Annotated in this window: 103 protein-coding genes and 6 pseudogenes (2 of these 109 running past the window's edge); 43 read left to right on the plus strand and 66 right to left on the minus strand. The window is 63.2% G+C overall.

Features of this window, described 5'->3' with window-relative positions; translation table 11 throughout:
• On the plus strand, window positions 1–165 hold the 3' portion of the coding sequence (locus V1294_RS37260) for a patatin-like phospholipase family protein (protein ID WP_334504277.1). The gene continues 1011 nt to the left of window position 1, outside the view; the window shows 165 of its 1176 coding nt (coding positions 1012–1176); its start codon lies off the left edge, out of view; its stop codon occupies window positions 163–165.
• 18 nt (window positions 166–183) lie between these two features.
• Here V1294_RS37260 and V1294_RS37265 read toward each other — a convergent pair whose 3' ends face one another.
• The 4 genes from V1294_RS37265 to V1294_RS37280 all read right to left on the minus strand — a co-directional run bounded on the left by V1294_RS37265 (window position 184) and on the right by V1294_RS37280 (window position 3172).
• Window positions 184–711: a hypothetical protein gene (locus V1294_RS37265; protein ID WP_334504278.1), complete on the minus strand. Its 528-nt coding sequence runs from the start codon at window positions 709–711 to the stop codon at window positions 184–186.
• Between the two features lie 196 nt (window positions 712–907).
• Window positions 908–1735 (minus strand): substrate-binding domain-containing protein, encoded by an 828-nt coding sequence (locus V1294_RS37270; protein WP_442895476.1) that lies wholly within the window; start codon window positions 1733–1735, stop codon window positions 908–910.
• A 19-nt stretch (window positions 1736–1754) separates the two neighbouring features.
• Window positions 1755–2477: an energy-coupling factor ABC transporter ATP-binding protein gene (locus tag V1294_RS37275; RefSeq protein WP_442895477.1), complete on the minus strand. Its 723-nt coding sequence runs from the start codon at window positions 2475–2477 to the stop codon at window positions 1755–1757.
• A 2-nt stretch (window positions 2478–2479) separates the two neighbouring features.
• Window positions 2480–3172 (minus strand): ABC transporter permease, encoded by a 693-nt coding sequence (locus tag V1294_RS37280; RefSeq protein ID WP_334504282.1) that lies wholly within the window; start codon window positions 3170–3172, stop codon window positions 2480–2482.
• A gap of 88 nt (window positions 3173–3260) precedes the next feature.
• Here V1294_RS37280 and V1294_RS37285 point away from each other — a divergent pair, with 88 nt between their 5' ends.
• Entirely contained in the window at window positions 3261–4148 is an 888-nt protein-coding gene (locus V1294_RS37285; RefSeq protein ID WP_334504284.1) for a helix-turn-helix transcriptional regulator, read from the plus strand.
• A 156-nt stretch (window positions 4149–4304) separates the two neighbouring features.
• Window positions 4305–4700 (plus strand): hypothetical protein, encoded by a 396-nt coding sequence (locus tag V1294_RS37290; protein ID WP_334504286.1) that lies wholly within the window; start codon window positions 4305–4307, stop codon window positions 4698–4700.
• 166 nt (window positions 4701–4866) lie between these two features.
• Here the strand turns inward: V1294_RS37290 and V1294_RS37295 are convergent, their stop codons facing one another.
• Both V1294_RS37295 and V1294_RS37300 read right to left on the minus strand, forming a co-directional pair.
• Window positions 4867–6252 carry an FAD-binding oxidoreductase gene (locus V1294_RS37295; RefSeq protein WP_334504289.1) on the minus strand — a complete coding sequence of 462 codons (1386 nt, stop codon included), beginning with the start codon at window positions 6250–6252 and terminating at the stop codon, window positions 4867–4869.
• Between the two features lie 173 nt (window positions 6253–6425).
• The gene (locus tag V1294_RS37300) at window positions 6426–9761 is read right to left on the minus strand and encodes an adenylate/guanylate cyclase domain-containing protein (protein WP_334504291.1); all 3336 of its coding nucleotides are present in this window, start codon (window positions 9759–9761) and stop codon (window positions 6426–6428) included.
• 288 nt (window positions 9762–10049) lie between these two features.
• Here V1294_RS37300 and V1294_RS37305 point away from each other — a divergent pair.
• A pseudogene (locus V1294_RS37305) lies at window positions 10050–10216 on the plus strand (IS5/IS1182 family transposase); the annotation flags it as partial.
• 76 nt (window positions 10217–10292) lie between these two features.
• On the opposite strand, the pseudogene V1294_RS37310 reads toward V1294_RS37305, so the two are convergent.
• Window positions 10293–11531 (minus strand): annotated as a pseudogene (locus tag V1294_RS37310) (threonine ammonia-lyase); the annotation flags it as partial.
• A 162-nt stretch (window positions 11532–11693) separates the two neighbouring features.
• Between V1294_RS37310 and V1294_RS37315 the strand changes: the two are divergent.
• Both V1294_RS37315 and V1294_RS37320 read left to right on the plus strand, forming a co-directional pair.
• Complete coding sequence (locus V1294_RS37315; protein WP_417021197.1) at window positions 11694–12371, plus strand: response regulator; 678 nt, start codon at window positions 11694–11696, stop codon at window positions 12369–12371.
• Entirely contained in the window at window positions 12368–14326 is a 1959-nt protein-coding gene (locus tag V1294_RS37320; RefSeq protein ID WP_334485970.1) for a sensor histidine kinase, read from the plus strand. Before V1294_RS37315 ends, V1294_RS37320 begins: the two co-directional genes overlap by 4 nt.
• Before the next feature lie 9 nt (window positions 14327–14335).
• Here V1294_RS37320 and V1294_RS37325 read toward each other — a convergent pair whose 3' ends face one another.
• Window positions 14336–14626 (minus strand): hypothetical protein, encoded by a 291-nt coding sequence (locus tag V1294_RS37325; RefSeq protein ID WP_334485972.1) that lies wholly within the window; start codon window positions 14624–14626, stop codon window positions 14336–14338.
• 243 nt (window positions 14627–14869) lie between these two features.
• On the opposite strand from V1294_RS37325, the gene V1294_RS37330 reads away from it, so the two are divergent.
• Window positions 14870–15112, plus strand: a complete 243-nt coding sequence (locus V1294_RS37330) for a cysteine rich repeat-containing protein (protein WP_334485975.1) — start codon at window positions 14870–14872, stop codon at window positions 15110–15112.
• A gap of 141 nt (window positions 15113–15253) precedes the next feature.
• On the opposite strand, the gene V1294_RS37335 is transcribed toward V1294_RS37330, so the two are convergent.
• The 3 genes from V1294_RS37335 to V1294_RS37345 form a co-directional block, all read right to left on the minus strand.
• The gene (locus V1294_RS37335; RefSeq protein WP_334485978.1) at window positions 15254–15970 is read right to left on the minus strand and encodes a hypothetical protein; all 717 of its coding nucleotides are present in this window, start codon (window positions 15968–15970) and stop codon (window positions 15254–15256) included.
• A gap of 109 nt (window positions 15971–16079) precedes the next feature.
• Window positions 16080–16775 (minus strand): hypothetical protein, encoded by a 696-nt coding sequence (locus V1294_RS37340; RefSeq protein ID WP_334504293.1) that lies wholly within the window; start codon window positions 16773–16775, stop codon window positions 16080–16082.
• Between the two features lie 128 nt (window positions 16776–16903).
• A complete protein-coding gene (locus V1294_RS37345; RefSeq protein WP_334485983.1) occupies window positions 16904–17152 on the minus strand; it encodes a hypothetical protein in 249 nt (82 codons plus the stop codon).
• 151 nt (window positions 17153–17303) lie between these two features.
• Between V1294_RS37345 and V1294_RS37350 the strand changes: the two genes are divergently transcribed.
• Entirely contained in the window at window positions 17304–17957 is a 654-nt protein-coding gene (locus V1294_RS37350) for a hypothetical protein (protein ID WP_334504296.1), read from the plus strand.
• Here V1294_RS37350 and V1294_RS37355 read toward each other — a convergent pair.
• The gene (locus V1294_RS37355; RefSeq protein WP_334504299.1) at window positions 17954–18877 is read right to left on the minus strand and encodes a DMT family transporter; all 924 of its coding nucleotides are present in this window, start codon (window positions 18875–18877) and stop codon (window positions 17954–17956) included. The two genes, V1294_RS37350 and V1294_RS37355, sit on opposite strands and share 4 nt — an antisense overlap.
• Window positions 18878–18972: 95 nt before the next feature.
• Between V1294_RS37355 and pdxR the strand changes: the two genes are divergently transcribed.
• Entirely contained in the window at window positions 18973–20406 is a 1434-nt protein-coding gene (gene pdxR / locus V1294_RS37360) for a MocR-like pyridoxine biosynthesis transcription factor PdxR (protein ID WP_334504301.1), read from the plus strand.
• 25 nt (window positions 20407–20431) lie between these two features.
• Here the strand turns inward: pdxR and V1294_RS37365 are convergent, their stop codons facing one another.
• On the minus strand, window positions 20432–22762 hold the full coding sequence (locus tag V1294_RS37365; protein ID WP_334504304.1) for a mechanosensitive ion channel domain-containing protein: 2331 nt from the start codon (window positions 22760–22762) through the stop codon (window positions 20432–20434).
• Between the two features lie 257 nt (window positions 22763–23019).
• On the minus strand, window positions 23020–24000 hold the full coding sequence (locus V1294_RS37370; protein ID WP_442895412.1) for an NAD(P)H-dependent flavin oxidoreductase: 981 nt from the start codon (window positions 23998–24000) through the stop codon (window positions 23020–23022).
• Window positions 24001–24157: 157 nt separating this feature from the next.
• Between V1294_RS37370 and V1294_RS37375 the strand changes: the two are divergent.
• Window positions 24158–24433 (plus strand): annotated as a pseudogene (locus V1294_RS37375) (AMP-binding enzyme); the annotation flags it as partial.
• A 155-nt stretch (window positions 24434–24588) separates the two neighbouring features.
• Here the strand turns inward: V1294_RS37375 and V1294_RS38200 are convergent.
• From V1294_RS38200 to minC, 4 genes and pseudogenes are all read right to left on the minus strand, one after another.
• Window positions 24589–25106 (minus strand): annotated as a pseudogene (locus V1294_RS38200) (GFA family protein).
• A gap of 36 nt (window positions 25107–25142) precedes the next feature.
• Window positions 25143–25439, minus strand: a complete 297-nt coding sequence (gene minE, locus V1294_RS37385; RefSeq protein ID WP_334486003.1) for a cell division topological specificity factor MinE — start codon at window positions 25437–25439, stop codon at window positions 25143–25145.
• On the minus strand, window positions 25436–26251 hold the full coding sequence (gene minD, locus V1294_RS37390) for a septum site-determining protein MinD (RefSeq protein WP_108512175.1): 816 nt from the start codon (window positions 26249–26251) through the stop codon (window positions 25436–25438). Before minD ends, minE begins: the two co-directional genes overlap by 4 nt.
• Before the next feature lie 19 nt (window positions 26252–26270).
• Complete coding sequence (gene minC, locus V1294_RS37395) at window positions 26271–26972, minus strand: septum site-determining protein MinC (RefSeq protein ID WP_334486008.1); 702 nt, start codon at window positions 26970–26972, stop codon at window positions 26271–26273.
• 383 nt (window positions 26973–27355) lie between these two features.
• Between minC and V1294_RS37400 the strand changes: the two genes are divergently transcribed.
• Window positions 27356–28153, plus strand: a complete 798-nt coding sequence (locus V1294_RS37400) for a hypothetical protein (RefSeq protein WP_334504307.1) — start codon at window positions 27356–27358, stop codon at window positions 28151–28153.
• A gap of 66 nt (window positions 28154–28219) precedes the next feature.
• Window positions 28220–29788, plus strand: coding sequence for an ABC transporter substrate-binding protein (locus V1294_RS37405; RefSeq protein WP_334504310.1), 1569 nt, complete (start codon window positions 28220–28222; stop codon window positions 29786–29788).
• A 52-nt stretch (window positions 29789–29840) separates the two neighbouring features.
• Here V1294_RS37405 and V1294_RS37410 read toward each other — a convergent pair whose 3' ends face one another.
• The 3 genes from V1294_RS37410 to V1294_RS37420 form a co-directional block, all read right to left on the minus strand.
• A complete protein-coding gene (locus V1294_RS37410; protein ID WP_334504312.1) occupies window positions 29841–30614 on the minus strand; it encodes a thioesterase family protein in 774 nt (257 codons plus the stop codon).
• A gap of 127 nt (window positions 30615–30741) precedes the next feature.
• Window positions 30742–31479 carry an SDR family NAD(P)-dependent oxidoreductase gene (locus V1294_RS37415; protein ID WP_334504314.1) on the minus strand — a complete coding sequence of 246 codons (738 nt, stop codon included), beginning with the start codon at window positions 31477–31479 and terminating at the stop codon, window positions 30742–30744.
• Window positions 31480–31576: 97 nt separating this feature from the next.
• Window positions 31577–32665, minus strand: a complete 1089-nt coding sequence (locus V1294_RS37420; protein WP_334504316.1) for a substrate-binding domain-containing protein — start codon at window positions 32663–32665, stop codon at window positions 31577–31579.
• A gap of 113 nt (window positions 32666–32778) precedes the next feature.
• Here V1294_RS37420 and V1294_RS37425 point away from each other — a divergent pair, with 113 nt between their 5' ends.
• A complete protein-coding gene (locus V1294_RS37425; RefSeq protein ID WP_334504318.1) occupies window positions 32779–34266 on the plus strand; it encodes an aldehyde dehydrogenase family protein in 1488 nt (495 codons plus the stop codon).
• A gap of 94 nt (window positions 34267–34360) precedes the next feature.
• Here V1294_RS37425 and V1294_RS37430 read toward each other — a convergent pair whose 3' ends face one another.
• The 5 genes from V1294_RS37430 to V1294_RS37450 all read right to left on the minus strand — a co-directional run bounded on the left by V1294_RS37430 (window position 34361) and on the right by V1294_RS37450 (window position 37866).
• Window positions 34361–35329, minus strand: coding sequence for an NAD(P)H-dependent flavin oxidoreductase (locus tag V1294_RS37430; RefSeq protein ID WP_108512180.1), 969 nt, complete (start codon window positions 35327–35329; stop codon window positions 34361–34363).
• Window positions 35330–35563: 234 nt separating this feature from the next.
• Complete coding sequence (locus V1294_RS37435) at window positions 35564–36094, minus strand: hypothetical protein (RefSeq protein WP_334486030.1); 531 nt, start codon at window positions 36092–36094, stop codon at window positions 35564–35566.
• Window positions 36095–36189: 95 nt separating this feature from the next.
• Window positions 36190–36771, minus strand: coding sequence for a YqaA family protein (locus V1294_RS37440; protein WP_334490017.1), 582 nt, complete (start codon window positions 36769–36771; stop codon window positions 36190–36192).
• Window positions 36772–36834: 63 nt separating this feature from the next.
• Window positions 36835–37317, minus strand: coding sequence for a phosphoribosyl-ATP diphosphatase (gene hisE / locus V1294_RS37445; protein WP_334504320.1), 483 nt, complete (start codon window positions 37315–37317; stop codon window positions 36835–36837).
• A 123-nt stretch (window positions 37318–37440) separates the two neighbouring features.
• Window positions 37441–37866, minus strand: coding sequence for a hypothetical protein (locus V1294_RS37450; RefSeq protein WP_108512182.1), 426 nt, complete (start codon window positions 37864–37866; stop codon window positions 37441–37443).
• A 352-nt stretch (window positions 37867–38218) separates the two neighbouring features.
• Here V1294_RS37450 and V1294_RS37455 point away from each other — a divergent pair, with 352 nt between their 5' ends.
• The 6 genes from V1294_RS37455 (at window position 38219) to V1294_RS37480 (ending at window position 45791) form a co-directional block, all read left to right on the plus strand.
• A complete protein-coding gene (locus V1294_RS37455) occupies window positions 38219–39208 on the plus strand; it encodes an ABC transporter substrate-binding protein (RefSeq protein WP_334504993.1) in 990 nt (329 codons plus the stop codon).
• A 147-nt stretch (window positions 39209–39355) separates the two neighbouring features.
• Window positions 39356–41134, plus strand: coding sequence for a glucan ABC transporter ATP-binding protein/ permease (locus V1294_RS37460; protein ID WP_334486038.1), 1779 nt, complete (start codon window positions 39356–39358; stop codon window positions 41132–41134).
• Window positions 41135–41342: 208 nt separating this feature from the next.
• Complete coding sequence (locus V1294_RS37465) at window positions 41343–42764, plus strand: D-alanyl-D-alanine carboxypeptidase family protein (RefSeq protein ID WP_442895413.1); 1422 nt, start codon at window positions 41343–41345, stop codon at window positions 42762–42764.
• Window positions 42765–42939: 175 nt separating this feature from the next.
• Complete coding sequence (locus tag V1294_RS37470; protein WP_334504322.1) at window positions 42940–44622, plus strand: long-chain fatty acid--CoA ligase; 1683 nt, start codon at window positions 42940–42942, stop codon at window positions 44620–44622.
• 22 nt (window positions 44623–44644) lie between these two features.
• A complete protein-coding gene (locus tag V1294_RS37475; RefSeq protein WP_334504324.1) occupies window positions 44645–45196 on the plus strand; it encodes a DUF924 family protein in 552 nt (183 codons plus the stop codon).
• 109 nt (window positions 45197–45305) lie between these two features.
• Window positions 45306–45791, plus strand: coding sequence for a peroxiredoxin (locus V1294_RS37480; RefSeq protein WP_108512187.1), 486 nt, complete (start codon window positions 45306–45308; stop codon window positions 45789–45791).
• Between the two features lie 137 nt (window positions 45792–45928).
• On the opposite strand, the gene rnhA is transcribed toward V1294_RS37480, so the two are convergent.
• From rnhA to ispH, 3 genes are read right to left on the minus strand one after another with little or no spacing between them, the layout of a single operon-like run.
• Entirely contained in the window at window positions 45929–46393 is a 465-nt protein-coding gene (gene rnhA / locus V1294_RS37485) for a ribonuclease HI (protein ID WP_065752206.1), read from the minus strand.
• The gene (locus tag V1294_RS37490) at window positions 46390–47370 is read right to left on the minus strand and encodes a homoserine kinase (protein WP_334486050.1); all 981 of its coding nucleotides are present in this window, start codon (window positions 47368–47370) and stop codon (window positions 46390–46392) included. Before V1294_RS37490 ends, rnhA begins: the two co-directional genes overlap by 4 nt.
• Before the next feature lie 5 nt (window positions 47371–47375).
• Window positions 47376–48359, minus strand: coding sequence for a 4-hydroxy-3-methylbut-2-enyl diphosphate reductase (gene ispH / locus V1294_RS37495; protein WP_108512190.1), 984 nt, complete (start codon window positions 48357–48359; stop codon window positions 47376–47378).
• Window positions 48360–48578: 219 nt separating this feature from the next.
• On the opposite strand from ispH, the gene V1294_RS37500 reads away from it, so the two are divergent.
• Window positions 48579–49277 carry a DUF1013 domain-containing protein gene (locus tag V1294_RS37500; RefSeq protein WP_334486053.1) on the plus strand — a complete coding sequence of 233 codons (699 nt, stop codon included), beginning with the start codon at window positions 48579–48581 and terminating at the stop codon, window positions 49275–49277.
• 65 nt (window positions 49278–49342) lie between these two features.
• On the opposite strand, the gene V1294_RS37505 is transcribed toward V1294_RS37500, so the two are convergent.
• Entirely contained in the window at window positions 49343–51808 is a 2466-nt protein-coding gene (locus V1294_RS37505) for an ATP-binding protein (RefSeq protein WP_334504326.1), read from the minus strand.
• A gap of 185 nt (window positions 51809–51993) precedes the next feature.
• Between V1294_RS37505 and V1294_RS37510 the strand changes: the two are divergent.
• Window positions 51994–52113: pseudogene (locus tag V1294_RS37510) on the plus strand (DUF1013 domain-containing protein); the annotation flags it as partial.
• 91 nt (window positions 52114–52204) lie between these two features.
• On the opposite strand, the gene V1294_RS37515 reads toward V1294_RS37510, so the two are convergent.
• The 12 genes and pseudogenes from V1294_RS37515 to V1294_RS37570 all read right to left on the minus strand — a co-directional run bounded on the left by V1294_RS37515 (window position 52205) and on the right by V1294_RS37570 (window position 62752).
• Window positions 52205–52465: a SemiSWEET transporter gene (locus tag V1294_RS37515; protein ID WP_334504328.1), complete on the minus strand. Its 261-nt coding sequence runs from the start codon at window positions 52463–52465 to the stop codon at window positions 52205–52207.
• A gap of 64 nt (window positions 52466–52529) precedes the next feature.
• Window positions 52530–52748 (minus strand): alkylphosphonate utilization protein, encoded by a 219-nt coding sequence (locus V1294_RS37520; protein ID WP_334504330.1) that lies wholly within the window; start codon window positions 52746–52748, stop codon window positions 52530–52532.
• 195 nt (window positions 52749–52943) lie between these two features.
• Window positions 52944–53150 carry a DUF6494 family protein gene (locus tag V1294_RS37525; protein ID WP_108512192.1) on the minus strand — a complete coding sequence of 69 codons (207 nt, stop codon included), beginning with the start codon at window positions 53148–53150 and terminating at the stop codon, window positions 52944–52946.
• A 13-nt stretch (window positions 53151–53163) separates the two neighbouring features.
• Window positions 53164–53433 (minus strand): hypothetical protein, encoded by a 270-nt coding sequence (locus V1294_RS37530; protein WP_417021199.1) that lies wholly within the window; start codon window positions 53431–53433, stop codon window positions 53164–53166.
• A gap of 202 nt (window positions 53434–53635) precedes the next feature.
• Window positions 53636–54343 carry a nitroreductase gene (locus V1294_RS37535; protein ID WP_442895414.1) on the minus strand — a complete coding sequence of 236 codons (708 nt, stop codon included), beginning with the start codon at window positions 54341–54343 and terminating at the stop codon, window positions 53636–53638.
• A gap of 2 nt (window positions 54344–54345) precedes the next feature.
• A complete protein-coding gene (locus V1294_RS37540; protein WP_334504333.1) occupies window positions 54346–55590 on the minus strand; it encodes an acyl-CoA dehydrogenase in 1245 nt (414 codons plus the stop codon).
• Window positions 55591–55716: 126 nt separating this feature from the next.
• A complete protein-coding gene (locus V1294_RS37545) occupies window positions 55717–56964 on the minus strand; it encodes an acyl-CoA dehydrogenase (RefSeq protein ID WP_334504335.1) in 1248 nt (415 codons plus the stop codon).
• Between the two features lie 158 nt (window positions 56965–57122).
• Window positions 57123–58251: pseudogene (locus tag V1294_RS37550) on the minus strand (acyl-CoA dehydrogenase family protein).
• A 109-nt stretch (window positions 58252–58360) separates the two neighbouring features.
• Complete coding sequence (locus V1294_RS37555) at window positions 58361–60229, minus strand: AMP-binding protein (RefSeq protein WP_334504337.1); 1869 nt, start codon at window positions 60227–60229, stop codon at window positions 58361–58363.
• A gap of 40 nt (window positions 60230–60269) precedes the next feature.
• Window positions 60270–61076, minus strand: coding sequence for an enoyl-CoA hydratase/isomerase family protein (locus V1294_RS37560; RefSeq protein ID WP_334504339.1), 807 nt, complete (start codon window positions 61074–61076; stop codon window positions 60270–60272).
• 183 nt (window positions 61077–61259) lie between these two features.
• A complete protein-coding gene (locus tag V1294_RS37565) occupies window positions 61260–62018 on the minus strand; it encodes an SDR family NAD(P)-dependent oxidoreductase (RefSeq protein ID WP_334504341.1) in 759 nt (252 codons plus the stop codon).
• Between the two features lie 62 nt (window positions 62019–62080).
• A complete protein-coding gene (locus tag V1294_RS37570; protein ID WP_334504343.1) occupies window positions 62081–62752 on the minus strand; it encodes a TetR family transcriptional regulator in 672 nt (223 codons plus the stop codon).
• A 148-nt stretch (window positions 62753–62900) separates the two neighbouring features.
• Between V1294_RS37570 and V1294_RS37575 the strand changes: the two genes are divergently transcribed.
• The 4 genes from V1294_RS37575 to mbfA all read left to right on the plus strand — a co-directional run bounded on the left by V1294_RS37575 (window position 62901) and on the right by mbfA (window position 68186).
• Complete coding sequence (locus tag V1294_RS37575; protein WP_334504346.1) at window positions 62901–64073, plus strand: acetyl-CoA C-acetyltransferase; 1173 nt, start codon at window positions 62901–62903, stop codon at window positions 64071–64073.
• Between the two features lie 77 nt (window positions 64074–64150).
• Complete coding sequence (locus V1294_RS37580) at window positions 64151–65692, plus strand: acyl-CoA synthetase (RefSeq protein ID WP_334504348.1); 1542 nt, start codon at window positions 64151–64153, stop codon at window positions 65690–65692.
• A 285-nt stretch (window positions 65693–65977) separates the two neighbouring features.
• Entirely contained in the window at window positions 65978–67126 is a 1149-nt protein-coding gene (locus V1294_RS37585; RefSeq protein WP_334504349.1) for an alpha/beta fold hydrolase, read from the plus strand.
• An 88-nt stretch (window positions 67127–67214) separates the two neighbouring features.
• Window positions 67215–68186 carry an iron exporter MbfA gene (mbfA, locus tag V1294_RS37590; RefSeq protein ID WP_334486088.1) on the plus strand — a complete coding sequence of 324 codons (972 nt, stop codon included), beginning with the start codon at window positions 67215–67217 and terminating at the stop codon, window positions 68184–68186.
• Between the two features lie 8 nt (window positions 68187–68194).
• On the opposite strand, the gene V1294_RS37595 is transcribed toward mbfA, so the two are convergent.
• Window positions 68195–68731: a GNAT family N-acetyltransferase gene (locus V1294_RS37595; protein WP_334486091.1), complete on the minus strand. Its 537-nt coding sequence runs from the start codon at window positions 68729–68731 to the stop codon at window positions 68195–68197.
• 378 nt (window positions 68732–69109) lie between these two features.
• Between V1294_RS37595 and V1294_RS37600 the strand changes: the two genes are divergently transcribed.
• The 3 genes from V1294_RS37600 to V1294_RS37610 all read left to right on the plus strand — a co-directional run bounded on the left by V1294_RS37600 (window position 69110) and on the right by V1294_RS37610 (window position 71613).
• Entirely contained in the window at window positions 69110–70582 is a 1473-nt protein-coding gene (locus tag V1294_RS37600) for an amidase (RefSeq protein WP_334504351.1), read from the plus strand.
• Window positions 70583–70762: 180 nt separating this feature from the next.
• Window positions 70763–71221, plus strand: coding sequence for a hypothetical protein (locus V1294_RS37605; protein ID WP_334504353.1), 459 nt, complete (start codon window positions 70763–70765; stop codon window positions 71219–71221).
• A 38-nt stretch (window positions 71222–71259) separates the two neighbouring features.
• Window positions 71260–71613 (plus strand): nuclear transport factor 2 family protein, encoded by a 354-nt coding sequence (locus tag V1294_RS37610; RefSeq protein ID WP_334504354.1) that lies wholly within the window; start codon window positions 71260–71262, stop codon window positions 71611–71613.
• 115 nt (window positions 71614–71728) lie between these two features.
• Here V1294_RS37610 and V1294_RS37615 read toward each other — a convergent pair whose 3' ends face one another.
• Together V1294_RS37615 and V1294_RS37620 are read right to left on the minus strand one after the other, a co-directional pair.
• Entirely contained in the window at window positions 71729–72817 is a 1089-nt protein-coding gene (locus tag V1294_RS37615; RefSeq protein ID WP_334504355.1) for a Zn-dependent alcohol dehydrogenase, read from the minus strand.
• Window positions 72818–72865: 48 nt separating this feature from the next.
• On the minus strand, window positions 72866–74647 hold the full coding sequence (locus tag V1294_RS37620; protein ID WP_334504357.1) for an acyl-CoA dehydrogenase family protein: 1782 nt from the start codon (window positions 74645–74647) through the stop codon (window positions 72866–72868).
• 160 nt (window positions 74648–74807) lie between these two features.
• Here V1294_RS37620 and V1294_RS37625 point away from each other — a divergent pair, with 160 nt between their 5' ends.
• Window positions 74808–75509 (plus strand): SDR family NAD(P)-dependent oxidoreductase, encoded by a 702-nt coding sequence (locus V1294_RS37625; protein ID WP_334504359.1) that lies wholly within the window; start codon window positions 74808–74810, stop codon window positions 75507–75509.
• A gap of 131 nt (window positions 75510–75640) precedes the next feature.
• A complete protein-coding gene (locus tag V1294_RS37630; RefSeq protein WP_334504361.1) occupies window positions 75641–76471 on the plus strand; it encodes an enoyl-CoA hydratase in 831 nt (276 codons plus the stop codon).
• Window positions 76472–76510: 39 nt separating this feature from the next.
• On the opposite strand, the gene V1294_RS37635 is transcribed toward V1294_RS37630, so the two are convergent.
• The 3 genes from V1294_RS37635 to V1294_RS37645 all read right to left on the minus strand — a co-directional run bounded on the left by V1294_RS37635 (window position 76511) and on the right by V1294_RS37645 (window position 77936).
• Window positions 76511–76900, minus strand: coding sequence for a nuclear transport factor 2 family protein (locus V1294_RS37635; RefSeq protein WP_334504363.1), 390 nt, complete (start codon window positions 76898–76900; stop codon window positions 76511–76513).
• A gap of 139 nt (window positions 76901–77039) precedes the next feature.
• Window positions 77040–77660 carry a GNAT family N-acetyltransferase gene (locus V1294_RS37640; RefSeq protein WP_334504365.1) on the minus strand — a complete coding sequence of 207 codons (621 nt, stop codon included), beginning with the start codon at window positions 77658–77660 and terminating at the stop codon, window positions 77040–77042.
• A gap of 72 nt (window positions 77661–77732) precedes the next feature.
• On the minus strand, window positions 77733–77936 hold the full coding sequence (locus V1294_RS37645) for a DUF1127 domain-containing protein (RefSeq protein ID WP_334486116.1): 204 nt from the start codon (window positions 77934–77936) through the stop codon (window positions 77733–77735).
• A 114-nt stretch (window positions 77937–78050) separates the two neighbouring features.
• Here V1294_RS37645 and V1294_RS37650 point away from each other — a divergent pair, with 114 nt between their 5' ends.
• From V1294_RS37650 to V1294_RS37675, 6 genes are all read left to right on the plus strand, one after another.
• On the plus strand, window positions 78051–78950 hold the full coding sequence (locus V1294_RS37650) for a transcriptional regulator GcvA (protein ID WP_334504367.1): 900 nt from the start codon (window positions 78051–78053) through the stop codon (window positions 78948–78950).
• Between the two features lie 183 nt (window positions 78951–79133).
• The gene (tcuA, locus tag V1294_RS37655) at window positions 79134–80525 is read left to right on the plus strand and encodes an FAD-dependent tricarballylate dehydrogenase TcuA (RefSeq protein ID WP_334504996.1); all 1392 of its coding nucleotides are present in this window, start codon (window positions 79134–79136) and stop codon (window positions 80523–80525) included.
• A gap of 105 nt (window positions 80526–80630) precedes the next feature.
• Window positions 80631–81662, plus strand: a complete 1032-nt coding sequence (locus tag V1294_RS37660; RefSeq protein WP_334504369.1) for an esterase — start codon at window positions 80631–80633, stop codon at window positions 81660–81662.
• A gap of 30 nt (window positions 81663–81692) precedes the next feature.
• A complete protein-coding gene (gene tcuB / locus V1294_RS37665; RefSeq protein WP_334504371.1) occupies window positions 81693–82799 on the plus strand; it encodes a tricarballylate utilization 4Fe-4S protein TcuB in 1107 nt (368 codons plus the stop codon).
• A 994-nt stretch (window positions 82800–83793) separates the two neighbouring features.
• Window positions 83794–84081, plus strand: coding sequence for a hypothetical protein (locus V1294_RS37670; RefSeq protein ID WP_334504373.1), 288 nt, complete (start codon window positions 83794–83796; stop codon window positions 84079–84081).
• 373 nt (window positions 84082–84454) lie between these two features.
• A complete protein-coding gene (locus tag V1294_RS37675; RefSeq protein ID WP_334486129.1) occupies window positions 84455–84664 on the plus strand; it encodes a hypothetical protein in 210 nt (69 codons plus the stop codon).
• A 319-nt stretch (window positions 84665–84983) separates the two neighbouring features.
• Here the strand turns inward: V1294_RS37675 and V1294_RS37680 are convergent, their stop codons facing one another.
• The 6 genes from V1294_RS37680 to V1294_RS37705 all read right to left on the minus strand — a co-directional run bounded on the left by V1294_RS37680 (window position 84984) and on the right by V1294_RS37705 (window position 90821).
• Entirely contained in the window at window positions 84984–85574 is a 591-nt protein-coding gene (locus tag V1294_RS37680; RefSeq protein ID WP_334504375.1) for a DedA family protein, read from the minus strand.
• A 143-nt stretch (window positions 85575–85717) separates the two neighbouring features.
• The gene (locus V1294_RS37685; protein ID WP_334504378.1) at window positions 85718–86281 is read right to left on the minus strand and encodes a hypothetical protein; all 564 of its coding nucleotides are present in this window, start codon (window positions 86279–86281) and stop codon (window positions 85718–85720) included.
• Window positions 86282–86317: 36 nt separating this feature from the next.
• Entirely contained in the window at window positions 86318–87748 is a 1431-nt protein-coding gene (locus tag V1294_RS37690) for a tetratricopeptide repeat protein (protein ID WP_334504380.1), read from the minus strand.
• Window positions 87749–88222: 474 nt separating this feature from the next.
• The gene (locus V1294_RS37695; protein WP_108512224.1) at window positions 88223–88636 is read right to left on the minus strand and encodes a Rieske (2Fe-2S) protein; all 414 of its coding nucleotides are present in this window, start codon (window positions 88634–88636) and stop codon (window positions 88223–88225) included.
• Window positions 88636–89745: an amidohydrolase family protein gene (locus V1294_RS37700; protein WP_334504382.1), complete on the minus strand. Its 1110-nt coding sequence runs from the start codon at window positions 89743–89745 to the stop codon at window positions 88636–88638. The genes V1294_RS37695 and V1294_RS37700 overlap by 1 nt, the downstream gene beginning before the upstream one ends.
• Entirely contained in the window at window positions 89742–90821 is a 1080-nt protein-coding gene (locus tag V1294_RS37705; protein WP_334504384.1) for an amidohydrolase family protein, read from the minus strand. Before V1294_RS37705 ends, V1294_RS37700 begins: the two co-directional genes overlap by 4 nt.
• Before the next feature lie 136 nt (window positions 90822–90957).
• Between V1294_RS37705 and V1294_RS37710 the strand changes: the two genes are divergently transcribed.
• From V1294_RS37710 to V1294_RS37720, 3 genes are all read left to right on the plus strand, one after another.
• Entirely contained in the window at window positions 90958–91440 is a 483-nt protein-coding gene (locus V1294_RS37710) for a CinA family protein (protein WP_334504386.1), read from the plus strand.
• Window positions 91441–91555: 115 nt separating this feature from the next.
• A complete protein-coding gene (locus tag V1294_RS37715) occupies window positions 91556–92446 on the plus strand; it encodes a hypothetical protein (RefSeq protein WP_334504388.1) in 891 nt (296 codons plus the stop codon).
• Between the two features lie 109 nt (window positions 92447–92555).
• Window positions 92556–93530 (plus strand): IS481 family transposase, encoded by a 975-nt coding sequence (locus V1294_RS37720; RefSeq protein WP_334504390.1) that lies wholly within the window; start codon window positions 92556–92558, stop codon window positions 93528–93530.
• Between the two features lie 83 nt (window positions 93531–93613).
• Here V1294_RS37720 and V1294_RS37725 read toward each other — a convergent pair whose 3' ends face one another.
• The 3 genes from V1294_RS37725 to V1294_RS37735 form a co-directional block, all read right to left on the minus strand.
• The gene (locus V1294_RS37725) at window positions 93614–94924 is read right to left on the minus strand and encodes an HlyD family type I secretion periplasmic adaptor subunit (RefSeq protein WP_334504392.1); all 1311 of its coding nucleotides are present in this window, start codon (window positions 94922–94924) and stop codon (window positions 93614–93616) included.
• Window positions 94921–96666 carry a type I secretion system permease/ATPase gene (locus V1294_RS37730; protein WP_334504394.1) on the minus strand — a complete coding sequence of 582 codons (1746 nt, stop codon included), beginning with the start codon at window positions 96664–96666 and terminating at the stop codon, window positions 94921–94923. Before V1294_RS37730 ends, V1294_RS37725 begins: the two co-directional genes overlap by 4 nt.
• 376 nt (window positions 96667–97042) lie before the next feature.
• Entirely contained in the window at window positions 97043–97312 is a 270-nt protein-coding gene (locus V1294_RS37735) for a GlsB/YeaQ/YmgE family stress response membrane protein (protein ID WP_108512231.1), read from the minus strand.
• A gap of 51 nt (window positions 97313–97363) precedes the next feature.
• Here V1294_RS37735 and V1294_RS37740 point away from each other — a divergent pair, with 51 nt between their 5' ends.
• On the plus strand, window positions 97364–97690 hold the full coding sequence (locus tag V1294_RS37740; RefSeq protein ID WP_334486169.1) for a hypothetical protein: 327 nt from the start codon (window positions 97364–97366) through the stop codon (window positions 97688–97690).
• Window positions 97691–97843: 153 nt separating this feature from the next.
• Here the strand turns inward: V1294_RS37740 and V1294_RS37745 are convergent, their stop codons facing one another.
• From V1294_RS37745 to V1294_RS37775, 7 genes are all read right to left on the minus strand, one after another.
• Window positions 97844–98827, minus strand: a complete 984-nt coding sequence (locus V1294_RS37745; protein ID WP_334504398.1) for an ABC transporter ATP-binding protein — start codon at window positions 98825–98827, stop codon at window positions 97844–97846.
• Window positions 98824–100236 (minus strand): amidase, encoded by a 1413-nt coding sequence (locus V1294_RS37750; RefSeq protein WP_334504400.1) that lies wholly within the window; start codon window positions 100234–100236, stop codon window positions 98824–98826. Before V1294_RS37750 ends, V1294_RS37745 begins: the two co-directional genes overlap by 4 nt.
• A complete protein-coding gene (locus V1294_RS37755) occupies window positions 100233–100430 on the minus strand; it encodes a hypothetical protein (RefSeq protein WP_334504402.1) in 198 nt (65 codons plus the stop codon). The genes V1294_RS37750 and V1294_RS37755 overlap by 4 nt, the downstream gene beginning before the upstream one ends.
• Complete coding sequence (locus V1294_RS37760; RefSeq protein ID WP_334504404.1) at window positions 100427–101506, minus strand: ABC transporter ATP-binding protein; 1080 nt, start codon at window positions 101504–101506, stop codon at window positions 100427–100429. Before V1294_RS37760 ends, V1294_RS37755 begins: the two co-directional genes overlap by 4 nt.
• 4 nt (window positions 101507–101510) lie before the next feature.
• Window positions 101511–102389: an ABC transporter permease gene (locus tag V1294_RS37765; RefSeq protein WP_374226588.1), complete on the minus strand. Its 879-nt coding sequence runs from the start codon at window positions 102387–102389 to the stop codon at window positions 101511–101513.
• Between the two features lie 12 nt (window positions 102390–102401).
• Window positions 102402–103355, minus strand: coding sequence for an ABC transporter permease (locus tag V1294_RS37770; RefSeq protein ID WP_334504406.1), 954 nt, complete (start codon window positions 103353–103355; stop codon window positions 102402–102404).
• Window positions 103356–103566: 211 nt separating this feature from the next.
• On the minus strand, window positions 103567–105225 hold the full coding sequence (locus V1294_RS37775; RefSeq protein ID WP_334486185.1) for an ABC transporter substrate-binding protein: 1659 nt from the start codon (window positions 105223–105225) through the stop codon (window positions 103567–103569).
• A 210-nt stretch (window positions 105226–105435) separates the two neighbouring features.
• Here V1294_RS37775 and V1294_RS37780 point away from each other — a divergent pair, with 210 nt between their 5' ends.
• The 3 genes from V1294_RS37780 (at window position 105436) to V1294_RS37790 (ending at window position 108260) form a co-directional block, all read left to right on the plus strand.
• Window positions 105436–107046 (plus strand): ABC transporter substrate-binding protein, encoded by a 1611-nt coding sequence (locus V1294_RS37780; protein ID WP_334504408.1) that lies wholly within the window; start codon window positions 105436–105438, stop codon window positions 107044–107046.
• 315 nt (window positions 107047–107361) lie between these two features.
• Window positions 107362–107547 carry a hypothetical protein gene (locus V1294_RS37785; protein WP_334486189.1) on the plus strand — a complete coding sequence of 62 codons (186 nt, stop codon included), beginning with the start codon at window positions 107362–107364 and terminating at the stop codon, window positions 107545–107547.
• A gap of 62 nt (window positions 107548–107609) precedes the next feature.
• Complete coding sequence (locus V1294_RS37790; protein WP_334504998.1) at window positions 107610–108260, plus strand: hypothetical protein; 651 nt, start codon at window positions 107610–107612, stop codon at window positions 108258–108260.
• 171 nt (window positions 108261–108431) lie between these two features.
• Here V1294_RS37790 and V1294_RS37795 read toward each other — a convergent pair whose 3' ends face one another.
• Both V1294_RS37795 and V1294_RS37800 read right to left on the minus strand, forming a co-directional pair.
• Complete coding sequence (locus V1294_RS37795; protein ID WP_334504410.1) at window positions 108432–110657, minus strand: CHASE2 domain-containing protein; 2226 nt, start codon at window positions 110655–110657, stop codon at window positions 108432–108434.
• A gap of 89 nt (window positions 110658–110746) precedes the next feature.
• On the minus strand, window positions 110747–115343 hold the 3' portion of the coding sequence (locus tag V1294_RS37800) for a VCBS domain-containing protein (protein ID WP_442895415.1). Its footprint extends 929 nt past the window's final position; 4597 of the gene's 5526 nt are visible here — the last part of the coding sequence; its start codon lies off the right edge, out of view; it ends in the stop codon at window positions 110747–110749.

Raw genomic sequence — 115343 nt, forward strand, 5'->3', positions numbered from 1 at the left:
AGCCGAGGCGGCCTCGACGCTTTGGGGCTGAACAAGATCGATCCGGATCACGTCCAGGCGCTGGATCAGATCGAGTACATCAAGGAGATGCAATCCGTAGGACGGGCGTATGCCGCGAAGTTCGTGGACATGACGCCATTCCGACGATTCGTGTCGAAGGACTAAGCAGGCACAACGGCCGTCTCACGACCACAGCTGCCGCGTGTCCAGCCAATGGGTCCGGCCACCCTTTTGTTGCACCTCCTGCATCAGGTGCTGGGTTCCGCCCGGGCCGTCGCCGCCTGCTCCGTTCCACAGGCAGAGAAAATCGACCTTTTCGGCGCCGTACCCCGTGGCCACCTGCAGCATCCACAAATTGTTGCGTTCGTAGGGATTTTCGTCAGCCTTGAGCGGGCCAAGCTCTTCGGGCGCGATGTGCAATACAGCCTGTGACTTCGCTGTAAAATAGCGCGAACGCCAGTCCGCATCGGCAAAGTCGACGGATTTCGCAAGAAACTTGTCCTCCTCAAACGGAAGATAGATCGCAAGGCTCAATTGCCGGGCCAGCGCTGCCTCGGCGAACAGCAGATCCCCGCCACACGCGCCTCCGCAAATCGCCAGATCGCCGCGCTCCACGGCGATCTGATCGAGCAGATCTCCGATCGCTTTGGCGGCGACCGGCTCCTTGTCTGCCGGGAACCGGGGCTCCTCACGGGTCGGGCTATCGATCATGTGGCCGCTGAAAAGCAGCACCTTGCGCGGTTTGATCTCGCCCGAAGCTTGAGACGCCATCACTGAGCCCTCACCTTGCGCTGACGGCCTGTTTTAACAGAGAAGCTGCCGGCGGCGTGAAGCAAGATTGTTTCCTCCATCGCGGGCGCCGTCATGATCGCGAGGGCCGCAAGGGTAACCGAAAGCCGCGCCCGCATCACGCGCCGGAATCGCTGGCGTTGGGATGGAACAACTGCTCGCCGTTGATCTTGTAGTCGGCGATCGCCTTCTGGCCCTCCGACGACACCAGCCAGTCGATCAACTGCTGGCCAAGATCCTTCTTGACGCTCGGATGTTTTTCCGGGTTTACCAGCATGACGCCATACTGGTTGAACAGCCGCTTGTCACCTTCGATTACGATGGCGAGATCGCCGCGGTTCTTGAACGACAGCCAGGTACCGCGATCGGCGAGCACATAGGCGTTGGAGGCGGATGCGGTGTTGAGCGCCGCGCCCATGCCCTGCCCGATCTCCTTGTACCAGGGGCCCTTGTCCTTGGCGATGTCGACGCCGGCGACCTTCCAGAGGTTGAGCTCGGCCTGATGGGTGCCGGACTTGTCGCCGCGGGAAATGAAGTCGGCGCCCTTGGCCTTGATCGCGCCAAGCGCTGCAACGATGTCCTTTGAGCCCTTGATGCCGGCCGGATCGCCCTTCGGGCCGATCAGGATGAAGTCATTGTACATCACGGGGTAACGCTTGACGCCAAAACCTTCGGCGAGAAATTTCTCTTCCGCAGGTTTGGCGTGGACGAACACGACGTCGGCATCGCCGCGGCGCGCGGTATCGAGCGCTTGTCCGGTGCCCTGCGCCACCACCTTCACGTCGATGCCGGTCTTGGCCTTGAACATCGGCAGGATGTGGCCGAACAGGCCGGAATCCTGCGTCGAGGTGGTCGAGGCCACCACGATCGATTTGTCCTGTGCGACGGCGTGGCCTGCGAATACGAAGCTGGCGGTCACCGCCATTATCAAACGGCGCGTGAGCATGTTCATTGGTTTTCTCCCATCAAACTAATAGTTCGCCCGCGAGGAACGTCCTGGCCTCGGCGGTTTGCGGCCGATCGAAGAACGACGCGGCGGCGCCGGTTTCCACGATACGACCGCGGTGAAGCATGACGATGTCGCCGGCGAGCCGGCGCCCTTCGCCGAGATCGTGGGTCGCCATCACGACCTTGATGTTTCGCTCGCTGACCGCGCGGATGATGTCCTCCACCGCCTTGGTGGCTACCGGATCGAGGCTCGCGGTCGGCTCGTCCAGGAACAGCACCGCGGGATCGCGCGCGAGCGCCCGCGCCAGCGCCAGCCGCTGCTGTTCGCCGCCGGATAGCCTTCGCGCGGCGCGGTCGGCCAGTTGGCCGAGACCGACCAGTTCGAGCAGTTCGCTGGTACGGCGCGCATGCTCCACGCGCGGGATGCCGGCGGCGCGCAGCGCGAAGCGGATATTGGCGGCGACGCTGCGGCGGAGCATCGCCGGGCGTTGAAACACGATCGCGCGTTTGAGCGGCGGGACATGTTCCAGGCCGCCCCAGGTGACGCGCCCGCGCGAAGGCGTGAGCAGCCCCATCGCCACGCGCAGCAGCGTGGATTTGCCCGAGCCGTTCGGCCCGATCAGCACCGTCGGCAGGCCCGAGAGCAAAGTAAGCGAGATATTGTCGAGGATCGTGACGGGACCTGCCGTCACCGTAACGCCATTGAATTCAATCGGCAGTTCGCTCGAAGGGGCGCGCATGGTCATCCCGCCAATCGCTCGCCGGCGCGGCGGGCGGTCCAGGCCAGCGCGTTGACGGCGATCACGATCGTGATCAGCACGAGGCCGAGGCCGACCGCGAGCGGCAAGTCGCCCTTCGACGTTTCCAGCGCAATCGCCGTCGTCATCGTGCGGGTGAAGCCTTCGATATTGCCGCCGACGATGATGATGGCGCCGACCTCCGCCGCCGCACGGCCGAAGCCGGCCAGCAGCGCGGTGACGAGGCTGAAGCGCGCGTCCCAGATCAGCGCCGTGACACGGCCAACGGGACCGAGATTCATCGCGGTGAGTTCGTCGCGGTATTCGATCCAGAGATCCTCGATGGTCTGGCGCGTCAGCGCAGCGATGATCGGGGTGACCAGCACGGTCTGCGCGATGATCATCGCGCCCGCCGTGAACAACAGGCCGAACGCGCCGAGCGGCCCGGAGCGCGACAGCATCAGATAGACCGCAAGGCCGACGACGACCGGCGGCAGCCCCATCAGGGCGTTAAGCAGGACGATGAGGCCCTGGCGCCCGGGGAATTTCGTCAGCGCAATCCAGGCGCCCAGGGGAATGCCGATCAGCGCGGCCAGCACCACCGCAGACAGGCTCACATAGAGCGACAGCCGCACGATGGCGAACAGCGCAGGATCGCCGCTGAGCACGAGTTGAAGGGCTGTTGTGTCGTTGGACATGGAAATTCCGTTCGGCAGACATCTTGCGCAGATAGGGCCAATATGGTCAATTTTCGTAACATCTGCACTCATATGCATATAGGTGCCTATGCCGGAACTGCTCACCACTGACGAGGCGGCCGAGTATCTGCGGCTCTCGGAGCGCAAGCTCTACGAGCTGGTGGCCGAGCGCGCCGTGCCTTGCAGCAAGGTGACCGGACGCTGGCTGTTTCCGCGCACTGCGCTGGACCGCTGGGTGTCCGCCGGCCTGATCGCGCCCGCGGCGCTGGCGCAGGTGGCAGCGCCGCCGATCATGGGCGGCAGTCATGATCCGCTGCTGGAATGGGCGCTGCGCGAAAGCAATTCCGGCCTCGCCAGCCTGCCCGAAGGCAGCGAGGAAGGCCTGCGGCGGCTGACGCAGGCCGAGGTGATGGTCGCTGCCATCCATCTGCACCGCCTCGATGGCGATCACGAAACGGCTAATCTTGACGCGGTCACCGATGCGCCGGGATTGCACGATGCGGTGGTGCTGAGTTTTGCACGGCGTGAGCAAGGCATTCTCGTTGCGCCGGGCAATCCGCTGGGCTTGAGCGACATGGCCTCGATCGCCACGTCGCGCACGCGCATGGCGCAACGTCCCGCCGGCGCCGGCGCGCAACTGCTGCTGCTCGCGCTACTGGCTCGCGGCGGCATTGCGCTCGACGATTTGAAACTGGCAAAGCCTGCCTTTCCGACCGGCCCCGACATCGCCCAGGCGATCCGCGCCGGCCGCATCGATTGCGGGATCGCCACGCGAAGCGTAGCGAAATCGGCCGGGCTCGATTTCCTGCCGCTCGCCTGGGAACGCTTCGACCTCGTGATGAGGCAGCGCGATTACTTCATGAAGGGACCGCAGGCGCTGTTCGACTTCATGCGCGAGGCGGGCTTCCGCGACCGTGCCACCGAACTCGGCGGCTATGATGTCAGCGACACAGGCGAGGTGCGGCTGGTGAATTAGGGACGCAGCGTTCTCAGTGCCATATGATCGAAGTTTAACCGGGGCAAACTGGAAACTCGAGCCTGGCCATGGATCGCCACCGCCGCGCCACCAAATCGCCTAACGACTCAATGACGACTACTGCAGCGAGCCGGGGGGCACGAAGGGAGGGAGCTGATGGATACCCCAACGTCTGCCGCACCCGACGAGAAAACGCCTCCTCCGGAGGAGACGCTGGCGACACAACCCGGCAAAGAGAAATCGAGTCCCGCTGGTCCGTTGGAGATCACCACCGAGCGATTCAACGCGTCCGTCGCCCGGTTGACCTCAAATTCGATGGACGAACTTCACAAGCTGGCTTCTGAACTCCAGAAAATGCAGGAATTCCTGAAGTCCGAGGTCGAAAGCGTGCAGCGTCAAATCGACAGCGCGGTGGCCGGAATAAATATCATCGTCGAAACTATTGGTCCGTGGAAAAGCATGGCGGGCTCACAAACGCATCCATCAGGCGCCCGCAACGTGCGCGCGGGGGGACCGGCGGCCAACATCGAGCAACGCAATCGCGTCGGATAGCAACGGAGAGGTGCCGCTCAGCGATACTTGCTGGCTGCGGTGGACTCTGGATGCATCGCGTAATGATGGTTTGGCAAACCCCTGAGCGCTCCTTCGTTCCATGAAGCGAAAGAACGCTCCGATAAGATTCCTTGGCGCGATTGAACCGCGCGCCAGACGTGTTCCTCTACGAGTTGAGCGGCCTGATGTTCTGGTTGATGCTGAAGAAGTTTGTCGGGTCGTACTTGGCTTTCAATGCGACAAGGCGGTCGTAGTTGTCGCCATAGGTGGCCTTGAGCCTGCTGGCGTCCCCATCGTCCATCATGAAATTCACATAGCAGCCTTCAGCCGAGTAAGGGTGCACGGCCTCCCAATAGCCCTTGGTCCAGCGCGTGATTTCGCCCGCCTTTTGCGGATTGGGATCGATTCCGGCGATGACCATCGACCAGGTCGCGTCGCGCGTGTTCCAGGCGGTGTCGCTCTTGCCCACGCGACGGACAGCGCCGTCGATCGGATAAAGATGCATGAGCGAGAGCGTGCTCGGCAGGTTCTGTGCCTGGGCGATATGAGCATCAATTGCTTCGTCGGTCAGTTCTTTCACGAAATCGCCGCGCCAATACCATTGCAAGCCCTTCGGGAAGAACGGATCGAACATAGACTGGAGAGCCGGATAGGGCATTTCGCCCATCCAGTTGAAAAGCGGCGCGGGCAGTTCACCGAGCAACCTGGCCATGACCGCTTGGCCGTCGTCTGTTGGGCCAGTGTAGCATGCGATGATGGCACAGGCGCGCTTGCCCTGATGCTCTGCTGGGAACGGGTCCACCGGTGGAACAGTCTTCAGCCCTACAAAGGCCCCGAGCTCCTCGGGAGCGCCAGGCAGGAAATCCCTGTACTTCTGCATGACGGTCCGGGCATTTTCGAAATCCCAGAAGACTGGCCCGGCATAGACCAAGTTGACCGGATGAGCCTGGAACAGGAAGCTCGTGACGATGCCGAAATTGCCGCCGCCGCCGCGCAGCCCCCAGTAGAGGTCAGCGTTCTCAGACTTATTGGCGGTGACAATGCGACCGTCGGCGAGCACGACATCCGCCTCGAGAAGATTGTCGATGGTGAGGCCATGCTTGCGGGTCAGGTATCCGGTGCCGCCGCCGAGCGTGAGGCCGGCGATACCGGTCGTCGAGACGATGCCGGCCGGCACGGCGAGCCCGTATATGTGGGTGGCGTGGTCGACGTCGCCCTGCGTGCAGCCGGGACCGGCGCGGACAGTGCAGGCGGTGGGATCGACGCGCACGCCTTTCATCAGCGACATGTCGATCATCAGCCCGTCGTCGACACTGCCAAGGCCCGGCCCGTTGTGCCCGCCTCCGCGGATCGCCACCTTGAGATCGTTCTGCCTTGCAAAATTGACCGCAGTGACAACGTCAGCGACGTCGGTGCATCGCGCAATCATCACGGGACTCTTATCGATCATCCCGTTGTAGAGGCTCCGCACACCGTCATAATCGGCATCCGTTTGCCTGATGACCGGGCCGCGCATATTGCCGATAAAGGTTTCAGTGGCGATGGCTTGCATGATCTCCTCCTGTTCCACGCAATGATCGGCCAGTTGGGCCTGAGGTTACTCCCATTGTTGGGCTCCCGGCGGTTGCTCAATAAACCGGGAGAGAGCCCGCGAACGTCATCGCAGAAATGGCGTTCCTTGATGCGGAGCGGATCTCCGCTAAAAAAACTCCGTCTACATTCACATCACGTTTCTTGTTGCCGAGGGGGGCTGGTGCCTTGACGCAGCAATGGCCCAAGCGCCGGACCGATGCCGGCGCGCTCGGCCTCGGCCAACAGCTCGCCAAGCTTGCAAGCCGTCTCCTGTCCGGGCCGGCACCGACCACGTGAACCAATGGCGCGTCCATATCGGACGAAGAAGCTGGCCCAGGGTAACGGTTCTGGCCGCGTATAGTCCTCAAGCGCCGCGCTATAGTGCTCCGCTCCGTCCCAATCCTGAGAGTCCAGCGAAGCATCGATCGCGTACCGGAAGAACCACAAATGATTGTGGCTCACCGCGCCTTTGCGGAGAATCTCCTCGCCTTCCGTCAGCGCCGTTTGACGTTCGATCGGATCCTCAGTCGTGATCGCAAGGTGGCCGAGGATCCACGGGCCCGCAAAGCTGACCCCGGTCTCCCGGCTGATCGCCAAGGCACGGTACAGCAGGTCCATCGCTTTCGTGCTGCTCGCCTCGGCACGAGCGACCATGGCCAGATCATTGAGGCTGATCGCCTCAAATCTCTTGGCGCCGAGCTGCCGAGCGAGCATCAGCGCCCGCTCGGCAGGCATCCTCATACGTGCAAACTCCCCGTTCGTGCGAAACACGTTGCACGCCGCGTTGTGGGCGATAATTTCCGCCCGTTGATGCCCAACCCGCGCCGCCAACTCGACCGCCATTTGGGCGGTCGCGAGCGCGCCGGAGAAATCGTTGAGGTACACCTGAGTGTGGGCAACCATACTGAGATTAGCGACTTCGATACGGCCGGCGCCGGACGCGCGCGACAGCTCCGCGCACCGGCTGAAGTGCCGATGGGCGCTGGCCATACGGCCGCGTGCGTATTCCGCATCACCCAGCCCGCCAAGCGCACGCGCCTGCATCTCTGGCGAACGAGCTCTTTGGGCGCAGTCGAGCGCCCGCTCATGCTCCTGCAGGCACTCGACGAGCCTTCCGAGCGGGAAGCAGAGATTGCCCCGCAGGTGGTGGATCCGTGCGCGCTCCGCGGCAAGGTCGTCGGTAGCCGCCGCCGTCGCGGCCTTGTCCAGCATCGTAAAGGCCTCGTTGAAACGATCCGTCACACGCAGGCCGGCAGCGAGCCCAAGCCAGGCTCGACACCGCTCGATGTCAACATCGGCGACTGCGAGGGCTTGTTCGAAAGCAGCAATCGATTCCGAGATCGAACCGAGGTCATGCAGCATCTCACCCCGGAGCAGCGATAGTGCACTCACATCGGCCCGCTTCCTGGCCAGGACCAGCCCGCGTTCGACAAGACGCAGGGCCCGTTCGGTGCGGTACTCCGCTGCTTGCGCGCGTGCCGCTTCCAGGTAGGCCCGAGGGGCGTACTCGTCGTCGGCCCGGTCGAGGTGCTGTGCGCACAACGTCAGGTCACGGCTCCTGAACCATTCTGCCGCCCGCCGGTGCAACTCGCGGCGGCGGCTCCTGAGCAGCGTGTCGTAGACGCCCTCCTGGATCAGCGCGTGGGCAAAGAGGAAGTGATCGCCCTGCGGGCGCACCAGGCGATGCCGCATCAAGTCAGCGCAATTCCACCCGGGTTGATCGAGCAGAGCTGCCAACGCTTCGGCAGTAAAACGCTGGCCGAGAATGGAGGCTGCTTGCAGCGCCCGCTTGTCGGGCATCGCGAGCCGATCCAGGCGCGCCTGTACCAAACTCCGAATCGATCCCGGGACGCCGCCATCGGCGCTCTCCTCGGCATGCCGCAACAGTTGCTCCAGAAACAGCGGATTGCCGGCGGCCCGTTCGATGCAGCGCAGGGCGAGTTCGCCGAGTGCGTCAAGATAGGCCCCGGCGAGCTGGTTTGCCTCGCGCGGCTGGAGCGAGCCGAGGTCGATCGTCAGGATCGGCTCACCGCCAATCGTTGGGCGCCAGAGCTCATGGACCGGGTCGCGCTCAATTCGCGAGGTCAGGACCAAAAGCGCGGGACACCCAAGGACTGTCTCGGCAAGGCTCGCTAGGTGATCGAGTGTGGGCTGGTCAGCCCAGTGCAGATCCTCAATCGCCAGCAGCCGAGGACGACGGCCGCTCGCGCGGGTGACGAGCTCGGCGACGGTGGCTCGCTTGCCCCGGTCACGGGCCGCGTTGTCCATCGCATCATAGAGCGTACGCAGCTCGGTTGATTGCGGCAGGTTCAGGAGGTCGTTCAGATACACCCGCCGCTCGTCAGAAAGCATGCCATCGTCGCGGGCCTTCTCAGCCGCTGCGTCGATCTCTTCCCGGCTGCTTTCGTCCGTCAGACCGAGCAGGCTGCGGACCAGCGAGCGGATTGCGTCCTGACCGGAGCCCATTCCGAAGTCGAGCACCAGCGCGCTGTGACAGGCAAAGCTTTCCCCTTCAGCCTTCGCCTGGAACTGCTCGAGCAGGCGGGTTTTGCCAATGCCGGCCTCCCCGCGGATGTAGATGGCACGGCCGCGTCTCGTGTCGCGGCACTGCACCAGCGCCGCTTCGAGCTGCCGCAGCTCGCGGGTCCGTCCAACAAAGGCTTGGCGGCCCGAGCGGGCCGGCTCACGAAAGGCGCGCAGTCGCCACGCCCTGACCGGCTTTGCGAGCCCTTTGATGGCAAGCTCACCGACCTCGGAGCAGTCGACCCGTTCGGCGAGCGCCCGGTAGACTGAATCCGAAATGAAGATCTCGCCCGCGGCGGCCTTATCCTTCAGGCGTGAGGCCAGATTCACGGACTCGCCGGTGACAGTGTATTCAACGTGACGCGCGCTGCCGGTGCCACTGGCCATAACCTCGCCACTGGCAATGCCGATGTGCACGCCAATAGTGCGGCCGAGATCGGCCGCGACCAGGGGCATGCGGCTCCCGATATCAAGGGCAGCCCGGACGCATCGCTCAGGATCGTTGCCATATGCCACCGGGGCACCGAAGACCGCCATCACGCAATCACCGATGTGCTTGTCAACAGTCCCGCCGTGATCGACGACGCTTGCGTCGGCAAGATCGAAGAAGCTTCCGAGCAGGGCGTGGACTTCCTCAGCGTCGAGTTCGTCGGAGAGCTTCGTGTAGCCGGCGATGTCAGCGAACAGCACTGTCACCTGCCGCCTCTCAGCCTCCGGCAGCGGCGAAGCCCGCCCCGATACTGAGGCCGGTGCGCTCGGGGCAGGAGGAGGCGTCGACGTCATCCCGTCACGCAACTCCGCGATCGCAGTAAGCAGTTTGCGGCGATGGCCGACCGAGGTGACGCCAATACCGATCAGATCGTCGGCGGTCAGGCGGGCAAGGACAGCGGCGTCAATGTCGTTCTCGCGGAACGCCTTCTCATATTGCCCCAGCCCCAGACCGTGCAGCCAAGCCGCAACGTTCATGGGTGCCTCCTGGTCAGATTCTTCGGCAGAGCACCAGGACCCTCAGTCTACCTCAAATTCACAACAGGCGCTGTGAAATGTCAGCGCACACGAGGGCGTGAAGGCGTAGCTGATGGTATCTGAAGGCGGTATCGCTGCGCGCTGAAAGAACAGGCGCTATTCAGCACTTCGGGTGAATGTGTCTCGAGTGCAGACTGAGCCCTGCGCGTCTGGGTTAACATTTATCGAATATTTGTGACCGTCCTGACAGCCAATGCTCCAGTTATCGACCCCGGATTCAGTACCGCCTTGCGGCAGGTCGATCAGGCGGCGCTGTTCTACGAGTTCTCGCTTGGGCGGTACGTCCCGCCAGTCACTTACTGAGGTCAATCGACCGCTTTGTCGATCTTTCGGACTTTCGAAGCCATTTGGCGCCATTCTATAGCTGCACTGGCCGGCCTTCGATCGATCCGGAACGGTTTTCTTTACGCGAACCGGCATCTGCTTCGCTCGAAATGCTGCACCTACCGCCGCCCCGGCAACCATGCGGTATAGCCGCGCCTCGCCGAGCCGTTTCATCACGTCGTCCAGATGCGCGCGGTCGCGCGTTTCGATCACGACTTCGAGCAGGGTGCCCTTGGCGGGCAGGTCGGAGAACGTGCGCTGATGCGAGACCTCGATGATGTTGGCGCCGGCTTCGGCCAATAGAGCCGAGACCGATGCCAACTGGCCGGGCCTATCGACGATATCGATGGCGATCTGCGTCAGCCGCCCTTCGCGCGCGAGTTCGCGCGTCAGCACCGAGGCAATCAGCCGCGTGTCGATGTTGCCGCCGGTGAGCACGAGGCCGACATTGCGCCCGGAAAAACGCTCCGGCGCGGCCTGCACCGCGGCGAGGCCTGCGGCGCCCGCGCCCTCGACCACCGTCTTTTCGATCGCGATCAGCATCGCCACCGCACGCTCGATCTGATCCTCGGTGACGAGAATGATGTCGTCGACGAGACGGCGGATGATTTCGGTGGTGATCCGACCTGGGGTCTTGACGGCAATGCCTTCGGCGAGCGTGTCGCCGCGCATCGGCAGGCTCTCGCCCTTGATGGCGTTATACATCGAGGGATAGAGCTCGGCCTGCACGCCTATGATCTGCAACTCCGGCTTCAGCGATTTGGCTGCGACCGCCATGCCGGAAATCAGTCCGCCGCCGCCGATCGGAACGACCAGCGTATCGAGCTGCGGCACCGAAGCGAGCATTTCGAGCGCGATGGTGCCCTGCCCCGCAATGACCTGCGGATCGTCATAGGGATGGATCATGGTCAGGTTTTTCGCCTTGCCATGCGCGCGCGCGAACTCGGCAGCCTCCTCCAGCGTCTTGCCGGAGATGATGATCTCCGCGCCATGACGCCTGGTGTTCTCGATCTTCACCATCGGGGTGCCTATCGGCATCACGATCGCGGCGGGAATGCCAAGCCTATGTGCGTGATAGGCCACGCCCTGCGCATGATTGCCGGCCGACATCGCGATCACGCCGCGCTGTCGTTCGTCCGGCGACAGCGCCAGCAGCCGATTGAGCGCGCCGCGCTCCTTGAAGGTCGAGGTGAACTGCAGGTTCTCGAATTTGAGCCAGAGGTTGCAGCCGCAGATCTCGCTCAGCGTCCGGCTCTGGTCGCATTCGGTGACCATGACGGAACCGCGAATCGCAGCCGCCGCTGATGTGACGTCGCCGGGCGTGACGGCAAGACCTGCTTCGGAAGCGTGCGGGTCTGGCGGAGCGTTTTTGGGAGCTTTCGGCATTTCGGCGGCCTCGTTGGGAGGCAATCGTATAGGCCTTTTCCGCCCGCCGTGCCTCCCCCGAATCTCGTAAAACTCCCGCCCCATGAACATGGGTGTCGCAAAAAGCCGCCGCGGCGTTACACTTGGCCAAGGGCCGCAGGGACAGGCGGCCGGAGTTTTCAGATGAATTCATTGAACGATGAGCCGAAGGTGGAGGCCATCACGGTCGTGCTGGTCGAGGACGACGCGCCGACGCTTTGGCGGCTGCAGGACGCGCTGACCAAGGCCGGATATCAGGTCAGGGCCGCCGGCACGCTCACGGAAGCCCGCGCCTGTCTCGCGCAAGGCGCACCAAGGGTGCTGCTGACCGATCTTCAATTGCCCGATGGCCACGGCGTCGATCTGATCCGCGAAACACGGCAGCGCTTTCCCGACACCGAGATCATGGTGATCTCGATCCTCGGCGATGAGGAAAGCGTGATCTCCGCGATCACCGTCGGCGCGACCGGCTATCTGCTCAAGGACGCCTTCCCGACCGATATCGCCGCCACCGTGCGCGATCTCGTCGCCGGGCACTCGCCGATCTCGGCCTCGATCGCGCGCTTCATCGTGCGGCGGACCCAGAACACGCCCGAGCCGCCGCCCGGCCCTGCGCTCAACACCGCCAAGCTGACGCCGCGCGAGATCGATATCCTCTGGGGTATCGCCAAGGGCTTCAGCTACGCCGAGATCGCCAGCCATCTCGGCCTGTCGCGCCAGACCGTGCCCGGGCATATCAAGAACATCTATCGCAAGCTCGAGGTTCATACCCGGGGCGAAGCGGTGTTCGAGGCGGTCCAGCAAGGCTTGATAAAGTTGTGAACGACCACGACGAGGACGCGACGGCGGAACAACTGCCCGCCCGCGAACGGCGGCGGCTGCAGTCGTCGCGTCTGATCCAGTACCTCCTGCTGCAGGCGATGATCGCCGGCGCCTGCGTCCTGGCGCTGCTGCAGTCGCTTCCCGGACCTCCCGCCCAGTATCAGGTCACGGCGTTCAACCTCACCGAAGCACGTGTCGAGCGCGCGGTGACGCTGCCGTATTTCTCCTCGTTGCGGAATGCGATGAACGATCCGCCCCGCTTCAGCGGACAATTCGTCCGCCCGGCCGGGGAAGCGCGGGCCTGGTCGGTGTTCCTGCCGCGCTTCACCAACGGCGTCGAGGTCAGCGTCAACGACGTGGTGATCCTCGACAGCCGGCGCGATCCCGCCGCCAACCGCCCCGACCGCAACACGCCGGCGATTGCGGTGATCCCGGCGTCAGTGCTGCGCGACGGCGACAACGCGATTGCAATCCGGCTGTTCATCTGGGGCCCGATTACCGGCTTCCTCGATCGCATCTGGGTCGGCCCGGACGAATTGTTGCGTCCGACCTATGATCTGAGAACTTTGATCTTTGTCACCCTGCCGGTGGTGTTCTCGTCCTGGCAGGCGATCCTCGCGGTCATTCTCGGCATCATGTGGGTGATGCGGCGCCATGAGCCGGCCTATGGCGTTCTGGCCGCGGCGATGGCGGTGGGTGTCGGGCAGGCGTTCCTGCAAACGCCGATGGGCGAGACGCCGTTTTCCCGACTCAACGTGATCCTGATTTCTTCGGCGCCGATTGAAAGCGGGCTGGTGCTGACATTTGCGCTGTTGTTCTCGGGCTGGAAATGGCAGCGCTACGGCTGGATCATTTTCATTCCCGGCGTGCTGCTGGCGCTAGCCGGACTGTTCGGAAATCAGGCGATGGTGCGCGCGCTGTTCCTGTATCTCGCCGTGCCGATGGTTGGCGTATCCCTTCTCATCATAGCTGTTGTCACCGCCCGCTCGATGCTGGAGCGGCGGAATGTCGCCAGCCTCCTGCTCGGCTGCGCGGTCACGATCATGCTGACCTGCTGGGTTGTCGACCTGCTCTCGGTATTCCAGATGATGCCCAATCGCATCTTCACCGCGCGGCTGTCCTACTCAGCGATGCTGGTTGCGATCGGCGCGGGGCTGACCTGGCGGTTCGCCCGCGCGCTGAACGAGGTTGACGGTTTTGCCGGCCACCTCGTCACCCAGGTGCGCGATGCCGAGGAAAAGCTGAAGGCCAGTTTCGTCCGCGAGGAGGAGCGCGCCCGTGCTGCGGCGCTGGCGCGGGAGCGCACGCGGCTGATGCGCGACCTGCATGACGGGCTCGGCGGCCAGCTCGTCAGCATCGTGGCCTTGAGCGAGCGCGGTAATGGCAGCGCGGGAATCGGCGATGCGGCGCGCGCCGCGCTGAAGGATCTGCGTCTCGTCATCGACTCGATGGACGACATCGGCGGCGATCTGATGCTGGCGCTGGGCTCGTGGCGCGAGCGCGCCACGGCGCAGCTGCGTCCGCATGACATCGCGCTCGACTGGCGCGCGGTCACGGCGCAAGGCCTGCCGGTGCATCCCGAACTGCGGCCGTGGCATGTGATCCAGATCGTGCGGCTGCTGGATGAGGCCGTGACCAATGCGGTCAAGCATGCCAATGCGCGGCGTATCACGGTAAGAATCGAGACGCTCGCAGGCGCCGATGGCCTCGACCGCGGCTGCATCACCGTCGAGGACGACGGCCAGGGTTTTGAGATCACATCGGATGGAGCGGCCGCAGGCGCGATAAAAGCGGCGCGCGGCTTGCGCAACATGCGAAGCCGCGCTGCGCGCTGTGGCGCGGAGCTGGAACTGAGCTCCTGCGCCCAAGGGACTGATCAAGAGAGCCATCAAGGCACGCGCGTGAGACTGACATTGCCTCACCGCTTTCCCGACAGCGACGGCGTTGCTGGTTAGCTTTTTACCTCAGCGACGGCCGACGCGATTGACCGGGCCACCGCGGTTCATGGGGGTGCCGGGACGAACGCCGACGCCGGGAGCACCGACGCCGACACGGGCGACGCCGACGACCGGTGTAGCGACCACCGCTGCCGCAACCGGCGTCGGCCGTACCACGCAGCCCTTCGGCACGCCGACCGTCTTGCAGTAAACCACCGCGGCCTGGGCCGAACCCACACCGCCCGGCGCGAACGAAGCCACGGCCGAGAACGCCGCTAGCGTCAGACCAGCGCTCAGCCAACCTGTCTTCTTCAACATGTGTCATCTCCGAAAATTGGGCGTGCAGCTCTTTGCGATGTGCCGATCGGTCACCGCAGCCGACGCGAGATGTACATGGTCCATTGATGCGCGCGGCAACATCCCATGAAAATGGTGTGAGCGTGCGCGCGGGAGTTGCGGGCCGATTTCCGACGCCATGAACATGGCATGGACCAGGGGCGCAACCTCGACGAGCTTCCGCGCGCTTTCAACCCTCAGATTCCCGTCCAAAGGTGATCCACGATGAAATCAATCCACGTCCCTGCCACAGCAGTCGCCGCGCTGATCCTGTCGCTCGCCGCCGGCTCGCTGGCTCAAGCGCAATCCGGACCCACCCCGCAGGAGCAGATGGCCTGCCGCTCGGATGCCGGAAAATTCTGCGCCGAACATATCGGCAAGCCGCCGCAGATGAATGCCTGCCTGCGCGCGAACAAGCCGAAGCTGTCGGATGGCTGCCGCAAGGTGGTGGAATCGCACGGCGGATAATGCCGCATCTGGAAAAGTCGTCACCGGTGTTCGCCAACGCGTAGCGATTGCCCGGAGATCGGGCTCAAATATAAGTTGGAGCGCGATAACGTTTCAAAGTCATCACGCTCCCAAGAGGTAGCGACGAACGCCGGAAAACAATCAGTCATCCTGATCGAACAGCCGGATCCGGGGCATTTCGCCTCTCGCCGGCGCGGCGAACATCTCTCTCGGCTCGCCTTCTTCCCGGATCCTGATCCGCCGCGGCTCGGTCACTTCGCGTACGCTCCCTTCGACCGCCTCGAGCTCCTGCTCGCGCGGTTGCTGGAAGCGGCGCTTGTCGGCCCAGCGCTGGCGCCGCTCGGCGCGCCGCTTTTCGGCGTCCGCGCGTTTGATGTCGGCATCGCGGTTCCTGGCGAAGGCGTCGCGAGGCGCGGCGGTCTTTTCGTCGGCCTGTTCGGCAGGTTTTGCAGGTTGCGGCGGCGATTGTACGGGCTGCGCGGCCGCTAGGTTGTCGGCCGTCTTCTCTTCGGCGTGCGCGTTATTGGCTGATAGCGCTGCCGCCTCTGTCTGCGGCTGCGGCTGTGGTGTTTGCAGCTGTGGCTGCGTTTGCGGCTGCTGTTGCTGCGGCTGCTGCGCTTGCGGCTGTTCCTGTGGCGGCGCGGAAGCGGTATTCGTCGTCGCCGCGACGTGCGGCACCGGCTCCGCTGGCGCCGTCGAGACGTGTATCGGCTCCGCCGACATCCTCCGTTCCAGCTTGGACACCGTCTGCAAGGGCGGGCTGGTAATGTTGGCAGCCAGATAGCCACCACCGAGACCGGCGGCGACTGCCACGATCACGGTTCCCGCGCCGGCAAAATAAGCCGTCGATATCCGCATGGCTCGACTCCCTCAATCCACGCGGGCAACGCGTGGCATGGGCCGATGTTCCTGCACGGCAGCGTGAGGGAATTGGAACTGGCGGCGCTGCAATCGCAGTGTTCGCCGCTCAAATCATCGCGGCGACTTTTTCCAGGCCGATGATGCGGGCGAGCGAGCGGACTTCGCTCTTCTGGTCTTCACGCAACTGGAACAGCAGCGGCATCGCCGCCGATTTCAACTGCTGGACTTCTGCGGATTCGGGATCGATCGGCACGCCCGCAGCGGTCGGGTTGGCCTGCCGGCCCGCATGAATCTTGCGGGCGACGGCGCGCAGCGCGCTCTCCACCGGCGGCCAGTAGGATTCCTGCGACGCGGACAGTTTCAGGCGATCCTTGATTCCGGCGATCTGGACGTCGCTCAGGAGCGCGTAGTTCTTCTGGGGTTGCGGCTGCGGCTTGGCAACGGCCTTGGGCTTCGGCGGCGCCACAGGCGATGATGCGGCGGGCGCCATCGGCGCGGCAGGCGCGACTTCCTTCGGCAGCCCGATATCGGCGGGGCCGGTCGAGGCATAGGCCTGGCGCAACGAATCGCTCAGCGCCGCGGTGGTCTGCGGCGGCTCATAGGCGGCCACCGCATAGGTCACGACAGCCAGCCGGTCCTTCTTGTTGGCCCTGTTCGAAACCGGCGCCTGGACGGCAGCCGTGGAAGCGGCAGCCAGCTGGGGCGACGCCGCAGGTACGCTGTCGCGGCCGAGAATGGCCGTGGCGGCAGCGCCGACCACGAGAAAGCAGATCAGCGCAACGATGGTCATCGTTTTGGTCAAAAAGGTCTCCATTCCCGCCGACGTCTGGCCCTTTTGTCGAAAACTGGATGACAATTGAGGCGTTACGATGCCAATCGGCGCCGTAACGCGATCAAAAAGCGGGGGAAATCGTCCCGAAACAGCCGGAATCAGGCCACCGCGGCCAATTCGTAGGCCTCCTGGATGTCAGCAACGATATCGGACGCCTCCCACAGGGCGTCGGCCTCGATCGCCTGCAGGGTGACGGTCCAGTTGCTCTTGCGGCTGCGGGGCAGGCTGACGACCTCGAATTCGATACCGCGGCACAGCGGATGCCGATCGAGCGCAAACATCACCCGCCGGGTGATCTCGTGGAGGGTCGCCGGGGTTTTGGCAGCAAGATATTGATCGAGATCCATTCCTTTACCCCTTCGATTTGCCGTCCGGCCGGCCATGGCGGCCGACCATCCTCTGGGGCTATTGTTGGGGCCGATATGGTTAACGGCGCGTTAAGCCTCGCAAGGGCACGGGCCGGAACCTTTAGCGAACAGCGGAGCGGAACAGCCCGGCATGGCCGCAGCGATGCCTCAGACGACAACGGCCACGACCGGGCCGTCGGTTCGCGCCGCGCTGGTGGCGGCCATCGCGATTTCAGCCTTCACGCTGTCGGTCGCGACATTCGAGCTGTCGATGGCGGACTGGCCGTCCGGCTTCGTCCTGCTCGTCGTCGTGCCGCTGGTAGCGCTCGTGTTCTTCGGCGGCATCGTGTGGTCGGCGACGCTGCTTTTGAAGATCCGCTCGGGCGGCGCGAAATTCGCCCTCCCTTTCCTGATCTGCGCGCTGACTCTCGCCATTCTCGCCTACGCACCGCTGCACAAGATCGCCCTTGAGCAGAATTTCCGCTGGCACCGGCAGGTCCGCGAACGGATCGTGGCGCGGGTCGAGGCCGGCGAACTGAAGCCCAACGTCTCCCACAACAAGAACCTGATCGCGCTCGGCGACCGCGAGCCCAACGTTTCCGCTGGTGGTAACGACATCGTCGTCGATGAGACGGACGAAGGCATCTACGTGCTGTTTCTGACCTCACGCGGCCTGAAGCACTATTTCACCGGCTTCCTGCGCGTGCCGCCGGGTGGCGATCCCAGGCTATTCTTCGAGTTCGAGGACAAACCGCCGAGCCAACTCGTCTACTACGACAAGGACTGGTATTTCGTGGCGAATTAGGACGATGGCTTGACGCGCATCGTCGCTCGCGGCCACCCGCCCGCGACGGTGCCGAGCGCGATGCCGCCGATGATCAGTGTCATCGCCAGAAACAGCGACGGCTCGAGCGGCTCGTTCAGCATCACGGTCGCGCTGATGATGCCGAGCAGCGGCGTCGCCAGCAGGCACAGCGACGTTGTGACGGCGGGCAGACTTCGGTTCACCATCGTCATCGCCCAGTTGGCGAACGCTGTGCAGACGATTCCGCTATAGAGCATCAGGGCGGAAAGACGCGCGGTCCACACGATGTGCGGCGCGCCTTCGGTGATCCAGGCAATGGCCGAAAGCAGCGCGGCCGCCAGCAATACCTGCCAGAACACGAGCTGGAAGGGCGTCGAAATCCATTTATGCGCCCGGACGTAGACGATGTTGCCGGCCCAGCAGAACGCTGCGAGCAGAATCAGGCCGCTGCCGAACAGCGCGTCGCGGTCGCCCGAGTTCAGCGTCTGCGGGTTGAAGATGACCGCAAGCCCCGCCAGGCCGCAGCCGATACCGATGGCGCGCCTTCGCGTGATGGGTTCCGACAGCAACATGGCTGCGCCGATCGCGACCCATAGGGGGGTGGTGTAGCCGAGCACGATCGCCCTGCCCGCCGGCACGAACTGCAGACCGGCCGCGACCAGCGCCGAAAACGCCACCAGATGCAGCAGCGAGGTGCAGAACACGACAGGCAGGTCGCCGCGCTTCGGGACGATGAATTGCCCCTGCGCCCACAACATCGGCGCCAGCATCGCGGCGGCGATCATGCAACGCAGTGCCGTCGCCCATAACGGCGGCACGTCCTGCACGATCATCTTGGTCACCGGCCAGTTGGTCCCCCACGCCAGCACGACACCGGCGAGCAGCACCGCCGCGCTGCGGGTTGAAAGTCCACTGGCCATCTCGAACGCGTCCCGTCACGAAGTGATCCGCATTGCCTAGCCCTTCGACTGGCCCTAATGAAAGAACCAGTCTTGGCAGATTTGTGGTGCCAGTTATGGACGACCTGTTGCCCGGAATGCTCGACCTCGCCCGTGACGGCAGCGAAACGCTGACGCGCCAACTGACCGATCAGTTGCGAGAGCTCATCGCCAGGGGACGCCTTGCGCCCGGCCAGCGCCTGCCGTCGAGCCGGCAGCTTGCGCAGTCGCTCGATGTGTCGCGCAACACCGTCTCGTTTGCGATCGAGCAATTGGCCGCGGAAGGCTACCTCTCGCTTTCCGTCGGACGCCGTCCGGAGGTAGCCGCGGGCCTGTCGCTCGATCGCAGGACTTCGCCGCGAAGCAACCGCGCCGGAAGCCCGCGGATAAACCTGTCGGCCTGGGCAGGCGGCCTGCACCGGGCCAACTGGCCGCCTGTTCATGACGGACCGCCGCGGCCGTTTCAGCCCGGACTGGCGGACGAACGCGAGTTTCCGCACGATGCGTGGAGCCGTTGCCTCCGCCGCGCGGCGCGAAATGCACCGCTGCGCCGCGACCGGCCGATCAACCATCCATCGCTGCAGGAAGCCCTGCTCGGGCATCTCGTGGTTCATCGCGGGATCAAGGCCAAAGCCAGCCAGATCCTGATCGTGCCGACGGCGCAAGCCGGCCTGACGCTGGCCGCCAATGCGCTGCTCGAGCGCGGCGACCACGCCTGGATCGAAAGCCCGGGCTATGGCGGCGCCAACGTCGCATTGCATGCCGCCGGAGCCGTCGTTTCCGCCATCCCGCTCGACGCGCAAGGCATGGCCATCTCCTCGCCTAAGGATGCGCCGCGGCTGATCTTCGTCACCCCATCGCACCAGTATCCGACCGGGCGGCTGATGCCGATCGGCCGCCGTCTTGAACTGCTTCGCTTCGCCGACGCCGTGGGCGCCTGCATCATCGAGGACGATTATGACGGCGAATTCCACTATGAGGCGCGCCCGGTGGCCGCGCTGCAGGGGCTCGCGGCGTCGCCGCGCGTGTTCTATCTCGGCACCTTCTCGAAGGCGACCTATGCGGACATCCGCTTCGGCTATCTCGTCGTTCCCGAAGCGCTGATCGATGTGTTCGAGATCGCGCAGCGCCACACGGGAATGTTGGCGTCGATCACGATGCAGGATGCGCTGGCCGAATTCATCAGCGCGGGCGCCTATCTCGGCCACATCAGAAGGATGACGCGCCTCTACAAGGGACGGCGCGACCTCATGCTGCAGGCGCTTGCCGCGGAAGCCGGCGGCCGGCTCAGCATCGAAGCGCCGGCCGGCGGCATGCAACTACTGGCAAGGTGCCAGACCAACGACCGGCAATTGTCGGCGCGGCTGCTCGAAGCCGGCGTTGTCAGCCGTCCGCTATCGGGCATGCTGTATCACAAGACGGGTGAGCAGGGCTTGTTTCTCGGCTTCGCGGCGTGGAATGAAAAGGAGATCGATCAGGCCGCACGCATCCTCGGCCGGATCGTTCGCTAGGTCTCATGGCCGTACTCGTGGCGAACTAGCCAGCCGCCCGCCTCGGCGTTGCAGTTGCGGCGACATCGGCGGGCGCCGGCACCTGCACAAGAATGGTTTGAGCACCGGGCGCGATTTCGACGCCGCACTCCTGGAATCGCCGCTTCATGCGGCGGTTGAATTCGCGTTGCACCGGCCAGCGGCCGGCATCGGTGCAGCGAATCTGGCCGACGATCGAGGCCATCGAGCCGTCCACCTTGTCGACGCCCCACAGTTCGAGATCGCCGCGGATCAGGTGCTGGAATTCCGCCTCGCGGCGCATCTCGGCGACGATGTCCTTCAATATCTGGCCGGCGCGGTCGGTATCTTCCTTGTAGGAGACGTTGACGCTGACGGCCGCGTTGCCGGCGCCGCGGCTCGAATTGGTGATCGTCGTCACCGCGCTGAACGGCACGATGTGCACCGAGCCGTCGCCGGAGCGCAGACGAAGCGTGCGGATCGATACGTTTTCCACCACGCCCGACAAGCCTGACAGCGTGACGTTGTCGCCGACCTGGACGGTGTTCTCGAGCAGCAGAAACAGCCCGGTGATGAGGTCCTGCACCAGCTTCTGCGAGCCGAAGCCGATGGCAATACCGACAATGCCGGCGCCGGCCAGCAGTGGCGCGACGTTGACACCGATTTCGCTCAGCGCGGTGAGGCCGACGACGATGACGATCACGCACAACAGCGCGGTTCGCAGCATCGGCTGAAACGTGCGCAGCCGCGCCGCGCGCGCGTAATGGCCCTCACGCGAGAGCGCATTGATCTTGCGATCCAGCAACGCGTTGCTGATTTCCCAGATTGCCGCCGCAGCGAGCGCGGCAATGCCGACGGTCACCACCGCCGACAGCAACCGGCTGCCGATCTGGCCGCCATAGAACCAGACGACGGCGTCGACGCCCCATACCTCCAGCAGCGCAACAAGGCCGATCAAGGCAATCACCGTCGAGACGATGTTGCGCAACAGCGGCAGATAGCGGTTGGCGCGGGTCTCCAGGCCCGGAAAACGCTGCAGGAGATCCGGGCTGATGCGAAAGCCGCGGTCGATCAGGCCCAACACCAGGATAGTAGCGAGACGCATGATCAGCACGACCGCGATGGTGCCGACGAAATATTGCAGCAGCAGCGCGTAGCCGTTGCGGATGTTCAGCGCCCACACTGCCCACAGAGCGAGATCGAGCGTGATCGCGAGATAATGCCAGAGGCCGGCGACGCGGTTGCGTATCCTGGCCGCAGCGCCGTCGCGGCCCGCCGGCGCGCGAATGGCGTCGGCGACCTGGCGGCGGCACTGCAGGATGACGACGACGACAAAGAGATGCACGACCAGCATCACCAGGCGCAGCACCGTTGCGTAGCCGGCGCGGTGCAGGCCGAGCAGCAGGGCCACATTGGCGAAGGCTATCCCAGCGACGGCGACGGTAACGATGCGGCGCGCCCATATCTCGATATAGGCTGCCGTTTCGGCGCGGACCCGAAACAGGCCGAACGGCCCGGCCAGCGCCCGCACGACGCAAATCAGCGCGCGCGACAGCGCATAGGCATTGACGACCGCGAGGATCACAAGCCGGGTGGTTGAGAGATCGCCGATCCCTGTGCCCAGCAACATCGTGGCTACCCCGATGAAGACGAGCACCGGCAACAATTCAAGCGCGAGACGTCCGAGCACGAAGGGCAGCCTGATCAGCGACTGCCAGGTGCGCGCCAGGCTGAGGCGCCGTTGCTGCAGCTTGGGTTCCGCAACGACATCCGCCGCCGACGACGGCGGATCGACCACGGCCAGCGTCTGCACCGGGGCGCGCGCGGTTTGCGGAAGCCGCGCTTCCAGCAGCGCCACCGGCCGCTTGATGAGGCGGAAGACCAGCCACTCGACAGCAAGAGCGCAGATGAACACCAGCGCCAGTTTCCAGGCGATATCGAGCAGTTGATGATAGGCTGATGGATCTTGGGCGGTGCGCAGGAACCACCAGTAGAACGCCCGATAGTGTGTCAGCGTGCGCGCTATGTCGGCGACCTCGCGCGAGATCTCGCCGACCTGCTCGGACACCGAAAGCAAAAGCTGCGCGCCGAGGCTGTCCGCCGTCAGCGGTATCGCGGATTTCGGCTCAGGCGCCGCCGCTTGCGGCGAGGCATTGGCGATCGCGCGCAACGTCTCGATCACCTGCGCGCGCTTCTTGTCGTCGGAGAGCGTCTCGAGCGCCCGTTTCGCCTGCTCGGGCGAGAGCACGTCAGCCTTATCGGCGGCAGGCGCAGTCGGCGCGCCGCCGGGCTGGGCGAAAGCCGGAAGGATGAACAAGACGCTGGCGAAAAGGATAGACCGCAGGAGCTTGAGCGACACGAAGACCTCTTTGGAAAAAATGCGCCCGACGGCAAAACCGGGATCGGCCTTGCCCTCGTGCTTGCGTCATGTCGGATTGCCTGTTTTCGCCGCCTTCCTGTGTCGGAAGTTTGCCATTGCGACGGTTTTCTCTTGGCATTTGCTCGCATCACAGCGACGCGACTGCGATCAATCGCATGGAACTTCGCAAATGCTGCAAGATGCAAATGCTGCAAGATGCAAATGCTGCAAGACGAGAGGCGCGAAGCGGTAACGCCCTAGCCAGGCCTGACGCGCGCGGCGGCCTCGCGAAACTCCGCTGATGTGCGCGCCACAAGCTCATCGACCGAAAGCAGCTCCGTCACGCCCGAAACGGAATGCCCCGCGCTCCAGATATCCTTCCAGCGTTTTGGACGACTTTCGCGCGCGCCGATGTCGATATCCTTGCCGATATCGATCGCGCCGCGCAGCGGCAGATTATCCGGATCGAGACCGGCGGCCTCGATCGATGGGCGCAGCATGTTGGTCTGCAGGCCGGTGAACGCCGACGTCAGCAGGACATCGTCGGCTGTGCTGGCAACCAGCAGCTCCTTGTATCTGACATTCGCCATGCTCTCGCGGGTAGCGATGAATTTTGTGCCCATATAGGCAAGGTCGCAGCCAAGCGCCTGCGCGGCGCGCAACGCGTGGCCGTCGGAGATGCCGCCCGCCAGCACCAATGGTCCATCGAAGAACGCCCGCACGGCGCGCACAAACACGAAGGGATTGAGCCAGCCGGTCTGGCCGCCCGCGCCGGCCGTCAGCAGCACCAGGCCGTCGGCGCCGGCAGCAACGGCACGCTCGGCATGGCGGATGGAGGCGACATCGGCAAATACCAGCGCACCGGCATCATGCAACGGCCCAATTACCGGGGCCGGCGATCCAACCGAGGTGATCACCATTTCGGGCCGGTGCCGCAGCAGCACCATTAGATCCCGCTCCAGCCGCGCATTGGAGCGGTGCACGATCAGGTTGGCGCAGACCGGCGCTGACGGCTTGCCGCCTGCATCCGCATGCGCCTTCAACCTGATGTCGATATCCGTCAGCCATTCGTCCAGTTGTTCGGAGCTGCGGCAATTCACCGTGGGAAACGAACCGATCACGCCGTTGCGGCAGGCGGCCACTACCAGTTCAACACCGGAGACGAGAAACATCGGTGCCGCGATCAGCGGCAGGCTGAGGCGGTGGCGAAAGCGCGCGAGGAGATCGATTGTTGGCAAGGTGTTTCTTCCCGGCTTGAGCAGACTTCTTGTTGTGCTAGCGTTGCCTGAACATTGGCACGAGAAGGCCAATTACAAAAGCAAGCGGGAGGAAGAAGATGAGCAATCCGCTCTACGCGTTTCCGGCGGCATGCGAACAGCCGTTGCGGGCGCTGGCGAATACTGGAAGCGGCCGGACGCGACGGCGGAGACGCTGAGGAGCGGCTGGCTGCACACCGGCGACATCGCACGATCAGACGAGCGCGGTTACATGTTCATCCTCGACCGCAAGAGGGACATGATCGTCTCCGGCGGCTTCAACATCTTTCCGCGCGAGGTCGAGGATGTGTTGTCGCAGCATGCCGACGTCGCGACGGTCGCCGTGGTCGGCGTGCCCGAGGACAAATGGGGCGAGGCCGTCACCGCCGTGATCGTCGCGCGCGAAGGTGCCCGGGTAGGTACTGCTTCGTGCCCCGGACGCGGTGCAGCGCGGAGCGCTGCTCCGCAGAGCCGGGACCTACAATGGCGACGAGTTGCTTGCTGGATCCCGGATCAGCAGCGCACCACGCCGCTATCGCGGCTCATTGCGCCTCATCCGGGACACGAAAGCTATTTCGACGCAAAGAACTCCGGCCACATCGCACGCCATGCCGGCAACAGGCTTCCCCAGCCGTTCGGCTGGGTTTCGATGCACTGCGCCCCGGGCGCCGGTTGCACCCATGGCTGCGCACTCCGCATAAAGAAATGCGCGGCCGGCATCAGCCATGATGTGTCATCGAGCGTTCCGGCACGAAGACTGACGGTTTCGGGCCGTCCGTCACGTTCGCCATAGAGCCGCGTGCCGCAGTTGCCGCAAAACCGCGAAATGACCGGCGTGCCGTTGGGCGAGGTATGATGCCAGCCATGCGGCTCACCCTTCAGAATCCGAAGTCCTTGAACCTCACCGGCATGTTGAGTGCAAACGCACTGCCGGTCTGGCGCTGACAATCCGTGCAGTTGCAGGTGTAGAGCAGCAACGGAAACGACGTGATCTCGTAACGGATCGCGCCGCACTGACAGCCGCCGGTCATCGGAAGCGAAGGTCGGGTCGATTTCATGGTCGGACTCGAGCGAAACGATCGCCGCATCCTACCGGTAAGTCCATCCTCGATCGATACCGCCCTTCAGCCGGCCATGCGCCTTTCCACCAGCGCCTTCGCCTTGTCGAAATTGTTGGGCACTTCGATGTCGACTTCGAGCGTCGAGACGGTCTTGCCCCGCTCCAGCTTGACGATCACCTTGTCGGGGTCGAGCTGCACGTGTTTCGACACCACCGCGAGGATTTCCTCCCGCAGCGTGACGAGCAGGTCGGACTGGCCGAGCAGCCCGCGCTCGTGCGACAGCAGAATCTGCAGCCGCTCCCGGGCAACCGGGGCAGTTGCAGCGCGGCTGCCGAACAGCCGCAGCAGCCTCATGCTCATGCAGCCCTCCGTCCGAGTAGCCGGTCCATGAAGCCCTTGCGCTCGGCGGGCACGACCATGGCGACTTCCTCACCCATCAGGCGGCGCGAGGCATCGATATAGGCGCGCGCCGGCGCGCTCTCGGCATTGTTGAGCGTCACCGGGGTGCCGACGTTTGACGCTTTAAGTACTTCCTGGCTCTCGGGGATGATGCCGAGCAGCGGGGTGGCGAGGATTTCGAGGATGTCGTCGATCGTGAGCATCTCGCCGCGCGCGGCCCGTGCCGGATCGTAACGGCTGATCAGCACGTGCTTTTCCACGCGCTCGCCGCGTTCCGCCCTCACCGTCTTCGAATCGAGCATGCCGATGATGCGGTCGGAATCGCGCACCGAGGAAACCTCGGGATTGGTGACGATGACGGCTTCGTCGGCATAGCGCATGGCGAGCGTCGCGCCGCGCTCGATGCCGGCCGGGCTGTCGCACAGGATCCAGTCGAACCGGCTCCTGAGCTCGGCGATGACGCGGCCGACGCCTTCATCGGTCAGCGCATCCTTGTCCCTTGTCTGCGAGGCTGGCAGCAGCCAGAGATTTTCCAGCCGCTTGTCGCGGATCAACGCCTGCGGCAGCTTCGCGACGCCCTGAACCACATTGATGAGATCGAACACTACGCGGCGTTCGGCGCCCATCACGAGGTCGAGGTTGCGCAGGCCGACGTCGAAATCGACCACCACAACGCTCTGCCCGCTTTGCGCAAGCGCCGCGCCGAGCGCAGCCGTCGAGGTGGTCTTTCCAACGCCTCCCTTGCCCGAGGTAACGACCAGCACCTTGGCCATACGCGATCTCCTTAACCGGTTAATTCAGCGGGGTAATTTTCATGGTGTCCCCCTCCAGCCAGGCTTGCGCCGGGCGGTTGCGGAGCGAGATGTCGATTTCTTCTGCAGTCTGGTAGTAGCCGTCGATGGCAAGCAACTCCGCCTCGATCTTCTGGCAGTAGATCCGCGCATTGGAATTGCCGTTGACGCCCGCCATCGCGCGGCCGCGCAGCGTCCCGTAGATGTGGATCGATCCGCCGGCGACGATCTCCGCGCCTGACCCGACCGAGCCCAGCACGGTGACGTCGCCCTCGATGAAGACGATCGACTGGCCCGAACGCACCGGGCTATCGAGCAGCAGCGAAGTCGGCTTCGGCTTGGCCTCCGGCTCGGGCTTCTGCACCGGCTCGTTTCGCGTGATCACGCAGGCGCGGCCGCCGGTCAGCAAGGGCGGCATGTTCGCCGCAAGCCGCTCTTCGTCCACGCCCTCGATGCCGAGGACGCGAATGCCGCGCTCGTTGAGGCTGTTCACGAGATGAGCGATGGCGGCGCCGGAGAGGTCGACGGATGCGAGATCGAGCACGATCGGCTTGCCGACGAAATAGCCCGGCGAGCGCGCCAGCGTGGCGTCGATTTCGGCGAGCCATTCCACGATCGGCACGACGGGGCTGAATACAAACGCGACATAGGAACGGCCGCGCAGCCGGACCAATTGACGCGTGGGATCCGCTCGTACGTCCATGATGTTTCGACTCGCCTTTCTTAGTGAATGGTTAACAATCGGCCAACTTGGTTAACGAGTAATTAATGCGGCAACCCGCGCTACGCGCAGAAAAGGCCCGCAACAGGCGGCGAATCCGGCGCATTTGTGGCTGTTTCTTGCTGCCGACCGCGCGGAGCGCACGTCAAACCCTATCCCTATAGGGGTCTTGCGAGTTGTAGTTAACAAGACCTCAACTTACTTTCGTCACGTTTCCGACCTAAATTAGTCCTCGCGCGGTTCCAACAAACTTATGTGTGCTGGCAGCTGTAAGGGTCTGGCAGTCCATTCCGTCGGGCAGACGGACATTTGCCGGCAGGGGACTTAAGGCAGTGGAAGCCGTGGGGAAGGTGTGGCCGCGAGACATGATCTCGCAGCGAGAAATGATCTCGCAGAAAGGTGTCGTCGGACGAAAGGACGACGCCCCACATTTTGATTCAAATCTTCCGACCAAACTTAGCGGCGCCTGGGGAGCGGACGTGGATTCCTCCGCGCGCCTGCTCCATGAGCTGGAACTCCTGTCCAATACGTCCGCATCCGTTTCGCCGCCAACCAATCCGCCGGGTCATCCGCCGAGTGCCAATCCGCCAAGTGTCATGAGGAGTAAGCGTATGAGTAGTGTCAGTGAGCAGGAACATCTCAATCCCCGCGATCCGCTGTACTACGCGCCGCGCTCGCTCCGTGAGCGGTCGGCGGCCCGCGGCGCAATCCCGGAGACGCCGTTTTCTCCGGTGTCGTTCGACTCCCAGCTCGAGAGCGCGGTATCCGATGCGCTGCGCCATCCGCTCGATCCCGAGCTCATGCACGAACCCGACCTGGAGTCGAAAAAGGCATTGTGGACCATCGCGGCGCGCTTCGCTGCCGCCATCGGCGTCGCGGCTCTCGTGGCGCTGTTCTTCGTCGTCGCCGTGCCCGGCTCGCGGCAAGGCGATGGTGAGCCGTCGACGTCGACATTCACCAACGTCACACAGTCGATCAAGAACGCGCTGTCTCAATCCGGAGAGGCTTCGCAAAAGCCTGCGATCAACGAATTCCAGGCTCTGCTCGCCTCCACCCCGCCGAGCGCTCCGGCGGCGTCCGAGCAGGACAGCCAATTGCTCAAGCAGTTCATGCAGTGGCGCGAGAAGCCGGATTCGGCCGCGCCACAACGTACCAACCCATAATTCAGACGGAGGGCTGACCATGCCCGAGAACCGACTTTCGGCGATCTTGTTCCCAAGGAGTCTGCCATGACCTCGCTCCGCGTCACCTTATTGGTCGGGGCCATGCTCTTCGGCATCGCGGGCAGCGCCCAAGCCGCCGGCGACATCACCATCGTGCGCGACCTTGCCGGCCGCGTCGGCCCCGTGATCGGCTCGGCACAGGCTTGCCGCGACATTGCGCGGCCCCGCATCCAGACCATTATCGACAAGTTTTCACAGGTGATCCGGGAAGCCTCGTCGAACGAGGCGGAGCGTTCCGATCTCACCCAGACATTCGATCGCACCGTGGCCGAAGGACGCGCCGCTGTGTCCTCGGGCAGGGTCGATTGCATCCGGGCCGACCGTCAGTTGGCCGATCTCGAACGCTCGATCTCCGGACCGAGCCTCTCCAGCGTCATCGGCCCGTCGCCGGCCGCCGCTGCGACCGCCGCCAACGCGGCGACCGCGCCGACAGCCAATGTCCCGACCGGCCCGCTGCCGCGCGGCATCGGCGAAAAGGAAATTCGCTTCGGCATCGCGGCCCCCTTCTCCGGCTCGGCCCGCGAGCTCGGCCGCCAGATGAAACTCGGAATCGAAACCGCCTTCAACCGGATCAACGATTCCGGCGGCGTGGACGGCCGGATGCTGAAATTGTTCGCCGCCGACGACGGCTACGAGCCCTCGCGCACCGCCGAGGCCATGAAGCAGCTCTATGAAAAGGACCAGGTGTTCGGCATCGTCGGCAATGTCGGCACCCCGACCTCGGCGGTGGCGGTCCCCTATGCGCTCGAACGCCGGATGCTTTTCTTCGGGGCCTTCACCGGCGCCAATATCCTGCGCAACGATCCGCCGGATCGCTACGTCTTCAATTATCGCGCCAGCTATGTTCAGGAAACCGACGCGGTCGTTCGTTACCTCGTCAAGATACGCCGGCTGCAGCCCCGGCAGATCGCGGTCTTTGCGCAGCAGGACTCCTACGGCGATTCCGGATTTGCGGGCGTCGCAAAAGCGTTCCGCTCGATGGGCGTGAACGATGGCGCCATCCTTCGCCTCAACTATGCGCGAAACACCGTCGACGTGGACGATGCCATCAACCAGTTGAAGCTTGCGAAGCCGCCGATCAAAGCGGTGGTCATGGTCGCCACCTACCGGGCCGCGGCGCGTTTCATCGAGAAGACCCGCGATCTTTATCCCGGCATGATCTACTCCAACGTCTCGTTCGTCGGCTCCACCGCGCTTGCCGAAGAGCTGAAGCTCCTCGGGCCGCGGTACACGAACGGCGTGATCGTGACACAAGTGGTGCCGGCGGTGTCGGGCTATTCGTCGGCCGTGCTCGAATACAAGAACGCGCTCGCCAAATATTTCCCTGGCGAGGCGCCCGACTACGTCTCGCTCGAGGGCTATGTCGCCGCCAACGTCCTGATCCAGGGCATCAAGCGGGCCGGACCGCAGCTCGATACCGAGAGGCTGATCGACACGCTGGAGAACATGCGCAATCTCGACCTCGGTCTCGGGACCCAGCTGAGCTTCGGCCGCTCCGAGCACCAGGCCTCGAACAAGGTGTGGGGCACGGCGCTCGATGAGAGCGGACGCTATCAGCCGCTCGAGCTCGAATGATCAGGAAGCCGCGATATCAGTGTCGCGGCCTCACCACGCCGTCTGCCTGCGCTCAGCGCTTCTCGATCACCAGGCTCTGGATGGCGCGGCCGAAATAGCCGCGCGCGTCGGCGAGCCGCGCCATCGCGAGCCCCGCGCCGTCGGGACCGATCCAGGATTCGGCATCGAGCAGGATCCAGTCGCCGGCCGGTTCGCGAGAAAAATTCACGGTCAGGTCGGCGTTGAGAAAGGTCCATTCGCGAAAATCCAGCACCGCGGAGGTGCCGTTGCAGAAATCCGCCGCTGCCATCGCTCGCATCGCCTGCGAAACGGCTGCGCCTTCCACGATCGGCCGGTCGACGCGATACCAGATCGCGCCGGGGCCGGGCGAGCCGAACCGGCCGCGGGCGGCACGCAGCGACATGCCGGTCACGAATGGGCTGGAGGAAAAATCCACCCGCTCGACCCGCGATTGATCCGGCCCCGGTAGCTCGACCGGCAAGATGGCAGCCTCGGGCGGCAATTCGTTCGCCTGCACCTTGATCTTTAGCACGGTCGCCCCGACCACGACGACGCCTTTGGCGAGCAGCCTGACGGCGCAGAGCTGGATCTTGCGCCCCTCGCGCAAGACTTCGCTCTCGATGGTCAGCGGCCCCACCGGCACGGGGCGCATCAGGTCGACGGTCACGCGGGCGATCCGCATCGGGATGGCCGTCGGAATCCGCTCCGCCGCCCACACCACCAGCGCCGCCGGCGGCGAGCCATGCTGCATGCTCGGGTCCCAGGGACCCGCAGCAAAGGGGCTGGTGACGACGTCGTTGCCGTCAACACGAAAGATGGCATGCATCGGGTGGGAGGTCCTGTCGATCAAATGGAACAGCTTCTTGCCTGCTTCGGCGGAACGAGTCGAGGCCGTGGCGGGCAGAGCGCCGTGCGCCATTCGCGGGATACGGAGAGCAGGACAGCAGCAGGCTTCAAATGAACGCCATGCCGCCATTGAGGACGATGGTCTGCCCGGTCATGTAGCTGTTGCCCAGCACCATCGCGACCGCTTGCGCCACCTCGTCGGCCTGGCCCATGCGGCCGAGCGGAATGTTGCGGGCGAGATCGGTCCGGCCGCCCATCATGTCGGTTGCGATCAGCGACGGCGCCACCGCGTTAACGGTGATGCCTTCCTTGACCAGCCGCGCGGCATAGCCTCGCGTCAGCCCTTCCATGCCGGCCTTGGAGGCGTTGTAGTGCACGCCGATGGCGCCAGCGCCGCGCGCCGCACCCGACGAGATATTGACGATGCGACCCCATTTGCGCGCCCGCATCGCGGGCAGCACCGCCTGCGTGCACAGGAATGCCGATTTCAGGTTCACCGCGATGGTGCGGTCGAAATCGTCCTCGGTGAGGTCATCGACGCCGCGCACGATCGCCATGCCGGCATTGTTGACGAGGATGTCGATCGGCCCGAGCGCGGAAGCGACCTGCTCGACCATAGCCGCCACGGCCGCCGCCTGCGAGACATCGGCCGCGACTGCGATCGCACGGCCGCCGCCGGATTTGATTTTGGCCACGACGGCATCGGCATCATCGGCCCGCTCGCGGTAATTCACCGCAACCGCTGCGCCGGCCTCGGCCAGCACGTGTGCAATCGCCGCACCGATGCCGCGGGACGCCCCCGTCACCAGCGCGACACGCCCGCTCAAATCCTGTCCGGTCGCCATCGAAACCTCATCTGACGTCAAATGCGGATGCAATCATATCACTGCGGAAGAGCGGGAGTCGAAACGCTGACGATGTGAACGGCGCCCCGGCAGAATATCAGATCGCGTTCGACCCCACGCTCTCCAGAAACTCGTTCACAGTGCTGACCTTGCCGGTGTTGGTCGCGACGTAACCGGGCAGGCTCGCAACCCCCTCCTGGAACTCGCGGCCCTTCATGATGTCGATGATGCGCCGCATCGGCTCGGTTTCGAGAAATGCCCGCTTGCAGACGAATAAATAGTCTTCCGTCAACAACCGGATGAAATCGAGCCCGAACTGCCGGGCGGCGGCCTCGACGCCGAAACTCACATCCGCCATGCCGCTGGCGACATAGGCGGCGACGGCGGCGTGGGTGAACTCCATTTGCTGCGCACCGTTGATTTTGGCCTCGTCGACCTTGTGCAGCGCCAGCAACTGATCGAACAGCAGCCGCGTGCCGGAATCATGGTCGCGGTTGACGAAGCGGGCCTTGCGCTCGACGACATCCTCGAGAGAGCTGATCTTCAGCGGGTTGCCGCGCTTGACCATCAGGCCCATCTCCCGCGTCACGAAACTGATCACGCGGTCCTCGCGCGGATCGAGCCATTCCCTGCACGCCCGGATGCCCTGCGCGCGCAATTCGCCGCGCGGCAGATGCACGCCGGAAAGATCGCACGCGCCCTGCGCCAGCGACACCAGCGAATTCTGATTGCTGACATAACGCAGATCGACGCCGATGCCGGGTTCACGGTCCAGCAATTCGCGCAATTTCGACACCGCAAAACCGTGGCTGGCGTGAACGCGGATAACGGACGGGCGCTGATGCAGGAACGGCTTGATCTCGGTGACGAGTTCCTGCGCAAGATTTTCGAGCTGCGGACCGAGCCGCGCCTGCATGCGCTCTCCGGCCCAGACCAGTTTTTCGCCGAAGGCAGTGAGCGCCGTGCCCTTGCCGCGCTGGGTCTCGACCAGCGGCACGCCGAAGAAATCGGACCATTGCTCGACCAGATTCCAGACATGCCGATAGGAGAGCTGGGCGTGCTTCGCCGCGCTGGTGAGTTTCCCGGTCTTTCGGATTTCATTGAGAACGCCGAGCATCACCACCGCCGTCTCCGGGCTGCCTTCCTTGTGAAATCGCCAGACGGTTTCGATCTCGACGTGATGCATCGCGCTAACTTATGAAGTTGACTGCATATCCATGCAAACCATAGGCACACCATATCATATTTACAAAGGGCCATCTCCTCCTAATTTCAGGCACAACAACCGGAGGAAATATGATGTCTATTGCATATGATTACGGCCGCGAATCCAACCCCGCCATCGCATCCGGCAAGCCCCGGCTGCTGCTGATCGACGGCCGGCACGTCCCGTCCGCCTCCGGCCGCACGTTCAAGACCCTCAATCCGGCCAACGAACAGGTCATCGCGACGGTGGCCGAAGGCAACGAGGCCGACGCCGATCGCGCGGTGGCGGCGGCGCGGCGCGCCTTCGAGGGCCCCTGGCGCAGCATGCGCGCCTCCGAACGCGGCCAGATTTTGCTCCGTCTGGCCGAGCTGATGAAGCAGCACGCCGACGAGATCGCAGCCCTTGAAAGCCTCGATGCCGGCAAGCCGATCGCGGGCGTGCTGCGGCAGGATCTTCCCGCCGCCATCGATACGCTGACTTACTATGCCGGCTGGGCCGACAAGATCAGCGGCGAGGTGGTCTCGACGCGGGAGGACGCGCTCACCTACACCATGCGGGAGCCGGTTGGCGTGGTTGCCGCCATCGTGCCGTGGAATTTCCCGCTGATGATCGGGATGTGGAAACTGGCGCCGGCGCTGGCTTGCGGCTGCACCATCGTGATGAAGCCCGCCGAGCTGACATCGCTTTCCGCATTGCGCATCGGCGAGCTGGCGCTCGAAGCCGGATTGCCGCCCGGCGTTCTGAACATCGTTACCGGCCCCGGACGGGTGGTCGGCGACGCGCTGGTCAATCATCCTGATGTCGACAAGGTGACGTTTACGGGATCGCCGGGCGTCGGCCGCGGCATCCTGCGCGGCGCCGCCGGCAATTTCAAACGCGTGTCGCTCGAGCTCGGCGGCAAGTCCGCCAACGTCATCTTCGACGATGCCGATATCGAGGCGGCCAGCAAGGCGGCGGCGTCGGGAATCTTCTTCAATGCCGGGCAGGCGTGCTCGGCCGGCTCGCGCGTGCTGGCTCATGAGAAGGTCTATGACGAGGTGGTCGAGCGGCTGACGCAGCGCGCCAGGGCCATCCGCATCGGCGATCCCGCCGATCGCGCCACGGCGATGGGGCCGGTGATCTCCGAGAAGCAGATGAAGAGTATCCTCGATTACGTGGATATCGGCCGCAACGAAGGCGCGCGGCTGACGACGGGCGGCGAACGCGTTGGCGACCGCGGCTATTTCATCAGCTCCGCCGTGTTTGCCGACGTCGAGCACCAGATGCGCATCTCGCAGGAAGAAATCTTCGGGCCCGTGGTGAGCGTCATCAAGTTCAAAGATGAAGCCGAAGCGCTCCGCATCGCTAACGGCACGGCCTACAGCCTCGCAGCCGGCGTCTGGAGCCGCGACATCGGACGGGTGCAGCGTTTCGCCAAGCAGGCGAAGGCCGGAACGGTCTGGATCAACACCTATGGCTACACGGACGTGCGGCTGCCATGGGGCGGTGTGCGCGATTCAGGATTCGGCCGCGAACACGGCACGGCCGCGCTGGAGAATTTTACCGAGCCGAAGGCCGTCTGGATGAATCTGGACGTGTGAGCGCCACACGCGACTGCCGAGGGACCGCGAAGGCGACTTTCAAGGCCTCACCTTGGCCGCCCTCTCCTCGTAAGGGAGAGAGCGCTGGCCGCCGTTACAATGCCGGGTCGACCGCCTCGTCATATTCTCGTCTGAACCGCGCGATCAGTTCGGCAGCCGGCAAGACCTTGGCGACGCTGCCGACGCCCTGGCCGGAGCCCCAGATTTCCTTCCAGGCCTTTGGCTTGGCGCGCTCGCCCGACGCGTCCGTACCGAAGCTCATTTTTGAGGGATCCGAGGTCGGGAGATTGTCGGGATCCATGCCGGCCGCGACGATCGACGGCTTCAGATAATTGCCGTGTACGCCGGTGAACAGGTTGGAATAGACGATGTCTTCGGCAGCCGAGGCCGTGATCATCTGCTTGTAGCCCTCGACCGCATTGGCTTCGGTGGTGGCGATGAAGGCGGAGCCGATATAGGCAAAGTCGGCGCCCAGTATGCGCGCGGCGCGGATGGCGCGGCCGTTGGCAATCGCGCCTGACAACGCGATCGGACCGTCGAACCAGGCCCGCGTCTCCGCCACGAAGGCCAGCGGCGAAATCTCGCCGGCATGGCCGCCGGCGCCGGCCGAGACCAGGATCAATCCGTCGGCGCCCTTCTCGACCGCCTTGTGCGCGAACTTCTGGTTGATCACGTCGTGGAAAACGATGCAGCCCCAGCCATGCGCGGCCTGATTGAGTTCCTCGCGCGCGCCGAGAGAGGTGATCATCATCGGCACCTTGTGTTTTTCACAAAGCGCCAGATCCTGATCGAGCCGGTTGTTCGACTTGTGCACGATCTGGTTCACCGCAAACGGTGCCGACGGCCGCTCGGGATGCGCCTTGTCGTAAGCGGCGAGTTCTTCCTTGATCCGCGCCAGCCACTCGTCGAGCAGCGCCGGCGGGCGTGCGTTGAGCGCCGGGAACGAGCCGACCACACCCGCCTTGCATTGCGCGATCACGAGATCCGGCACGGAAATGATGAAGAGCGGCGCACCGATCACGGGTAGCGACAAACGGCCCTTGAACAAGGCAGGCATGGACATTCGAAACGATCCTTCGGTTTATTCAAACGGTGAGGCATCGCCGTAGAGATGCCAGACGTCATACCAACAAGGCAATCTTTCCAGTGTCAAGTATTGCGTTTTGTCGCTAGCTTGGAATGACTTTTCTGCGAAAACTCATTCCACGCCAGCTTTTTGTTTGCGCATAATCTCCGGGCAAACGCGTTCCGCGTTTGTCGCGAGGGAAAACCGGTGCCCACTTTTCCGGATCATGCACTACTGGCAGAGCGCCCTCGTCACGTAATTTTCGTTCTTGCAGTCGCCCGGCTGGCGCTTGTAGCCCGGCAGATACACTTTCGGCGAGCATTTCTCGGCAGCATCCGTGTCGAGGCTCTTGCCTTCCTTGTAGCCCTTGCTCTGGCACAGCCGGTCGGCGCCGGCCTTGCAGTCCGGCGCGCCGTTGGAGGACACCAGACACGCCGCCCGCCCGCTTACCATGATCGAAGGCTTGGCCATGTTCGACAGACTCTGGCCGGCGTCCTTGGTGCGCGCGTTGAAATCGTCGATGGTCTCGCTCGGGCTCCTCAGCGGTAGCAGCGATTTGGATTTCTCGAACAGTTTTTCGATTTCGTTGATCAGCCCCGGATTTTCCTCGCGTCGCGGCGGGGCCGGCTCGATCTGCTGCGGCCGAGGCTGAGCCAACACCGGTTGCTGGGCCGGCGACTGCAGGCCAAGCGAGGACTGGGGCGCGGCCTGCGGCCAGGCAACTTCGGGAGAGATCGCCAGCATGGATGCAACGAGGCCCATGGCCGCGCGTTGCGCCCCGAATAGCTTGAATAAACGGCCGGTTCGATCGGACATGGCGCGGAACGTAGCCTGAAGCCGGCATGCCGGCAAAGCGGCTAGACCAGCTTGAACGCAACGACGAAACCGAGCACCAGTACAACCGCCCCGATGGCGACCCACAGGCCGAGCCGCTTTTCCAGCTCGCTCCGGATCACGTCGCCGTAGCGGTTGAGCAGGACGGCGACCACGAAGAAGCGCCCGCCGCGCGCGACGATGGAGCACAGGATGAACAGCCAGATGTTGTAGCCCGCGAAGCCCGAGGTGATGGTCACGAGCTTGTAGGGGATCGGCGTCAGGCCCTTCACCAGGATGATCACCGCGCCCCATTCGGCATAGGAGGCCCGGAAGGTCTCGACCTTGTCACTGAGGCCGTAAAGGGTAATGAGCCAGTGCCCGATCGAATCGTAGAGCAGCGCGCCGATCGCGTATCCGACCACGCCGCCGGCGACGGAAGAGATCGTGCACACGGTCGCGAACCACCACGCCTTCTTCGGCCGCGCCAGCGACATCGGCAACAGCATGATGTCGGGCGGAATCGGGAAGAACGAGCTTTCCGCGAAGGATACGGCCGCCATGATCCAGAGCGCGTAAGGCTTGTCAGCGGCGTCGATGCACCAATCGTAGGTCCGTTTCAGCATGGCCGCATGAACCATCATGCGGCGGATTTGTCCATGCCGGAAAAGGACGAAATTGGAGGGGAATTAGTGCCGTTTATGCGAGGAGCGGCCTTCCAGCGCGACAATTCGCCGCCGGACCGCGGGGGACGCCGTCGCCTTGGACAACTCCTTGGGCAAAGTCTTGGGCAACGCCTTGGCAGATGGCGGCTTGGCGGGTAGCGCCTTGCTCGCGAGAACTTTGGGCATTTTAACCGCCGACTTCGGCAGCTTCTCGGCGATGCCGAGCATATCCTCGCGGCGCCCCATTTCGCGCCAGACATCCTCCGGCTTCACGCCGGCGGAAGCCCAAAGGACGATCAGGTTATAAAGCAGATCGGCACTCTCGCGGACCACCGCGTCGGTCTTGCCGTTGACGGCGTCGATGACGACTTCGATGGCTTCCTCGGCGAGCTTCTTGGCCATTTTGGAGGGACCGCGCTGAAACAGCCGGGCCGTTCGCGACGTGGCCGGATCGAGATCCCTGGCCGCGATGACAGCCTGATAAAGCCGTTCGAGCGAATCACTCATCATACCAACCTAATGCAAAGCCGTGGCGAGCGTGTTAACGGCCAGGCCTGCAACCAGAAAAAATACACCGGCCGAAGCGGCCGGTGGATTCATCTTTAACGACTGCTTTAACGGCGGTCACAATTACCAGCTAGCGAGGGGATGCCCGCGATAGTGGGGCACGCCCGATCGATAATAACCGCCGCCATAGTAGGGGCCGCCTCCGTAATAGACCGGTCCGCCGTAATACGCCGGCGCGCCACCGTAGTAGCCGTAGCTGTCATAATAATAGTCGCGCCGGTTCTGGGCGGCCGCGATCGCAAGCCCCGTGCCGACGATGCCAGCAAAGGCCGCCGCTGCCGCGGCACCACCGCCGCCGCGGTAATATCTGCGGCGCGCGCTGATATCGGTCGCATCGCTGGTCCCTGCCGACGCCGTGACGCCCTTGCCTGAAGTTGCGGAGCCGGCGAAGGCCATCGATGGCTGGACCGCCGTCAGCGCTACCGCCGCGATCGTCGCCACCGCGCCGGCGCGGCCGATCGATGAAAACAAACCCTTTCGCGCAAACATCTCGACATCCTCCGTGGGAGCTGGCCCGACAGGCCTCCGATGGCTAACCACTGAGCAGATACTAGGTTCCCGAATCCGAACGGCAGCTGAACGATCCCTGGCAAAATCATGGCAGTCATCGACCGTTCAGGTTAGATGCTGCAGAATGGCTCGCCCAAGAGCGATTCATGCCGTTGGCGATGTCACGAAACAGTCATCGCCGGCGCGGCAACTTGTCCCACCTCGTGCTGATGTAACCTCGATGCGTGCTGTCAGGACCAACGTCATCCGCTCTTGCCTGAGCGCTCTCTTGAGCGTTCGCTCGAGGGTTCTCTTGGCTTCGCTTGCCGGGCTGTGCGCAATTGCGGGCTTGATGGCGAGCAATGTCCTGGCCGCGGATGAACCCCGGCCTCCCCTCGCGATCCAGTTTTCGCTCGATCGTCCGATCGATGCCGCCGCCGCCCCATTCGTAATGGCCTCAACCGGCGGCCTGTTCAGCGCGGAAGCGCTGGCGGTCACGACCAACATCGCCAGCGGATCGCAGGATGCGATTGCGCGCGTCGCGGCCGGCACCAGCGATTTTGCCCTCGTCGACATCAACGCGTTGATGCGGTTTCGCGACAAGGACAAGCAGGGCAGCCCGAGGATCAAGGCGGTGTTCGTGCTGTTCAACAAGGCGCCCTATTCCATCATCGCCCGCAGAAGCCGCGGCGTCCGTGCGCTGACTGACATCGAGGGCAAGACGCTCGGCGTCGCCGAAGGCGACCTGTCGGTCCGGCTGTGGCCGGCGGTGGCCCACCAGAACGGCATCAAGATCAAGACCGTGAAACAGAGCAGCATTAGCGCCGCAGTACGCGAGCCGATGCTGTCGGCGGGCCAGATCGATGCCGTGACCGGATTCTCTTATCTGTCGGCGATCAATTTGAAGGACCGCGGCGTGCCGGCCGACGATCTGGCGGTGCTGAAACTCGCCGACTATGGCTGCGAGGCCTATGGTTTCGCTGTTATCGCCAATCCGGCGCTGGCAGCCGCCAAGCCCGAGACGGTGAAGGGATTCGTGCGGGCCGCGATCGGTGGCCTGAATCTCACCGTCAAGGACCCTGCAGGCGCTGCGACCGAAGTCGCCAATCGCATGGACGGCGGCTCAAAGGACCTCGAACTCGAACGCCTGCAAGCCATCCTGCGCGACAACATCCTGACCAGCGAAGTGAAACGCAACGGCATCGGCGCGATCGATCCGGCACGCTTCGAACGCTCGATCGACCAGGTCTCGGAAGATTTCAAGTTTCAGAAGCGGCCGCAGGCTTCCGACATTTTTGACGACCAGTACCTGCCGCCGCTCAACGGCCGCTTGATCAATTGAGGCAGTGCCCCTCATGGAGAGGTGGGCGTTATCCGCAAGCGATTAGAGATAAAAGCGATTGAACAAATTCATCCCGCTCTGGTTCTCCGCCGCGATCCCTGATTAGTATAGCGGCCGCTGATCGCTTCCCTTGAGTCCTTGATCCGAATGTCCATGCTGCGCCTCTACACCCGCGTCCTCGAGCTGCTCGGCAAGGAGGCGCGGCTGGGCTGGATTCTGGCCTTCGCCAACCTGCTGCTGGCCGGCGCGCAATTCGCCGAGCCGGTGCTGTTCGGCAAGATCGTCGACGTGCTCTCCGGCAAACCGCAGGCCGGGCCGCTGGCGTCGAATTCGGCGTGGCCGCTGCTCGCGGCCTGGGTTGCGTTCGGCCTGTTCACGATCCTCTGCAGCGCGGCGGTCGCGCTCAACGCCGACAAGCTGGCGCACCGCCAGCGCCAGGTGGTGCTGACGGATTATTTCGAGCATATCATGCAGTTGCCGCTGACCTTTCATTCCGGCACCCATTCCGGCCGGCTGATGAAGGTGATGCTGAACGGCACCGATGCGCTGTGGCGGCTCTGGCTCGGTTTCTTCCGCGAGCATTTTGCCGCAATCCTGTCGCTGGTCGTGCTGCTGCCGCTCGCGCTCTACATCAACTGGCGGCTGGCGATCCTCCTGTTCGTGCTGTGCGTGGTGTTCACGGTGCTGACCACGCTCGTGGTGCGCAAGACCTACGGCATGCAGAGCGAAGTCGAGGCGCAATACAGCGACCTTTCGGCGCGCGCCTCCGACGCGCTCGGCAATGTCGCACTGGTGCAGAGCTTCGTGCGGATCGATGCGGAAGTTCAGGGCCTGCGCTTCGTCGCCGACAAGCTGCTCGCCGCTCAGATGCCGGTGCTTGGCTGGTGGGCGCTGGTCACCATCATCACCCGCGCCTCCACCACCATCACGGTGCTGGCGATCTTCTCCGTCGGCATCTACCTGCACGGACAAGGGCAGACCACGGTCGGCGAGATTGTCATGTTCGTGAGTTTTGCGACCATGCTGATCCAGAAGCTCGAACAGGTGGTGAGCTTCATCAACAGCGTGTTCATGGAGGCGCCGCGCCTGCAGGAATTCTTCGACGTGCTGGACGCGGTGCCCGCGGTGCGCGACCGGCCCGGCGCGATGGATACCGGCCGCCTCTCCGGCCTCGTCGAATTCAACGACGTCTCGTTTTCCTATGACGGCAAGCGGCCCGCGGTCGAGGACGTTTCGTTTACCGCCCTGCCCGGCCAGACCATCGCGCTGGTCGGCCCGACCGGCGCCGGCAAATCGACGGCGATCGCGCTTCTGCACCGCGCCTTCGACCCGCAATCCGGCATTATCAAGATCGACGGCATGGATATCCGCGGCCTGAAGCTGACCGCGCTGCGGCGGAACATCGGCGTGGTGTTCCAGGAGGCGCTGCTGTTCAACCGCTCGCTCGCCGACAACCTCCGCGTCGGCAAGCCGGACGCCACCGACGAGGAAATGCGCATCGCCGCAAGCCGCGCGCAGGCGCTGGAATTCATCGAACGCAGCGAAAAGAAATTCGAGACCCACGCCGGCGAGCGCGGCCGCATGCTGTCCGGCGGCGAACGGCAACGCCTGTCGATCGCGCGCGCGTTGCTGAAGGACCCGCCGATCCTGATCCTCGACGAGGCGACCAGCGCGCTCGACGCCGTCACCGAAGCCAAGGTCAACGCCGCCCTCGACGAGGTCATGAAGGGCCGCACCACCTTCGTGATCGCGCACCGGCTTTCAACCATTCGCAACGCCACCCGTATCCTGGTGTTCGACAATGGGCGCGTGATCGAAAGCGGAACTTTCGATGAACTGGTGGCCAAAGGCGGACGCTTTGCGGAACTCGCGAAGGCCCAGTTCATGGTGCAGGAGAATGCGCGCGCCGGAATCGAGGCCAAATAGGCTAGCGTGAGCGCGATCACGGTTTGGACATCGCCGAATTTGCGACGATTTCGTCCACCATTTAATCGCCCGGGCTCTGTTCTGGCCGGCCAAGCCGGTATAGGTTTGCTGCCGCAAAGCGACGGCGCCGGACACGCTTGAAACCCGAACGTTAGCTTCTCAAGGACCTCCTTTTCGAAGGCGGGTCTCAAAGGACCGGAACGGAAAAGTGCAACTTCTTCGCCTGCTGCCACGCCATTCGTCGATGAACTGGATTCTCCTCGTGGCGGCGCTAGCCGTCGTGACGCCGCGCGCCGTGCAAGCCGAAGCGCTGCTGGTCGTTGAAGCCGACACCGGCAAGGTGCTGCAGGCCGACAACGCCACCATGCCCTGGTACCCCGCCTCGGTGACCAAGATCATGACCGCCTACGTCACGCTAAAGGCCGTGAAGGACGGGCGTCTGTCGCTCGACACGCTGCTGACGGTGTCGCCGGTCGCAGCCTCGGAATCGCCGTCCAAGATGGGTTTTCCTCCGGGCACCCAGGTCACCGTCGACAACGCGCTCAAGATGATGATGGTGAAGTCGGCCAACGACATGGCTGTGGTGCTTGCCGAAGGCGTCGGCGGATCGATCGACGGTTTCTCGGCGATGATGAACCAGACCGCCGCGAGGCTCGGCATGACGCAGACGAGCTACGTCAATCCGAACGGCCTGCCGGCGGATGGACAGATCACCTCGGCGCGCGATCTTGCGATCCTGGCGCGCGCCGTCATTCGCGACCTGCCGGAATACGAATACTTCATGCACATTCCCTCGATCCGCTACGGTCGCAGGGTGACGCAGAATTTCAACAAGCTGATCGGGCGCTATCCCGGCGCTGACGGTTTCAAGACCGGCTTCATCTGCGCTTCCGGCTACAATCTGGTTGCGTCTGCGACGCGCAACGGCAAACGGCTGATCGCCGTCGTGCTCGGCGCGTCCTCGGGACAGGCGCGCGCGGTTCGCGCCGCGCAGTTGCTGGAGCGTGGCTTCGGCAACGGACTTGGCTGGCTGAAGCCTTCGCTCGGTACCGTCGACAGTCTGGTTCCGATCGATGCGACGCCGCCGAACCTGCGCGAAGAGATGTGCAACGGCAAACGCAAGCGGCCGGCCACCGACGAGGACGCCGACGTCGTCGCCACCAACGGCAGCGCGTCGAGCGGCGAGACCGCGGTCACGTTCTTCACCGCCGCCGGGCTGCAGCCGCCGATGGCCAAGCCCGCGGACTTGATGGCTGCCGCGGCGGTGCCGTCCGAGCCCGTCCCGGTCTATACCGGTCCGACCAAGACCGGCGCCGCGTTGATCGCGGCCGTTGCGGCGGAGGCCCAGAAGCAGGCCTCGGCAAAGCGCGGCAAGAAGTCGAAGATTGCAGCGAAGAAGCCCGACGCCGCGGCAGCACCCAAGGCTGAAGCCAGCGCGAAGCCGGCCGCCAAGCCTGCGACGGTCAGGCATGCGAACGCCAAGCCGGAGGCTGCCGCCACCAAGCCAGCCGCCGCGGCCGATAGAAAGCCAGCCGCCAAGTCTGCTGCCGTCGGAGACAAGCCCGCGCCGAAGCCGGCCAAGCCGAAGGCCACCGCCAAGCCCAAAGGCGAAACCAAGCCGGCTGGTTAACGGGCCGCGAAGCCACCGTAATTAGGCAGCTTTCCTGCCGTTCGGCCGAACTATTCCAGATCGCCGAATGCGTCGATAACGCGCAGCCGCTTGCCATCGGCGGCGGCATTCACAATACTGCCCAAAACAAGGCGAGCCCGGCCAGGAAACAGGGAAACAAGCAGAGGGGAATACCATGGAGCGGATCTGGCTCAAGCAATATCCGGCGGGCGTGCCAGCCGATATCGACGTCACCCAGTACTCATCGCTGGTCGAGCTGTTGGAAGAAAGCTTTGCGAAGTTCGCCGACCGCAAGGCGTTCATCTGCATGGACAAGTCGATCAGCTACCGCGACCTCGACGATATGTCGGCCGCGCTCGGCGCCTATCTGCAGGGCAAGGGCCTGCAAAAGGGCGCCCGCGTCGCGCTGATGATGCCGAACGTGCTGCAATATCCGGTCTCGACCGCCGCCGTGCTGCGCGCCGGCTATGCGGTCGTGAACGTCAATCCGCTCTACACCCCGCGCGAGCTCGAGCATCAGCTCAAGGATTCCGGCGCCGAGGCGATCATCGTTCTGGAGAATTTCGCCACCACCGTGCAGCAGGTGATCGCGAGGACCGCGGTCAAGCACGTGATCGTCGGCAGCATGGGCGATCTCTTGGGCTTCAAGGGCGTCATCGTCAATCTGGTGGTCCGCAAGGTGAAGAAGATGGTGCCGGCCTGGTCGATCCCGGGCGCGGTCTCGTTCAACGATGCGCTCGCCGCCGGCCGCGGCAAGAAGCTCGACAAGCCGAAGCTCACGCTCGATGACGTCGCCTTCCTGCAATACACCGGCGGCACCACCGGCGTCTCCAAGGGCGCGACGCTGCTGCACAAGAACATCCTCGCCAACGTGCTGCAGAACGATGCCTGGCTGCAGCCGGCGCTGAAGAAGCCGCCGATTGTCGACCAGATGGTCATCGTCTGCGCGCTCCCGCTCTATCACATCTTTGCACTGACCGCGTGCTACCTCTTGGGAGTGCGCGCCGGCGGCACCAATCTGCTGATTCCCAACCCGCGCGACATGGCCGGCTTCGTCAAGGAGTTGATGAAATACCAGGTCAGCTTCTTCCCGGCCGTCAACACGCTCTACAACGGCCTGCTCAACACGCCGGGCTTCGACAAGGTCGATTTCTCCAAGCTGAAAGTCTCCAACGGCGGTGGCATGGCGGTGCAAAGACCGGTTGCCGAGAAGTGGTTGAAGATAACGGGCTGCCCGCTGGCGGAAGGCTACGGCCTGTCGGAAACCTCGCCGGCGCTGACCTGCAACCCCGCCGACACCGACCAGTTCTCCGGCTCGATCGGCATTCCCGTGCCGTCGACCTACATCTCGATCCGCGACGACGACGGCAAGGAGGTGCCGCTCGGCGAGCCGGGCGAGATCTGCGCCAAGGGCCCGCAGGTGATGGCCGGCTACTGGAACCGGCCGGAAGAGACCGCCAACGTGATGACCGCGGACGGCTTCTTCCGCACCGGCGACATCGGCGTGATGGATGAGCGGGGCTACACCAAGATCGTCGACCGCAAGAAGGACATGATCCTGGTCTCGGGCTTCAACGTCTACCCGAACGAGATCGAGGAAGTGATCGCGAGCCATCCAGGCGTGCTCGAATGCGCCGTGATCGGCGTAGCCGACTCGAAATCGGGCGAAGCGGTGAAGGCCTTCATCGTCAAGAAGGATCAAAACCTCACGGCCGACGACGTCATCAAATATTGCGGCACGCAGCTCACGGCCTACAAGGTCCCTAAGCAGATCGAGTTCAGGACCGATCTGCCCAAGACCAATGTCGGCAAGATCCTGCGCCGCGAATTGCGCGACGAGAAGAAGGCCGCGGCCTAAAAGCCGTACGGACTTGCTGTCAATGGTCGAAGATTCCGTCACGCCGGCCGGGATTCTGGCGTTCTGGCGTGACGCCGGTCCCAAGCGCTGGTACACGCCCGATGAAGCGTTCGACGCGGAGGTGCGCCGGCGCTTTTTCAGCCTGTGGCAGCGCGCGAAGGCCGGCGAATTGTCGCCATGGGAAGCGAGCGATGACGGCGCGCTGGCGCTCGTCATCGTGCTCGACCAGTTTCCCCGCAACATGTTCCGCGGCGACATCAGGACCTATGCCAGCGATGCCGAGGCGCTTGAAGTGGCGCACCGTGCCGTCGATCGCGGCGTGGAAGCGCGGATCGATCCCGCTTTGCGTGAATTCCTCTATCTGCCGTTCATGCATTCGGAGCATCTCGCCGACCAGCTGCGCTGCATCGAACTGGAGCGCGCGGCCGGCCATACCGAAAGCCTGAAATGGGCCGAGCACCACGCCGAGATCATCCGGCGCTTCGGCCGCTTTCCTCACCGCAACCGCCTGCTGGGCCGCGAAACCACGCCCGACGAGCAGGCCTTCCTGGACCAAGGGGGCTTTTCACCGTGATGACGGAAGCGTGAACGGGCGCTACGGTTGCCGTTTCAGCGCCCGCGAATATTGTACCGGCCGCCTGCCCGGTCTAAGAAACTATCCGCTCATTGAGGGAGAATTGAAGATGACGATCCAAGTTGGCGACAAGCTGCCGGAAGCCAAGTTTCGCGTGATGACGGCGGAAGGTCCGCAGGTCAAAACCACCGACGATATTTTCAAGGGCAAGAAGGTGGCGCTGTTTGCGGTGCCCGGCGCCTATACCGGTACCTGCCACAAGATGCATCTGCCGAGCATCTTCCTCAACGCCTATGCCATCAAGGACAAGGGCGTGAGCACCATCGCCATCGTCTCCGTCAACGACGCCTTCGTCATGAACGCCTGGAAGCGCGACACCGACCAGCGCGACGAAGCCGTATTCCTCGCCGACGGCAATGCCGACTTCACCAAGGCGATCGGCATGGAGCTCGACGCCTCCGGCAACGGGCTGGGCATCCGCTCCAAGCGCTACTCGATGCTGGTGGACGACGGCGTGGTGAAGAAGCTCAACCTCGAGCCGGCGCCCGGCAAGGTCGAGGTTTCCGGCGGCGATACGCTGCTGGGGCAGCTCTGAGCTCTACGTCATTGCGAGCGAAGCGAAGCAATCCATTTCACCGCGTGTGCTGAAGCATGGATTGCTTCGTCGCTACGCTCCTCGCAATGACGGTTGTTGGCGCTCGCGCCTATCAAAGCTGTCGTCGCCCGGCGGGCCTACTTCCCTACCCTCTCCTGCAACCGCGCCATCGCCACGCCCTCACGCGCCAATTGATCGGCGCGCTCGTTTTCGGCGTGGCCGGCATGGCCCTTGATCCAGTGCCAGCGCACCTGGTGCGGTTTCAGCGCGGCATCGAGCCGCTGCCATAGTTCGACATTCTTGACCGGCTTCTTGTCGGCGGTGCGCCAGCCGTTTTTCTTCCAGCCGTGGATCCAGCCAGTGATGCCCTGACGCACATACTGGCTGTCGGTGGTGAGGTCGACCACGCACGGCTTTTTCAGCGCTTCCAGCGCCGAGATCGCCGCCATCAGCTCCATGCGGTTGTTGGTGGTGTGGGCCTCGCCGCCCTTCAGTTCTTTCTCTTTGTCGCCGAATCTCAGGATGGCGCCCCAGCCGCCGGGGCCGGGATTGCCCGAGCAGGCGCCATCGGTGAAGACCGTCACGTGGGGCAGTTCGCTCAAGCGACGCATCCCGGCTGGGTCAGGCCGTAATCGCGCACGCTCGCGACGTTCTGGTGGAAGCGCAGCTTGCGGACATATTCGAGCGGGTCTTTGGGCTTGACCAGCGCGCCCGGCGGCACGTTGAGGAAATCGACCAGCCGCGTCAGCAGGAAACGCAGCGCCGCGCCGCGCGCCAGCAGCGGCAGCGCCTCCTGCTCGGCTTCAGACAATTGGCGCTCGCGGCCATAGGCGTTGAGCAACGCGCGGGCCTTGGTGACGTTGAAGGAATGATCCGCTTCGAAGCACCACGCGTTCAGGCAGATCGCGATGTCGTAGGCCAGCATGTCGTTGCAGGAGAACGGGAAGTCGATCAGCCCCGACAATTTATCGCCGAGGAAGAACACGTTGTCGGGAAACAGATCGGCATGGATGACGCCGGGCGGCAGGTCTTTCGGCCAGCACGCTTCGAGGTGATCGAGCTCGCGTGCGATGAAATCCTGCAAGCCGGGCGCGACGCTATCGGCACGCGGCGCGGCGAGATCGAACAGCGGCCGCCAGCCCTCGACCGACAGCGGGTTCTTGCGGAACATCGGGAAGTCCCGTCCCGCCACATGCATCCTGGCCAGCGCCTCGCCGACGCCGGTGCAATGCGCAGCGTTCGGCCGCCGCGGCCACACGCCTTCGAGGAAGTTGATGATCGCCGCGGGACGGTCCGCAAGCTCGCTATAGACCTCGCCCTTGCGATTGCGGGCGGGCTGCGGGCAACGCACACCGCGCTCGGCCAGATGCGCCATCAGCGACAGGAAGTACGGCAAATCGTCCACCGCCACGCGCTTTTCATAGAGCGTGAGGATGAACGCGCCCTTGCTGGTATGCAGCAGGAAGTTGGAATTCTCGACGCCCTCGGCGATGCCCTTGTAGGAGAGCAACTCGCCGATGTCGTAGCCCTTAAGGAACTCCGCGAGGTCTTCGGCGGCGACGTCGGTGTAAACCGCCATCGCGACTACTCGGCGGCAGCTTCGGGCCGCAGCGAACGCGGCAGCGGGAAGAACTCGTTCTCCTCCGCGGCCGACACCGTCTCCACATGCAATTCGAACCGCTCGGCGAAGGCGCCCATGATCTCCTCGACGATCACTTCCGGCGCGGATGCGCCCGCTGTGATGCCGAGGCTCTTGATGCCCTCGAACCGCGACCAATCGAGATCCGAGGCACGCTGTGCCAGGATCGCAATCTTGCAGCCCTCGCGCTCGGCGACCTCGCGCAGCCGCTGCGAGTTCGACGAGTTCGGCGCGCCGACCACGATCAGCGCATCGACCACCGGCGCCACCTTCTTGACCGCGAGCTGGCGGTTGGTGGTGGCGTAGCAGATGTCTTCCTTGTGCGGCCCGTTGATGTTCGGGAAGCGCTCCTTGAGCAGTGCCACGATCTCGGCGGTGTCGTCGATCGACAGCGTCGTCTGGGTCACGAAGGCGAGGTTGTTGGGATCCTTCGGCGTGAACGTCTTGGCGTCTTCCGCGGTCTCGATCAGCGTCACCGCGCCGGCCGGCAACTGGCCGAGCGTGCCGACCACCTCGGGGTGGTGGGAATGCCCGATCAGGAGGATTTCGCGGCCGCGCTTGAAATGAATCGCCGCCTCGCGGTGCACCTTCGTGACCAGCGGGCAGGTCGCGTCCAGCGAGAAGAAATTGCGGGCGCGGGCGTCGGCCGGAACCGATTTGGGAACCCCGTGGGCCGAGAACACCACCGGGGCGTTGGTATTGTCGGGAATTTCGGCGAGTTCCTCGACGAAGATCGCGCCCTTGGTCTTCAGGCTGTCGACCACGTAGCGGTTATGCACGATCTCGTGGCGGACATAGACCGGGGCGCCATAGATGGCGAGCGCCCGTTCGACGGTATCGATGGCCCGCACCACCCCGGCGCAGAAGCCTCGGGGGGAACAAAGCACGATTCTGAGATCTGGTTTCGCTGACGTTGACACAGAAGGCATCGGGGCTATCTCGGAGACCGAATCACCCCTAGCCGGCGGGCTGGGAACGGCCAATTCGCATAAGGACTTGGGACTGCTTTCGGGCTCTGTCAAGGCACTTTAGCAGACCATTGCGCCAATACCCCGGGAAGGCGTATATAGCGCCCTAATTCCCGTCATCACCGATGACCATAGGCTTCGCCTCCAAAAGAGGTGGGCGAGGCACAAAGGAGATTTGCCATGAGCAATGCACCGCTGATGCCAAAAGCGACTGCCGTGTGGCTGGTTGACAATACCGCGCTGACCTTCGACCAAGTGGCCGATTTCACCAAAATGCACCCCCTTGAGGTCCGTGCCATCGCCGATGGCGACGCCGCCCAGGGCATCAAGGGCATGGACCCGATTTCGACCGGCCAATTGTCCCGGGACGAGATCGAAAAGGGCGAAAAGGACCCGAATTACCGCCTCAAGCTCGGCGAGAGCAAGGTTGTGCTGCCGCCGGCTGCCAAGAAGAAGGGCCCGCGCTACACCCCGGTGTCGCGCCGCCACGAGCGGCCGAGCGCGATCCTGTGGCTGGTCCGCAACCACCCCGAATTGAAGGACGCGCAGATCATGCGCCTGGTCGGCACCACCAAGACCACCATCGCGAGCGTCCGCGACCGCACCCACTGGAATGCCTCCACGCTGACCCCGATGGACCCGGTGACGCTCGGCCTGTGCTCGCAGATCGAGCTCGATTTCGAGGTGCAGCGCGCCGCCAAGGAAAAGCCGGTGCCTGCGGCCTACGGCGGCGCGACGCTGCTGCCGGCCTCCGAGACCACCAAGAAGGAGCCGGAATTCGAGCCGAGCGAGAAGACGGAAGACGACCTCAACGTCGACGCCGTGTTCGCCAAGCTGAAGACGATCGGCGGCAAGAAGCAGGACGACGAAGAGGAGTAAAGATTTCTCGGCGGCTTCGGCTGGAGAGAATTCGAACGCGGCGGTTCATCCCGCCGCGTTTTTGTTTAGGAGGCCGGGCCAGTTGGATTGTCGGGATTGGATCTCCGGTAAAGCCGCGTAATGTGCTGCAGTAGTTCGTCCGCCAGGAACGGCTTGATCAGGACAGAAATGCCATGTGCAGTAACCGAGTCCACGACCTCCGACCGGATGTCGCCAGTCATGACAATGGCCGGGATGTTCCAGCCAAGTGCTGCGCGCAGGGCATTAACAGTATCAACGCCGTTGGCCGATCCGCGAAGATTGTAGTCGCATATCAGCAAGTCGGGACGGATTTCTTGCCGGTTGATTCGCGCCAGCGCGTCATTCGCAGTGGCGACCACGATCGCGTCTATGCCTTTCGTTTTCAGCAGGCGACTTAGCGAGGCCCGGACACTCTTCTCGTCTTCAACGACAAGAATGATATCGGGGAAGTCCTCCCTTTCAAATCTAGGCGTCCGCGCTCTTTCCATCGTATCGCGGCTTGAGTCTCCGCGCGGAACCTCAATCGAAAACACGGTGCCCCTGCCGGAGGTAGAGCGCACATCGATCCTGTGCTCCAGTATCTTCCCCATACGTCTGACGATGGCCAGACCTAATCCGAAACCGCCGCGCTCCGCACCATGCGCGCCCTGATAGTATTCCTGAAATATATGAGGCAGTTGATCCTGCGAGATGCCGACGCCGCTATCCCAGACCTCGATCCGAATTTTGTCGCCCGCGCGGCGGCAGCCCAGCAGAATTGTTCCCCGATCTGTATATCGCACCGCGTTCGACAGCAGATTTCGCAACATTGCTTCGAGCATTCCCTTGTCGCTACGGACCAGGAGTTTCGAACGGACCAGGCGCCACCGCACCCCCTTCTCGGCAACGGAATCGAGGAAATCGGCTGCCAGGGAATCAAACACTTCATTGATCGCGAAGTCGCGCTTCGACGGACGGAGGTCCCCGGCCTCCAGACGATTGACATCGAGCAGGCTCGACAGAATGCTGGACATGGTGTCGAGAGATCGCGCTATTCCGCCGACAAGGTTGCGTCCCTCTCCATCCGGGAGGCGCGGCTCAAGTGCCGCTTGCAGGAATCTCAACGTTTGCAGCGGTTGTCGCAGGTCATGGCTGGCGGCAGACAGGAAGCTGGTTTTTGCCTGATCTGCCAACGCCGCTGATTTCCAGGCACGGGAAATCTCTTCCTCAAATCGCATCCGCTCCGTGACGTCGGTCGTCAGGCCGTTGATACGCGTGGGCACTCCGCTTGCGTCAAAATGCGTAACTGCAATTTGCTCCAGCCACACTTCGCCGCGTCCATCCGGCCGCAGAAATCGGAACGTCATCGAATGTGAATGCTCGTCCGGACGGGCCGTGTTCAAGCGAGTGGTGACCGACGGGCGATCATCGGGATGGATTTGTCTTACCCATTCCGCGCTGCTGAGAGATTGTCTCGGGCCAAGACCCAGGATTTCGGCCGCGTTCTGGCTCAGCCGTATCAGGCCGATGCGAAGGTCCCAATCAAAGGTTATCACACCGCCGGCCCGAAGCGCTTCTTCCAGTCGATGCTCTCTTTCGAGGATCGCGAGTTCGTGTGTCCGTCGCTCGCTGAACAGAGCCGCCAGCACAAGCGCGCCGAACGAAGTGGCCAGAATGGTCGCCTGAGCAGACAGGATACGCTCCTCAAGCGGCAAGCGGGTATCGCCGAAGAGGCCAATGGCAAATATTGTCGTCCATACAATCGTCATTGCGCACATGAACGTTGCCACAGCTGTAAAGGCGGCGCGAACGCGGGCGGCGATCCACACAAACAGCGGACAGAGCGAGGCAATCGCCAGTTCGCGAGTCCACGGCTCATGGGGCAGAAAGACCAGGAGCAAACACAGCGTAGCCACGATCGCAAGCGCGAAGGTCCCCTCCGCAATTTCGCGCCGTGGCGGAGCCTTGCGCAAGAACGACGCGAGCCCAATCACCAGCGGTGCGACCGTAATAGTACCCAGTGTTTCGGAAGCGACCCAGTGACGCCATATCGTTACGGCGGATGAGGCTGAGGGGTGAAAGTACATAAATCCAAGCGTGCCTACGATACCGCTCATAAAGGCTGTAACTATCGTGGCGCCGAACAATCCAAAGACACGACGCAGCTGATTGAGCTCAAATGGTGCGCCATAGAATCGCTGGATAAGCCCTGCGACGATGACGGGTTCGCCCGCATTCGCCACGGCAAAAAACGTCGTGCTGGCAAGATTGCGGTCGCCGAGCAGATTGGCTGCAAAAGTGGCAACGACCACGCCGATGACGACCGGCCACCGAACGGTCGGCCCGAACGCCACTAGGATACCGGTGGCTACGCCCGCTGCAGGCCAGAACACTGCGACGCCGTCCGCCTTGTCGATCAGAGCGAGGCTAAGGCGCGCGGCGAGGAAATAAACAATCACGACTGAGATGGAGATGGCCCACGGCGGCCACGCCAGAGCCGAGTGCGTTGGAGGCGCATCACTTGTGGCCATATCCAAGCTCATCGTGCATACCCGCCAAGCATACGCAATTCAGCTTAAATTGCCGCTCGAGTCTCGCTTCTTCGTTCGACCGCTCTTTGTAATTAAATGGCTTGACCGCTCAGTATCCAGTGTCTGTGGTGGGCTGACAAGTGCAATCCAGCTGCTGGTGCAGTTCACGCGCGCCCTAGCGCGTTACCACGAAGAAGGAACCGGAATTGGGGCCGACCGAAAAGCAGCGCGACGATCTCAACGTCGACGCTGTGTTCGCCAAGTTCAAGACCATCGGCGGCAAGAAGCACGGCGACGAGGAACAACGGCTGCCCCTATTCGGGTTGCCAGATTTCGAACGCGGCGGTTCATCCCGCCGCGTTTTGTTTGCGGCGAATACCGCCGGCTGGCTGCGCTTCAACCGTACTTCAGCTTCATCAGGAGGATTCCGCCGGCCAGGACGATCGTAACCGCATTCGCGACGATCAGCGGCGCATCTCCGGAAAGCAGGCCGTACAACAGCCAAAGCAGAATGCCGAGCACCATGACGAGGAACATTCCAAGCGAAATGTCTTCGGTGGAGCGGGTTCTCCAGACTTTCACGAACTGCGGCGCATAAGCGAGGGTCGTGCACGCTGCAGCCGCAAACCCCAGCAGCTTGATAGCAAGTTGCTCCATGCCGCGCTTATAGCATCGATTCGAAGATGGATTTGCGAACGACGACCGGGTGAGCCGATACGGTTCACGCCTTCTTCAAGAACTCCGTGCGCAACACCAGGCCCTTGACCTTGTCGGTGCGGCCTTCGATCTCCTCGGGATCGTCCGTGAGGTGGATGTTCTTGATGACGGTGCCGCGCTTGAGCACGGTGGACGAACCCTTCAACTTCAAATCCTTGATCAGCGTGACGCTGTCGCCTTCGGCGAGCAGCGCGCCGTTGGAATCCCTGACCTTGATGTCCATGTGATGCTTTCTTTTGGAATGATCGCGACGCGCTCGCTTCTTTCCTTCTCCCCTTGTGGGAGAAGGTGCCTTCGCGAGAACGAAGGCGGATGAGGGGTCTCTATCCGCGGAGACAGACCCCTCACCCGTCTCGAATGAGCTGACGCTCATTCGATCCACCCCTCTCCCACAAGGGAAGAGGGGAAGGGACCCTCCTCAACCCAATTCGATCTCGTCGGATATCTCATGCGACAGGCTGACGCCTCCGATCGTCAGCACCATCTTCGCCGGCAGCTTCTCATTGCCCTTGAGCTTACCGGCCTCGATGGCGTCGCGCACGGCTTTTTCGATTTCGCGCTGCGAGGTGATGCCGACCTTCTTGAGGAATCCGCGCAGGCTGGCATTGAAGACGTCTTCGTTCATGAGGGCCTCCTGGTTAGGGCCTGGTCGGATTGTTCAGCATCTGCTCGGCGAGATTGCGTTGGGCACGGTCGGTGCGGGCGTTGGCATTGCCGCGCTGCACGTCGCGGTTCTTGCGGCAGATGACATAATCGTTTGAACCTGCGGCGACATTGTTGGCGCGGCAGAATGCGTCGTCGTCGGCGCTGGTGTCGACCATGGTCGGCTGGCCGCGTTCGAGGCAACCGGTGAGCAATGGGGCTGCCAGCAGGAGCGCGATGAAGTGCTTTGCGGGTCCAAATTTCATTGCAGGCCTTCCGTTTTTCATCTCGTCATTGCCGGGCACCTGTCCCCGACCTGATCGGGGATGACCCTGCAATCCATCGAAAAGATGGCAGCCTGCTTTGAAGCCGATGGATGCCCGGGTCAAGCCCGCGGCTGTCCTGTTTTAATGTTTGCAGACGAGGCACATGACGTTGATTCTTCTGTGTTCCACTTTTTGTTGCCCGCTAATCGATGAACGTCACGGTATCGGCAACGCTCGCCCGCGAGGTGCGGTAACTATTCACCTTGTGGGAATGGTCGGCGTAGCCGAACGAAATACCGCAAACCACCTTGCGATCGTCGGCCAGCTTGAAGTGCCGCCGGATCAGCCCGGAATGCCGCGCCAGTGCGGCCTGCGGAATAGTGCCGAGGCCGAGGGCCTGCGCCGCCAGCATGAAGTTGGAGACATAGGCGCCGCAATCGACCGCGCCGTAGATGCCGAGGGGCTCGTCGGTGTGGATGATCGCGACGTGCGGCGCGCCGAAGAAATTGTAGTTCTCCAGCGCCTGCTTCACATACGCCATCTTGTCGCCGCGCGCGATGCCAAGCGTGTTGTAGAGCTGAAAACCGCTCTCGCGGCGGCGCTCCAGATAGACGCCGAGATATTCGCGCGGCGGCGTGAAATCATGATCGTCCTTGGCGCCGGAGGCGGCCTCGGCATAGATCGCCTTGCGAAACTTCTCCTTGGCCTCGCCGCTCGCAATCAGCACCTGCCAGGGCTGGCTGTTGCACCATGACGCCGTGCGTTGCGACACGTTCAATACGTGCTCAATGGTCTCGCGCGGTACCTCCTGCGGCAGGAAGGCGCGAACGGAATAGCGTTCGTTCAAGAGCTCCTCGAGCACGCCGATGCGATCTTCCGTCTCGTAACGCGCCTTTGCCGCAGCGTCCATGGTCATCGCCCCTTGGTCGGGATCTTGTTGAACGGCACGTCCTTGTCGATCCTGATATCACCGGGCAGGCCGAGCACGCGCTCGGCGATGATGTTGCGCAGGATTTCATCGGTGCCGCCGGCGATACGCATCGACGGCGATGACAGCAGCATCTGCTGGAACTGGCCGCTCGCCTCCTCTTCGTCGGCGCCGGTGAGCGCCCCGGTCGCGCCCTGCAGATCCATCGCATAGGTCGCGATGTCCTGCAGCATCGAGCCGGAGACCAGCTTGCCGATGGAATTCTCCGGACCCGGACGCTCGCCCTTCGACAGCGACGAAATCGCGCGGTAGCTGGTGTATTTCAGCCCGCTCGCCTTCACCGCCCAGTTCGCAAGCTTCGAACGCGTCGCGGGATCGTCGATCGCGAGCCCGTCGTCGGTCATCAGGTTCGAGCAGAACTCGAACATTTCGGGGAAGCCTGTCGCGAGCCGCGAACCGATCGACATGCGCTCGTTCATCAGCGTGGTCAGCGACACGTTCCAGCCGTCGCCGACGGCGCCGAGACGCTGGTGATCGGGAATCACCACGTCGGTGAAATAGACCTCGTTGAACTCCTGCATGCCGTTGGCCTGCTTGATCGGCCGCACCTCGACGCCCTTGCTCTTCATGTCGAGGAAGAACATCGTCAGGCCCTTGTGCTTCGGCACGTTAGGGTCGGTGCGCGTGATCAGAAGGCCGTAATCAGAGTAGTGCGCGCCCGAGGTCCAGATCTTCTGGCCGTTGACGACCCAATTGTCGCCCTGCTTTTCCGCCCGCGTGCGCAAGCCTGCGACGTCGGAGCCGCCGGCCGGCTCGGAGAACAGCTGGCACCAGATATGTTCGCCGGAAGCAAGCTTTGGCAGATAGTGACGCTTGTGCTCCTCGCTGCCGAACGCCATCACGGTCGGGCCGCACATGCCCTCGCCGATCTGGAACGGCTGCGTCAGCTTGCCGTAGACGCCCTCTTCCTGCTGCCAGATCACCTTCTCGATCGGGCTCGCGCCGCGACCGCCATACTCCTTCGGCCAGTGCAGGCAGGCCCAACCGCCTTCGGCCTTCTTCTTCTGCCAGGCCTTGCCGACATCGACGATCTCTTCCTTCTCCAGCCGGATCCGGCCGAGCGAGGACTTTGACAGCTCCGCCTCGTATTGCTTCGGCGCGTTGGCGTCGATCCATTTGCGCGCGGTAGTGCGGAATTCGGCTTCCTGCGGGGTGTCATCGAAGTTCATGAGCGGCTTCCTTTTTTCTTGTCATTCCGGGGCGTGCGTGCAACGCACGAACTATGATGCGCAATTGCGCATCTGAGAATCTCGATCAATAACCTCTGGATTCCGGGTTCGCGCTTCGCGCGAATTCTACGTCCGACCCTTGGTCGGGATCTTGTTGAACGGCACGTCCTTGTCGACCCTGATGTCGCCGGGCAGGCCAAGCACGCGCTCGGCGATGATGTTGCGCATGATCTCGTCGGTACCGCCCTCGACGCGGGTGCCCGGCGCGCGCAGCAGCATCGCCTGGAATTTGCCCGCAACCTCGGCCTCTTCAGGCCCGCTCAGCACGCCAGCGGCGCCCTGCAGGTCGAGCGCATACATCGCGACTTCCTGGACCATCGATCCCGCAACCAGTTTGCCGATGGAATTTTCCGGCCCCGGACGCTCGCCTTTCGACAGCGCCGAGATCGCGCGCATGCTGGTGTATCGGAGGCCACTGGCCTTCACCGCATAATTCGCAAGCTTCGAGCGAACGCTGCGGTCTTCGATCGCGGGTCCATCTTCCAGCATCAGGCTGTTGCAGAAGTCGAACAATTCGGGGAAGCCGGTCGAGACGCCGGCGCCGATCGACATGCGCTCGTTCATCAGCGTGGTCAGCGAGACGTTCCAGCCGTCATTGACGGCGCCTAGCCGCTGCGAATCCGGAATCTTCACATCGGTAAAGTAGACCTCGTTGAAGTCGGACTGGCCGCTGGCCTGCTTGATCGGCCGCACCTCGACGCCCGGGCTCTTCATGTCCAGGAAGAACATGGTGAGGCCCTTGTGCTTGGCGACGTTCGGATCGGTTCGCGTCAGCAGGATGCCGTAATCAGAGTAATGCGCGCCCGAGGTCCATATCTTCTGGCCGTTGATGATCCAGTCGTCGCCGTTCCTCTCGGCGCGGGTGCGCAGACCTGCGACGTCGGAGCCGCCGGCGGGTTCGGAGAATAGTTGACACCAGACTTTTTCGCCCGAGGCCAGCGGCGGCAGGTATTTGCGCTTCTGCTCCTCGCCGGCGAACGCCATCATGGTCGGCCCACACATGCCGTGGCCGATGATGAACATGCCGGAGAGCTTGCCGAACGGGCCCTCTTCCTGCTGCCAGATCACGCGCTCGATCGGCGATGATCCACGGCCGCCATATTCCTTCGGCCAGTGCAGGCACGCCCAGCCGGCGTCGGCCTTCTTCTTCTGCCAGGCCTTTGCGACCTCGAGAATATTGGCGCCCTTGAGCACGGTGCGGCCGAGCGAGGACTTTCGAAGTTCTTCCTCATATTGCTTCGGCGCGTTGGCGGAGATCCACGCCTTGGCTTCTGCGCGGAACGCGGCTTCCTGCGGGGTGTCGTCGAAGTTCATGAGCGTGGTCCTTCAATTCTATCGGTCGTCCCTGCGAAAGCAGGGACCCATAACCACCGGTCTACAAATTTAACCCGGGCTCTCGCATCGTGATCCAATCGAAACTTCTCGGCGTATGGGTCCCCGCTTTTCGCGGGGACGACAACGGCGGTGATACCCTACGCCGCGTTCTTCTTGCGCATGCGGTCGATCAGTTGATCTTCCCAGTACGACAGGCTGCCGAGCGTCAGCGCGGTCGTGTTGGCGCGGCGGTAGTACATGTGGCAGTCGAACTCCCAGGTGAAACCCATGCCGCCATGAACCTGGATGTTGTTCTTGGAGCAGTGCTGGAACGCCTGCGTCGCGCTGATACGCGCAGCGGCGGCTGCTTCCGGCAATTCCGATGCGTTGGTCGAGAGCGCCCAGGCGCCGTAGTAGCAGTTCGAGCGCGCCAGCGTCGCCGAGACATACATGTCGGCGAGGATGTGCTTCACCGCCTGGAACGAACCGATCGGCCGGCCGAACGCGATACGATCCAGCGCATAGTCGCGGCCCATTTCGAGCGCGCGATCGGAGCCGCCGACCTGTTCGAACGCCAGCAGCACTGCCGCGCGGTCGAGCACCTGGGTCAAAATGCTCCAGCCGTCACCGGCGGCACCGAGCGGCTCGGCCTTGGTGTTCTTGAAGGTGAGTTCGGCCTGGCCTCGGGTCGGATCGACATTGGTCAGCGATTTGGCTTCGACGCCGCCGGCCTTCAGGTCGACCAGGAACAGCGAGATATCGGAATCGCGGCCCGTCGAACCGGTACGCGCGGCGACCACGGCGAAATCGGCAATCGCGCCATCCGGCACCGGTTTTCTTCACGCCACTGAGCGTGCCGCCGGAGGCCTGCAGCTTGATCGCCTTCGGCGACGGATTGCCCTTGCCCTCGAACAGCGCCAGCGTGCCGATCGCTTCGCCGCTCGCAATCTTCGGCAGCCATTTCTGCTTCTGCGCGTCGGAGCCAGCCAGCAGCAGCGCCTCGGCTGCGAGATAGACGGTGGAGGAGAACGGCACCGGCGCATTGGCGCGGCCCATTTCTTCCGCGATCACGCAGAGCTCGAGATGGCCGGCGCCCGCGCCGCCGAATTCTTCCGGGATCGCGACGCCGAGGAAGCCCATCTCGGCGAGCCCCTGCCACAGGGCCTTGTCATACGGCGCCTTGCCGTCGAGCACCTCGCGCACCGCTTTCGGCGGGCACTTCTCAGTGAGGAACTTCCTCGCCTCGTCGCGCATCTGTTTTTGTTCGTCGGAGAAATCGAAGTTCATGGCGGGTTACTCGCGTTGATGGTGGCTCATAGGATGGGTGGAGCGAAGCGATACCCATCATTGTTTGGTTGCGGTTGATGGGTTTCGCTGCGCTCTACCCATCCTACGGTCAGTTCAAAATGATCACGTCCTCTCTCGGCTTCTCGGCGTAAAGCTTCTCCACCAGCGCGGCGCGGCGCTCGAGGCCGGCGCGCTGGTTGATGTAGCCCTTGTCGGTGAGTTCGTTACCGTCGATCGAAGGCGGCTCGACCATCAGCATGGCGCGCGCGATCCGCATGCTGCTGCCGGTGGCGGCCGCGTTGTGCGCTTCCAGCCCGCGCTTCAGGCAGGCGATCACTTCGGGATGCTTGACCACGTCTTCAAACGTCGCATCGGGACTGCGGACGATCTGCCGGCAGGCGTGCAGATTGGGCCAGGCCAACAGCCCGATGAATTCCCGGTCCTGCCCAGCCACCAGTGCGTCGTGCACAACAGGCGTGGCGGCAGCGATCGCATCGGTCCGCAGCGAGCCGACATGGACGAAGGTGCCGGTTGTCAGCTTGAAATCCTCGACCACGCGGCCGGCGAAGATGATGCCCTGCAGCGGATCGTTGTCATCGACGAACACGCCGGCATCGCCGATGCAATAGAACCCCTCCTCGTCGAACATCTTCTTCGTCAAATCAGGCTGGCCGAAATAGCCCGGCGTGACGTTGACGCCGCGCAGGCGCAACTCGTACTTCGAACCGCACGGCACCATCTTCAGCTCGACGCCGGGGAACGGCAGGCCGATCAGGCCGACGCGCTCGGTGTCCCAATAGGTGCCGGTCGAGGTCGGCGCGGTCTCGGTCGAGCCCCACCCCGTATAGAACACGATGCGCTCGCCGGTGGTCTTCACCGCCAGCGCCTGCATGCGGTCGTAGAGATCATCAGGCAGCCGTGCGCCGCCATAGGCCATGATGCTCAGGTTCTTGAAGAAGCTGCGGCACAGCGCGTCGTCCTTTTCCATCGCGGCCGCCAGCGCCGCGTATCCGGCGGGCACGTTGGCATAATAGGTCGGAGACACTTCGCGGAGGTTTCGGATGGTCTCCTCGAGCTGGCCCGGCATCGGCCGGCCGTCGTCGATATAGAGCGTGCCGCCATCGACCAGGATCGGATGGAACGCGGCATTGCCGCCCATGGTATGATTCCACGGCATCCAGTCCAGCACGGTCGCGATCGGCCCGTTGGGATCGCGCGGGCGCACCTGCATCATCATCGCCGCATTGGCGCACATCATCTCCTGCGTGTTGATGACGGCCTTCGGCATGCCGGTCGAACCCGAGGTGAACAGCAGCTTGCCGACGGTTTTGGGCGTGATCTTTGCAATCGACTCCTCGACCGCTTTGGTCACCGGCGTTGCGGCGAGATCGGCAAAGGACACGCTCTTGATACCGTCGCAGGGTCGCGCGACGTGAACGACGGTGACGCCGGTCAGGTCGAGCGCCTTCAAGGCCTTCTCAAAGGTCGGCCCGTCCTGCACCATCACGACCGCAGGCCTGATCAGGTCGAAGAGGTATTTGAGCTTGAGATGATCATGGCTCATCAGCGAATAGGCCGGCGACACCGGCGCTGCGGGAGAGCGCGCCTGCATCGCGGCCTGCGTCATCAGCGCGTGCTCGATCGAATTGCCGGACAGGATCGCAACGGGCTGGTCTTCGAGACCGAGATTGAGCAGGCCCTGCGTCAGCCCGTCGACGATGCGCTTGGCTTCGCCGTAGGAGACTTTCCGCCATTGCCGGTCCGCGTCGCCGCGTTGCGCCAGCCAGATGCGCTCGGGCGCCTGCTTCGCCCATTTCGAAAGCGACGCCGGGATATGCTTCTCGTAAGGCTGCAGCGGGATGCGCGACTTCAGGATGATGACGCCATCGGGACGATGCTCGACCGCGATGTCGCGCGCCAGCCACTCGATCTTGCGAAAGGCCGGTTTTGTCAGCACTGCGGCTGCACTCCCACTCATATTGCGTCTCCCGGAATTCAGTCCTTTGCGGATCTTGTCGTCATCGCTTGATATAGACAGGCTTTCGCTTTTCGAGAAAGGCCCTGATGCCTTCGTTGAAATCTTCCGAACGGCTGCACAACACCTGATTGCGGTCTTCCATCGCGATCACGGCTTCGATCGAGCCGGCATCGACGCTCATGTTGAGGCATTCCTTGGACAGTCTTAGACCCACCGGCGAAGCCGTCATCATCGCGTCGACATAGGGCTCGGCCGCTGCGTCAAGGCCGCCTTCCTCTACGACTTCGGAGACAAGCCCCACCGCAAGCGCGCGTTCGGCGCCGATGAAGCGACCGGTAAGAATCAATTCGGAGGCGACCGAGACGCCGACCAGGCGCGGCAAGAAATAGGAGGTGCCGATGTCGCAGCCGCCAAGACCGAGCTTGATGAAGGCGCAGTTCATCCGCGCGGATCTGGTCGCGATCCGGATATCGGCAGCGAGCGCCAGCGCAAAGCCACCGCCGGCCGCCGCACCCTGGATCAGCGCGATGATCGGCTGCGGACAGCGCCGCATCAGCATCACGATGTCGGCAATGCGCCGCTGCGAGTCCAGCGATTCGGTCACGCCGGGCGGCTCCTGCTGGCCGGCGCGGCGCTTCATCGCATGTTTGAGGTCGAGCCCGGCGCAGAACGATGCGCCGGCGCCTTTGATCACCACGACGCGGGTGGAACGATTGCGCTGCAGGCCTTCGAAGTAGGCGTTCAGCGCATCGATCAGCGAGGGATCGAGCGCGTTCAGGCTGTCCGGGCGATTGAGTTTGACCCAATCGACCCCGTCATGATGTTCGATCAGCAGCGGTTGAGTCACGTCGTACTCCTGCATCCGCGAACGCGGTGCCAGTTGCTGCGCCCTCTCCCCTTGTGGGAGAGGGCTACACCGCCATCAGCCGTGCATTCACTGCGGTGAGGGGTTGCCAGCCGAGAGAACCCCTCATCCGTCGCGGACTGCGTCCGCGCCACCTTCTCCCACAAGGGCAGAAGGGAAGAGCAACTACCTTGGCGCCATGCGGATGGCGCCGTCGAGACGGATGGTTTCGCCGTTGAGCATCGGGTTCTCGACGATGTGGACCGCGAGCGCGCCGTATTCGGCGGCGTCGCCGAGGCGGGCCGGATGCGGCACCTGGGCGCCAAGGCTCTTGCGGGCCTCCTCGTTCAGGCCCATCAAGAGCGGCGTCAGGAACAGGCCGGGCGCGATGGTGTTGACGCGGATCTTGAGGCTGGCGAGATCGCGCGCGGCCGGGAGCGTGAGACCGACGACGCCGCCCTTCGACGCCGAATAGGCGATCTGGCCGATCTGGCCTTCATAAGCCGCCACCGAAGCCGTGTTGATGGCGACGCCGCGTTCTTCGCCGACCGGCGGCGCGGTCGCGAGGCGCTCAGCGAACAGGCGCAGCACGTTGAAGGTACCGATCAGATTGACATTGATGATGCGGACAAACTTCGCCAGCGGATAGACGCCGTCCTTGCCGACGGTGCGCTGCGAGCCGCCGATGCCGGCGCAGTTCATCAGCACGCGCGCAATGCCGTGGGCGGCTTCGGCCTTGGCAATCGCCGCCTTGATCGCCTCTTCGTCAGTCACGTCGGCATGAAGGGCAACGCCCTTCACTTCGGCGGCGACCTTTTCGGCGTTTTCCTTGTTCTGGTCGATGACGCCGATTTTCGCGCCCTTGGCGGCCATGGCGCGGGCGGTCGCGGCGCCGAGGCCGGAGCCACCGCCGGTGATGAGAACGGCAACGTCTTGCAACTGCATTGTAACAACCTTTCCTTGGGAGTTTCTTATCTGGATTCGTAGGCTACTGAGTGTCGCGATCGTTATCCGGCGGCGGCACCTTTTTCTTTCCCGTTCAGCATCCCGCCGCAGATCAGCGCTTCCATATGCTTGATATATTCGCGGCAGACCTCGTCGGTGACGGGGCCGACACCGGTCGCCCGCGACATCGCGTGGCGGCCGAAGAACAGGTGATCGCAGGCGCCAACCAGGCTGGTGTAGAACATCACCGGATCGATGTTGCGAAACTCGCCGGCCTTGATGCCCTCCGCAAGCAGCCGCCGCTGGAATTCCAGGAGCGGCGCCACGAAAAACTTCGATACCTCGTCGGCCGCTTCCGTGCTGCTTTCGTGCAGCAGGTAGTGGATCAGCCGGTTCATATACGGGAACTGATAATAGGCGCGGATGATGCCGCCGATATGCAGCTTGAGTTTTGCGGTCGGCGATATCGGCTGGCTGATGAGATATTCGAGCCCCGACATCTCGGTCGCGGCGTCGCGCGCCAGCAGCGCCAGTAACAGCCCGTCTTTGTTGCCGAAATGGTATTTCACCAGCGCGGCGTTGACGCCCGACTTCTGCGCGATGTCGGACAGCGACACCTCGATCGAGGCGCGCTCGATCATCAGTTCGCTCGCCGCGACAAGCAGCTTCTCGGCGGTGCTGTTTTTACCGCCCTGAGGCCTGGTCGGTATGCTGGTATTCAACTGCGATGCCATCGCCGCCTGGTCCGGAAATCCGGGCCGCACATAAGCGCATGCCGCGCCTGCACTCAAGAGTTAATTGATTGATTGACTAAATCCCGCAGCGCCCCTTAAATCCGGCCCAACTTTCAAACGCCATCCATAAACATCAGGGAGAACAGACATGGCCGAGGCCTATATCGTCGCCGCCGCGCGTACCGCGGGTGGCCGCAAGGGGGGACGTCTCGCAGGCTGGCATCCGGCCGATCTCGCCGCTTCGGTACTGAATTCGCTGGTCGATCGCTCCGGCGTCGATCCCGCCCAGATCGAAGACGTCATCATGGGCTGCGTGATGCAGGCCGGCGAGCAGTCCAACAACATCGCCCGCAACGCGGTGATGGCCTCGAAACTTCCCGAGAGCGTGCCCGCCACCTCGGTCGACCGCCAGTGCGGCTCCTCGCAGCAGGCGCTGCATTTCGCGGCGCAGGCGGTGATGGCCGGCTCGATGGACATTGTGATCGCCGCAGGCGTGGAATCGATGACGCGGGTGCCGATGGGCCTCGCCTCGCAGCTGCCCGCCAAGAACGGTTTTGGCCATTACAAGAGCCCGGGCATCGAGCAGAAATATCCGAACATCGTGTTCAGCCAGTTCACCGGCGCGGAAATGATGGCGGAGAAGTACGGCCTCTCGAAGGACCAGCTCGACGAATACTCCTACAACAGCCACCAGCGCGCGATTGCCGCGACTCAAGGCGGCAAGTTCAAGGAAGAAATCATTCCGCTGCAGATCACCCGCGCCGACAATACGACCGACACCCATCATATCGACGAAGGTATCCGGTTCGACGCCAGCCTCGACGGCATCAAGGGCGTCAAGCTGATCGCCGAGAACGGCAAGCACACCGCCGCCAGCGCCAGCCAGATCTGCGACGGCGCCTCCGGCGTCATGGTGGTCAACGAGAAGGGCCTCAAATCTCTCGGGGTGAAGCCGCTGGCGCGCATCCATCACATGACCATGATGGGCGGCGATCCCGTGATCATGCTGGATGCGCCGCTGCACGCCACCAAGCGGGCGCTGGAGAAGGCCGGCATGTCGATCAACGACGTCGACCTGTTCGAGGTCAACGAGGCCTTCGCCGCCGTGCCGGTGGCATGGCTGAAGACGACAGGCGCCGATCCGGAACGGCTCAACATCAATGGCGGCGCGATCGCGCTCGGCCATCCGCTCGGCGGCTCCGGCACCAAGCTGATGACCACGCTGGTCAATGCCCTCAAGCAGAACAACAAGCGTTACGGCTTGCAGACCATGTGCGAAGGCGGCGGCATGGCGAATGTGACGATCGTCGAGCGGCTTTAAAAACAAGAAAAGCGTTTGGCGACTGGCGAGCAGGGAGTGCGCTTCCTGCTCGCCATTTTCTTATTGAGGAAACACCCATGACCCATCCCTCCGTCCACGCCCGCACCTATCCGAACAAGATCGCCTATCAGATGGCGACGACCGGCAAGGCGATCACCTATCGTGAACTCGACGAGCTCTCGAACCAGGGCGCGCAACTGTTTCGTTCGCTTGGGCTTAGGGCCGGCGACCACATTGCACTCCTGATGGAAAACCGCCTCGCCTTCATGGAAATCTGCTGGGCGGCGCAGCGCGCAGGTCTCTACTACACCGCGGTCAGCCGCTATCTGACGCAGGACGAAATCGCCTACATCGTGAAAGACTGCGGCGCAAAAGTCTTCATCACCACGCCGAAATGCGCCGACCAGGTCAGGGGCCTCGTTGGCCAGCCTGATGGACCGCTGCTCTACATGATGGATGAGCCCGAGCCGGGCTTCCGTTCCTTTGACAGGGAAGCCGCCGCGCAGCCGGCCATGCCGATTGCGGATGAGCTGGCGGGCTACGACATGCTGTATTCGTCCGGCACCACCGGGCGGCCCAAGGGCATCAAGAAGGAGTTCGAGGGCAAGGCGATCGACGTGCCGAACCCGCTCCTGAAAATTCTCTGCGCCGACATGTGCGGCATGTCGTCCGACAGCATCTATCTGTCGCCGGCGCCGCTCTATCACGCAGCCCCCTTGCGCTTCAACATGATGGCGATCACGCTCGGCGGCACCTCCATCATCATGGAGCATTTCGACGCCGAGGAATTTCTAAAACTGGTCGAGAAATACAAGGCCACGCAGTCGCAGCTGGTGCCGACCATGTTCGTGCGCATGCTGAAGCTGCCGGACGAGGTGCGCACGCGCTACAATGTTTCCTCGCTGAAAGGCGCGATTCACGCCGCGGCCCCCTGCCCGGTCGACGTGAAGGCAAAAATGATCGAGTGGTGGGGACCGATCCTGATCGAGTATTACGCCGGCTCCGAAGGCAACGGCGTCACCGTCTCGACCTCGCAGCAATGGCTGACGCACCGCGGCACCGTCGGCCGCGCCGTGGTCGGCAAGGTGAAGATTTTGGACGAGAACGACGAGGAGCGTCCCGTGGGCGAAATCGGCACGGTCTATTTCGCCGATGCGCCTGCCTTCGCCTACCACAACGATCCCGAGAAGACGAAGAAGGCCTACAATGAAAAAGGCTGGTCGACGCTCGGCGACGTCGGCTATCTCGACGCGGAAGGTTTTCTCTACCTCACCGACCGCAAGAGCTACATGATCATCTCGGGCGGCGTGAACATCTACCCGCAGGAGACCGAGGACGTCCTGATCACCCATCCCGCCGTCTCCGACGTCGCGGTGTTCGGCGTGCCGAACGAGGAAATGGGCGAAGAGGTCAAGGCCGTGGTGCAGCCGCACGACATGGCAAAAGCCGGCAAGGAGCTCGAGGCCGAACTGATCGTGTTCTGCCGCAAGCATTTGTCGCCGATCAAATGCCCGAAAAGCATCCACTTCGAGGCGGAGTTGCCGCGGACGCCGACCGGGAAACTGGTGAAGCGGCATCTGCGCGACAAGTACTGGCCGAAGCCGGCGGCGAAGGGGTAGCGCGGGAATCGCAGGGTGGGCAGAGGCGCTAAGCGCCGTACCCATCATCTGCTCGCCTACACCTGATGGTGGGCACGCTTACGCTTTTGCTCACCCTACGCATCCGGCCAAAGCACGCGGCACTTTCTTCCCTTCTCCCCTTGTGGGAGAAGGTGCCTTGCCGAAGGCAAGGCGGATGAGGGGTCTCTATCCGCGGAGACAGACCCCTCACCCGTCTCAAATGAGCTTACGCTCATTCGATCCACCCTCTCCCACAAGGGGGAGAGGGGAAGAAAGGCGCGAACAATGCCCACCCTTCCCGAGATCCCGCTCCCGTCAACCATCCGCTCCCGATACGTCGACAACATCAACGGCCTGCGCATGCACGTGCTCGAAGCCGGTTTCGAGACGCGTGGCCGGCCCTGCGTGCTGTTGCTGCATGGCTTCCCTGAACTCGCCTTCTCCTGGCGCAAGGTGATGCCCGTTCTCGCAGAAGCCGGCTATCACGTGATCGCGCCGGACCAGCGCGGCTATGGCCGCACCACCGGATGGGACCCGGATTACGACGGCGATCTCGCCTCGTTCCGGCTCACCAATCTGGTGCGCGACACGCTCGGGCTGGTGTCGGCGTTCGGCTATCGCAGCGTTGACGCCGTGATCGGGCATGATTTCGGCTCTTCGGTCGCCGCCTGGTGCGCGCTGATCCGGCCCGACGTGTTTCGCTCGGTCGTCATGATGAGCGCGCCGTTCGGCGGACCGCCGGCGCTGCCCTTCAACACCGCGAACGAACCAGCCAAGCCCGCCGATGATCCCATTCACCGCGACCTCGCGGCGCTGCCGCGCCCGCGAAAACATTACCAATGGTACTACTCGACGCGCGAGGCGAACGACGACATGCGCCACGCGCCGCAGGGCGTGCATGATTTCCTGCGCGCCTATTACCACCACAAGAGCGCGGACTGGAAAGACAACCAGCCCTATCCGCTGAAGTCATGGTCGGCGGGCGAAATCGCAAAACTGCCGACCTATTATGTGATGGACCTCGCCAAGGACATGGCCGCGACGGTTGCGGAAGAGATGCCGTCAGCGGAAGAGATCGCCGCGAATAAATGGTTGCCCGATAGCGAGCTTGCCTTCTACAGCGCCGAGTACGAACGCAACGGTTTCCAGGGCGGGCTGCAATGGTATCGCTGCGGCACCTCGGGCGCGTTTTTGCCGGAACTGCAGACCTGGTCGGGCCGCACCATCGACGTGCGCTCTGCCTTCATCTCGGGCAAGCAGGACTGGGGCACCTATCAGCGTCCCGGCGTGTACGAGGCCATGCAGAAGGCCTGCACCAACATGATCGGCAGCCATCTCGTCGATGGCGCGGGCCACTGGGTGCAGCAGGAGCAGGCTAACGAAGTGAGCTGGTTGCTGGTGCAATTCTTGCGAGGGACGACGGCGAACGCTTAGACGAAGGCGAACCAGGCCAGGCCCAGCAATTGACCGCGGCGACAGCTAATATTAGAATTATTCTAAATTAAGAAAAAGGCGCTGTCCCGTGAAGAATTTCGCCGATCTGACCGAACGCGAAGTGCTGGCTGTCGCGATCTCTTCCGAGGAGGAGGACAGCCGCATCTACATGACGTTCGCGGAAGACCTCGCGGAACGCTATCCGGATTCGGCCAAGGTGTTCGAGGAGATGGCCGAGGAGGAACGCGGCCACCGCCATCGGCTGCTGGAACTGTACGAACAGCGCTTTGGCGCGCATCTGCCGCCGATCCGCCGCGAGGACGTCAAGGGCTTCCTGAGGCGCCGCCCGATCTGGCTGACCAAGAACCTGTCGCTCGACACCATCCGCAAGGAAGTCGAGACGATGGAACTCCAGGCCGAGCAATTCTACATCAAGGCCGCAGAGCAGGCCGACGATGTCGGCGTGCGCCGCTTGCTCGGCGACCTCGCCGAGGAAGAAAGGGGCCACGAGAAGCTCGCAGTGAAGCTGACCGGCGAGATCCTCAGCCCGGATGTGCGCGCCGAGGAAGACAAGACGCGCCGGCGTATGTTCGTGCTGCAATATGTGCAGCCGGGGTTGGCCGGATTGATGGACGGCTCGGTCTCGACGCTGGCGCCACTGTTCGCCGCCGCCTTTGCCACGCATCAGAACTGGCAGACGTTTCTGGTGGGACTGGCCGCCTCGATCGGCGCCGGCATCAGCATGGGCTTTGCCGAAGCGCTCTCGGATGATGGCTCGCTGACGGGGCGCGGCTCGCCATGGCTGCGCGGCATCACCTGCGGGTTGATGACGACGCTGGGCGGTATCGGCCACACCCTGCCCTATCTCGTTCCCGACCCCTGGCCGAACGCATTCTGGATCGCGACCGTGATCGCCTGCATCATCGTGTTCTTTGAATTGTGGGCGATCGCCTTTATCCGCGCGCGATACATGGACACGCCTTTCCTTCAGGCGGTGTTCCAGATCGTGCTCGGCGGCGCCATCGTGCTCGCGGTCGGGATATTGATCGGGACGGCGTAGCCGGCGTCTCAGTTCGCACTCACGGCGTCTCCCGCGATCCGGCCGAACATTCGAAAATCATGGAACGCGCCCTTGAACCATGCCTTTTGCCGCAACGTGCCTTCATACTGAAAGCCTGACTTTTCCAGCACGCGGTCGGACGCGGCATTACCGGGCATCGTCCAGGCATCGATACGATTGAGCCTGAAGGTCTCATGTCCGCACGCGACCACGGCCCGCACCGCCTCCGTCATCAGGCCCCTGCCCCAATAATCCGGATGCAACTCGTAGCCGATTTGGCCGCAGCGCCATTTCTTCTCGAAACTGTTGAAGCGGATCGCGCCGGCCAGCGCCTTTGAGCCGCTGATCTCGATGATCCAGGCACACCCCTTGCCGGAGCCGTGGACCTTGGACATCCAGCGCACGAAACGTTCGACCTGCGTCGTGGACGGCGCGTCGGGCCAATTGGAAAAACGCGTTACGTCGGGGACCGACAATAACGCCCGAAACGCAGGGACGTCCTTTGGCGCCGCGGCCCGCAAGGTCAGCCGCTTAGTGGACAACACGGGAAATTTCCGGCTCGCGCTGGGTGGCATGGTTTCCTCTGCCCGTTGATTTTGGTTCGCAGACATTCCGGACGAGTGGCATCAACTGCCGTTGAGCCCGCTGATCTCGGGGAAGAACATGTCCTTCCACGAAGCAGGCTCGTGCTTGATGGCGCCGACCCGGCGCATGAATTTTGCGAATTTCATCCGCGCAAATCTCATCGGAGCCTCCCGCACTGTTTTCATTTTTCGTTGAGCGGAAGACTAGCGCGCAAACGGTGCTGCCGCCAAGAGCATAGCAACGTGACCGTTCTGCCGCTGTACAGCCATTGCTCTTGCGGCGTTGGCGCAAACTGAGCATCATCCGCGCCGCATCGAAGGACAGATCGGGAGTACGCCTTGGCCAAATCGCAATGGAGTTTCAAGACCGCCGTCGAATTGTCATCTGCGCTTGCTGACAGGAAAGTCTCAGCGGTCGAATTGGCAGAGGACGCGATCGGCCGGATCGAGCGGCACGATGCCAAGATCAATGCGATTTGCGTCCGTGATTTCGAGCGCGGCCTTGCCGCCGCGCGGGCTGCCGATGCGGAACTAGCCCGCGGGGTGAAGAAGCCGCTGCTCGGCATCCCGATGACGGTGAAGGAGTCCTTCAACATTGCGGGGCTGCCGACGACCTGGGGCACTCCGGCGCAGAAGGATTTCACGCCGACCGAGGACGCGCTGCCGATCACCCGCGTCAAGGACGCCGGCGGCGTGATCCTCGGCAAGACCAACGTGCCGCTCGGGCTCGGCGACTGGCAGAGCTACAACGACATCTACGGCACCACCAACAACCCGTTCGATCTCGGCCGCACGCCGGGCGGTTCTTCCGGCGGCTCGTCGGCGGCGCTCGCGGCGGGCTATGGCGCGCTGTCGCTCGGCTCCGACATCGGCGGCTCCTTGCGCGTGCCGGCGTTTCATTGCGGCATCTACGCGCATAAGCCGACCTTTGACCTCGTCGCCATGCGCGGCCACACGCCGCCACCCCTGCCGCCGCTGCCGTCCACGCGCGATCTCAGCGTGATCGGGCCGATGGCGCGTTGCGTGGCCGATTTGTCGCTGCTGCTCGACGTGATCGCAGGGCCCGATCCGCTCGAATCCGGCAAGGCCTATAGCCTCACGCTGCCACCGGCGCGTCACACGGAGATGAAGAACTTCCGCGTGCTCTTGATCGACAGCGATCCGGTCATGCCGACCGACAGTGTGGTGCGCGGAACGCTGGAAGCACTTGCCGCAGATCTCGCCAGGGCCGGCGTCAAGGTCGACCGCGCCAGTCCGCTGCTGCCTGATTTCGCAGTATCGAGCCGGCTCTACATGCGGATGCTGATGTCGTTCCTTGCGGCTTCCTTTGCGCCCGAAGCCTACACCGGCGCGCTGGCGGCCGCCGCGTCGCTGCCCGCCGAGGACATAAGCCTCGCCGCCGAGCGCCTGCGCGGCATTACGCTCAGCCACCGCGACTGGTTGATGGCCGATGGCGGACGCTCCCGGCTGCGCGCGCAATGGCGCGAACTGTTCAAGACCTATGATGCCGTAATCTGCCCGCTGATGCCGACGCCGGCCTATCCGCACGATCACTCCGATGACCAGGAAAAACGCCGCATCAGGATCGACGGTAAGGATTACATCTATCCCGACCAGCTTTCCTGGCCCGGCATCGCCACCTTGCCCGGCCTGCCGTCGACAGCGATCCCGACTGGCTTTTCGCCGGATGGACTGCCGGTCGGCGTGCAGATCGTCGGGCCCTCGCTGGAGGACCGCACGCCGCTCAAGCTGGCGGAACTGATCGAGCGCGAATTCGGCGGGTTCAAGCCGCCGCCAATGTTTGATGATTAGAGACCCCTCGTGCCGGCGAGTTGCGCGCAAGTGCGCCTCCTCGCCATGAGGGTGAAGCGGTATCGTTGAAAGCGCCATGCGGACTTTCATTCAAAGCGTCATCGCCGTCGTTGCCGGCTTCCTGCTGATGTGGCCGCTTGGCTATGCCTATGCCGCGCTCGGCTGGCCAACATTCCACTTGTGGGGGCTGATGCATGGCACATTTGTCGCGGCCTGTCGCCCGCCCTGTCGATCCTGGCATTCCTGGCACTGGGGTATCTGCCGCTTTTCCGGAGCATCGACGACGCCGCGCTTCTGATCGCCGGCCTTGTTTGGGGCCTGTTGCTGGCCACTGCTTTCAACATCCGCCACGCTCTCGGCTTTGAGATTGCCTATGGCCTGTTCAGCGCCACGGCCGTTATCGTTGCAGCACTATGCATCTTTGCCAAACACCGGCTCCGTTTGGCGCTGCTCGTGATATCGCCGCTTGTCTTCCTGAACTTGGATCTTCTGCTGGCGCCACCGCCGCTTGAACAATTCCTGTCTCAAACCATCTTTGATCTCAAGGCGCTCTTGCCGCCACTCGCCTTCTCGCTTGCGGGTTACGTGCTTGGTTCGCTCGTCCGCTTCGTGATCAAACGCTCGCCGAGAACAGCGTGATGGCCGCTCTACATTGACGAACAAGGACCGAGGAAATCATGAACAACGACCTCGCCGAGCTGACAGAGCTCAACCACGACTATGTCGCGTCCGTGCAGAATTCCGATGTCAAACGCTTCGATGAAATTCTTGCAGCGGACTTCTATTGCTCGAATCCCGACAAGTCGCTGGTCGACCGCGCGGCGTTCCTGAAGCAGACCGCGATCCCGGTGACGATCAGGGACCTTACGGCACACGACGTGAAAATCCGCGTGCTCGGCGATTTCGCCATCATCCACGCCGCCACCAGCTATACGACCGCGGACGGCCAGCAGGCCCACGGCCGCTACACCGATTGCTGGGCGAAACAGAACGGGAAGTGGCTCGCCGTCTCGGCGCACGTGTCGCGGTAGGCCAACGCCGTCATTGCCGGGCTTGACCCGGCAATCCATCCACGTCGAAGGAAGGCTTCTTGTGAAGATCGATGGATGCCCGGGTCAAGCCCGGGCATGACGAGCTCGATCTATCTCACGCATCAAACATGATCACGCTGCGCAGCGTCTTGCCGGCCTTCATGTTGGCAAAGCCCTCGTTGATCTCGGAGAGCTTCAGCTTGGCCGAGATCCAGTCTTCCAGATGCAGCTTGCCGCGCATGTAGAACTCGACGAGGCGGGGCATGTCGACGCGGAAATGGTTGGAGCCCATCGACGAGCCCTGGATCCGGCGCTCCCTGAGGAAGTCGAAACCGTGCAGCTCGATCTTCTGGCCGAACGGGATCATACCGACGATGGTCGCGGTGCCGCCGGCTGCCAGCATCGCAAAGGACTGCTCCGCGGTTTCCTTGCGGCCCAGCACCTCGAAGGAGTGATGCACGCCGCCACCGGTGAGTTCGCGCACCTGCTGCACCACGTCGCCCCTTGCAGGGTCGACGATGTCGGTGGCGCCGAGCTTGGTGGCCAACTGCAGCTTGGCCGGGTTGGTATCGATCGCGATGATGCGGCCGGCGCCCGCGATCGCAGCCCCATTGATCGCCGCCATGCCGACACCGCCGCAACCGATCACCGCGACCGTTTCGCCGGCCTGAACCTTGGCCGTGTTCACCACCGCGCCGTAGCCGGTGATGACGCCGCAGCCGATCAGCGCCGCAAACTCCAGCGGCATGTCCTTGCGGATTTTCACGATGGCGTTTTCGTGCACCAGCATCTGCTCGGCGAAGGACGAGAGGTTGAGGAACTGATGGAGCTTCTCATCACGCGCCCAGGACAGCCGGTTGGACTGGCCGGGCAGCATCTTCACTGTCGTGTCGGTGCAGAGCACCGTGCGGCCGGTGGTGCAGTTGTCGCAGGTGCCGCAGAACACTGACAGACAGGTGACGACGTGATCGCCGGGTTTTACGTAGGTGACGTCGGAGCCGACCTTTTCGACGACGCCGGCGGATTCATGGCCAAGCACGGCCGGCAGCGGATGCGGATACAGACCCTCCATGAAATGCAGGTCGGAATGACAGAGGCCGGCGACGCGAGTGCGGATCAGGACTTCGCGCGGGCCGGGGTTCGGTACGCTGACATCCTCGATCACCAGCGGCTGGTTGACTTCATGCAGAACGGCGGCCTTCATCGGGTACTCCCTGTAATTTATGTTTTTTGAACCAGAACTAACGGCAGCCTACGCCGCGACCAGCAATTCGCCAACCTCGGCCATGCCGACGTTGCGCTCGCCGAGCAAATGATCGGTGATGGCGCGCTGGGTCGCGTTTTCCGCAAGCCGGAACGGGTCGCCCGCCGCAACGCGGTGGTCGATCACCATGCGCGACAGCAATAGCCGCCTGGCATCGCCGCGCATTTCGTGGATGCGACCGCCCTCCCAGGCCAGCGCGACCGCGCTGGCAACATGATAGAGCAGGCTGGTGGCGCGCCGCGCATCGCCCTCATTGTCGCTCCGGCTGGCCACTTCGCGCGCGAAGCCGACGGCGCGGTCGGTCAAGTCCCGCAGGCGGTCGCGCCAGGCCTGCGGCACGTTGGCGCTGTCGTCGAGACGGGCGTGCAGGTCCGCCGCCAACGCCGCATCGGCACCGTGACGACCGACCGCGCGCGTCAGCGCATCGATCGCGACGATGTTGCCGGTGCCTTCCCAGATCGATCCGAGATGGGCATCACGCAGCAGCCGCGCAGTCGCAAATTCCTCGATATAGCCAATACCGCCGCGCATCTCCAACGCATCGCCGCAGACCTTTCGCGCATCGCGCGTCGCGCGGAATTTCAAGGTCGGCGTCAGGATCCGCAGCAGCGCCGCCGCATCCTGGCTGCCGGCCTCCGCCCGATCGAGCGCATCTGCCGTGAGAAAACTCATCGACAGCGCCTGTTCGGTCGGCAGCATGATCTTCATCAATTGCCGGCGTGCCAGCGGCAAGTCGATGATGCGCTGGCCGAATACCACGCGGTTCTTCGCCACCGTCATCGCGTCATGATGCGCGCGCCGCATCAGCGCGGTCGACTTGACGCCGTTGGAGAGCCTGGACGAATTGACCATCTCGGCCATCTGCACGAAGCCGCGGTCGAGCTTGCCGACCGCATACGCAATCGCGCCCTCGAACTTGATCTCGCCCGAGGCCATCGAGCGGGTGCCGAGCTTGTCCTTCAGGCGCACGATCCGGTAGTGATTTTGCGAGCCGTCGTCGAGGAAGCGCGGCATCAGGAACAGGCCGACGCCGCGCGTGCCGGGGCCCGCGCCTTCGGGGCGCGCCAACAGCATCACCACCTTGGCATCGGCATTGGAGCAGAACCACTTTTCACCATAGAGCCGCCAGTGGTCCCCTTCCTGCACGGCTTTCGTCGTCAGCGTGCCGACGTCGGAGCCGCCCTCCTTCTCGGTCATGAACTGGCCGCCCTGGGTGAGTTTGCTCATGTCAGTCTGGGTCAGGCCGTCCAGATACTTCGCCTTTAGCGCTTCGCTGCCGAAATTGTTGAGCAGTTTGGCGCAGCCGTCGGTGACGTTGATCGGGCAGCCCATGCCGAACTCGGTCTGATTGAACAGGAACGTGAAGGCGTGCTTGGCCACGACAGGGTATTTGTCCGGCCAGCCCATGATGCCCTTGCGGATCGACAGCGCGTGAATGCCGAACTCGCCGAACGCGGCTTTTTCCAGCTCGCGATAGGCCGGGTGATATTCGATGTACTGCGTATCGCGGCCGAACTTGTCGCGCTGGTGCAGCACCGGCGTGTGGCGGTCGGCGAGCCGCGCGCATTCGTCGAGATAGCCGCCGGCCAGCTCGCCGAGGCGATCGAGATGCGGCTCGATATGGCGGAACAGTGCATCGGGGAGATGCAAGCGAAGCAGATCCGTCAGCGCCGGATCGGCCCGGTAGAAATTCATCCCCGTCGTGTCGGGCGCGAGCAATCCCGGCTGATTGGCTGACGCTGATGCACGGTCGTGCATGAGTGGATGCATTTTTAGCCCTTGTTCGTTTCGCCCGATGTTGGTCAACTACCGATAACGCAGGCGGACGTGCCGTCAACAAGCATAATTGGAGGGCCTCCCCATGGCGGACGATTGCCAGGCGGAATCGGGTTCCTAGATACTAAGTCCCGACCATCGGAGGACCGCGCCCATGGAATTGCCAAAATACAAGATTGCCCTGATCGTCGGCGTCGGCGAAGGATTGAGCGCATCGCTGGCGCGGCTGTTCGCCCGCGAAGGCATCAAGGTTGCGCTCGCCGCGCGCAAGATAGAGAAGCTCGGCGCGCTCTGCACCGAGACCGGCGCCCGCGCCTTTGCCTGCAATGCCACCGAAGCCGAGGAGGTCGAGCGTCTCTTTGGCATGGTCGAGCGTGAGATCGGTACGCCCGATATCGTCGTCTATAACGCCAGCGGACGGGCGCGCGGCGCTTTCACCGACCTGGTGCCCGCAGATGTCGCGCAGGCAATTGCGGTTTCCGGTTTCGGCGGCTTCCTGGTGGCGCAGCAGGCGGCGCTCCGTATGCTGCCGAACAAGCACGGCGCGATCCTGTTCACCGGCGCCTCCGCGAGCGTCAAGGGCTATCCGCAATCGGCGCCGTTTGCGATGGGCAAGTTCGCGCTACGCGGGCTCGCCCAGAGCATGGCGCGCGAATTGTCGCCGCAGGGCATCCATGTCGCCCATTTCGTCATCGATGGCGGCATCCGCAGCGCGGCGCGTAGCGAGCCGGCCGACCGGCCGGACTCGATGCTCGATCCCGACGCGATTGCATTGAGCTACTGGAACGTACTGCAGCAACCGCGTAGCGCCTGGACCTGGGAAGTCGAATTGCGGCCGTGGGTGGAGAAGTTTTGAAGACCGTAGAGGTGGGCAAAGCGAAGCGTGCCCACCATTTACCATCGCGTCCGGCCGATAGAAGGTGGGCACGCTACGCTTGCCCACCCTACGACTCCTCGAAATGAGAAATAACAACAACTGGGGGAACCATGACCACCGAAACCAAAATCGATACCGGCACCGACGAACTGCTCTGCGTGATCCGCGACCGCGTCGCCATCATCACGCTGAACCGCCCCGAGGCGCGCAACGCGATGTCGGATAATCTGACCCCGGCCTTGCGCAGCATGATCAAGGCCTGCGGTGAGAATCCCGATGTCGGCGTGTTGCTGCTGACCGGCGCCGGCACGGCGTTCTGCGCCGGCGGCAATGTCAAGGGCATGGGGGCGAATCGCGACAAGACGAAGCTCGCAATGTCCCATGACGAGCGGGTCGCCGATCTGCAGGAGCGACAGCGTCTCCTGACCGGCGCGCTGGTCTCGGTGCGCAAGCCGACCATTGCGGCCCTGCCCGGCCCCGCGGTCGGCGCCGGGCTCGCTCTGGCGATGGCCTGCGACATGCGAATCGCCGCGCAATCGGCATTCCTTTCCACCGGCTACCTCAGGGTGGGTCTGAGCGGCGATTATGGCATCGCCTGGCTCCTGACACGATTGGTCGGCACTTCGCGGGCACGGGAATTGATGTTCACTTGCGACAGGGTCGATGCGGCCAGGTGCGAGGCGATCGGCTTGGTGAACCGCGTGGTCCCCGACGACAGGCTGCACGCGGAGGCCTTCGCGCTCGCTAAATCGATCGCCGAAGGGCCGACGATCGCGATCCGCTACATGAAGGATAATCTGGACGAAGCCTTGATGTTCGATTTCGCCACAGCGCGCGATCATGAGGCCGAGCGCATGATCCGGGCACAGGTGACAGCCGATCACAAGGAGGCCGTGCAGGCCTTCATCGACAAGCGCAAGCCGGTGTTCAGGGGAAGTTGAGCGTTGCCGTAGCCGGGATGAAGCGGAGCGCAATCCGGGCTACGAGATCTCGATCGGATTCTCTTCAAACAGCCGCGCCACCATCACCGAGTCGAGATAGGCGCGGACACGCACGATGGTCTCATTGCTGAAATAGCATATCCAGCAATAATGATTGTCGAAGCGAAAGCCGTTCTTCGCGGTCGCTTCGGAATGCAGTTCGACGATGGCGACATCATCCTGCACGATCAGGTTATCGACGTGCAACTGCGCCCCGTTCGGCAACACCTGGCCGAGCTTGGCGAAGGTGCCGGCGATGAAATCGGCTTTCGACAAATAGCGCCCGGCGAGCGGATGCGTTCCCATTACGGTCCAATCGACGTCGTCGGCGACGTGGGTGAAAAAGCCCGCGCCATCGCCCTGCTCGAGACCGGCGAAAATCTGTCGCACGAAACCAGCATCGACTGTTATGACCGGGCCCTCACATCGGCGAGGCGGAGGCTAGACCGGGACATGGGGATTATCAACGCCGTGGCGCTGTCGGGAGAAAATAGCCCGGTTCTGGTACGGCCAGAACCGGGCTCAGTCGTCAAACCGCAAGCGAGGACATTGCGCTGGGAGAGACGGCGGCAAGCCGCCAACTGGCGCATGGGATTTCCTGCGGTTCGACATGGATCTGCTTCTGGAAGCGCGTCAGCTTCCAGTCGCCGGGGGTATTGGTGAAGGCGTAGCCGGCCTTGCGGGCGAGCGCGATCATCGCGTCGTTGGAGCGCAGCGTGTCGCCGAACACGCGCGCGGCACCGAATGAAGCCGCGCGGCATTCCAGATTCTTCAACAGCGCCTTGCCGATGCCATGGCCCTGCCAGCGGTCATCGATCGACAGACCGAATTCGATCGCGGCGGTCTCGCTGTCGAAGGCATAGCGCGCTTCGCCGACGATGGTCTCGCGGCCCTCGACCATCATGGTCGCGACCACGCTGAACCGGTCGGCTTCGCCAATATGGATGAAATCCTCGAGCAGCGATGGCGGCAGTTCGCTGGCCGCGCCGAGGAAACGGTTGTAGCGGGAGCGCGTCGTCAGCGCGCGGAAATAGTTCTGCAGCGCCCCCGCATCGCGCGGCTCGACGAAGCGCACGGTCACAGCCTCGCCGCGCCGCGAACGCAGCACGTCGGAATATTGCGTGAGATCGTCGAGGCGCATCGTGCTCATGGGTCGCTCCCGCGGAGCTCAGGAAAATTGGCCGGCGTCCCCGTGATCAGGCGACGCCAGCCTGGCTGCCATCTAAGCCCGCCAGAACGGCTTTTCGGCCTCGTAGGCGATGTCGCTCCAGGAGATGCCGATGTCGTGCAGTTCCCGCTCGGACCACTGGGCCAGTTCGCGACGCGACCGGTAGCGCTGCCGCCAGAGATTGAGGGTTTCGGCCACCTGGGTCAAAAAGCCCGTACCATGATGATTTATCATCGATTCATGCGTGTAAGTGGACATTCTCAACTCCTATAGTAATCTGCTGCTGCGAATATCTGTCCTATCTGAGCCATTCACAAACGACACTTTGTACCGTTTCGGATGATATAAACTCATGTATTTGGAGATCACGGAATGACCTCCAGGCTGCCGTCGCTGAATGGATTGCGGGCGTTTGAGGCCGCGGCCCGACATTTGAGTTTTACCCAGGCGGCCTCCGAGCTGAACGTCACGCAGACCGCGATCAGCCACCAGATCAAGCGGCTGGAGGAAGAGCTCGGCGTTCGCCTCTTTATCCGCCAGAACCGCTCGCTGACGCTGACGGCGGAAGCGCAAGAGTACCTTCCCGGCATTCGCGCCGCGTTCAACGATCTCCGGCTCGCGACCGATCGCCTGCTGCGCAAAGATGACGACCATGTGCTGACGGTGTCGACGTTGGCCTCGCTGGCCGCCAAATGGCTGCTGCCGCGCCTCACGGCTTTTCAGGAATCGCAACCAGGGATCGACGTTCGCATCACGACCTCGATCAACCTGGTCGACTTCCAGCGCGACAAGGTCGATGCCGCGATCCGCTACGGCCGCGGCCAGTGGCCTGGCGTTCGCGCCGACTGGCTGATGGCGGACGAGCTTTTCCCGGTGTGCAGCCCGGCGCTGCTCAAGGGCAACAAGCCGCTGAAATGCCCCGAAGACCTCCGGGATCACGTGCTGCTGCATACCAGCAACGCGAATAGCGACGACTGGCGGCTGTGGTTGACGGCGGCCGGGTTCCCGGCCGATTTCTCGAAACAGCCGGGCCTGACCTTCGACATGATCTTCATGACGGTGCAGGCCGCGATCGATGGCCTCGGCGTCGCCATGGGTCGCACCGCTTATGTGCAGGAGGACATCGCCAAGGGACGGCTGGTCGTTCCCTTCAACATCGCATTTCCGGTCGACGCCGGTTTTTATCTGGTCTCGCCCACGGGGCGAACCGACCCGCCCAAACTCGCGGCCTTCCGGCAATGGCTGCTCGCCTCCGTGCAGAGCAAGCCCTGACGTCGCAGATATTCCGCGATCCGAGTTGCATGCGACATCGTCGCATACGGCGGCACTTATCGACGAAGTTCGAGCACGAGAGACGTGACGCGGTCGCGGGAGCAGGCTAGAAAATCGCCGGGGCGGATGGATTTGCTTGCCGGCTTTCCATGCCAACAACGATAACAAGAGCGCATGGCTGATTTGACTCGGAAATTTGATGTCCTGGTGATCGGCGGCGGCAACGCCGCTTTGTGCGCCGCCATCAGCGCCCGGCGAGCGGGCGCTTCCGTGCTGGTGCTGGAAGGCGCGCCAAAGTTCTATCGCGGCGGTAACACCCGCCACACCCGCAACATGCGCTGTGCCCATGATGCCGCGACCGACATCCTCACCGGCCCGTACACCGAAGAAGAATTCTGGGACGATCTGCTGCGCCTGACCGGCGGGCAGACCGACGAGGAACTGGCCAAGCTCATGATCGCCGAGTCCAAGGACATCCTGAACTGGATCGTCGAACAGGGCGTGCGCTGGCAACCCTCGCTCGGCGGCACGCTGAGCCTCGGCCGCACCAATTCGTTCTTCCTCGGTGGCGGACGCGCGATGCTCAACGCGCTTTATCTCACCGCGGAAAAAATCGGCGTCGAGATCGCCTACGATGCTGAAGTGACCGATCTCCAGATCGAGGACGGCATGTTTCTGTCCGCGACGCTGAAGCAGCCGATCGATGGCGCTGCGGAAATCCGCGCCTCGGCGCTGGTCGCCGCCGCCGGTGGGTTTGAAGCCAACATCGAATGGCTGAAGGAGTACTGGGGCGAGGCCGCCGACAATTTCCTGATCCGCGGCACGCCCTATAACCGCGGTTCCATTCTTAAGCTCCTGCTCGACAAGGGCGTTCAGGACATCGGCGATCCCACCCAATGCCACGCGGTGGCGATCGACGCCCGCGCGCCGAAATTCGACGGCGGCATCATCACCCGGCACGACTCGGTCGTGTTTGGCATCGTCGTCAACAAGCACGCCCAGCGCTTCTACGACGAGGGCGAGGACATCTGGCCGAAGCGCTACGCGATCTGGGGCCGGCTGGTGGCGGCCCAGCCGGATCAGATCGCTTACATCATTTTCGATTCCACTGTTGTCACCAGCTTCATGCCGACGCTGTTTCCGCCGATTGCGGGTGCAACGCTTGCCGAGCTCGCCGATAAGCTCGGGCTCGAACCGGCCGGGCTGGAGAAAACGGTGACCGACTTCAACGCCGCGGTGCAGCCCGGCACCTTCGATCACACCATCCTCGACGACTGCCGCACCGAAGGCATCACGCCGCCGAAGACGCATTGGGCGCGCCGAATCGAGACGCCGCCTTACCTCGCCTATCCGGTGCGGCCCGGCATTACGTTTACCTATCTCGGCACCCGCGTGAACAGGCAGTCGCGCATGGTGATGAGGGACGGCAAGCCGTCCGCCAACATGTTCGCGGCCGGCGAAATCATGGCCGGCAACGTGCTCGGCAAGGGCTACGCGGCCGGCATCGGCATGACCATCGGCAGCGTGTTCGGCCGCGTGGCGGGACGGGAAGCGGCGAAGAATGCGAGGAATTAGGACGGAGTTCACTCTCCGCGGACACGGTGTGCGGAGAGAGCCCCTCACACCTACCCTCTCCCCGCGAAGGGCGGGGAGAGGGAGCAACAAGCCTAGGGAGAATTCATGATGCGTCTTGCAATCATTTCGGCTGCGACAGTTCTGACAATCGCAACGCTCGCCAACGCCGCCGAGCAGATCGCGTTGCGCGACATGGGTTCGTTCCATGTCGGCGGGCGGCTGGTCGAGATCTCCGGCAAGCCGGTGAAGGAAGTCACCTTCACGCCCGGCGGCGTGCCTGCGAAGGTTGATCCCAACGGCACCTATCAGGTCGAGCAGATGTATGTGCAGTATTTTCTGCCCGCCAACGAGAAGGGCGCCTATCCGCTGCTGATGTGGCACGGCGGCGGGTTGACTGGCGTCACCTACGAGACGACGCCGGACGGACGCGAGGGCTGGCTGAACTATTTCCTGCGCAAGGGCTGGGCCGTCTACAATTCCGACGCGGTCGAGCGTGGCCGCGCCGGCTGGGCGCAATACCCTGACATCTTCAGGAGCGAGCCGGTGTTCCTCACGACAGCCAATCCGTTCGAGCGTTTTCGCATCGGCGACGGCGCGGGCTCCTATGATCCCGATCCGGCCAAGCGCAAGCTGATGCCGGGCAGCCAGTTTCCCAACGAAGGCTATGAGAATTTCGTCAAGCAGAACGTGCCGCGCTGGACCACCACCGATGACGCGATCATCGCCGCCTATATCGCCGAGATCGACCGCGTCGGTCCTTCCATCATCCTGTTCCACAGCCAGGCCGGCAGTTTTGGCTTCAAGGTGGCGCAGGCGCGGCCCGACAAGGTCAAGGCCTTGATTGCGATCGAGCCGGCCGGCCTCGGCGATCCCGCCAAGGTCGATGCCTTGAAAGGCATTCCGACGCTGATCGTCTACGGCGACTACATCGAGAAGGATTCGCGCTGGCCGAAAATACGCGCCAACGGCATCGCCTTTGCCGACGCCGTCAAGGCCGCCGGCGGCAGCGTCGATGTCGTCGACCTGCCGCAAGCCGGCATCAAGGGCAATTCGCACATGGTGATGATGGACAAGAACAATGCCGAGGTCGCCGCCCTGATCCAGAAATGGCTCGAGGGCAAGGGGCTGACGAAGTAAGCGGGCCGGCGCGGGCGCAGGAAGCAACAAATGCACGGAACGCGAATTCTGGAGGAAGCCGACCGGCTGATGACGGTCTGCAATTCCTGCCGCTATTGCGAGGGGCTCTGCGCGGTATTTCCGGCGATGGAAATGCGCCGGGCGTTTTCTGATGGCGACCTCAACTACCTCGCCAATCTCTGCCATTCCTGCGGCGCCTGCTACACCGACTGCCAGTTCTCGCCGCCGCATGAATTCGACGTCAATGTGCCGAAGACGCTGGCCGTGGCGCGTGCCGAGTCCTACGCGGCCTATACGTGGCCCCGCGCCTTCTCCGGCGCCTTCGCGCGCAACGGGCTCGTCATCAGCCTCGTTGCCGCGCTCAGCGTCGCCGCGTTCATCTTCGGCTTCGCGGCGCTGAACGACCGGCAGGTGCTGTTTGGCACCCACACCGGGCCGGGCGCGTTCTACAAATTGATGCCGCACAATGCGATGGCGGCCCTGTTCGGCGCGGCGTTCCTGTACGCGATCGTCGCGCTCGTGATGGGCGTGCGCGCGTTCTGGCGCGACATCGGCGAGCCCGTCGGCATGAAGACCGATATCGGCGCTCTGCTGCAAGCGATCCGTGATGCCGGCGAGTTGCGCTACCTCGACGGCGGCGGGGTCGGCTGCTTCAACGAGGACGACCGCCCGACCGATCGCCGCAAGCTTTATCACCATTTCACCTTCTACGGTTTTGTCCTTTGCTTCGCCTCGACCTGCGTCGCGACGCTGTATCATTATCTGCTGGCGCGCGAGGCGCCGTATGCATGGTGGGATCTGCCGGTCGTGCTCGGCACGCTCGGCGGCATCGGGCTGCTGATCGGGCCGGTCGGCTTGCTCACTGAACGATGGAAGCGCGATCCCGTGCTGGTCGATGAAGCGCGCTACGGCATGGATATCGCGTTCATCGTGATGCTGTTTCTTACCAGCCTGACCGGCATGGCATTGCTGATCCTGCGCGAGACGGCGGCAATGGGGCCGCTGCTGGCGCTGCATCTCGGCGTGGTGTTCTCGCTGTTCATCACCATGCCCTACGGCAAGTTCGTGCACGGCATCTATCGTTTCGTCGCGCTGGTGCGTTATGCGATGGAGCGGAAGGCGATGGGGCATATCTGACTTCGTCGTTGCGAGCGAAGCTTGTAGCCCGGATGAGCCAATGGGTCGCGCGAATGCGCGCCCGATGACAGGCTCCGCAATATCCGGGGGCGGTGTTGGAGTGGTCCCGGATGTCGCTGCGCTCATCCGGGCTACGGATTCCAGGGGCACCATTCTCTCCACGTCATTGCGAGCGAAGGCGGAAGCAATCCATAGCGCGGCATGCGGAGAGGTGGATTGCTTCGCGGAGCCTGTCATCGGGCGCGCATTCGCGCGACCCGGTGGCTCGCAATGACGGCGGATATAGATTCGCCTTCTCGCGGCGCTGATCGCCCGAGGGTTTGCATCTTCGTTTGCCCTCCTCGAAATTGAGGGCGCAGGGAAGACCGGGTGCTTGCTGCACCCGCGGTCTCGCGTGCGATTTGCGCTAACAAAACTGCACACGAGCATACAGGGCAGCGGGAGCATTCCGGCCTTCCCTGCGCAATGGCTTTACGGCTTACTTCGTGCTCTTCCCGGAGAACGGCTTTCTTGCCTCCGTCGCCACGAGAGAAGCTTTGCCTCTCCCGGACTTAGCGCCAGCACCGCGGCGCCCGAACCACACGACTTCGCCGTACGCTCAAGCCACACACGTCAGTCGCAGCTCTCGCGTCCATCGCATCTCACCGCGCGTTCGTGACGATGGCCAACGCCCCTCATCCGCCGTGAGACGGGCGGAGTTATGGGACTGATTTGGGTGAGAACGAAAGCAGAATATTTTTGCGCCAGGGGCTGGACAGGTTTTGGGTGATTTGCCCGACAAGTGGTTTTTGTCGCACCTCCTGCCTCCACATCGTCATTGCGAGAGTTCGTGGGGTGGGCGAAGCGAGAACAAGCAAAGCGCACGTTCATTCACATTGCGGTTACTGGCGGACCGAACTTTTCAGCCGTACTCCCGAACCGGTTTTCGTCTGGCGTCGTCGAACTCCCGTGCGAGCCATTCCGGCTTCGCCCGATGAAGGAATGGAGAGTACAGATGTCGATGAAGTTAATGCTGTCTGCGGCAGCCTTGGCCGCGCTCGGCGCGACGAGCGCCGTGGCCGCCCCCGCTTTCGTGGCGGCCCCGTACTGCGAGCAGGCGGTGTCGCGGCAGGCTTGCAGCAATCATATCATCTATGTGGAGCAGCTTCGCGCCCGCGGCCGCCGCGACATTTCACTGAGCTACATGAGGAATCTCGATCCGCGCGAAAACCAGGCGCTGCGTGATGCCGGCGGTGGTGGCGGCGGAGGTGGTGGTGGCGGAGGTGGCGGCGGTGGCCGATAAATAATACCGACCTCGCGATGCGCGATGGCGGATTAGCGCCGCAGGGTGGGCAAAGGCGCAATTGCGCCGTGCCCACCATTCCATCAACAGCGTTACCTTGAATGGTGGGCACGCTTCCGCCTTCGCCCGTTGAGCTACGGCGGACAAATCGGTTTGCTCACCCGACGACATCCATTGCTCAATCCGCTCACACACCATCCTCAGCCGTTGATTCGATTCACCGCAACGTGACTGCTTCGCGCATTTGCACGGGAAGGTGCTAATTGATGCACGAATGCGCGCTATTTGGTCTGGCATTAGCGCTTACCAGTACCTATCTGTGAATCAGGAAGGAAATTCGCCCCAAGGACAACTCCTATGATGGAGCCATCTAATGGCGAATGTTCTAACCACTGGGGCCTGGCTTTCTGCTCCGACCAAAAAACCCTCATTTTTCGCACGATTATTGCGCGCCCACGTCGAATCCAATCAGCGGCGGGCTGACCGCGTTGTTGAGGCGTATATTGCTGCCCACGGGCTGCAGAAGCTGTCTGATGATGCAGAGCGGCAAATCAGTCGCTTGCTTGTCAAGCCGGGCCAATAGCCATGGTCACACTCATCCTCATGCACTTGGCAACCAAGCTCGCCCGTTTTGGCAACGAGGTTGGTGAGACGTGGCGCGAAGCGCAGCGGCTTCGTCGCACCCTTGCCGGCCCAATAGAGGAGTAAGCGAAAGCGCAGGGTGAGCAAAGGCGCGGAAGCGCCGTGCTCCACCATCACGCATACGCTCTGGGCACCTGGAGCTCGTCATCACCGCGACGAGCGCAATTGCGCTCGTCGAGGGGAGTGCATTCGTCCGCCCCGGTGGCTTTTCTACGCTGTGCGCATCGCCATCCGGCGATCCGCAACCGCTCGCGCCCGCTTCAGTATCGCTCCACGATCTGCTCGAGCTTCCTGCTGAGCAACCAGGACAGGCCGAGGAACGCGACCAGCATCACGATGCCCAGGCCCGAAGAGGCATTGTTGATGGACGTCTCGGAGAATTGACCGAAGGCATAGCCGGCCGAGACAACGACGCTGGACCAAAGGCCGGCAGCTGCGAAGTTGAGCGCGAGGAATGTGGACCAGGGCAGCCGCGATATGCCGTAGGCAAACCCCGCGAGCCCGCGGATGCCATGCGGGAAACGATGAAACAGGATCATCCAGACATAATAACGGTCCGTCAGGCGGACGACGGTATTCACGGGGCGCTCGAACCGCGGAAAACGAAGGAGCAAGCGGGCACCGTAGCGCCGCCCGATCCAGAAGCGAATGACGTCGCCGGCGAAACTGCCGAACCAGCAGATCACGATGAGCGTGCCAAGACCCAGCGCGCCCGAATGCGCCGCGTAGCCCGCGAACAGCGCAAGCAGCAGGCTATGCGAGGCCGCATAGGCAAACATGAAACTGTAGGCCGCATCGCCATGCTGGCGTATGAGGTCGAGGAACGAGGTCAGATCCGTCGGAAACAGCAATGTAAGCCCACCCAAATTCGCTCATGGAGTGTCCCCCAGATGAGTGGGTTCGGCCTGAACGCTAGCACTCCGCGGAAGGCCACGAAAGCCCAATGGGCACGCACCTCGCCCAGGACGCGGCCATGTTGTGATGATTTGCCGCACTAAAGACCGAGCGTTACCTCGGCCCAGCGAATGACAGTCTCGCTGCTCAGGAAAGCAACTATGCTGGGCTCAAGCGGTGCCGGATGAGGATGTGCGACAATGGCTGTTGCGACAACGACGTCGCAACGATCATTGAACGCAATCGCAAGCGCTGAACTTTGCGGGCGCTGGGTAGTGTATGCGCGGCTGCGCCCCTTCATCCATGCAACAGTGATGGGGCTACCGGCAGCCAAGGCCGAAGGTCTTTCACCCATCAGCCTGAGGTCAGCCACGCGATCAAGCTCCTCGTCGTCTGCAACTCCGGTCGTACAGTTGCAGAAGCCGATCTTGGCTCGAACGTAAACGTTGACCTCGACCCCACAATCGGCTGCTGCGCAACGAAACGCTTTGCCTTTGCCCCACTCGTCCACGGGAAAGGGCCATTGAGCCTCCGTCCATGCGGGACGACGTGGTGTTTCGACCGCGCCGTCGCGCACGTATGAAGGCCATTGATACCAGGCAAGCGCGACTAACCCGCCGAGGCTAAAGCCCGCGATGGCAGCAATAGCAACTGTCCGTTTCATCGCATGCCCGCCAGTCGAACGATCCCGGTTACTCGCCTAATTGCTCGCGACAAATGACCGTGCCGCCGCCAGCGTCGGCCGCTCGGAACTGGATTCAGCAGCGAGCGCGATCAGCTTCCCGTAGGTGGCTTTGGCCTTGGCCGCATCGCCTGCAGCCTGTGCAGCCATGGCCGCACCGACATAGCCGTTGTAACGGTTAGGCTCCTTCGCCATCGTGGCTTCGAACACCGCAAGTGCCTCCTTGGCCATGCCGCGATCGAGCAGCATGGCTCCATACAATTCACGCGCCGGCGCCAGCGGACCGGGCGTGACAGGCGCCTTCTCGGTATTGTCTTCGGCGCTGACAGCGGCGCTCATGGCCTTGAGCGCCTCATCGTGATTACCGCTGGCATAAAGAACCCAGGCGGTCGCAACCTGCTCCTGAACATCGACCTGCCCGGCCCAGTAGCCGTTCTTGGCCTCTCGAAGCCTGTCGCGCAATTCAGCGAGCTTGGCCGTATCGGCCTTGGCCGCATCGATCTTCCCGGTGCGGGCAGCGCCGATCGCCCGGGCAAAATGCGTGATAGCCATGGCATGCAGGAATTTGCTGGGCCTGACCTCGAGGTTCGCCGCACCGTTCCAATCGCCGCGCTCCACCATATAGCGCGCCGGCGCAGCCGCTTGCGAAAACGCGGCTGCGAAGGCGTCTGCATCGGGCCGCAACGCCTCGATTTCGGTGACGACGCCGAGCGCCTCCTTGTCCTGACCAAGCTGTAGATGGGCGTAGACCAGATAATCCTGGCCGTGCATCTGATCGCCCAGTTCCTTGCTGCCCTTCGCAGCTTGAACGGATGCCAGGTTGGCGGCGATTGAATCCTTCCAATAGCCGACCCGGGTAAAAATGTGAGAAGGCATGTGCTGCGCGTGCGGCGCATTGGGCGCGATCTTTGAATAGCGCAGCGCCGGGGGCAGACCTTTGGCGGCGATCGGCGGATAATCGTACAGGTGGATCAGGTAATGGGCGACGCCCGGATGTTGAGGTTGGCGTTCCAGGATCGGCCCGAGAATCGCCGCGCCTTTCAGTTGATTGGCATAGGTCTTGTCCGACGGCGAGGCCGCAACGTTCAGCGCGATCGCATAGAAGATCTGTGCCTCGTCATCGGCGGGATAACGGCCGGCAAGAGTTTCCATGGCTTTCAGGTAGGACTGAACCCGCGCCTGATGCGGAATCTTCTCATAATCGACGTACATGACCGACAGCGCATCGATATAGTCGCGCTCGCGTTCAGTCTTGGTGCCGGCTGCCTTTGCTTTTTCAATTGCACCAAGCCCAAGCGGAAGATTGGGAGCCGGAATCGGGCTGTGCGGGTTGTTCAGATACGATAGCGCGATACCCCAATATGCGATGGCGCATCCCGGGTCGGCCTTGAGCGTCTCTTCGTAAATTTCCTTTGATGCGGTGTACCAGAACGAATGCTGGTATCGCATCGCGCGATTAAATCGTCGTTGCGCCGTTTCATTGCAGGACGTTTCGAAGTGAACAGTCCCCAACTTCTGATCGGTGGATTCTTGTGCGAGAGGGCTGGCAAATCCAAGCGCTGTGACGCCTGCTAAGGCAATTGCAAATAGCGATGCACGCATGATTTTCTCCCTTGTCGACTGGGCGCAGCTTCTCCTTCGTTAATCCAGCCAGCATAGGCCTCGCGAACGTCAGCCTCAAGCACAGCAAGTCAGTCACAGTGTGAAATAGTTCATATGTGAGGGCAGCGACAGCCCCGCGCCAACGCCATCTTGCACGTTCAACGTGTTCAAGAACGAAAAGATCGTATTCCGAGTTGGAAGCAGAACTCGCCGCGCGATAGCCGCGACGCGCCAAACAGTATTTCTGTTCGATCACCCATCGCTACGGCAAGAGCCACGCAATGACGCATCCGGGTTCTCGCGTCGCCGGAATGACGCTCGCTATAGATCCACCACGACGTAATCGCTTTCGACCGACACGGCGAGCGTCTCCGCGACATAAGGCCCCTTCACCACCGCCGATCCCGGCTCGACATTGACCGGATAGGCGCGGGCGCGAAAGCGTTTGGGGTCACAATAGGATTGGCCGGTGCGGATGTCGAATTCCCAGCCGTGCCAGGGGCAGCGGATGATCTCGCCGAGCTTTGTGTATTCGATCTCGCCGGGATCGGAGGATTGCGCGAGCCCGATCAGCGGACCCTCGCACAAGGCCGCGCCCTGATGCGGGCAGCGGTTGAGCAGGCCAAAGAACTCGCCCTTGATGTTGAAGATCGCGATCGGCCGCTCGTCGATGGTCAGGAATTTTCGCGTACCCGGCGGCAACTCGTCCACCGGGGCAATCACATGACGAACCATCAGCTCAAACCATAAAGCTTCTTCGCATTACCGAGATAGAACGCTTCGCGGTTGGCGTCGCTGACGCCGGCCGGCAACACGCGCGACGGCTCGTCGAAATCCCAATGCGGATAGTCTGTCGCGAACAACAGCTTGTCCCAGCCGATCCATTCGATCACCTGGAACAGATGGTCGCGGCGCTCCGGGTCTTCCATCGGCTGCGTGGTCCACCAGATGTGGTCGCGGATATATTCCGATGGCTTACGCTTGAGATACGGCACCTCGCTGTGCAGCCGCTCGAAACTCCTGTCCAGCCGCCAGCCAAGCGACGGCGCCCAGCCGAAGCCGGCCTCGATCATCACCATCTTCAGCTTAGGGTATCGCTCGAACACGCCTTCGAGCACCAGGCTCGCCAGCACGGTCTGCTGGCACTGCGCATGGCCGACCATCTCCTCGATGTAGAAGCTCGGCCAGCCGGATGGGGTGAGCGGATTGCCGCCGAAGCCAAAAGCGTGGATGCCGACCGGCAGGCCGATCTCCTGCGCCGCCTCGTAGACCGGCCAGTAGCGGCGCTGGCCGAGCGGCTCGACATTGCGCGAGAGCAGCAGCACCTGAACGAAGTTCTTGTCGCCGGCGCGCTTGCGGATTTCGGCGGCGGCGGAAACGCCGTCTTCATTGGCGACGACGATCGAGCCCTTCAGGCGAGAATCCTTGGCTGTCCATTTCTCGATCTGCCAGTCGTTGATCGCGGAGCAGATCGCACCGGCCAGATCCTGGTTGCGCAACCCCTGCCCGCTGGCGAGCGGATTGAGCACGCCGAGCGCAACGTTGTAGGGATCGAGAAGCTGCTTCTGCATGAAGGACAGCGAGGAGCCCTGCGGCCCGCCTTCCGGCGGCCATGCATCGCGGCGCGAGGCGTTCGGCTGCGCCTTCGGATAGGGCGGGCCTTCCATCATGCCGTGATAGGCCTGCTTGCCATAGGCCTCGAGATGTTCGTGCCAGCGTCTTTCCAGGAAAGGATAGAGTTCTTCCGCGGTGGCGCGGGCCGGATGGATGTCGCAATCGGCGATAGCGGTCTTGACGTTGACGGGTGACGCGGGCTCCGGACGGTCGCGGAACTGGACGTTCATGGCGTCGTCTCCTTTGCGAATTCCAATCGGCGGTAGGTCTTAAGCGGATTGTCGATCATGATCTTCCGAACAAGATCGGGGGAAATCCCATCAGGCAGCACCGCGTCGCCGTCGAATTGCCAATGCGGATAGTCGGTCGAGAATAGGAGCAATTCGTCCGACTGCATATGGTCAAACAGGCGGTTCAGGGTTGCGGGATCGGGCGGCGCATCGACCGGCTGCAGCGAGAAGCGGATATTGCTGCGCACAATCTCCAGCGGCGCGCGATCGACCCACGGCGTTTCCATCCGTATGCCGCGCCAGAACTTGTGCAGCCGCCACAGATAGGCCGGCAGCCAGGTGAAGCCACTTTCCAGCATCACCATCTTCAGACCAGGGTGGCGGGCGAACACGCCCTCCACGATCAGGCTGGTGAGCTGGGTCTGGAACGCGGTGGCTTGGGCTACGTAATCCTCGATGTGGTAGGAGCCCCAGCCGACCGAGGTCGGCGGGTTGTGATAGGCGCTGCCGGCGTGGATGCCGATGGTGAGGCCCAGCCGTTCGGCCGCCGCATAGATCGGCCAGTAGGCGCGCTTGCCCAAGGGCATGTCGCCCATGACAAGCACCAGCACCTGGACGAAGCGCTTGTCGGCGGCGCAGCGCTCGATCTCGGCGACCGACTTCTCGACGCTTTGCGTCGGGATCACGATCGAGCCGCGCAGCCGCGCGTCCTTGTCGAGCCATTCTTTGGCCAGCCAGTCGTTCAGCGCGCGGCAGAACGCGTCCTGCATGTCTTCGGAGAACACCATCTGCACGCCGTACAAGGGATTGCAGATGCCGTAAGCTGTGCCAAACCGGTCGAGCGCCTGCTTCTGCATGTCGGCGAGGTCTGAACCCGGCTTGCCCTGCCCCGGTCGCCAGTCCGGCCGCGACGAGATCGGCGAATTGGTCGGATAGGATTGCGAGACCAGGTCAGTCATGCCGCGCGTCGTCACCTGGTCGCGCCAGTAGTCGTTCATGTAGGGCAGCAGGCTGGTCAGATGAGGAACGGCGGGATGCAGATCGCAATCCACGCCGCCGGGAAGCGGCGACGTCATGATGTTTCCTCTTCGGCCCGCGTGGGCCGCGGTTGTTTGAGGTATTCAATCAGGGCGGCCGCTGCGCCGCAACTCGGCAAATGTGGACCTCCTGTGCTAGGAGGACATGACTGGCGGGAATTTTTAGGGAGTTGAAATGAAAGAGCTCGTGACAATCGCCGAAAAGATTGCCGCTCAACTGATCGCGCGCAAACAGACGATTGCAGTTGCGGAATCTTCGACCGGCGGCCTGGTTTCGGCGGCATTACTTTCGGTGCCGGGCGCATCCGCCTATTTCCTCGGCGGCGCCGTGGTCTACACGCGCGATGCGCGGCGGCTGCTGATGGATATTCCTGACGAGGCGATGAAGGGCATCCGCTCGGCGTCCGAGCCCTACGCGAAACTGCTGGCAAGCCAGGTCCGCCAACGCTTTGCGACCGACTGGGGCTTGTCGGAGACGGGCGCGACGGGACCGACCGGCAACCGTTACGGCGACGCCGCCGGCCATAGCTGCATGGCGGTAGCGGGGCCGTCGCAATCGGTGTTCACGCTGGAAACCGGCAGCGCCGACCGGCAGGCCAACATGCAGGCGTTTGCGAAGACGGCGCTCAATCTGCTGCTGGAGAATTTGTCGAAGTAGATTCGTAGGGTGGGCAAAGCGCAGCGTGCCCACCAATTTGATCCCGTTCAATGAATGGTGGGCACGCTGCGCTTTGCCCACCCTACAAGAGCAGGCCCACCCGAGGATCGCACCCATGCCACAACAATTCGACCGCGCCGCAGAGGATCTCGGCAACTCGATCCATTTCGAGCATGTCAACGTCACCATCCCCGATCAACGCCTGGCGACGCTGTTCTATATCGCCGGCCTCGGGCTGACCCGCGATCCCTATCTGATGGTGTCGGACAGCAACATGTGGGTCAATGTCGGCAGGAGCCAGTTTCATCTGCCTGACGGCGCGCCGCAGGTGCTGCGCGGCCATACCGGTATCGTCATCTCAGGCCGCGCGGCGCTGCTGGCGCGGCTGGCGTCGGTCGCGAAAAAGCTGGAAGGAACGTCGTTCGCGTTCACCGAGCATAACGACCATGTCGAGGCGATATGCCCCTGGGGCAACCGCGTTCGCTGCTATGAGCCGGACGCCGCGCGCTTCGGGCGCATCACGCTCGGCATTCCCTATGTCGAGTTCGACGTACCAGTCGGCACCGCGAAAGCGATCTGCGCCTTCTATCCCGCGATCATGGGGATGCAGGCCGAGTTCTTGAACGGCGATAACGCTGTGGCGCGGGCCAAGGCCGGCAAGGATCAGTACCTGCAGTTCCGCGAGACCGACCGCGCGCAGCCGGAGTTCGACGGGCATCATGTGCAGATCTACATCACGGACTTCTCAGGTCCCTACCGCCGTCTGCGGGAGCGCGGCCTGATCTCGCAGGAAGACAACCAGTATCAATACCGCTTTCGCGACATCGTCGACCTCGATGGCGGCAGGCATCTGTTCACCGTCGAGCACGAGGTCCGCAGCGCCACGCACCCGATGTTCATGCGGCCGCTGGTCAACCGCAACCCGGCCGAGACCAACCGCACCTACGCGCCCGGCCATGAGCAGTGGCCTTACGCGATGGGACCGGATGAATACGACAGAAGGTAGGGGAAGCGGGCGCACTGTCGTCCCTGCGAAAGTGTTTGGTCCCGGGAGATTGGCTGGATGGAATCGGTGTAGAACGAGGCATCGCCTTTGTCAGGGAGTGCCTCGTGTCATGGAACTGAGCCTGCACGCCAACGCTGCGACGACGCCGAAGACGCGCGCCTACATCCAGCGCAGCAAGAGGTCGGTCGCTGAATTGGCAGCCGAGCTCGGGGTCAGCGAGACCACGATCCGTCGTTGGCGCGGCCGCAGCACCGTGGCGGACCGGCCGCATACGCCAAAGACCCTGCAGACCGGTCTGTCGGCGATCGAAGAGCGGCTGGTCTGCGAACTGCGGACATCGCTGCAATTACCGCTCGACGACATCGTCGAGGTGATGCGGCGATGCGTCAACGCCGAGCTGTCGCGCAGCGCCATCCACCGTTGCCTGCAGCGCCACGGCATCAGCGCACGCCCTAAACCTGACAAGCCAAAAGTTGGCGTCTTCCAGACCACCGGTATTGGCTTCATCCATATCGACCTCAAGCATCTGCCGGCGCTGCAGCGCCACAAGAGCTATGCCTTTGTCGCGATCGATCGTGCCACCCGCTACGTCTATGTCGAGGTCCATTCCAGGCGGGATGGCAAGACGGCAGCCGCCTTCCTCGCGCGCTTCCTGGCCCACTTCCCGCACGAGGTCCATACCATCCTGACCGACAACGGCGCCGAGTTCACCGACCGCTTCGCCGTCGACATGAAGAACAAGCCGCCCGGCCGGCCCTCCGGCAACCATCCCTTTGATCGCCTCTGTCAGCAGCGCGGCATCGAACATCGCCTGACCAAGCCTTATCATCCGCAGACCAACGGCCTGGTCGAACGCTTCAACCGGCGCATTGCCGAAGCCATCGGTCGCGAGGACAAACGCGGCAGTGCTCGCCGCACCTTCACCTGCCACGCCGATCGCGACGCTTTCCTCAGCAAGTTCGTCCACGACTATAATCGAACCCGCCTAAAATGCCTCGGCTACCAGGCGCCGATCCAGGCCCTTGCCAATCTCCCGGGACCGAACACGAAAGCAGGGACCCATACGCCGTGCCGTGTGTTTTGAGGGACGCTGTTCGACGGCTTCGTTTCAACAACTGAAGCCGGTGGTTATGGGTCCCTGCTTTCGCAGGGACGACGGAGAGAGACTCACCTCTCCCTGAACGAGCGCATCAGCTGGTCGCTGAACGGCTTCATCAGATAGGAAAACATGGTGCGGTCGCCAGTCTGGACGAAGGCTTCCACCGGCATGCCCGGGATGATCTTGACGTTGTCGCCGAGGCGGGCGACTTCGGCCGGCGGCAGCGAGACGCGGATGGTGTAGTAGCTCTGGCCGGTGCGCTGGTCGGTGGTGACGTCGGCGGAGACGCGCGTCACCACACCATTGAGTTCCGGCGTGGTGCGCTGGTTGAAGGCGGATAGCCGCAGCAGCGTCTTCTGGCCGATCTGCAGCTTGTCGATGTCCTGCGGATTGACCTTGGCTTCGACCGAGAGATCGTCGGCCCGCGGCACCACCATCATGATGGCGTCGCCGGCGGTGATCACGCCGCCCACGGTGTGCACCGTCGACTGCAGCACGACGCCGTCCTGCGGCGCGCGGATGTCGATGCGGCGGAGCTGATCCTCCGCGGTGACCTTGCGTTCGACGAACTCGCCGATCTTGTCGTTGGTTTCGCGCAGATCCTTGGAGACCTCGCTGACCACGTCCTTATCGACCTGGATGATCTGCAGCTCGGTTTCGGTGATCTTGCCCCTCGCCTGCGCACGCGCGGCGATATATTGCGCCCGCTCGCCAGACAGCCGGGCATGGTCGCGCTCCAGCACCGTCAGGCGCGAGATCTGGATCAGGCGCTGCTCGTAGAGCTGGCGGACGCCGATCAGTTCCTTTTCCACCAGCGCGGTTTCCTTGTCCTTGGCCTGTTCCTGCGCCGTGAGGCCGGCAATTTCCTCGTTGAGCTGCAACACCCGCTCGCGCAATTGCGATTTCTGCCCGGCGCGTCCGAATACGCGAACCTCGAACAGTTTCGTCTCGCTCGCCATGATATCCCGCACATCGGGATCATCGGCGCGATCGGTGAGCTGTGGGGGAAATTTGATCTTGTCGAGGCCGCGCTGCTCGGCTTCCAGCCGCGCCGCGCGCGCCCACAATCCGTTCAGCGTCTTGACGACGATGGCCAGACTCGCCTTGACCACGGTCTCGTCGAGCCGCACCACGACATCGCCCGCCTTGACGATATCGCCGTCGCGTACGCGAACTTCGCCGACCACGCCGCCGGTCGGGTGCTGCACCTTCTTGACGTTGGAATCGACCACCACCGAGCCCGGCGCGATCAGCGCGCCCGAAATCTGCACCGTCGAGGCCCAGCCGCCAAACCCGCCGGCCAGCACCAGCATCAGCGCGAGGCCCAGAATCAGATGCGCGCGGATCGAACGGCGCGCGCCTGTCAGCTCGGCGGTCATGATTTCTTCGCTCCTGCTTCGGAAACGATCTTGATCGGCGTCGGCGGCGACGGCACCCGCTGCAGCACCTGGCCGAGCACGGTTTCCTTCGGACCGAACGCCTGCATGCGGCCGTCCTTCAGCACCAGAAGCTGATCGACCGCCTCGATGCCGATCGGCCGGTGTGCCACCACGACCACGATGGCGCCGCGTGCGCGCGCGCCGCGCACCGCGCGCGTCAGCGCCTCGTCGCCCTCGCTGTCGAGATTGGAGTTCGGCTCGTCGAGCACGATGAGGAACGGATTGCCGTAGAGCGCCCGCGCCAGCGCCACGCGCTGGGCCTGCCCGGCAGACAGCGCCGCGCCCTGCTCGCCGATCTGGGTGTCGTAGCCCTCGCGCATCTTGATGATCATCTCATGCACGCCGGCTTCCTTGGCGGCGGCGATGATCGCCTCCGACTTCGCTTCGGATTCGAAGCGGCAGATGTTCTGCGCCACCGTGCCGGCGAACAGTTCGACGTCCTGCGGCAGATAGCCGATGTGGCGGCCGAGCACGTCCGACGACCACTGGTCGAGCGCCGCGCCATCGAGCCGCACCTTGCCGCGGGCCGGCATCCAGACGCCCACCAGTGCGCGCACCAGCGACGATTTTCCCGAACCGCTCGGACCGATGACGCCGACGCCGCTGCCGGCTTCGGCCGCGAAATTGACGTCCTGCACGATGACGCGCTGATCGCCCGGCGGCACGATGCTGACGGCCTCGACCGACAGCCGCTTGGTCGGGGCCTGCAGCAGGGTTTGCTGGTTCGAAGCCGGGATCTGTTCCAGGAGCTTGGAGAGGCGATGCCAGCTCTGGCGCGCGGCGACAAAACCTTTCCAGTGGGCGATGGCGAGATCGACCGGCGCCAGCGCCCGCGCGCTCAGGATCGAGCCCGCGATGATGATGCCGGCGGTGGCTTCCTGGTGAATCACGAGGTAGGCGCCGACCGCGAGCACCGCCGATTGCAGCATCATGCGCAAGACTTTTGCGACCGCGCCCAGGCCGCCGGCGATGTCGCTGGCGCGCTGATTGCCTGCCAGATAGATCTCGTTGGCCTCGCTCCAGCGCCTGGTCAGCCGTCCGGACATGCCCATCGCGACCAGCACTTCGGCGTTGCGCCGGCTGGCGGCGGCCAGATCGCTGCGCCGCGCCGCCAGCGTCATCGCCTCCTTCGCCGGCGTGCGCGACAGGAACTCGGTGATCAGTGTCAGCGTCACTAGAATGACGGCGCCGGCCAGAGCGGTGACGCCGAGCAGCCAGTGAAATGCAAAGCAGATCGCGAGATAGAACGGCAGCCATGGCAGATCGAAGAACGCGCCCGGCCCCATGCTGCCGAGAAACGACCTGACATTGTCGAGATCGCGCAGCGGCTGCAGGCCCTCGTTGCGGCTGCCTACCAGCAGCGGCAGCCGCACCACGGTTTCGAACACGCGCGTGTTGAGGGCTTCGTCGAGTGCAGTTCCAATGCGGCCAAGAATGCGACCGCGGATCAGATCGAGGCCGCCTTGGGCGATGTAAAGGCCACCGGCGAGAATCACGAGGCCAACCAGGGTCGGCACGCTGCGGCTCGGCAGCACGCGGTCGTAGACCTCCAGCATGAAAATCGAGCCGGTGAGGTACAGCAAATTGATCATGCAACTCATGACGCCGACGCCGATAAAGGCGTTGCGACAAGCGCGCAGCGCTTCACCGAGCTCGGAACGCCGGACGGGAGCGGCTGCCATTTATGCGTATCTCTTCAAATGGATAAGGTGACGTGCTGCTTTTACCGATGTTTTCGGGCACCGTCTATTTAAGTCACGTTAACCCCAATCCGGTTCATGCCCATGAAGAGGGGGTGAAGACGGAAACCGCCTGTTTGGGCTGCAAATTTGACGCCGGCACCAGCCGCTTGGCGGGTTGGGGCCTCAGGCTGCCCGGAAACGGAACTGGGATCACGGACATCGAGACCCGGCCGACTTCGACATGGAGGTCGGGATCGCACGCCGCTTTCCGGCGCCGAACCCGCCCGCCGTCTTAAGCGCTCCGACCGGGCTTTCCGAAGGGTGCCATGCGACCTGCGCAAGTCCCTGCAGATGACTTCAAGCCATCGGGCTGTACCTATAACCTTCCGCCGGTGCGGAGCAGCCGCACAATCAGCAGCAAGATGATGGCGCCGATGGTGGAGTAGACGATCTCGGACACCAGTCCGGTGCCGAGGCGGATGCCGAGCTTGGGAAACAGCAGGCTTGCGAGCAGCGCGCCGGCGATGCCGACGAGGATATCGCCGATGATGCCAAAGCCGGTGCCGCGCACGATCTTGCCGGCGAGCCAACCGGCAACGAGGCCGACGAAAAGAATGACGAGAATGCCTTCGTTGGAAATCTGCATTTGAAGTCCCCCAGGTTCACGACGCGCAGGCCGACGACAGCCTATCCATCATTGTCCGATGTGACGAGCCGCAATCCGCACGCCCTCCAACAACGCCTGCGAAGTGAAACTTTTTTGCGTCACCCGCGTTATGTCGGCATGAAGAATGGCGACATTTGGTATGTGACCTTTGGTCCGGACAGGACGGACGAGACGGCGGAGAGCATGACGCGCTCGACCCGCACCTTTAAATCTGAAATCGACGCCAAGCTTTTTGCGATGCAAATTCTCGCCAAGGGCTGGTCCGCCAGCGCGGGCACGCTCAATCCCCATCAGCCGAAGCAGGTCGTGGGGCCGGCGCAGATCGAGCGCTGGGCCGATCCGGGGCTGGGTGGGTGAATCATTCACTCGTGTCCCGGACGCGCGAAACGGGTGCACCGCAGGCCGGGACCTAGCGCCGCGACATCTGGACCCCGGACCAGCAGCGTACCACGCCGCAAAGTGCGGCGCGCTGCGCAGCATCCGGGGAACGCGGAGCCGAGCCTCATCACATCAGCTAGCAGCAGAAATTTCCGCCGCCTCCGCCAGCACGCATCGCGCGGTTCGATCCGGCGATACCTGCACATTGGGCGGCAATCCTTCGCTGCAGCGCGGCTGCGCGTAACTGCAGCGCGGCGCGAATGAGCAGCTCGCGGGCGCCTTGTCTAGCGAAGGCGGTGTGCCCGGAATGGTCTCCAGCCGCGCGCCGCGTTTGGCGCCGTGCACGGTCGAGGCCAGCAGCCCCTTGGCATAAGGGTGAACCGGCGTGCGCACGATGTCGCGCAAGCGGCCCTGCTCCACGATCTGGCCGGCATACATGACGGCCACACGGTCGCAGATTTCGATGGCGACGCCGATATCGTGGGTCACGAAAATCACGGACATGCCGAACTCGCGCTGCAATTCGCGCAGCAGCAGCAGGATCTGGATCTGCACCGTGGCGTCCAGCGCCGTGGTCGGTTCGTCGGCCAGAAGAATTTTCGGCTTGCAGGCCAGCGCCAGCGCGATCATCGCGCGCTGCCGCATGCCGCCGCTCATTTCGTGCGGATAGGCATCGAGACGGCGCCTGGCGGAGGGAATCCGCACCACCTCCAGCATTTCCAGCGCACGGGCCATCCCTTCCTTCTGGCTCTTGCCTTCATGGCGCATCACGCTTTCCGCGATCTGGTGGCCGATCGTGTAGACGGGATCGAGCGCCAGCGCCGGCTCCTGGAAGATCATCGAGACGGTCTGGCCGCGGAACGCCGAAAGCTGTTCGTCGTTCATCGCCAGCACGTCGCGGCCCAGCACCTTCACGGTGCCCGAAATCTGCGTCCGCTTCTTCGGCAGCAGCCGCATCAGCGCGCGCAAGGTCACGCTCTTGCCGGAGCCGGATTCACCGAGCAGGCCGAGCACCTCGCCCTCGCCAAGCGAGAGCGAGATATCGTTGACGGCATGAACCGTGCGCTCGCCGGTGAAGCGGATGTTGAGGTCGCGGATTTCGACGAGGTTGCTCATGCAGCTTTCGGTACCTGGAGGTGATAGTCGGTGGCGCGCTGGAATGCTGATCCGATCCGCACTAGCCCTGCCTCGTCGAAGGGACGGCCGATCAACTGCATGCCGACCGGCAAGCCCTTTGCGGTGAAGCCGGTGGGAATCGAAAGCGACGGCAGGCCGAGATAATTGATCGGGCGGGTGAATTTTGTAATGCGCTGGATCACGGCCTCCGCATCGAGGCTGTTGCCGACATCGCTCTCGGCAATGGTCGCCGCCGGCATCGGCGCGACCGGTGCGATCACGGCATCGGTGCCGGCCACTGCTGCGAGATACGCCGCAAGCGCGGGACCGCGCCAGCGCATCGCTTCGAGATAGGTCACGGCAGGAATCGCAAGCCCGTTCTGCAGCCGCATCAAGACCTGCGCGCCGTAATCCTGCGGCCGCTCGATCATCCAGCGCTTGTGGAAGGCAGCGGCTTCGGTGGCGAGCACGATCTGGCAGGCGGCTGTGAGCTGACGCTGATCCGGCAGTTCGACCTTGACGATTTCGGCACCTTCGCGTCCGAGGGTGGCGATGGTCTCGTCGAGGACCCGCGCCACTTCGGGGTCGAGATCGTCGACATAGAAAGCGGTCGGCACGCCGATCTTGAGGCCTTTCAGCGAGCCGGTGGTCGCGGCCATGTAGTTCGGCACCGGGAGCGTCGAGGTAGTCGGGTCCTCGGGATCGGCGCCCGCCATCAGCCCGACCAGCAGCGCGCAGTCTTCTACCGTTTGCGCGAGCGGTCCGACCGTGTCGAGCGACTGCGACAAGGGCATCGCGCCGGCGCGGCTGATCAGGCCGACGGTCGTCTTGAATCCGGTGACGCCGCAGAAATGCGCGGGCATCCGGATCGAGCCGCCGGTATCGGAGCCCAGCGCCGCAAAGGTCAGCCGCGCCGCGACCGCCGAACCGGAGCCGGACGACGAGCCGCCGGTGATGTGATCGACGTTCCAGGGGTTACGCACCGCGCCGTAATGGACGTTGTGGCCGGTCGGACCGTAGGCGAATTCCACCATCTGCAGCGAGCCGAGCCTGACGGAGCCGGCGTCCTTCAGGCGTTGCAACGCGGTCGATGTTGTCGTCGCGACGTAATCGCGGCGTATCCTGGAGCCGCAGGTCACGACCTTGCCGGCGTCGTAATACATGTCCTTGTGCGCCATCGGCACACCGTGCAGCGGGCCGAGATTCTTGCCCTTGGCGAGCGCGGCATCGGCGGCATCCGCCGCGGCGAGCGCCTCGTCAGCCTCGATCGACATGAAGGCGTTGACGCGCGGCTGCCATTGCGCGATCCGGTCGAGGCAGGATTGCGTAACCTCGCGTGAGGACAATTTCTTGCCGGCGATCGCTTTCGCGACCGCGACCGCTGACATCAGGGCCGGTTCGCCGCTCATTTCGACACCATCGCGCGCTGCACCACGAGAAAGCTCGCAGGCTCGAGATCCATCGGCAGCGTGCCGGCAATGGGCGCAAAGCCGTCGAAGGCCGGACCGATGGAATTGGCGATGCGCGCGGAGACTTCAGAATCCTGCGGCACGCCGGCGACGTCGGTCATTACCTTGACCTGTTTGGGATCGGGTCTTGTCATGCGGCGGTTGCTCCCTTGTCATTTTCTTTGGCCGGCGCGCGGCTGTGCCCGGAACCTGCAATGGCCATGTAGCACGCCGCCTGATGGCCCATTGTATCGACATCGCTGAGTTTTGGCGTCGCATTTGCGCAGAGCGGCTCCGCAAACGGACAGCGGGTGTGAAACCGGCAACCGGGCGGCGGATCGATCGGATTGGGCGGATCGCCCGAGATCGGCGGCGTCTCGGTGCGGTTATCCGGATCGGACGACGGCATCGCCGCCAGCAGCGCCCGCGTATAGGGATGCGCCGGCGCATCCCAGACCTTGTCGACCGGGCCGAGTTCGACCACCTCGCCGAGATACATCACCAGCACGCGGTCCGAGATGTAGCGCACCACGTTGAGGTCGTGGCTGATAAACAGATAGGTGAGGCCGAATTCGCGCTTGAGATCGGCGAGCAGGTTGAGCACCTGCGCCTCGACCGACTTATCGAGCGCGGACACCGCCTCATCGAGGATCACGAGCCGCGGCGACAGCGCCAGCGCACGCGCGATATTGACGCGCTGGCGCTGGCCGCCGGAAATCTCGTGCGGGTAGCGGTTGGCGAAAGTTTCGGGACGGAGGCCAACCTTACCGAGCAGTTCGCGCGCCAGCGTGCGCGCGGTGCCATCCGCCATGCCATGAACCTTTGGGCCGAACGCGATCGATTCCTCGATGGTCAGGCGCGGATTGAGCGAGGCGTAACTGTCCTGAAACACCATCTGCATGCCGCGGCGCAGTTCGCGCAGCGACAGCGTGCGGCCGACCTGCATGCCGTCATAGACGATGTCGCCGGCATCGCGCTTCATCAGATGCATCAAAAGCCGCGCGGTGGTCGACTTGCCGCAGCCGGATTCGCCGACGATCCCGACGGTTTCGCCCTTGGCGATGGAGAAGGAAACATCATCGACCGCGCGCACGGTTTTACGAGGGCTGAACAGATCGCCGCGCACCGGGAAATGCTTGGTGAGGCCGGTGACCTGCAGCAGCGGCTGCGCCGCGCCACCGACGTCCGCGACCGGTTCCAGTAGTTCGACTGACTGATACGTCTCACTCATCGCGTCAGTTCCTGATGTCCATGGCGCTGCGCATGCCGTCGCTGAGCAGGTTGAAGCAGATCGACACCGCGAAGATCATCACGCCCGGCAGCGCCGCCACCCATGGATTGACATAGATCGCGGTGCGCAGCGTGTTCAGCATCAGACCCCACTCTGGCTCCGGCGGCTTTGTACCGAGGCCGAGGAATGAGAGGCCCGCGGCAAGGATCATCGACACCGAGATCAATCCCGTCGCGTAGACGAAGATCGGGCCCAGCACATTGCCGAGCATATGCACGCGCATGATGGTGAACGGCCCGGCGCCGGAAGCGCGCGCGGCCTCGACGAAATCCATGTTGCGCACGCCTGTCGTCACGCTTTCCGCCACGCGGGTGATCTGCGGCACGAACACGATGGTCAGCGAGACGATGGAATTGACGATGCCGGCGCCGAGTGCGCCCGAGATCGCGATCGCCAGCAAGACCGACGGAAAGGCATAGAACACGTCGATGGTGCGCATGATCGCGGTGTTGAGCCTGCCACCGACATAGCCGGCGACGAGCCCGAGCGAGGTCCCGATCATAAAGGCGAGGATCACCGGAAGAATGCCGATGATCAGCGACAGCCGGCCGCCATAGATCAGCCGCGCCAGCATGTCGCGGCCGAGTTCGTCGGTGCCGAGCGGATAGTTCGGCGTGCCGATGTGGCGAAGCCGGCGGATCATCGAGCCCTGGTAGGGATCGGCAAGGCCGAGCCACGGCGCGCACAATGCCGAGAGAAAGATCAGCACCAGCACAAACGCGCAGACCATGCTGACCTTGTCGCGTGAGATGCGGCGGCCAACGGTCGCCCAATAGCCACGCGCCTTGGTGGCGGGTGCGGCTTGCAGGGCGGTATCCGACATCACGGTCATGAATCAGCCCCGCTTGATGCGCGGATCGATCGCGGCCTGCGCGATATCGACCAAGAGATTGAGGGCCACGAAGAACAGCGCCAGCACCAAAATCGTGCCCTGCAGCAGCGGCAGGTCGCGCTGGAAGATCGCGGAATTGAGCAGTAATCCCGAGCCGGGCCATGAGAACACGGTCTCGATCAGGATCGAGCCGCCGAGCATGTAGCCCAGTTGCAGCCCCATCACCGCGAGCGCGGTTGGCGCGGCGTTCTTGATGACGTGTTTGAACACGTCGAGTTCGCGCAGGCCCTTGGCCCGCAGCGCCTCGACGAAATCCTGTGAAAGAATATCGCCGGTGAGCGCGCGCACCGTGCGGGTGACGATACCCATCGGAATCACCGAGGTCGTGATCGCAGGCAGGATCAGATACTTCATGTGCTCCCAATCCCAGCTCCAGGCGCCGGAGCCGCCGGGACCGGCGCCGACCGCGGGCAGCCAGTTGAGCTGCACCGAGAAGATGATGACCATCACCATGCCGAGCCAGTAATGCGGCACCGAGACGCCGGCGATCGCAATCGAAGTCGCGACCTTGTCGATCCAGGTGTCGCGGAAATAGCCGGCGATCAGGCCGAACAGCAGCCCGAGCGTGAAGCCGATCAGCGCTGCGGCAATCGCGAGCGTGACGGTGTTGCCGACCGCGCGCAGCACTTCCGACAGCACCGGACGCCCGGTAGCGATCGAATTGCCGAGATCGCCATGGAGCGCGCGCCACAGCCAAAGCCCGAACTGCACCGGCAGCGGACGATCAAAGCCGTAGGCGGTGCGCAGCTGCGCGGCGAGTTCCTGCGATGCGTCTGCCGGCAGCACGGCTACCAGCGGATCGCCGGGCGTGATGTGCACCAAGAGGAAGCACACCAGCGCCACGCTGGCCACGATCGGGATCACATAGACGATACGGCGGGCGATATAAGCAAACACGAGTCACTTTTTCTTCTTCCCTTCTCCCCTTGTGGGAGAAGGTGGCGTGGACGTAGTCCGCGCCGGATGAGGGGTTCTATCCGCGGACGCAAGCATTTCGAATGAGGGACGCGTATCCGCGGAGAGAACCCCTCACCCGGCTTCGATGCTACGCATCGAAGCCACCCTCTCCCGCAAGAGGAGAGGGTGAGCAAGCATCACGCTCCTGACCTTACGGCGCCATCGACACCGGCGAGAAGTCGACGAACCAGCTCTTCGGCTGCACGAAGCCTTTGACCTTCGGGCTCATCGCGCGCGGGGAGACGTCATGGGCGACGTAGAGGAACGCCGCGTCATCCACCGAGGCCGCGTGCAGTTCGGCGAGTGCCGCGTCACGCGCTGCGGGATCGAAGGTCTGGCGCGCTTTCGTCACCAGCTCGTCGAACTTGGGATTGTTGATGTAACCCCAATTATTCGACGTTGGCGGCGCCATCGACGATTGCAGGAAGCGCACCAGCGCGAAGAACGGGTCCATCGCCGCATAGGTGACGTTGGTGGCGTTGGCGCCGTTGGCGGTGGGATCCTTGGCGCCGCGGCGCCAGTTGGTGAACAGCGTGTTCCACTCGATGACGTCGAGCTGGACGTCGAAATAGCATTCGGCCAGCGCCTGCTGCAGATATTCGTTCATCGGCAAGGGCTGCATCTGGCCCGATCCCGAGGCGGAGGTCTGGGTCTTCACCGTCAGCTTCTTGCTCGGGCCAAAGCCTGCTTCCTGCATCAGCTTTTGGGCAGCGGCCTTGTCGTATTTGATCTCAAACGTCGGCTTGCCGCGCCAGGGATGGCCGGCCTCGAACGTTCCGGTTGCCGGCACCATCAGCCCGGCGAGCAGGCCCTCCTTGAGGCCTTCGCGATCGACGCACAGATTGGCCGCCTTGCGCACGCGGATGTCATTCCAGGGCGAGCCTTCGATGCGCGAGAACTGCCACGGCCAGACATGCGGCGATTCATTGGCCTGGAGCTGGAAGCCGCGCTGCTTGATTTCCTTGACCGCGTCGGGCGCCGGCGCCTCGACCCAGTCGACCTGCCCGGACAGCAATGCCGCGGTGCGGGCATTGGCCTCCGGCATCGGCAGCAGCACCATTTTGTCGACCTTGGGCACGCGACCCTTGTCCCAATAGCCTTCGTTCTTGACCAGTTCGAGCCGCTCGCGCGGCGTGAACTTCGACATCTTCCAGGGGCCGGTGCCCGAGGCTTCCTTCGCAAATGCCGCCCAGGCGGCCTGCGACTTCGCCTTGGCGTCGGCGCCTTCGGCCTTGTCATAAAACGCCTGCCACTTCGAAGGGCTGGCCATGAACAGGTTGGTCAGGTTGATCGGCAAAAAGCTGTCCGGCTCCTTGGTGGTCAGCTCGACCGTCATGTCGTCGATCTTGCGGGCAGAGGCCAAGGTCGGCATGCGCGAGGCGGTGACGCCGACCTGGCTGGCGTCGAATTGCGGCGCGTCCTGTTTCAGCACCTTTTCGACATTCCAGACCACGGCATCGGCGTTGAACGGCGAGCCGTCATGGAAGGTGACGCCGGGACGCAGCTTGAAGGTCCATTTCTTCTTGTCGGCCTCGTCGACCTTCCATTCGGTCGCGAGCCCCGGGATCATCACGCTCGGCTTGGTGGCCGACGAGAGGTCCCACGCCGTCAGCCCGTCATACATGGTCAGGCCGGTGAAGCGGTTGCCCTCAAAACCCTGATCGGGCTGGCCGAGCGTGCGCGGAATATCGGCAGCCGTCATGCCGATCCGCAGCACCGTTTCGGCGCCGGCGAGCTGCGGCAGTCCCACGACCAGCGCCGTTGCCAGCAGCCACGCGGTGGCCGTCTTTTTCGATTTGTCGTTACGCATATGCAGCAATTCCTTCTCGACTTGGGTGACTAATTCTTATGCAAAGGTATGCAACGCCTGTGCCAAGGCAGGCGTTGAGGCAGGCGCTTCGTGAGGGGCCATTAGCCGCACAACTCCCTGTGAATGCGCATGCAAGCGCGCTTTCCATGCTCCATCTGGCATCAAGCTTGCATTTTTTAGCTCCAAACCCCGCCCGATGGAGCTTAATTCATGCGCACCCGAAATTCGATGCTTCTTGCTGCCGCGGCAATCCTCGGATTGTCTTTAGGCTTGCCTACGATTTCGGCGCGGGCGGAAACCGTTGTGCGCTACGGCATTTCGATGGCGGATATCCCGCTGACCACCGGCCAGCCGGATCGCGGCGCCGGCGCCTACCAATTCTCGGCCTATACGATCTACGATCCGCTGGTCGCCTGGGAGATGGACGTGTCGGACCGGCCGGGCAAGCTGGTGCCGGGCCTGGCCACCGAGTGGAAAGTCGACGAGGGCGACAAGAAGAAATGGCGCTTTGCCCTGCGCAAGGGCGTCAAATTCCACGACGGCAGCGAACTCAATGCCGACGCGGTGATCTGGAATCTGGACAAGGTGCTCAATGACAAGGCACCGCAGTTCGACAAGCGCCAGAGCGCGCAGGTGAAAACCCGCCTGCCCTCCGTGGCGAGCTACGCCAAGATCGACGATTCGACCATCGAGATCACGACCAAGGCGGTCGATTCCTTCTTCCCCTACCAGATGCTGTGGTTCCTGGTCTCCAGCCCCACGCAATATGAAAAGCTCGGCAAGGACTGGGACAAGTTCGCCAGCCAGCCTTCCGGCACCGGACCGTTCAAGCTGACCAAACTTGTCCCGCGCGAACTGGCTGAACTGACCAGGAATGCCGACTATTGGGACAAGAAGCGGCTTCCGAAGGCCGACAAGATCGTGCTGATCCCGATGCCGGAAGCGCTGACGCGCACCAATGCGCTGCTGGCAGGCCAGGTCGATTTGATCGAGACACCGGCGCCGGACGCGGTGCCACAGCTTGAATCCGCCGGCATGAAGATCGTCGACAACGTCACACCCCATGTCTGGAATTATCATTTGAGCGTATTGCCCGGCTCGCCCTGGACCGATGTCAGGCTTCGCAAGGCGCTCAATCTCGCGATCGACCGCGAGGCCGTGGTCGGACTGATGAACGGCCTGGCAAAACCCGCCAAGGGCCAGGTCGATCCGTCGAGCCCGTGGTTCGGCAAGCCGTCCTTTGAACTCAAATACGATGTCGCGGCGGCGAAGAAGCTGGTGCAGGAAGCGGGCTATTCGAAGGAGAAGCCGCTGAAGGCGACCTTCATCATCGCGCAAGGCGGCACCGGGCAGATGCTGTCGCTGCCGATGAACGAATTCCTGCAGCAGAGCTTTAAGGAAATCGGCATCGATGTTGACTTCAAGGTGGTCGAGCTCGAGACGCTCTATACGGCATGGCGCAAGGGCGCGGCCGACGAGATGAACGCCGGCATCACCTCCAACAACATCGCCTATGTCACGTCAGATCCGCTCTACGCGATCGTCCGCTTCTTCCACTCCGGCCAGATCGCGCCGGTCGGCGTCAACTGGGGCGGCTACAAGAACCCCAAGGTCGACGCGCTGATCGACGAGGCCAAGCAGACGTTTGATGTCGCCAAGCAGGACGAGCTATTGGCGCAGGCCCATGCGCTGATCGTCGACGACGCCACGCTAGTCTGGGTCGTGCACGATACCAACCCGCATGCACTGTCGCCGAAGGTGAAGAAGTTCGTGCAGGCGCAGCACTGGTTTCAGGATTTGACGCAGATCGGGCTGGAGTGAGAGGGGCTTGATCCAGAGCGCGCTCCAGCCTGTACAGGCTTGGCTGTCCTGATCTGAAGGAGACAGCCATGACCCCATTTGAAAACAAGGCACCGCGGCGCCTCAGCATAACCAACGCCGCCCCTGGCAAACCAACGGGTCCGCACGAATAGGGCTCGAGGATTTTGCCCGTCTCACAACTGCCGCACAGCGGTCACGTTCGCTGAACGCCTCCGCCGTACTGTAGTCGTATTCCGACGATCATGTGCACGGCATGCCTGCTGGGCAGCGCTCAGCAGGCATGCTTTGTTTCGCCTAACGACATGGGGAACTGCCGTGATCAAGATTGCTATTGCAGTGGGTGCAACGCTTGCCGTGGTGACTGCCGCCAGCGCTGCCGACATTCCACGCCGACAGCCCGTCTATCAGCAAGCTGCCGTCGGCAAGATGCCGATTGGCAAGACCCCGGTCGGGAAGAGCCCAATCGGCAAGGCGCCCGGGCCCGTTGTGTCGCGCTACTAGCGCACGGCATTGACCGAGGGTCGTTGAACCTGCCTTTGTCGTCGACGGTTGAGGGGCGAAGCGTGGCAAGTCGACCTAACAGATTGGGACCATGGTTGCTTGCGGGACTCACACTCGCAGCTTCGCTCCCAGGCACAATCCCATCGGCTTCTGCACACGAGGCACACAAGCGGTTGGCTGACGCGAATGCGCTTGTGTCTAGTAACGCGCCTATCCAGCCAAGACCGGCGGCACAGGCGGCTCAAAAGCAGGGCACGGTCAAGGGCCCGTACTACGTCGATTTCAGAGCCAGGACGGCGGCGAGCTGGGGACATGCTTTCGTCTGGTACGGGAAGACGAGCGAGCGAGCAGTTGAGGTCGCGGGCCTCACGCCTGCGGGAGACACCTTTGCCTACGTGCTGGGGCATTTGACGTGGGTCCCGTCCGAGACCGGGGCGAGCTATGGCGATCTTGATCCGGAGTACCTGACCGCGAGCTACCGGGTTTACCTGAGTGAGCCGGACGCAAAAAGGGTGTTCGCTTACATCAAGAAATTGCAAGCGAGTTCACCGGTCTGGAACGCGGAAACATCCAATTGCACGGCGTTTATCGGCAGCATCGCAAGTTTTATGGGACTGAAAGTGCCTCTCCGCTGGCAGCGTCCCGAGAACTACGTCAACAGCCTCAAGGAAATGAATAGCGGTCGCCAGATGGTCCGCCTGTCATCGGAGTAGTTAGCGGTTGGTGGTCTCGCAATATCCGCTGTCGTCCCGAGCAAGCGAAGCGCGACCCGAGACTCATAACCACGGGGAGTCTGTAGGATGGGTAGAGCGCAGCGAAACCCATCACGCTTCCGCGCGGGGATTTGATGGGTATCGCTTCGCTCCACCCATCCCACGTTCTTCTCACTTCGTCAGCAGCGCGAAGGCGCCGTTCCAGTCTTCCGGCGGCGGGTTTTCGAGGTAGCCGCGGATGCGGGCTTCGTACAAATTGTACAGCAGCTCCAGCGAGCGCGCCTCGTCGGTCTTGCGGCCGCGCGCGATCGCCGCCAGCGCGCCATCCCAGTCGCGTGTGCGATAGCAGGAGAGCATCTCGATGGTCAGGTTGCGCAGGCGCTGGAAGCGGCCGGACTGCGCGATGTCCTCACGGCCGGCGATGGCGTAGATCACCTCCGGCTCCTTCTTGCCCTTCACCATGATGAAGTCGAGTTCGAGGATCGCGAACTTGTCCTTGACCGCCAGCGCGGTCCTGGAGCCGACGATGATCGGGAAGCCATATTCCTTCGACTGCCCCTCAAGGCGCGAGGCCAGATTAACGCTATCGCCGAACACCGAATAATTGAACTTGAGATCGGATCCCATGTTGCCGACCACGCAGATGCCGGTATTGAGACCGACGCCGACATTGAGCGGAATGAACGGACGCCCTTCTTCCTTTGCCTCCTGCTCGCGCGCCTGATTGAGTTCGTCGACATGCTCCAGCATGTCGAGCGCGGCCTCGCAGGCGTTGAGCTCGTGGCCCTTGTCGTCCAGCGGCGCGTTCCAGAACGCCATGATGGCGTCGCCCATATATTTGTCGATATAGCCCTTGCGCGCGAGAATCGCGTTGGTGAGCGGTGTCAGGAAGCGATTCATCAGCGCGGTGAGGCCTTGCGGATCGTTCTTGTAGGTCTCCGAGATCGAGGTGAAGCCGCGCATGTCGGAGAACATGATGGTCATCTCGCGCTCCTCGCCGCCGAGCACCAGCTTTTCCGGCGACTGCGCGAGCTGTTCCACCAGCACCGGCGACATGTATTGCGCGAAGGCCCCACGGATCTGCTTGCGCTGTTGCTGCTCGCGCACGAAGCTCGAAAAGATCAGCGTGAGGTAGATCGCCGTGGTCGACATCAAGGGGTAGGTGAAGTCGATCAGGAGCCTGTGCTGTATGTAGAAAAATGCCGACGTTCCGATCAGGGCGGTCGCAAACGCCCCGCCAAGCGCGACCAGCGTGATCGGACCGAACAACGGCGCGAACGCGATCACCAGAAGCCCAAACAGCAGCGCGGTCGCGAATTCAACCGCAATGCCGTAGATCGGCTGGGAGATCACCGCCCCGGTCAACGCGCTTTCCAGAATCTGGGCGTGGATTTCCACGCCCGGCATGTTCTGCGAAACCGGCGTGGTCTTGATGTCGTTGAGACCGACGGCCGAGGTGCCGATCAGGACCAGCTTGCCCGCGATCATTTCGGGCGCAACGGTCTTTTGCAGCACGTTGATTACCGGAACGTAGAGCGAAGGATCTTGGCGGGCGTAGTGAACCCAAAGCTGGCCATTGCCATCGGTCGGAAGCTGAAAGCCCTTGATGCCGAGGCTCTTGATGCCGGCCTTCTCGGACTTAATCAGGATCGTGCCCGAGCCGGCGGCAACCCGAAGCATCTCGAAACTCAGCGAGGGCATGGTCTGACCCTGCGCCAGCATGATCATCGGCACGCGCCGCACGATGCCGTCACGCTCGGGCTTGATCGTGAACAGACCGCGCCCGGCAGCCGCGTGTTCCAGCACCTTGGTGTTGCGCAGCAGGCCCGGGAATTGGAACATGAAGCGTTGCGGCTCCTCGCCCAGCATCGCCAGTCCCGTCACCGGAAGTGTCTTGTCGAGCGCGGCCAGTTCTTCCGCGGCCCCCGATTCACCAAGCACCACGCGCGACTTGCGGATGGCTTCGGCGAAGACCTCGTCGTTGCTCGGCAGCGCCCGCAATTTGGCGCGGGTGTCCTCATCGAGGTTGCGGAACGTATCGGCCGCATCGGAGGGATTGAGCCGGTCCGGCTCCGGAAACACCGCGTCGAACGCGATCACGACGGCGCCCAGCCTGGTCAACTCGGTAATGAGATCGGCGATCCGCGTCCGCGGCCATGGCCACTGGCCGATCTTTTCCAGGCTCTTGTCGTCGATATCGACGATGGTGACCGGCCTCGCCGTCTTCTTGCGGGGATCGAGCCGCTGGAAGAAATCGAAGGTCCTGACCCGAACTTCCTCGACCGGCGCCGGGTCGGCAAGGCGCAGCGCGGCAAACCCGATCAGCAGCGCAAGGCACAGCAGCCGGGCATAGCCGATGCGCCGCTTGAACCACCTCGGTAGGGCCCGGAGCTTCATGGCTTCGATTGTTCGCTAACTGAGGGCGCCAGACAAGCCAGAAGATGGCATCGATATCCCCGGGTTAGCGCGGATGGCGAAGCGCCATGTTAGTGATGCGGCGACACGATGAAGTCGCTCGCATGCAGGTTGGCGGCGGTGACACCCTTGATGGTGATCGTGTCGTGGGTGTCGAGCGTGATCAGTGTGTCGGCGCCGTTGGCACCGGTTTCCGACTTATGGCTATCGAGCCAGGCATCGATGTTATCCGAATGCACCTCGGAGAACGCGCGCAGGTCGATGTGGTCCTCGCCCACTTTGAAGTCGGTGATCTCATCCTCGCTCGGGCTATATTCCGGCGCAAAGACGAACTGGTCGGCTTTCGCACCGCCGCTCAGCGTGTCCTCGCCTCCAGTTGCAAAAATGACGTCCTTCTCGCCCGTCCCAGCCAGCGTGGCACCATCCGATCCGGATTGCTGGAACATGAAGTTCAGGGTGTCGCTCTGGCCTTGGGCATCCGTGGCGGTCACCGTGACGATGTCGTTCTCGCTGTTGTCCGCCGGCGTGTAAATGATGCCGCTAGCAAACTTGTCATTGATCGCCGAAACGGTGCCATGGATCTCTAGAACGCCGACGTTATCATCATCCACCAATGAAAGCTCGCCGTGCAAAGCCCTCGCCGTGATCGTCACATCGGAAGCCTGGTCGTCATCGGACAAAATGATGTCGAAAACGGTGGTGGTAACTGCGGCGTCTCCGTTCTCTTCAACCCTGATGCTTTCAGCGCTCAGGACCAGCGCCTCGTCGACGCCGGTGACGTTCACCTTGAGATGCCCATCGCTTCCGAGCGCCCCGTCGGAAGCGGTGTAGGTGAAATCGTCTTGCACGGTAACGCCATGGTCCAGCGCGGCGACCGCCGCCGCCTGTGCGGAGGTAGCGCCGAGCGTGTAGGTGTAGTCGCCGGTCGCCTGGTCAATGACAACCCGGCCGTAGGTGCCATCAACCGTAATGTGGCCAGACGCCGCGACGCCGTTGACGACGTTCGACACGGAAAGCGTGTCGTGTTCGGCGTCAGTGTCGTTGGCGAGCAGGTGACCGGTGATACTACCCGTGTTGCCGGTAATCGATGCGACATCGTCGGTTGCGACCGGCGCGTCGTTGATCGGCGTGATATCGATGGTCACGGTGGCGGTTGCGGTCTGGCTGCCGTTCGATCCGCTGTTGCCAGCGTCGTTGACGGACAGCGTCAGGCCGGTCGATGCGCTCGGATTGTCCGAATTCGCGCTGTAGCTTATCGTGCCGGAATTGTCTCCGGAGAGCAGCGCTTCGATGTAGTCGACCAGTCCGGTGATCGTCACGGAGGACGTACCGTTGCCGGTGACCGAAACGTCGTTTCCACCGAGGTCGACGTCCAGGATGCCTTCGCCGACGGAGAGGGTCACCGTTTCGGTGCCGCCATTGCCATCGATATCAGCGACATGCAAGCCGGTGCCGCTGATGACCAGCGGCGCTTGTTCAGTCGCAACGTAATGCGTCGCGGGCGCGGCCGCGGTCGGCGCGTCGTTGACCGCCGTGACCGTCAGCGTTGCGACATTCGACGTCACGGAGAAAGCGGTGGAGCCGCCCGCTGCCGAGGCGTCCGCCATGGTGCCGTGGATGCCAGTCGTTTGATCCCACGCCACATACGTGAACGTGTCCGTCCCGCCATCTTCGCCGTCGGGGACGAACCTGACCTTGTCGGTCGCCGCCAGCAGCAACGCGGAGCCGCCCGACACCGCCGGGAAAGCGACGAACGTGCTGCCGTCGGTGGAATATTCCCAGTGGCCATGCGCGCTGGTCGTCGCAGTGATTGCGATGCCTTGCAGCGCGCCGTGATCGACGTCGGCAATGCTGGCTCCGAGGAACGAGGCGACGGTCTGGCCGGCATTCGCGGTCTGGTCTTCGGTAATCGTGATCAGCGACGGAGCCGACGCGGTCAGGACCGGCGCGTCGTTGGTGCCGGTGACGGTGATCGTGAAAGTCTGTGACGTGATCCCGCTATCGCCATCGTTGATCGCGACCGTATAGGTCAGCGTAACGGACTCGGCCTCGGCCAGATAGTCGAACGCGGTCGACGCCGCCGAGAAGCCGAGATTGACGGACCCGGCCGACGAGCCCGAAGCCTTGGTCACGGTTCCCGCGCTCACCAACGCAATCAGTTCGCTCGCGTTGAGGCCGAGTCCGTCGGTATCGCCGTCCAACGTCACGCCGGTGATAGCAGCGGCATGGCCGACATCGGTCAGGTCAACGTCGGTAAAGGTGACGGGGATCGTGGCAGTCAGTGGTGCGGTATCGGTCTGCTCGGTCAGGTCCTTTTGCGCGATGTTCCCAATCACCGGCGCATCGTCGGTACCGGTGACGGTGACGACAAAAGTCTTCGGCGTCACGCCGCCGTCGCCGTCGTCGATCGAAACCGTGTAGGTCAGGGTCAGGACTTCGCCCTTCGCCAGATAGTCGAACGCGGTCGAGGCCGCCGAGAACGACAGATCGACAGAGCCGGACGACGAGCCGGCGGCCTTGGTCACGGTACCCCGCGTCACCAGGGCGATCAGCGCCGCCTCGTCGAGCGCAAGACCCGTGGTGGTGCCGGACGCCGCGGCGCCGGTGATGGCAGCGGTGTGGCCGACATCAGACAGGTCGCGATCGGTGAAAGTGACTGATATCGTCGTTGTCAGCGGCGCGGTATCGGTTTGCTCGGAGATGCCCTGCTTCGCGATATCGGCGATTTCAGGCGCGTCGTTGCTGCCATTGACGGTGACGATAACATCCTGCGACGTGACGCCACCATGGTGATCGTCGACCTCGACGGTGTAGGTCAGCGTGACCGTCTCGCCATCGGCAAGGTAGTCGAAATAGCTATCCGGCGCCGAGAACGACCAGGACTTCGAGCCGGTCTTCCCATCGGTGGAATCGGCCAGCGGGCTCAGCGACAGCCAGCTAAGTTGGACCGCGCCGTTGGCGAGGCCTGTCGTGACGCCGGAGGCGTGGACGCTCGCGATCTTGACCGCATGCGTATCGGTCAGATCGGCATCGATGAACTTGATCATGCCGCTTGCGGTATCCGGCGTCGTCGAACCGTGAGTGTCGGCGACTTCCGAAATGGTCGCGGCCTGCAGATCGCTGATGATTTGAGCCGTATCGTTGCTGCCGGTGACGGTGATAGTGATCGGCTTGGTCACCACGCCGCCATGCCCGTCATTCACGGTTGCCGTGTAGGTCAGGTTGAGGATTTCGCCGTCGGCAAGGAAATCGAATGCACTGTCGGCGACGCTATAACTCCAGCTCGCCGAGCCATTATTGGTATTGCCAGAATTCTGCACCATCGTCAGCGGCTCATCCACCGCTGCGATCGCCGCGAGTTGCTTGGCCGTGAGCTGCGAGGTTACGTCGATGCTGGATGCGTTCAGGTAGGTGAACGCAGTGAAGGCCGTGCTCGCCACCGGCCGGTCGGTCAGGTCGACGTCGGTGAAGCTGATGGTGCCGGCTGCGACATGGAGCGCATTGGAGCCGGTCGGGTTCGGCTGACTGGCGCTCGAAAACTCGGCAAAGGCGGCGCTCGTCGCGACGATGGTCGGCAGGTCGTTGGTGCCGGTGACGACGACGTCGGCGCCGTGGATCGAGACCGTAATCGGTGTGGAGATGACGCCGCCATGGCCATCATCGACCTGGGCGACGTAGTTGAGCGTCAGCCTTTCGCCCTTGGCGATGAAGTCGAACTTGCTGTCCTCGATGCTGTAGGTCCAGGTCGCCGAACCGTTGTGGGTGTTTCCGGCCGCCTGCACCACGGAGAGCGGCACCTCGACGGCCAGGATCGCCGCCAGTTGCGCCGGCGTCAGCGTCGCGGTGACGTCGTTACCCTCTGCATCGTAATAGCGGAACGGATCGGTTGCGGAGATCGCGGCGCTGACGACGGGCCGGTCGGTCAGGTCGGAGTCGGCGAAGGTGACGGTACCGGTCACGGTATCGACCGCCGTATTGCCGGTGCCGATCCGCTCCGTGATCGTGCCGCCGGTCGCGGAGAGCGTCGGCTTGTCGTTGGTGCCGGTGATAACGATCGTAAACGGCACGAACGTCGTCTCGTTGCTCGGCGCGTAGTTGTTGTCGACCCGCGCCATATAGGTCAGCGTCAGCGTCTCGCCGGAGGCGAGGAAGTCGAAGGCGCCATCGGCAATGTTGTAGGTCCAGGTCGCCTGGCCGGTGTTCTTGCCGTTGGGGTCCTGCACCACGACCAGCGGCACCTCGACCGCCTTGATCGCGGCCAGTTGCTCCGCCGTCAGCGTCGCGGTGACGTCGGCCTTCTGCGCGTTCGCATAGATGAAGGAGGAGAACGCAGTGCTGACGCTCGGAACGTCGCCGGGATTGATGTCGGCATAGCTGACTATGCCGGACACGCTGTCCACGGCAGCGCTGGCGGTGATGTCGACGCGCTCGGTAAACGAACCGCCGTGCGCGGCGGCCGCCGGCGGCCCGGGAATGTGATCGAGATGGGGGCTGGGACCTGTGCCGGGCGATGGAGCAGGCTTGTCCGGGACATTGACGAACTGAAGCGTCACCGGCACGAAGTCGTTGCTGGCCAGCTTGAGGAACGACGTTTGCGGAACGATCGAGTCGGTAAAGTTGGTCGTCAGCTTGGTGTTCGGGTTGTTCAGGTCGGTGAACTTCAGCGAA

It is taken from the genome of Bradyrhizobium sp. AZCC 1678, assembly GCF_036924765.1.
Taxonomy (GTDB): Bacteria; Pseudomonadota; Alphaproteobacteria; order Rhizobiales; family Xanthobacteraceae; genus Bradyrhizobium; species Bradyrhizobium algeriense.

Bases quoted from the DNA above. Each gene is read 5' to 3' on its own strand.
- V1294_RS37265 (WP_334504278.1), bottom strand. From the start codon at position 711: ATGATCGATAGCCCGACCCGTGAGGAGCCCCGGTTCCCGGCAGACAAG.
- V1294_RS37270 (WP_442895476.1), bottom strand. From the start codon at position 1,735: ATGCTCACGCGCCGTTTGATAATGGCGGTGACCGCCAGCTTCGTATTC.
- V1294_RS37275 (WP_442895477.1), bottom strand. From the start codon at position 2,477: ATGCGCGCCCCTTCGAGCGAACTGCCGATTGAATTCAATGGCGTTACG.
- V1294_RS37280 (WP_334504282.1), bottom strand. From the start codon at position 3,172: ATGTCCAACGACACAACAGCCCTTCAACTCGTGCTCAGCGGCGATCCT.
- V1294_RS37285 (WP_334504284.1), top strand. From the start codon at position 3,261: ATGCCGGAACTGCTCACCACTGACGAGGCGGCCGAGTATCTGCGGCTC.
- V1294_RS37290 (WP_334504286.1), top strand. From the start codon at position 4,305: ATGGATACCCCAACGTCTGCCGCACCCGACGAGAAAACGCCTCCTCCG.
- V1294_RS37295 (WP_334504289.1), bottom strand. From the start codon at position 6,252: ATGCAAGCCATCGCCACTGAAACCTTTATCGGCAATATGCGCGGCCCG.
- V1294_RS37300 (WP_334504291.1), bottom strand. From the start codon at position 9,761: ATGAACGTTGCGGCTTGGCTGCACGGTCTGGGGCTGGGGCAATATGAG.
- V1294_RS37315 (WP_417021197.1), top strand. From the start codon at position 11,694: ATGAATTCATTGAACGATGAGCCGAAGGTGGAGGCCATCACGGTCGTG.
- V1294_RS37325 (WP_334485972.1), bottom strand. From the start codon at position 14,626: ATGTTGAAGAAGACAGGTTGGCTGAGCGCTGGTCTGACGCTAGCGGCG.
- V1294_RS37330 (WP_334485975.1), top strand. From the start codon at position 14,870: ATGAAATCAATCCACGTCCCTGCCACAGCAGTCGCCGCGCTGATCCTG.
- V1294_RS37335 (WP_334485978.1), bottom strand. From the start codon at position 15,970: ATGCGGATATCGACGGCTTATTTTGCCGGCGCGGGAACCGTGATCGTG.
- V1294_RS37345 (WP_334485983.1), bottom strand. From the start codon at position 17,152: ATGGATCTCGATCAATATCTTGCTGCCAAAACCCCGGCGACCCTCCAC.
- V1294_RS37350 (WP_334504296.1), top strand. From the start codon at position 17,304: ATGGCCGCAGCGATGCCTCAGACGACAACGGCCACGACCGGGCCGTCG.
- V1294_RS37355 (WP_334504299.1), bottom strand. From the start codon at position 18,877: ATGGCCAGTGGACTTTCAACCCGCAGCGCGGCGGTGCTGCTCGCCGGT.
- pdxR (WP_334504301.1), top strand. From the start codon at position 18,973: ATGGACGACCTGTTGCCCGGAATGCTCGACCTCGCCCGTGACGGCAGC.
- minE (WP_334486003.1), bottom strand. From the start codon at position 25,439: ATGAGCATGAGGCTGCTGCGGCTGTTCGGCAGCCGCGCTGCAACTGCC.
- minD (WP_108512175.1), bottom strand. From the start codon at position 26,251: ATGGCCAAGGTGCTGGTCGTTACCTCGGGCAAGGGAGGCGTTGGAAAG.
- minC (WP_334486008.1), bottom strand. From the start codon at position 26,972: ATGGACGTACGAGCGGATCCCACGCGTCAATTGGTCCGGCTGCGCGGC.
- V1294_RS37400 (WP_334504307.1), top strand. From the start codon at position 27,356: ATGATCTCGCAGCGAGAAATGATCTCGCAGAAAGGTGTCGTCGGACGA.
- V1294_RS37405 (WP_334504310.1), top strand. From the start codon at position 28,220: ATGACCTCGCTCCGCGTCACCTTATTGGTCGGGGCCATGCTCTTCGGC.
- V1294_RS37410 (WP_334504312.1), bottom strand. From the start codon at position 30,614: ATGCATGCCATCTTTCGTGTTGACGGCAACGACGTCGTCACCAGCCCC.
- V1294_RS37415 (WP_334504314.1), bottom strand. From the start codon at position 31,479: ATGGCGACCGGACAGGATTTGAGCGGGCGTGTCGCGCTGGTGACGGGG.
- V1294_RS37420 (WP_334504316.1), bottom strand. From the start codon at position 32,665: ATGCATCACGTCGAGATCGAAACCGTCTGGCGATTTCACAAGGAAGGC.
- V1294_RS37425 (WP_334504318.1), top strand. From the start codon at position 32,779: ATGTCTATTGCATATGATTACGGCCGCGAATCCAACCCCGCCATCGCA.
- V1294_RS37430 (WP_108512180.1), bottom strand. From the start codon at position 35,329: ATGTCCATGCCTGCCTTGTTCAAGGGCCGTTTGTCGCTACCCGTGATC.
- V1294_RS37435 (WP_334486030.1), bottom strand. From the start codon at position 36,094: ATGGGCCTCGTTGCATCCATGCTGGCGATCTCTCCCGAAGTTGCCTGG.
- V1294_RS37440 (WP_334490017.1), bottom strand. From the start codon at position 36,771: ATGCTGAAACGGACCTACGATTGGTGCATCGACGCCGCTGACAAGCCT.
- hisE (WP_334504320.1), bottom strand. From the start codon at position 37,317: ATGAGTGATTCGCTCGAACGGCTTTATCAGGCTGTCATCGCGGCCAGG.
- V1294_RS37450 (WP_108512182.1), bottom strand. From the start codon at position 37,866: ATGTTTGCGCGAAAGGGTTTGTTTTCATCGATCGGCCGCGCCGGCGCG.
- V1294_RS37455 (WP_334504993.1), top strand. From the start codon at position 38,219: ATGGCGAGCAATGTCCTGGCCGCGGATGAACCCCGGCCTCCCCTCGCG.
- V1294_RS37460 (WP_334486038.1), top strand. From the start codon at position 39,356: ATGTCCATGCTGCGCCTCTACACCCGCGTCCTCGAGCTGCTCGGCAAG.
- V1294_RS37470 (WP_334504322.1), top strand. From the start codon at position 42,940: ATGGAGCGGATCTGGCTCAAGCAATATCCGGCGGGCGTGCCAGCCGAT.
- V1294_RS37475 (WP_334504324.1), top strand. From the start codon at position 44,645: ATGGTCGAAGATTCCGTCACGCCGGCCGGGATTCTGGCGTTCTGGCGT.
- V1294_RS37480 (WP_108512187.1), top strand. From the start codon at position 45,306: ATGACGATCCAAGTTGGCGACAAGCTGCCGGAAGCCAAGTTTCGCGTG.
- V1294_RS37490 (WP_334486050.1), bottom strand. From the start codon at position 47,370: ATGGCGGTTTACACCGACGTCGCCGCCGAAGACCTCGCGGAGTTCCTT.
- ispH (WP_108512190.1), bottom strand. From the start codon at position 48,359: ATGCCTTCTGTGTCAACGTCAGCGAAACCAGATCTCAGAATCGTGCTT.
- V1294_RS37500 (WP_334486053.1), top strand. From the start codon at position 48,579: ATGAGCAATGCACCGCTGATGCCAAAAGCGACTGCCGTGTGGCTGGTT.
- V1294_RS37505 (WP_334504326.1), bottom strand. From the start codon at position 51,808: ATGGCCACAAGTGATGCGCCTCCAACGCACTCGGCTCTGGCGTGGCCG.
- V1294_RS37515 (WP_334504328.1), bottom strand. From the start codon at position 52,465: ATGGAGCAACTTGCTATCAAGCTGCTGGGGTTTGCGGCTGCAGCGTGC.
- V1294_RS37520 (WP_334504330.1), bottom strand. From the start codon at position 52,748: ATGGACATCAAGGTCAGGGATTCCAACGGCGCGCTGCTCGCCGAAGGC.
- V1294_RS37525 (WP_108512192.1), bottom strand. From the start codon at position 53,150: ATGAACGAAGACGTCTTCAATGCCAGCCTGCGCGGATTCCTCAAGAAG.
- V1294_RS37530 (WP_417021199.1), bottom strand. From the start codon at position 53,433: ATGAAATTTGGACCCGCAAAGCACTTCATCGCGCTCCTGCTGGCAGCC.
- V1294_RS37535 (WP_442895414.1), bottom strand. From the start codon at position 54,343: ATGGACGCTGCGGCAAAGGCGCGTTACGAGACGGAAGATCGCATCGGC.
- V1294_RS37540 (WP_334504333.1), bottom strand. From the start codon at position 55,590: ATGAACTTCGATGACACCCCGCAGGAAGCCGAATTCCGCACTACCGCG.
- V1294_RS37545 (WP_334504335.1), bottom strand. From the start codon at position 56,964: ATGAACTTCGACGACACCCCGCAGGAAGCCGCGTTCCGCGCAGAAGCC.
- V1294_RS37555 (WP_334504337.1), bottom strand. From the start codon at position 60,229: ATGAGTGGGAGTGCAGCCGCAGTGCTGACAAAACCGGCCTTTCGCAAG.
- V1294_RS37565 (WP_334504341.1), bottom strand. From the start codon at position 62,018: ATGCAGTTGCAAGACGTTGCCGTTCTCATCACCGGCGGTGGCTCCGGC.
- V1294_RS37570 (WP_334504343.1), bottom strand. From the start codon at position 62,752: ATGGCATCGCAGTTGAATACCAGCATACCGACCAGGCCTCAGGGCGGT.
- V1294_RS37575 (WP_334504346.1), top strand. From the start codon at position 62,901: ATGGCCGAGGCCTATATCGTCGCCGCCGCGCGTACCGCGGGTGGCCGC.
- V1294_RS37580 (WP_334504348.1), top strand. From the start codon at position 64,151: ATGACCCATCCCTCCGTCCACGCCCGCACCTATCCGAACAAGATCGCC.
- V1294_RS37585 (WP_334504349.1), top strand. From the start codon at position 65,978: ATGCCCACCCTTCCCGAGATCCCGCTCCCGTCAACCATCCGCTCCCGA.
- V1294_RS37610 (WP_334504354.1), top strand. From the start codon at position 71,260: ATGAACAACGACCTCGCCGAGCTGACAGAGCTCAACCACGACTATGTC.
- V1294_RS37615 (WP_334504355.1), bottom strand. From the start codon at position 72,817: ATGAAGGCCGCCGTTCTGCATGAAGTCAACCAGCCGCTGGTGATCGAG.
- V1294_RS37620 (WP_334504357.1), bottom strand. From the start codon at position 74,647: ATGCATCCACTCATGCACGACCGTGCATCAGCGTCAGCCAATCAGCCG.
- V1294_RS37625 (WP_334504359.1), top strand. From the start codon at position 74,808: ATGGAATTGCCAAAATACAAGATTGCCCTGATCGTCGGCGTCGGCGAA.
- V1294_RS37630 (WP_334504361.1), top strand. From the start codon at position 75,641: ATGACCACCGAAACCAAAATCGATACCGGCACCGACGAACTGCTCTGC.
- V1294_RS37640 (WP_334504365.1), bottom strand. From the start codon at position 77,660: ATGAGCACGATGCGCCTCGACGATCTCACGCAATATTCCGACGTGCTG.
- V1294_RS37645 (WP_334486116.1), bottom strand. From the start codon at position 77,936: ATGTCCACTTACACGCATGAATCGATGATAAATCATCATGGTACGGGC.
- V1294_RS37650 (WP_334504367.1), top strand. From the start codon at position 78,051: ATGACCTCCAGGCTGCCGTCGCTGAATGGATTGCGGGCGTTTGAGGCC.
- V1294_RS37660 (WP_334504369.1), top strand. From the start codon at position 80,631: ATGATGCGTCTTGCAATCATTTCGGCTGCGACAGTTCTGACAATCGCA.
- tcuB (WP_334504371.1), top strand. From the start codon at position 81,693: ATGCACGGAACGCGAATTCTGGAGGAAGCCGACCGGCTGATGACGGTC.
- V1294_RS37670 (WP_334504373.1), top strand. From the start codon at position 83,794: ATGTCGATGAAGTTAATGCTGTCTGCGGCAGCCTTGGCCGCGCTCGGC.
- V1294_RS37675 (WP_334486129.1), top strand. From the start codon at position 84,455: ATGGCGAATGTTCTAACCACTGGGGCCTGGCTTTCTGCTCCGACCAAA.
- V1294_RS37685 (WP_334504378.1), bottom strand. From the start codon at position 86,281: ATGAAACGGACAGTTGCTATTGCTGCCATCGCGGGCTTTAGCCTCGGC.
- V1294_RS37690 (WP_334504380.1), bottom strand. From the start codon at position 87,748: ATGCGATACCAGCATTCGTTCTGGTACACCGCATCAAAGGAAATTTAC.
- V1294_RS37695 (WP_108512224.1), bottom strand. From the start codon at position 88,636: ATGGTTCGTCATGTGATTGCCCCGGTGGACGAGTTGCCGCCGGGTACG.
- V1294_RS37700 (WP_334504382.1), bottom strand. From the start codon at position 89,745: ATGAACGTCCAGTTCCGCGACCGTCCGGAGCCCGCGTCACCCGTCAAC.
- V1294_RS37705 (WP_334504384.1), bottom strand. From the start codon at position 90,821: ATGACGTCGCCGCTTCCCGGCGGCGTGGATTGCGATCTGCATCCCGCC.
- V1294_RS37710 (WP_334504386.1), top strand. From the start codon at position 90,958: ATGAAAGAGCTCGTGACAATCGCCGAAAAGATTGCCGCTCAACTGATC.
- V1294_RS37715 (WP_334504388.1), top strand. From the start codon at position 91,556: ATGCCACAACAATTCGACCGCGCCGCAGAGGATCTCGGCAACTCGATC.
- V1294_RS37720 (WP_334504390.1), top strand. From the start codon at position 92,556: ATGGAACTGAGCCTGCACGCCAACGCTGCGACGACGCCGAAGACGCGC.
- V1294_RS37725 (WP_334504392.1), bottom strand. From the start codon at position 94,924: ATGACCGCCGAGCTGACAGGCGCGCGCCGTTCGATCCGCGCGCATCTG.
- V1294_RS37730 (WP_334504394.1), bottom strand. From the start codon at position 96,666: ATGGCAGCCGCTCCCGTCCGGCGTTCCGAGCTCGGTGAAGCGCTGCGC.
- V1294_RS37735 (WP_108512231.1), bottom strand. From the start codon at position 97,312: ATGCAGATTTCCAACGAAGGCATTCTCGTCATTCTTTTCGTCGGCCTC.
- V1294_RS37745 (WP_334504398.1), bottom strand. From the start codon at position 98,827: ATGAGCAACCTCGTCGAAATCCGCGACCTCAACATCCGCTTCACCGGC.
- V1294_RS37750 (WP_334504400.1), bottom strand. From the start codon at position 100,236: ATGAGCGGCGAACCGGCCCTGATGTCAGCGGTCGCGGTCGCGAAAGCG.
- V1294_RS37755 (WP_334504402.1), bottom strand. From the start codon at position 100,430: ATGACAAGACCCGATCCCAAACAGGTCAAGGTAATGACCGACGTCGCC.
- V1294_RS37760 (WP_334504404.1), bottom strand. From the start codon at position 101,506: ATGAGTGAGACGTATCAGTCAGTCGAACTACTGGAACCGGTCGCGGAC.
- V1294_RS37765 (WP_374226588.1), bottom strand. From the start codon at position 102,389: ATGTCGGATACCGCCCTGCAAGCCGCACCCGCCACCAAGGCGCGTGGC.
- V1294_RS37775 (WP_334486185.1), bottom strand. From the start codon at position 105,225: ATGCGTAACGACAAATCGAAAAAGACGGCCACCGCGTGGCTGCTGGCA.
- V1294_RS37780 (WP_334504408.1), top strand. From the start codon at position 105,436: ATGCGCACCCGAAATTCGATGCTTCTTGCTGCCGCGGCAATCCTCGGA.
- V1294_RS37795 (WP_334504410.1), bottom strand. From the start codon at position 110,657: ATGAAGCTCCGGGCCCTACCGAGGTGGTTCAAGCGGCGCATCGGCTAT.